This is a genomic window from Pseudomonas oryzihabitans NBRC 102199 (genome assembly GCF_000730625.1).
Lineage (GTDB): Bacteria > Pseudomonadota > Gammaproteobacteria > Pseudomonadales > Pseudomonadaceae > Chryseomonas > Chryseomonas oryzihabitans.
The window spans coordinates 56,859-168,754 of the sequence record NZ_BBIT01000020.1; the positions used below are offsets into that span (position 1 = coordinate 56,859).

Annotated in this window: 106 protein-coding genes and 1 pseudogene (2 of these 107 cut by a window edge); 62 read left to right on the plus strand and 45 right to left on the minus strand. The window is 66.9% G+C overall.

All coding sequences use genetic code 11. From position 1 onward, the window contains the following. Positions 1-935 carry the 3' portion of an OprD family porin gene (locus tag POR01S_RS19935; protein ID WP_052382686.1) on the plus strand. 421 nt of this gene lie to the left of the window's left edge, so only the last 935 of its 1,356 coding nucleotides appear in the window; its start codon lies off the left edge, out of view; the stop codon is at positions 933-935. Positions 936-1,576: 641 nt separating this feature from the next. On the opposite strand, the gene proA is transcribed toward POR01S_RS19935, so the two are convergent. The 3 genes from proA to POR01S_RS19950 form a co-directional block, all read right to left on the minus strand. Beyond that, the gene (gene proA / locus POR01S_RS19940; RefSeq protein ID WP_042137919.1) at positions 1,577-6,709 is read right to left on the minus strand and encodes an anti-phage protein ProA; all 5,133 of its coding nucleotides are present in this window, start codon (positions 6,707-6,709) and stop codon (positions 1,577-1,579) included. Between the two features lie 140 nt (positions 6,710-6,849). After that, a complete protein-coding gene (locus tag POR01S_RS19945) occupies positions 6,850-8,232 on the minus strand; it encodes a heavy metal sensor histidine kinase (RefSeq protein WP_042137920.1) in 1,383 nt (460 codons plus the stop codon). Further along, positions 8,229-8,900, minus strand: a complete 672-nt coding sequence (locus POR01S_RS19950) for a heavy metal response regulator transcription factor (RefSeq protein ID WP_027598269.1) — start codon at positions 8,898-8,900, stop codon at positions 8,229-8,231. The genes POR01S_RS19945 and POR01S_RS19950 overlap by 4 nt, the downstream gene beginning before the upstream one ends. A 120-nt stretch (positions 8,901-9,020) precedes the next feature. On the opposite strand from POR01S_RS19950, the gene POR01S_RS19955 reads away from it, so the two are divergent. From POR01S_RS19955 to POR01S_RS19975, 5 genes are all read left to right on the plus strand, one after another. Next, positions 9,021-9,632, plus strand: coding sequence for a hypothetical protein (locus POR01S_RS19955; RefSeq protein ID WP_007160626.1), 612 nt, complete (start codon positions 9,021-9,023; stop codon positions 9,630-9,632). Positions 9,633-9,859: 227 nt separating this feature from the next. After that, positions 9,860-10,486 carry a cytochrome b/b6 domain-containing protein gene (locus POR01S_RS19960; RefSeq protein ID WP_042137924.1) on the plus strand — a complete coding sequence of 209 codons (627 nt, stop codon included), beginning with the start codon at positions 9,860-9,862 and terminating at the stop codon, positions 10,484-10,486. Continuing rightward, the gene (locus POR01S_RS19965; protein ID WP_042137926.1) at positions 10,473-11,228 is read left to right on the plus strand and encodes a molybdopterin-dependent oxidoreductase; all 756 of its coding nucleotides are present in this window, start codon (positions 10,473-10,475) and stop codon (positions 11,226-11,228) included. The genes POR01S_RS19960 and POR01S_RS19965 overlap by 14 nt, the downstream gene beginning before the upstream one ends. A gap of 310 nt (positions 11,229-11,538) precedes the next feature. Then, a complete protein-coding gene (locus tag POR01S_RS19970) occupies positions 11,539-12,420 on the plus strand; it encodes an NAD(P)-dependent oxidoreductase (protein WP_007160623.1) in 882 nt (293 codons plus the stop codon). 69 nt (positions 12,421-12,489) lie between these two features. Beyond that, positions 12,490-13,317: an AraC family transcriptional regulator gene (locus tag POR01S_RS19975; protein WP_027601548.1), complete on the plus strand. Its 828-nt coding sequence runs from the start codon at positions 12,490-12,492 to the stop codon at positions 13,315-13,317. Here POR01S_RS19975 and POR01S_RS19980 read toward each other — a convergent pair. Together POR01S_RS19980 and POR01S_RS19985 are read right to left on the minus strand one after the other, a co-directional pair. Continuing rightward, on the minus strand, positions 13,303-13,890 hold the full coding sequence (locus tag POR01S_RS19980) for a LysE family translocator (protein ID WP_042137928.1): 588 nt from the start codon (positions 13,888-13,890) through the stop codon (positions 13,303-13,305). The two genes, POR01S_RS19975 and POR01S_RS19980, sit on opposite strands and share 15 nt — an antisense overlap. 202 nt (positions 13,891-14,092) lie before the next feature. Beyond that, on the minus strand, positions 14,093-16,315 hold the full coding sequence (locus POR01S_RS19985) for an ATP-binding protein (protein ID WP_042137930.1): 2,223 nt from the start codon (positions 16,313-16,315) through the stop codon (positions 14,093-14,095). 251 nt (positions 16,316-16,566) lie between these two features. Between POR01S_RS19985 and tadA the strand changes: the two genes are divergently transcribed. After that, positions 16,567-17,070 carry a tRNA adenosine(34) deaminase TadA gene (gene tadA / locus POR01S_RS19990; RefSeq protein ID WP_042137932.1) on the plus strand — a complete coding sequence of 168 codons (504 nt, stop codon included), beginning with the start codon at positions 16,567-16,569 and terminating at the stop codon, positions 17,068-17,070. Here tadA and POR01S_RS19995 read toward each other — a convergent pair. The 5 genes from POR01S_RS19995 to POR01S_RS20015 all read right to left on the minus strand — a co-directional run bounded on the left by POR01S_RS19995 (position 17,067) and on the right by POR01S_RS20015 (position 20,763). Beyond that, positions 17,067-17,465, minus strand: a complete 399-nt coding sequence (locus POR01S_RS19995; RefSeq protein ID WP_007160618.1) for a SufE family protein — start codon at positions 17,463-17,465, stop codon at positions 17,067-17,069. The genes tadA and POR01S_RS19995 overlap by 4 nt on opposite strands. Beyond that, positions 17,462-18,670: an aminotransferase class V-fold PLP-dependent enzyme gene (locus POR01S_RS20000; RefSeq protein WP_042137934.1), complete on the minus strand. Its 1,209-nt coding sequence runs from the start codon at positions 18,668-18,670 to the stop codon at positions 17,462-17,464. The genes POR01S_RS19995 and POR01S_RS20000 overlap by 4 nt, the downstream gene beginning before the upstream one ends. A gap of 50 nt (positions 18,671-18,720) precedes the next feature. Continuing rightward, the gene (dapD, locus tag POR01S_RS20005; RefSeq protein ID WP_042137936.1) at positions 18,721-19,755 is read right to left on the minus strand and encodes a 2,3,4,5-tetrahydropyridine-2,6-dicarboxylate N-succinyltransferase; all 1,035 of its coding nucleotides are present in this window, start codon (positions 19,753-19,755) and stop codon (positions 18,721-18,723) included. A 73-nt stretch (positions 19,756-19,828) separates the two neighbouring features. Next, on the minus strand, positions 19,829-20,191 hold the full coding sequence (locus POR01S_RS20010) for an ArsC family reductase (RefSeq protein WP_042137937.1): 363 nt from the start codon (positions 20,189-20,191) through the stop codon (positions 19,829-19,831). A 131-nt stretch (positions 20,192-20,322) separates the two neighbouring features. Further along, positions 20,323-20,763, minus strand: coding sequence for a Z-ring associated ZapG family protein (locus tag POR01S_RS20015; protein WP_007160614.1), 441 nt, complete (start codon positions 20,761-20,763; stop codon positions 20,323-20,325). 185 nt (positions 20,764-20,948) lie between these two features. Here POR01S_RS20015 and POR01S_RS20020 point away from each other — a divergent pair, with 185 nt between their 5' ends. The 6 genes from POR01S_RS20020 (at position 20,949) to rpsI (ending at position 25,947) form a co-directional block, all read left to right on the plus strand. Next, positions 20,949-21,584 (plus strand): alpha/beta hydrolase, encoded by a 636-nt coding sequence (locus tag POR01S_RS20020; RefSeq protein ID WP_042137939.1) that lies wholly within the window; start codon positions 20,949-20,951, stop codon positions 21,582-21,584. Positions 21,585-21,617: 33 nt separating this feature from the next. Beyond that, complete coding sequence (locus POR01S_RS20025; protein WP_007160612.1) at positions 21,618-22,967, plus strand: tryptophan--tRNA ligase; 1,350 nt, start codon at positions 21,618-21,620, stop codon at positions 22,965-22,967. Positions 22,968-23,053: 86 nt separating this feature from the next. Continuing rightward, entirely contained in the window at positions 23,054-24,148 is a 1,095-nt protein-coding gene (gene zapE / locus POR01S_RS20030) for a cell division protein ZapE (protein WP_042137942.1), read from the plus strand. A 54-nt stretch (positions 24,149-24,202) separates the two neighbouring features. Beyond that, a complete protein-coding gene (gene nfi / locus POR01S_RS20035; protein WP_042137945.1) occupies positions 24,203-24,904 on the plus strand; it encodes a deoxyribonuclease V in 702 nt (233 codons plus the stop codon). Positions 24,905-25,110: 206 nt separating this feature from the next. Continuing rightward, a complete protein-coding gene (gene rplM / locus POR01S_RS20040; RefSeq protein WP_007160609.1) occupies positions 25,111-25,539 on the plus strand; it encodes a 50S ribosomal protein L13 in 429 nt (142 codons plus the stop codon). A 15-nt stretch (positions 25,540-25,554) separates the two neighbouring features. Beyond that, positions 25,555-25,947: a 30S ribosomal protein S9 gene (gene rpsI / locus POR01S_RS20045; protein ID WP_007160608.1), complete on the plus strand. Its 393-nt coding sequence runs from the start codon at positions 25,555-25,557 to the stop codon at positions 25,945-25,947. Positions 25,948-26,546: 599 nt separating this feature from the next. Here rpsI and rne read toward each other — a convergent pair. Next, positions 26,547-29,837 (minus strand): ribonuclease E, encoded by a 3,291-nt coding sequence (rne, locus tag POR01S_RS20050; protein WP_081875244.1) that lies wholly within the window; start codon positions 29,835-29,837, stop codon positions 26,547-26,549. Between the two features lie 705 nt (positions 29,838-30,542). On the opposite strand from rne, the gene rluC reads away from it, so the two are divergent. The 3 genes from rluC to sppA are packed head-to-tail and all read left to right on the plus strand — an operon-like array spanning position 30,543 to position 33,160. After that, positions 30,543-31,496, plus strand: a complete 954-nt coding sequence (gene rluC, locus POR01S_RS20060; RefSeq protein ID WP_007160606.1) for a 23S rRNA pseudouridine(955/2504/2580) synthase RluC — start codon at positions 30,543-30,545, stop codon at positions 31,494-31,496. Then, complete coding sequence (locus tag POR01S_RS20065) at positions 31,489-32,175, plus strand: HAD-IIIA family hydrolase (RefSeq protein ID WP_042137950.1); 687 nt, start codon at positions 31,489-31,491, stop codon at positions 32,173-32,175. The genes rluC and POR01S_RS20065 overlap by 8 nt, the downstream gene beginning before the upstream one ends. Next, on the plus strand, positions 32,168-33,160 hold the full coding sequence (sppA, locus tag POR01S_RS20070; protein ID WP_007160604.1) for a signal peptide peptidase SppA: 993 nt from the start codon (positions 32,168-32,170) through the stop codon (positions 33,158-33,160). Before POR01S_RS20065 ends, sppA begins: the two co-directional genes overlap by 8 nt. Before the next feature lie 18 nt (positions 33,161-33,178). On the opposite strand, the gene POR01S_RS20075 is transcribed toward sppA, so the two are convergent. Further along, on the minus strand, positions 33,179-33,757 hold the full coding sequence (locus POR01S_RS20075) for a Maf family protein (protein ID WP_027601557.1): 579 nt from the start codon (positions 33,755-33,757) through the stop codon (positions 33,179-33,181). Between the two features lie 99 nt (positions 33,758-33,856). Here POR01S_RS20075 and POR01S_RS23530 point away from each other — a divergent pair, with 99 nt between their 5' ends. From POR01S_RS23530 to POR01S_RS20140, 13 genes are all read left to right on the plus strand, one after another. After that, the gene (locus POR01S_RS23530) at positions 33,857-34,384 is read left to right on the plus strand and encodes a YceD family protein (RefSeq protein ID WP_027599034.1); all 528 of its coding nucleotides are present in this window, start codon (positions 33,857-33,859) and stop codon (positions 34,382-34,384) included. A gap of 10 nt (positions 34,385-34,394) precedes the next feature. Beyond that, positions 34,395-34,577, plus strand: a complete 183-nt coding sequence (gene rpmF, locus POR01S_RS20085) for a 50S ribosomal protein L32 (RefSeq protein WP_007160601.1) — start codon at positions 34,395-34,397, stop codon at positions 34,575-34,577. Positions 34,578-34,583: 6 nt separating this feature from the next. Further along, on the plus strand, positions 34,584-35,573 hold the full coding sequence (gene plsX, locus POR01S_RS20090) for a phosphate acyltransferase PlsX (protein ID WP_420893627.1): 990 nt from the start codon (positions 34,584-34,586) through the stop codon (positions 35,571-35,573). Positions 35,574-35,655: 82 nt separating this feature from the next. Further along, on the plus strand, positions 35,656-36,591 hold the full coding sequence (gene fabD, locus POR01S_RS20095) for an ACP S-malonyltransferase (protein ID WP_007160599.1): 936 nt from the start codon (positions 35,656-35,658) through the stop codon (positions 36,589-36,591). Positions 36,592-36,606: 15 nt separating this feature from the next. Further along, positions 36,607-37,350, plus strand: coding sequence for a 3-oxoacyl-ACP reductase FabG (gene fabG / locus POR01S_RS20100; protein WP_007160598.1), 744 nt, complete (start codon positions 36,607-36,609; stop codon positions 37,348-37,350). A gap of 167 nt (positions 37,351-37,517) precedes the next feature. Next, the gene (gene acpP / locus POR01S_RS20105) at positions 37,518-37,754 is read left to right on the plus strand and encodes an acyl carrier protein (protein WP_007160597.1); all 237 of its coding nucleotides are present in this window, start codon (positions 37,518-37,520) and stop codon (positions 37,752-37,754) included. Positions 37,755-37,891: 137 nt separating this feature from the next. Beyond that, a complete protein-coding gene (fabF, locus tag POR01S_RS20110; protein WP_007160596.1) occupies positions 37,892-39,136 on the plus strand; it encodes a beta-ketoacyl-ACP synthase II in 1,245 nt (414 codons plus the stop codon). Then, a complete protein-coding gene (pabC, locus tag POR01S_RS20115; RefSeq protein WP_169853389.1) occupies positions 39,136-39,948 on the plus strand; it encodes an aminodeoxychorismate lyase in 813 nt (270 codons plus the stop codon). Before fabF ends, pabC begins: the two co-directional genes overlap by 1 nt. A 3-nt stretch (positions 39,949-39,951) precedes the next feature. Then, complete coding sequence (mltG, locus tag POR01S_RS20120) at positions 39,952-41,010, plus strand: endolytic transglycosylase MltG (RefSeq protein WP_042137962.1); 1,059 nt, start codon at positions 39,952-39,954, stop codon at positions 41,008-41,010. Beyond that, the gene (gene tmk, locus POR01S_RS20125) at positions 41,007-41,645 is read left to right on the plus strand and encodes a dTMP kinase (RefSeq protein ID WP_042137964.1); all 639 of its coding nucleotides are present in this window, start codon (positions 41,007-41,009) and stop codon (positions 41,643-41,645) included. Before mltG ends, tmk begins: the two co-directional genes overlap by 4 nt. Then, entirely contained in the window at positions 41,638-42,621 is a 984-nt protein-coding gene (locus POR01S_RS20130; RefSeq protein WP_027601562.1) for a DNA polymerase III subunit delta', read from the plus strand. The genes tmk and POR01S_RS20130 overlap by 8 nt, the downstream gene beginning before the upstream one ends. A gap of 39 nt (positions 42,622-42,660) precedes the next feature. Beyond that, the gene (locus POR01S_RS20135) at positions 42,661-43,017 is read left to right on the plus strand and encodes a PilZ domain-containing protein (protein WP_017641886.1); all 357 of its coding nucleotides are present in this window, start codon (positions 42,661-42,663) and stop codon (positions 43,015-43,017) included. A gap of 56 nt (positions 43,018-43,073) precedes the next feature. Next, positions 43,074-43,856 (plus strand): TatD family hydrolase, encoded by a 783-nt coding sequence (locus tag POR01S_RS20140; protein WP_042137966.1) that lies wholly within the window; start codon positions 43,074-43,076, stop codon positions 43,854-43,856. Positions 43,857-44,077: 221 nt separating this feature from the next. Here POR01S_RS20140 and POR01S_RS20145 read toward each other — a convergent pair whose 3' ends face one another. Then, a complete protein-coding gene (locus tag POR01S_RS20145; protein ID WP_042137968.1) occupies positions 44,078-45,208 on the minus strand; it encodes an aminotransferase class V-fold PLP-dependent enzyme in 1,131 nt (376 codons plus the stop codon). Between the two features lie 171 nt (positions 45,209-45,379). Here POR01S_RS20145 and POR01S_RS20150 point away from each other — a divergent pair, with 171 nt between their 5' ends. From POR01S_RS20150 to POR01S_RS20165, 4 genes are all read left to right on the plus strand, one after another. After that, a complete protein-coding gene (locus POR01S_RS20150; RefSeq protein WP_007160588.1) occupies positions 45,380-46,021 on the plus strand; it encodes a TetR/AcrR family transcriptional regulator in 642 nt (213 codons plus the stop codon). A 66-nt stretch (positions 46,022-46,087) separates the two neighbouring features. After that, positions 46,088-47,056: a GTP 3',8-cyclase MoaA gene (locus tag POR01S_RS20155; protein ID WP_027599025.1), complete on the plus strand. Its 969-nt coding sequence runs from the start codon at positions 46,088-46,090 to the stop codon at positions 47,054-47,056. 87 nt (positions 47,057-47,143) lie between these two features. Beyond that, positions 47,144-47,758 (plus strand): DUF4823 domain-containing protein, encoded by a 615-nt coding sequence (locus POR01S_RS20160; RefSeq protein ID WP_115946467.1) that lies wholly within the window; start codon positions 47,144-47,146, stop codon positions 47,756-47,758. 11 nt (positions 47,759-47,769) lie between these two features. Beyond that, the gene (locus POR01S_RS20165) at positions 47,770-48,330 is read left to right on the plus strand and encodes a DUF1285 domain-containing protein (protein ID WP_042137970.1); all 561 of its coding nucleotides are present in this window, start codon (positions 47,770-47,772) and stop codon (positions 48,328-48,330) included. A 31-nt stretch (positions 48,331-48,361) separates the two neighbouring features. On the opposite strand, the gene POR01S_RS20170 is transcribed toward POR01S_RS20165, so the two are convergent. Further along, the gene (locus POR01S_RS20170; protein ID WP_042137972.1) at positions 48,362-50,011 is read right to left on the minus strand and encodes an electron transfer flavoprotein-ubiquinone oxidoreductase; all 1,650 of its coding nucleotides are present in this window, start codon (positions 50,009-50,011) and stop codon (positions 48,362-48,364) included. A 292-nt stretch (positions 50,012-50,303) separates the two neighbouring features. On the opposite strand from POR01S_RS20170, the gene POR01S_RS20175 reads away from it, so the two are divergent. From POR01S_RS20175 to POR01S_RS20195, 5 genes are all read left to right on the plus strand, one after another. Then, positions 50,304-51,056 carry an electron transfer flavoprotein subunit beta/FixA family protein gene (locus POR01S_RS20175; protein ID WP_027599021.1) on the plus strand — a complete coding sequence of 251 codons (753 nt, stop codon included), beginning with the start codon at positions 50,304-50,306 and terminating at the stop codon, positions 51,054-51,056. Further along, positions 51,056-51,985 carry an electron transfer flavoprotein subunit alpha/FixB family protein gene (locus POR01S_RS20180; protein ID WP_042137974.1) on the plus strand — a complete coding sequence of 310 codons (930 nt, stop codon included), beginning with the start codon at positions 51,056-51,058 and terminating at the stop codon, positions 51,983-51,985. The genes POR01S_RS20175 and POR01S_RS20180 overlap by 1 nt, the downstream gene beginning before the upstream one ends. A 217-nt stretch (positions 51,986-52,202) precedes the next feature. Further along, positions 52,203-53,636 (plus strand): aminotransferase-like domain-containing protein, encoded by a 1,434-nt coding sequence (locus tag POR01S_RS20185; RefSeq protein WP_027601567.1) that lies wholly within the window; start codon positions 52,203-52,205, stop codon positions 53,634-53,636. A gap of 106 nt (positions 53,637-53,742) precedes the next feature. After that, positions 53,743-54,273 (plus strand): hypothetical protein, encoded by a 531-nt coding sequence (locus POR01S_RS20190; RefSeq protein ID WP_186354134.1) that lies wholly within the window; start codon positions 53,743-53,745, stop codon positions 54,271-54,273. A 113-nt stretch (positions 54,274-54,386) separates the two neighbouring features. Continuing rightward, the gene (locus tag POR01S_RS20195; RefSeq protein WP_042137978.1) at positions 54,387-55,496 is read left to right on the plus strand and encodes a Gfo/Idh/MocA family protein; all 1,110 of its coding nucleotides are present in this window, start codon (positions 54,387-54,389) and stop codon (positions 55,494-55,496) included. A gap of 62 nt (positions 55,497-55,558) precedes the next feature. Here POR01S_RS20195 and POR01S_RS23535 read toward each other — a convergent pair whose 3' ends face one another. Together POR01S_RS23535 and POR01S_RS20200 are read right to left on the minus strand one after the other, a co-directional pair. Next, positions 55,559-55,726: a DUF2897 family protein gene (locus POR01S_RS23535; protein WP_007160578.1), complete on the minus strand. Its 168-nt coding sequence runs from the start codon at positions 55,724-55,726 to the stop codon at positions 55,559-55,561. Between the two features lie 48 nt (positions 55,727-55,774). After that, complete coding sequence (locus POR01S_RS20200; protein ID WP_042137979.1) at positions 55,775-56,230, minus strand: multidrug/biocide efflux PACE transporter; 456 nt, start codon at positions 56,228-56,230, stop codon at positions 55,775-55,777. Between the two features lie 82 nt (positions 56,231-56,312). Here POR01S_RS20200 and POR01S_RS20205 point away from each other — a divergent pair, with 82 nt between their 5' ends. From POR01S_RS20205 to POR01S_RS20225, 5 genes are all read left to right on the plus strand, one after another. Beyond that, positions 56,313-57,185 (plus strand): LysR family transcriptional regulator, encoded by an 873-nt coding sequence (locus tag POR01S_RS20205; RefSeq protein WP_042137980.1) that lies wholly within the window; start codon positions 56,313-56,315, stop codon positions 57,183-57,185. Between the two features lie 77 nt (positions 57,186-57,262). Then, on the plus strand, positions 57,263-57,961 hold the full coding sequence (pyrF, locus tag POR01S_RS20210) for an orotidine-5'-phosphate decarboxylase (RefSeq protein WP_027599014.1): 699 nt from the start codon (positions 57,263-57,265) through the stop codon (positions 57,959-57,961). Positions 57,962-58,064: 103 nt separating this feature from the next. Beyond that, positions 58,065-58,982, plus strand: coding sequence for an AAA family ATPase (locus tag POR01S_RS20215; protein WP_007160574.1), 918 nt, complete (start codon positions 58,065-58,067; stop codon positions 58,980-58,982). Further along, positions 58,952-59,935 (plus strand): DUF58 domain-containing protein, encoded by a 984-nt coding sequence (locus POR01S_RS20220; protein ID WP_420893625.1) that lies wholly within the window; start codon positions 58,952-58,954, stop codon positions 59,933-59,935. Before POR01S_RS20215 ends, POR01S_RS20220 begins: the two co-directional genes overlap by 31 nt. Then, positions 59,932-61,941: a transglutaminase TgpA family protein gene (locus POR01S_RS20225; protein ID WP_027599011.1), complete on the plus strand. Its 2,010-nt coding sequence runs from the start codon at positions 59,932-59,934 to the stop codon at positions 61,939-61,941. Before POR01S_RS20220 ends, POR01S_RS20225 begins: the two co-directional genes overlap by 4 nt. Here the strand turns inward: POR01S_RS20225 and POR01S_RS20230 are convergent. The 3 genes from POR01S_RS20230 to POR01S_RS20240 all read right to left on the minus strand — a co-directional run bounded on the left by POR01S_RS20230 (position 61,923) and on the right by POR01S_RS20240 (position 64,442). Continuing rightward, a complete protein-coding gene (locus tag POR01S_RS20230) occupies positions 61,923-62,102 on the minus strand; it encodes a hypothetical protein (protein WP_007160571.1) in 180 nt (59 codons plus the stop codon). The genes POR01S_RS20225 and POR01S_RS20230 overlap by 19 nt on opposite strands. Positions 62,103-62,177: 75 nt before the next feature. Beyond that, positions 62,178-63,452 (minus strand): methyl-accepting chemotaxis protein, encoded by a 1,275-nt coding sequence (locus tag POR01S_RS20235; RefSeq protein ID WP_042137985.1) that lies wholly within the window; start codon positions 63,450-63,452, stop codon positions 62,178-62,180. A 159-nt stretch (positions 63,453-63,611) separates the two neighbouring features. Continuing rightward, positions 63,612-64,442, minus strand: a complete 831-nt coding sequence (locus POR01S_RS20240; RefSeq protein ID WP_042138067.1) for a TatD family hydrolase — start codon at positions 64,440-64,442, stop codon at positions 63,612-63,614. An 88-nt stretch (positions 64,443-64,530) separates the two neighbouring features. On the opposite strand from POR01S_RS20240, the gene POR01S_RS20245 reads away from it, so the two are divergent. Beyond that, entirely contained in the window at positions 64,531-65,961 is a 1,431-nt protein-coding gene (locus POR01S_RS20245; RefSeq protein ID WP_042137987.1) for an MltF family protein, read from the plus strand. A gap of 153 nt (positions 65,962-66,114) precedes the next feature. Beyond that, positions 66,115-66,420, plus strand: a complete 306-nt coding sequence (locus POR01S_RS20250) for a hypothetical protein (protein WP_042137989.1) — start codon at positions 66,115-66,117, stop codon at positions 66,418-66,420. A 3-nt stretch (positions 66,421-66,423) separates the two neighbouring features. Here the strand turns inward: POR01S_RS20250 and greB are convergent, their stop codons facing one another. From greB to POR01S_RS20265, 3 genes are read right to left on the minus strand one after another with little or no spacing between them, the layout of a single operon-like run. Continuing rightward, positions 66,424-66,927: a transcription elongation factor GreB gene (gene greB / locus POR01S_RS20255; RefSeq protein WP_027601576.1), complete on the minus strand. Its 504-nt coding sequence runs from the start codon at positions 66,925-66,927 to the stop codon at positions 66,424-66,426. 3 nt (positions 66,928-66,930) lie between these two features. Then, entirely contained in the window at positions 66,931-69,441 is a 2,511-nt protein-coding gene (locus POR01S_RS20260) for an ABC transporter permease (protein ID WP_042137991.1), read from the minus strand. Further along, a complete protein-coding gene (locus POR01S_RS20265; protein WP_007160564.1) occupies positions 69,438-70,112 on the minus strand; it encodes an ABC transporter ATP-binding protein in 675 nt (224 codons plus the stop codon). Before POR01S_RS20265 ends, POR01S_RS20260 begins: the two co-directional genes overlap by 4 nt. A gap of 148 nt (positions 70,113-70,260) precedes the next feature. Here POR01S_RS20265 and POR01S_RS20270 point away from each other — a divergent pair, with 148 nt between their 5' ends. The 3 genes from POR01S_RS20270 (at position 70,261) to POR01S_RS20280 (ending at position 72,389) form a co-directional block, all read left to right on the plus strand. After that, positions 70,261-70,815, plus strand: a complete 555-nt coding sequence (locus POR01S_RS20270) for an arylesterase (RefSeq protein WP_219860342.1) — start codon at positions 70,261-70,263, stop codon at positions 70,813-70,815. Positions 70,816-70,913: 98 nt separating this feature from the next. After that, a complete protein-coding gene (locus POR01S_RS20275; protein WP_007160562.1) occupies positions 70,914-71,195 on the plus strand; it encodes a hypothetical protein in 282 nt (93 codons plus the stop codon). Positions 71,196-71,411: 216 nt separating this feature from the next. Further along, entirely contained in the window at positions 71,412-72,389 is a 978-nt protein-coding gene (locus tag POR01S_RS20280) for a L,D-transpeptidase family protein (RefSeq protein ID WP_007160561.1), read from the plus strand. 122 nt (positions 72,390-72,511) lie between these two features. On the opposite strand, the gene POR01S_RS20285 is transcribed toward POR01S_RS20280, so the two are convergent. Then, positions 72,512-72,763: an Lpp/OprI family alanine-zipper lipoprotein gene (locus POR01S_RS20285; RefSeq protein ID WP_007160560.1), complete on the minus strand. Its 252-nt coding sequence runs from the start codon at positions 72,761-72,763 to the stop codon at positions 72,512-72,514. Positions 72,764-73,209: 446 nt separating this feature from the next. Here POR01S_RS20285 and POR01S_RS20290 point away from each other — a divergent pair, with 446 nt between their 5' ends. Next, positions 73,210-73,491, plus strand: a complete 282-nt coding sequence (locus POR01S_RS20290; RefSeq protein ID WP_007160559.1) for a GNAT family N-acetyltransferase — start codon at positions 73,210-73,212, stop codon at positions 73,489-73,491. Positions 73,492-73,549: 58 nt separating this feature from the next. On the opposite strand, the gene POR01S_RS20295 is transcribed toward POR01S_RS20290, so the two are convergent. Further along, positions 73,550-74,629 carry a 3-deoxy-7-phosphoheptulonate synthase gene (locus POR01S_RS20295; protein WP_007160558.1) on the minus strand — a complete coding sequence of 360 codons (1,080 nt, stop codon included), beginning with the start codon at positions 74,627-74,629 and terminating at the stop codon, positions 73,550-73,552. Positions 74,630-74,794: 165 nt separating this feature from the next. Here POR01S_RS20295 and POR01S_RS20300 point away from each other — a divergent pair, with 165 nt between their 5' ends. The 3 genes from POR01S_RS20300 (at position 74,795) to cysB (ending at position 76,798) form a co-directional block, all read left to right on the plus strand. Further along, entirely contained in the window at positions 74,795-75,121 is a 327-nt protein-coding gene (locus POR01S_RS20300; RefSeq protein ID WP_007160557.1) for a thioredoxin family protein, read from the plus strand. A 108-nt stretch (positions 75,122-75,229) separates the two neighbouring features. After that, positions 75,230-75,712 (plus strand): universal stress protein, encoded by a 483-nt coding sequence (locus tag POR01S_RS20305; RefSeq protein ID WP_042137995.1) that lies wholly within the window; start codon positions 75,230-75,232, stop codon positions 75,710-75,712. Between the two features lie 111 nt (positions 75,713-75,823). Continuing rightward, on the plus strand, positions 75,824-76,798 hold the full coding sequence (gene cysB / locus POR01S_RS20310) for an HTH-type transcriptional regulator CysB (RefSeq protein ID WP_007160555.1): 975 nt from the start codon (positions 75,824-75,826) through the stop codon (positions 76,796-76,798). Positions 76,799-77,039: 241 nt separating this feature from the next. Here the strand turns inward: cysB and POR01S_RS20315 are convergent, their stop codons facing one another. Beyond that, positions 77,040-77,963, minus strand: coding sequence for a LysR family transcriptional regulator (locus POR01S_RS20315; protein WP_007160554.1), 924 nt, complete (start codon positions 77,961-77,963; stop codon positions 77,040-77,042). Positions 77,964-78,065: 102 nt separating this feature from the next. On the opposite strand from POR01S_RS20315, the gene araD1 reads away from it, so the two are divergent. Then, entirely contained in the window at positions 78,066-79,061 is a 996-nt protein-coding gene (araD1, locus tag POR01S_RS20320) for an AraD1 family protein (RefSeq protein WP_042137998.1), read from the plus strand. A 152-nt stretch (positions 79,062-79,213) separates the two neighbouring features. Further along, positions 79,214-80,791 carry an aldehyde dehydrogenase (NADP(+)) gene (locus POR01S_RS20325; protein WP_042138000.1) on the plus strand — a complete coding sequence of 526 codons (1,578 nt, stop codon included), beginning with the start codon at positions 79,214-79,216 and terminating at the stop codon, positions 80,789-80,791. Between the two features lie 248 nt (positions 80,792-81,039). On the opposite strand, the gene POR01S_RS20330 is transcribed toward POR01S_RS20325, so the two are convergent. The 8 genes from POR01S_RS20330 to POR01S_RS20365 form a co-directional block, all read right to left on the minus strand. Then, positions 81,040-82,188, minus strand: coding sequence for an aldose epimerase family protein (locus POR01S_RS20330; RefSeq protein WP_042138002.1), 1,149 nt, complete (start codon positions 82,186-82,188; stop codon positions 81,040-81,042). Positions 82,189-82,310: 122 nt separating this feature from the next. Then, complete coding sequence (locus tag POR01S_RS20335) at positions 82,311-84,050, minus strand: IlvD/Edd family dehydratase (protein ID WP_007160550.1); 1,740 nt, start codon at positions 84,048-84,050, stop codon at positions 82,311-82,313. An 82-nt stretch (positions 84,051-84,132) separates the two neighbouring features. Beyond that, the gene (gene araH / locus POR01S_RS20340; RefSeq protein WP_027598999.1) at positions 84,133-85,101 is read right to left on the minus strand and encodes an L-arabinose ABC transporter permease AraH; all 969 of its coding nucleotides are present in this window, start codon (positions 85,099-85,101) and stop codon (positions 84,133-84,135) included. A 26-nt stretch (positions 85,102-85,127) separates the two neighbouring features. Further along, positions 85,128-86,654: an L-arabinose ABC transporter ATP-binding protein AraG gene (gene araG, locus POR01S_RS20345; RefSeq protein WP_027601583.1), complete on the minus strand. Its 1,527-nt coding sequence runs from the start codon at positions 86,652-86,654 to the stop codon at positions 85,128-85,130. Positions 86,655-86,713: 59 nt separating this feature from the next. Further along, positions 86,714-87,718 (minus strand): substrate-binding domain-containing protein, encoded by a 1,005-nt coding sequence (locus POR01S_RS20350; RefSeq protein WP_007160547.1) that lies wholly within the window; start codon positions 87,716-87,718, stop codon positions 86,714-86,716. Between the two features lie 221 nt (positions 87,719-87,939). Further along, positions 87,940-88,809, minus strand: coding sequence for an SMP-30/gluconolactonase/LRE family protein (locus POR01S_RS20355; protein ID WP_042138004.1), 870 nt, complete (start codon positions 88,807-88,809; stop codon positions 87,940-87,942). Positions 88,810-88,889: 80 nt separating this feature from the next. Continuing rightward, the gene (locus POR01S_RS20360; RefSeq protein ID WP_007160545.1) at positions 88,890-89,576 is read right to left on the minus strand and encodes a FadR/GntR family transcriptional regulator; all 687 of its coding nucleotides are present in this window, start codon (positions 89,574-89,576) and stop codon (positions 88,890-88,892) included. A gap of 29 nt (positions 89,577-89,605) precedes the next feature. After that, complete coding sequence (locus POR01S_RS20365; protein ID WP_007160544.1) at positions 89,606-90,361, minus strand: FadR/GntR family transcriptional regulator; 756 nt, start codon at positions 90,359-90,361, stop codon at positions 89,606-89,608. 268 nt (positions 90,362-90,629) lie between these two features. On the opposite strand from POR01S_RS20365, the gene POR01S_RS20370 reads away from it, so the two are divergent. Next, on the plus strand, positions 90,630-91,940 hold the full coding sequence (locus tag POR01S_RS20370; RefSeq protein WP_042138006.1) for an MFS transporter: 1,311 nt from the start codon (positions 90,630-90,632) through the stop codon (positions 91,938-91,940). Here the strand turns inward: POR01S_RS20370 and POR01S_RS20375 are convergent. The 3 genes from POR01S_RS20375 to pabB all read right to left on the minus strand — a co-directional run bounded on the left by POR01S_RS20375 (position 91,913) and on the right by pabB (position 95,267). Beyond that, on the minus strand, positions 91,913-93,193 hold the full coding sequence (locus POR01S_RS20375) for an MFS transporter (protein ID WP_042138008.1): 1,281 nt from the start codon (positions 93,191-93,193) through the stop codon (positions 91,913-91,915). The genes POR01S_RS20370 and POR01S_RS20375 overlap by 28 nt on opposite strands. Before the next feature lie 61 nt (positions 93,194-93,254). Then, on the minus strand, positions 93,255-93,875 hold the full coding sequence (locus tag POR01S_RS20380) for a phosphoadenosine phosphosulfate reductase domain-containing protein (RefSeq protein ID WP_017641933.1): 621 nt from the start codon (positions 93,873-93,875) through the stop codon (positions 93,255-93,257). 48 nt (positions 93,876-93,923) lie between these two features. Continuing rightward, positions 93,924-95,267, minus strand: coding sequence for an aminodeoxychorismate synthase component I (pabB, locus tag POR01S_RS20385; RefSeq protein WP_042138010.1), 1,344 nt, complete (start codon positions 95,265-95,267; stop codon positions 93,924-93,926). Positions 95,268-95,420: 153 nt separating this feature from the next. Between pabB and POR01S_RS20390 the strand changes: the two genes are divergently transcribed. From POR01S_RS20390 to prpD, 4 genes are all read left to right on the plus strand, one after another. After that, entirely contained in the window at positions 95,421-96,122 is a 702-nt protein-coding gene (locus tag POR01S_RS20390; RefSeq protein ID WP_042138012.1) for a GntR family transcriptional regulator, read from the plus strand. A gap of 4 nt (positions 96,123-96,126) precedes the next feature. Then, positions 96,127-97,014, plus strand: coding sequence for a methylisocitrate lyase (prpB, locus tag POR01S_RS20395; protein WP_042138014.1), 888 nt, complete (start codon positions 96,127-96,129; stop codon positions 97,012-97,014). Positions 97,015-97,069: 55 nt separating this feature from the next. After that, on the plus strand, positions 97,070-98,197 hold the full coding sequence (gene prpC / locus POR01S_RS20400; protein WP_042138016.1) for a bifunctional 2-methylcitrate synthase/citrate synthase: 1,128 nt from the start codon (positions 97,070-97,072) through the stop codon (positions 98,195-98,197). Between the two features lie 146 nt (positions 98,198-98,343). Then, positions 98,344-99,828 carry a 2-methylcitrate dehydratase gene (prpD, locus tag POR01S_RS20405; RefSeq protein ID WP_042138018.1) on the plus strand — a complete coding sequence of 495 codons (1,485 nt, stop codon included), beginning with the start codon at positions 98,344-98,346 and terminating at the stop codon, positions 99,826-99,828. A 114-nt stretch (positions 99,829-99,942) separates the two neighbouring features. Here prpD and POR01S_RS20410 read toward each other — a convergent pair whose 3' ends face one another. The 6 genes and pseudogenes from POR01S_RS20410 to POR01S_RS20430 form a co-directional block, all read right to left on the minus strand. Further along, positions 99,943-100,272, minus strand: coding sequence for a hypothetical protein (locus tag POR01S_RS20410; protein ID WP_007160535.1), 330 nt, complete (start codon positions 100,270-100,272; stop codon positions 99,943-99,945). A gap of 26 nt (positions 100,273-100,298) precedes the next feature. Beyond that, positions 100,299-101,894, minus strand: coding sequence for an isocitrate lyase (locus POR01S_RS20415; protein WP_042138020.1), 1,596 nt, complete (start codon positions 101,892-101,894; stop codon positions 100,299-100,301). Between the two features lie 597 nt (positions 101,895-102,491). After that, positions 102,492-103,412, minus strand: coding sequence for a methyl-accepting chemotaxis protein (locus POR01S_RS24440; RefSeq protein WP_420893628.1), 921 nt, complete (start codon positions 103,410-103,412; stop codon positions 102,492-102,494). A 3-nt stretch (positions 103,413-103,415) separates the two neighbouring features. Beyond that, a pseudogene (locus POR01S_RS24445) lies at positions 103,416-104,525 on the minus strand (FIST signal transduction protein); the annotation flags it as partial. A gap of 235 nt (positions 104,526-104,760) precedes the next feature. Further along, positions 104,761-105,183, minus strand: a complete 423-nt coding sequence (locus POR01S_RS20425) for a GFA family protein (protein ID WP_027598988.1) — start codon at positions 105,181-105,183, stop codon at positions 104,761-104,763. 93 nt (positions 105,184-105,276) lie between these two features. After that, entirely contained in the window at positions 105,277-105,558 is a 282-nt protein-coding gene (locus POR01S_RS20430; RefSeq protein ID WP_007160531.1) for a peptidylprolyl isomerase, read from the minus strand. A 153-nt stretch (positions 105,559-105,711) separates the two neighbouring features. Between POR01S_RS20430 and POR01S_RS20435 the strand changes: the two genes are divergently transcribed. Continuing rightward, positions 105,712-106,560 carry a CAP domain-containing protein gene (locus POR01S_RS20435; protein WP_042138024.1) on the plus strand — a complete coding sequence of 283 codons (849 nt, stop codon included), beginning with the start codon at positions 105,712-105,714 and terminating at the stop codon, positions 106,558-106,560. Positions 106,561-106,701: 141 nt separating this feature from the next. Here POR01S_RS20435 and POR01S_RS20440 read toward each other — a convergent pair whose 3' ends face one another. After that, positions 106,702-107,082, minus strand: a complete 381-nt coding sequence (locus tag POR01S_RS20440) for a VOC family protein (RefSeq protein WP_169853391.1) — start codon at positions 107,080-107,082, stop codon at positions 106,702-106,704. Positions 107,083-107,143: 61 nt separating this feature from the next. After that, positions 107,144-107,479, minus strand: a complete 336-nt coding sequence (gene copM / locus POR01S_RS20445) for a CopM family metallochaperone (protein ID WP_027598986.1) — start codon at positions 107,477-107,479, stop codon at positions 107,144-107,146. 416 nt (positions 107,480-107,895) lie between these two features. Between copM and POR01S_RS20450 the strand changes: the two genes are divergently transcribed. Continuing rightward, the gene (locus POR01S_RS20450; RefSeq protein ID WP_007160527.1) at positions 107,896-109,086 is read left to right on the plus strand and encodes a sugar transporter; all 1,191 of its coding nucleotides are present in this window, start codon (positions 107,896-107,898) and stop codon (positions 109,084-109,086) included. A 156-nt stretch (positions 109,087-109,242) separates the two neighbouring features. Continuing rightward, positions 109,243-109,710, plus strand: coding sequence for a DUF4442 domain-containing protein (locus POR01S_RS20455; protein WP_042138028.1), 468 nt, complete (start codon positions 109,243-109,245; stop codon positions 109,708-109,710). A gap of 399 nt (positions 109,711-110,109) precedes the next feature. Here the strand turns inward: POR01S_RS20455 and POR01S_RS20465 are convergent, their stop codons facing one another. Beyond that, positions 110,110-111,896, minus strand: the 3' portion of a protein-coding gene (locus POR01S_RS20465; protein WP_042138033.1) for a DEAD/DEAH box helicase. Its footprint extends 607 nt past the window's final position; only the last 1,787 of its 2,394 coding nucleotides appear in the window; its start codon lies off the right edge, out of view — the gene reads right to left on this strand; the stop codon is at positions 110,110-110,112.

Consider the following 111,896-nt stretch of genomic DNA (forward strand, 5'->3'; position numbering starts at 1 on the left):
GCGTCTCCAACACCGTGCTCAAGTACGGCGACCAGCAGCCCACGGCGCCGGTGCTGGCGGCGGGTGGCAACTGGCTGTTTCCCCAGACCGCCCGGGGCTGGAGCCTGGTGAGCCAGGAGGTCGATCACCTGATGCTCGAAGGCGGTCACTTCACCGCCGCCACGGCGCCGCGCACCACCGGTTCGGACGGCGGCATCTTCGCCGGTTACGCCGGCGTCGAAGCGGCCTCGGCCAGCTATGCCGGGGGCGTCTACAAGTTCAGCGATCACCTCAGTGCCTCGCTCTATGCCGGGCACTTCGAGGATGTCTGGGACCAGTATTACGGCAACCTCAACTATGTAGTGCCGCTGGCCGCCGAGCAGAGTCTGACCTTCGACGCCAACCTCTATCGCACCCTGGACGCCGGCAGCGCCAAGGCCGGCAGTATCGCCAACACCGCCGGCTCGCTGGCCGCCGCCTTCCAGACCGGCGCCCACACCTTCACCCTGATCCACCAGCGTATCCATGGCGACCAGCCCTTCGACTACGCGGTCTTCGGCGCACCGGTGCCGGGGTCCTTCGGTGACTCCATCCTGCTCGGCAACTCGATGCAGTTCTCCGACTTCAACGGCCCGGGCGAGCGCAGCTGGCAGGCCCGTTACGACCTGAACATGGAAAGCTATGGCGTGCCGGGCCTGAGTCTGATGGTGCGCCATACCCGCGGTAGCGGCATCGACGGCACCCACCTGGCCGCCGACTCGGCCTACGCCGGTCTCTATGGCGACGGCGACAAGGAACACGAGACCGATCTGGAGGCCAAGTACGTCCTGCAGAACGGCCCGGCCAAGGACTTGAGCTTCCGCCTGCGCCAGGCCTGGCATTCCGGCAGCCAGAGCACCGGCGGCACCGTGGCCGAGACCCGGCTGATCACCGAGTATCCGCTGAATATCCTGTGATGGGCGGCGCTCTGCAGGTTGGGCCTTGTAGGTTGGGTTGAGCGCAGCGAAGCCCAACAGTCCATTGGCCATCGGCATGTCCGGGAATACCCTCACCCCAGCCCTCTCCCAAGGGGAGAGTGGGCAGTTCGGTGTGATCGGGCGCCTCGTAGGTTGGGTTAAGCGTAGCGAAGCCCAACAGCCCGTTGGCATCGGCATGTCTGGGAATGCCCTTGCCCCAGCCTACCTCTAAGAGGAGAGGGGGTAGCCGCGTAGAGTGGATAACGGCGCAGCCTTATCCACGTCCAGGTGCAGTTGATCAGTGGAAAACGCTGCGCGGTTTTCCACGCTACGGACGCCTTGGCAGCGTGTTACCACGAGCAAACCACTCCCCGCGCCGGACCCAACCGCCCCCTCTCCCTCGGGGAGAGGGCTGGGGGTGAGGGTTGCCCCCCGCCAACGGTGCCAGGATCGAGCGCGGCTTGTTGAGCTACGGCGATGGAGTAGCCTCAACCTAGCTAAGGCCAACCTTGGCTACTTGCCACCTTTGGCCATCGGCATGCCCGGGGATACCCTCACCCCAACCCTCTCCCAAGGGGAGAGGGGGCAGTTCGGTGTGATCGAGTGCCGTGTAGGTTGGGTTGAGCGCAGCGAAGCCCATTTCAGACTTTCGCTCGCGATTCCTCCAGCAGCCGCTCGATCTCCCCATGCAGCCGCTCGGTGGCGCCAACCCGGTCGATCCACCATTCGGTGGACCAGACGCGCAGGAGCGTCCAGCCGAGGCCCTGGAGGATGGCGCTGCGGGTCTTGTCGCGGTCGCGGGCGGTGGCGGCGCTGTGGTAGGTGGCGCCGTCGCATTCGATGCCTACCAGGTAATCGCCCGGGCGGTCCGGATGGACGATGCCCAGGTCGATGCGGAAACGCGACACACCGATCTGCGGCACCACCTGCCAGCCCTTGGCCTGCAGCGCCTGGGCCACGGCTTCCTCGAAGGGCGAGTCGTGTCCCCCCAGCGAGCCCTTGACCGCGGCGGCCAGGGCCTGGGGACCGCGCTGGGCGAATTCCAGGAACAGCTTGAGATCCCGTACCGCGCGGGCATTGGTGCGATTGAGGTCGATCAGGCCAGGATCGAAGGAAGAGAACACCAGCATCTCCCGGCGCGCCCGGGTCACGGCGACGTTGAGGCGGCGCCAGCCACCGTCCTTGTTCAAGGGGCCGAAGTTCATCGACATCGTATTGGCGCCTGGCTCGGTAGGGCCGAAGCCGATGCCGAGCATGATCAGGTCGCGCTCGTCGCCCTGCACCGTTTCCAGATTCTTCACCACCACCGGCTCGGCCAGGTCTTCGGCGAAGTGCGCCTCGATCTCCGGGTGCTGCTGGCGCGCGCGGTCGAGCAGGTCGGTGACCAGCCGCTGTTGCTCGCTGTTGAGGGTGATGATGCCCAGGCTGAGACCGGCGAAGGCCGGATCGAGCAGGCGCTTGACCGCCTCGGCGACCATGGCCTGGGCTTCCAGGGCGTTGTGCCGTCCCTTGCCCTTGGCGTAGACGCCGTCCACCCGCCGCCATTCCACCGCGCTCGGACGGATCTCCGGGGCGGGGAAGGTGATGAGCTTGCCGTCGTAGTAGTGATGGTTGGAAAAGGCGATCAGGCTCTCGTGGCGACTGCGGTAGTGCCAGTTGAGGCTGTGGCTGTAGATGCCGGCGCCCAGGCATTCGTCGAGGATGCTCTCCAGGTCCTCGGCGGTGTCGTCCTCGCCGGCGGCGCGGTCGAAGAAGCGGGTCGGCGGCATCTGCCGGGGGTCGCCGGCGATCACCACCTGCACACCGCGGGCGATGGCGCCCACCGCGTCCCAGGGCGCGATCTGCGAGGCTTCGTCGAAGATCACCAGGTCGAACAGGCCGCCATCGGGCGGCAGGTACTGGGCGATGGACAGCGGACTCATCAGCATGCAAGGCGCCAGCCGCGCCAGGGCGTCGCCCATTTCCAGCGCCAGCTGGCGCAGCGGCTTGTGCCGGCGCTGCTTCTGCAATTCGTGCTTGAGCACGGCGAAGCCGCCACCCTGGCGCGCCGCGTCGTTCTTGGGCGGCAGGCCGTGGCAGAGCAGGGCGCGGATATGGCGCACGGCGAGGGTCTGCAGGCGATCGTCCAACCGGCGATAGGCCTGGATGTCGCTCTCGTGCTCGGCCGGGACGAAATCGCGCAGCAAGGGCTCGGCGTCCAGGGCGGTGGCGGCGAACCAGCGGGCATAGGCGGTTTCGAAGACGGCTGCGAGATCCTCGCCGGAGCCGACCGTGACGCGCGCGATCAGCGGCGCCAGGCCGAGGGCGTCGGATTCCTCGCGGACCCGCTGCCAGTCGCACCAGGCCTTGAGGCGACCGGGCTGGCGCAACAGGGCGGCGGCGGTGCGTACCAACTCGGCGGCCGGGGTGTCTGCCGGCAGTCCTGCCTGCTCGGAAAAGCTCTGGCGCGCGGCTTCGGCGGCCTCCAGGGCGGCGGAGAAGGCGCTGCTGGCCGGTGCCAGGGTAGTGTCCACCGGCTGGTCCTCGGGATGCTGCAACCGGCGCGCCGCCGCCTGGCGCAGGGCCAGCAGCTGCTCGGGCGTTTCCGCCAGGGTCGGCAGCGCCGTGCTCAGCCTTTCCGCGAGGGCGCGGCGCGCGAGCAGGGCCTCCAGGTCGCTGGTGACGCCTTGCCAGCCGCTGATGGCGGCCAGGCTGGGCGTCAACTCGTCCAGTTCGCTGAGCAGGGTGCGCTGGCGCCGCAGGCGTGGCAGGTCGGCGGCCACGTCGGGCTGGCCCTGGGTTTCGCCCTGGCGGGCGAGATCCTGGGTGACCTGGCGCTGGGCGCGGCTGGCGAAGATCCAGAAGCGCTGCCCGGCGGCGTCCCAGGCGGTTTCCAGCTGGGTCAGGGCGACGCGGCGACAGGCTTCGGCGGCATAGGGCACCGACAGCTCGCGCTCCAGCGTCTGGTAGTCCCGCAGCAACTCCAGGGCGCGCCCCAGCTGGCGCTGACGCTCGGCGGCGCCAGGCCCGAAGGCGAAGGCCAGGTCCTGGCCGGCGGCGTTCTGCAGCAGCTCGGCGAATTCCAGCAGGCGCCGGGGCGCCACCTGATCCGCCAGCGGCAGGCCAAGGACGTCGCGCAGGCGTTGCCGCGCCTGCTGCAGGGCCTGCTGGGTGTCGCGCAGCCGTTCGGCGGCGCCGACCAGGGCGTCCTGCCAGGCGTTGGACCAGGGATGGGCCGGCAAGAGGGCGAAATCCGCCGCCAGGCTGCGGCCGGTCTCGGCGTGCAGGGCCAGGCGGCGCACGGCGTTGCGCAAATCGGCCAGGGCCTCGGCGTCGTGGGCGTCGGCGTTGGCCCAGGCCAGGCGCGGGGTATCGGGGGCGGCGTCGCGCAGGACGCGGCCGATGCTCTGCTGCAGGGTCAGGCCATTGGGCCAGCGCCGGTGCAGGCGCTCGACCACTGCATTGAGGCGATCGCGCAGGCGTTCCACCTCGGCGGCCTCGGCCAGCCATTCTTCTTCGTCGAGGCCGTCGCGGGTATCCCAGGCGCGCTCCAGCTGCTTGAGTACCTCGGCCTTGGACGCCTTGCTCGAATGCAGCTCCAGGCAGAATTCGCCCAGCCCCTGGGCCTCCAGGCGGCGATACACCACGTCCAGGGCCGCGCGTTTCTCGGCGACGAACAGGACCCGCCGACCGAGCGCCAGGTTGTGGGCGATCATATTGGCGATGGTCTGGGACTTGCCGGTGCCGGGCGGGCCGTCCAGCACGAAGTCCTGGCCACCGGCCGAGGCCAGCACCGCCGCCAGTTGCGAGGAATCCGCCGGCAGCGGGGTGAAGAGTTCGGCAGGGGTGACCTGGCGATCCAGCTCGCGCTCGCGGGGAAAGCTGCCGCCGCTCAGGTAGGCGCCGGATTCCGAGGTGCGCTCCAACAGGTGCCGCACCAGCGGGCTTTCCATCAGCTGGTCGCTGCGCTCGGTGAGGTCCTTCCACATCAGGTACTTGGCGAAGGAGAACTGGCCGAGCAGCAATTCGTTGCTGACCTCGAAGCCGGGCAGGTCGCGCACCGCGCGGCGGACCCTGGTCCAGATGCCATCCACGTCGATGCCGTTGCCATCGCCGGGCAGCGGGCCGTCGAGCCCGGGAATGTCCAGGTCGAAGTCGTGGCGCAAGAGCTCCAGCAGGGTCAGGTTGAAGCGCGGCTCGTCCTCGAACAGGTGCAGGGTGATGCCGCTGGCGGCGCTCTGCCGTTCCAGGCGTACCGGCAGCAGGATCAGCGGCGCACGGTAGTGCTTGGGATCGTCGGCCGCCTTCTTCCAGCGCAGGAAGCCCAGCGCCAGGTAGAGGGTGTTGGCGCCGCCCTCGTCGAGATCGCTGCGGGCGCGGCGATAGAGCTCCACCAGGGCCGCGTCCAGTTTGGTCGCATCCAGGGGCGCGACCACCTCGCCGCGGGCCAGGGCGCCGCGGGCGTATTCGTCGTCGAGATTCTCGTGCTCGCGGGCTTCGTGCAGCACGGCGTCGCGCCCGCTCACCGCCAGATCCGGCAGCGGCACCAGACGCAGTGCCCGGCCCTCGGCCAGGCGATCTTCCAGCGCCGCCGGCTCGGGGCAGAGCAGGGGCACGCTGCGGGCGTTGTCCGGCACATGCAGCAGGCGATTGCGGGTGGTGAGGTCGAGCAGTTTGCGCTGCCACAGCGCCAGGCGCCCGACCGGGGTGGTCGGCGCCGCCTCGACGTCCACGTCGAAGGCCGGCAGCGGCGGGGCTTCTTCCAGGGCTTCGCCGGGCAGCAGCAGGCCGTCCGCATGGATGGCCGGCTGGCCGGGCACCGCCAGCGGGCGAATGCGTTGCAGGCGGGCGCGGCGGATGTCCAGCGCCAGTACGAAGGACTCGTCGTCCAGCTGCCGCTCGGCCAGTTGCATGGCCTGGCTGAAGGAGGGCGGCGGCGAGGCGGTGGCCTGGGTGGTCTCGAAGACCAGCAGGTCCTTGAGCGCCACCCGCTTGCGCACTGGCTCGGCGTCGTCGGTGAGCAGCTGAGCGAATTCCTGGGGCTGCAGCCAGACCCCGGCGAAGGCATGGCCGCGGGTAATGACCAGCAGCGGATTGAGACCGGCCTGTTCCAGCGCCGCGCAGGCGAGCAGGGCGAGATCCAGGCAGGTGGCCAGGCCGCCGTCGAGGATGGCGCCCGGCGTTCGGATCTTCTGGCCCTGGCGCTCGAAGCTGGCCGGCGGCACCGCATAGGTCAGCTGCAGACCGCACAGCGCCGACCAGAGCGCCGAACCCAGCTCCCAGACGCGTCGCCGCGAGCCGCTCTCGTACCCGTCCAGCGCCGTGGACTTGCCGGCGCGGCGCAAGACCTCGGCGGCCGCGCCCAGCAGGCGATCCACTGCCGGGTCGTTGGGCATGACGAAGGCCGCGGCCAGCTCGGGCATGCTGTCCACGCCGCCCCACTGGTTGCGGGCCAGCAGCTCGACCGGATAGCGCCGCGTCTGCAGGATCTCTTCGCCCTGGCGTACCGTGAAGGTCAGCTGGGCGACCAGGCTTTCCTGCAGGCTGCCGAGCAGGGCGGCGTCGAATTCGAGGTCGCGATCATCGAGATGAAGGGTGCCCTTGGGGTCCAGGCGCTCCAGGTGCCAGGTGCGCGGGACCACGAAGGCCGGCTCGGCGGTCACCGTCAGGCTGACGTCGACCAAGGGGTCCTGGCCGCTGTGGGTGAGGCGCAATTCGCGCAGCACGGGCACCGCGTTCTGGTGCGCCGCAAAACCGATCTTGCCGGCCAGCACCAGTTCGACATCCACGCTCATCGCCTACCACCCTTGCTTATTGCCTAAGGTAGATGAATGTACAGTAGTGGACGGGTCGATGCAGCCCATAGCCGGCCTGGGCAAGCGGAAAAAGTCCTTTGGTGACGGGCGGTTGCGTGGTTTGAGGGATAGGTCGCGCTTCAGGCCGCCGCGGTCGGGAAGACCAGGCTGAAATGGATGCCCCGCTCATCCTGCTCGACCTCGGCGCGGCCGCCGTGCAGGCGCATGATGGCGGTGACGATGGCCAGGCCCAGGCCGTTGGAATCATGGGGTTGGTGGCGCGAGGGATCGGCGCGGTAGAAGCGGTCGAATAGCCGACGCAGGTGCTCCGGTGCCAGCGCCGGCCCGGCATTGCTGACGCGGATGCGCCCGCCGTCCGCCTGCAGGAGGATCTCGCCGTCCGGCTCGGCATAGCGGATGGCATTGGCCACCAGGTTGCTCAGGGCGCGGCGCAGCATCAGTGGATCGGCGACCACCTCGCCGCCGCCCGATACCACCAGCCGCAGGCCGCGCTCGTCGGCCGGCCCTTCGAAATAGTCGGCGATGCGCGCCAGCTCTTCGTCCAGCTGCAACGGCTGCGGGGTCAGCACCGCCTGGGCGTCGTCGGCGCGGGCGAGGAAGAGGATGCTTTCCACCAGCCGCGAGATGCGCTCCAGCTCCTCCAGGTTGGACGCCAGCAGCGCCTGGTAGTCCTCGGCACTGCGCACCTGGCGCAGGGCGACCTCGGTATGGCCCATGAGGGCATTGATCGGGGTGCGGATCTCGTGGGCGAGGTCGGCGGAAAATTGCACCAGCCGGCCATAGCCGTCGGCCAGGCGCGCCAGCATGGCGTTGTAGTTTTCCACCAGCGGCTGCAACTCGCGCGGCGCATCGGCCAGCTCCAGGGGCGCGGCCAGACGAGTCGGGGTGATGCCGCCGGCATGGCGGGCGATGCGCCGCAGCGGTGCCAGGCCGCGCCGCAGCAGTAGATAGCCGAGGCCGGCGGTACACAGGAAGGCCAGGGTCACCGCGCCGATCAGGCCCAGCCGGAAATCGGCCAGGGTGGTGTCCTCGTTGCGCAGCACATGGGCGGCGGTCAGTTCCACCGGGCCTTCGGGGGTGTTCACCGCGACCCGCGCCGCGCGCCAGCGGGTGCCGTCGGCCAGGGTGCCCTCCCGTATATCGGCCGGCGTCGGTCGCCGCGTCTGGGGTACCACGGCAAGATCCGGGAGGGCGATATTCAGGGGGTTGGAGGCGATCACCGGCTTGGCGCCCGGCGCGCCGATGAGAAAGACGTCCTGCTCGTTACCCAGCATGTTGGCGAACAGCTGTGGGCTGCGCTCCAGCGTTTCCAGTGACAGATCGGCGCTGAGCAGGCTGCGAAAATGCGCCAGGCGACCGAGCAGGGCATAGTCCGCGCGCTCCAGCACCGTCCGTTCCAGGCTGTGGTAGAGGAAGACGCCCGCGCCGCCCACGGCGAGCAGCGCCACCAGGGCGAACCCCAGGGTGGCGCGCAGGATCAGCGAGGGTGAGCGGGCGCTCAAGGGCGGACCTCGCAGACGTAGCCGATGCCGCGCACGGTATGGATCAGCTTGACCGGGTAGGGGTTGTCGACCTTGGCGCGCAGCCGCTTGATGGCCACGTCCACCACGTTGGTGTCGCTGTCGAAGTTCATGTCCCAGACCTCGGCGGCGATCAGGGTGCGCGACAGCACCTCGCCCTCGCGGCGCAGCAGCAGGTGCAGCAGGGCGAATTCCTTGTTGGTCAGCACGATGAGGTCGTCGCCACGGGTCACTCGTCGCCGCAGGAGGTCCAGCTGCAGGTCGGCGAGGTGGAAATGCTCGGGCTCGCGCACCACGCCACGCCGCAACAGGGTGCGGATGCGCAGCAGCAGCTCGACGAAGGAGAAGGGCTTGACCAGGTAGTCGTCGGCGCCAAGCTCCAGGCCGCGGATGCGATCCTGCAGGCCATCGCGGGCGGTGAGAAAGAGCACCGGCACGTCGAGCTTCTTGCGCAGCACCTCCATGATCTGCCAGCCGTCGATGCCGGGCAGCATGACGTCGAGGATGATCAGGTCGTAACGGCCGTCCAGGGCCAGGTGCAGGCCGTCGGCGCCGTGCTGGGTCCAGTCGACCGCGTAGCCGGATTCGCCGAGGCCCTTCTTCAGGTATTCGCCGGTCTTCTGGTCGTCTTCGATGAGGAGAATGTGCATGACGTAATGGTAGGGCTTCCGGTCGCTGCGCTGGGTGACATTTTTGTCATTCGCCGGTCATCTTGCTGACCCCCCACGCGTCGCACTGTGGCGGGGCGATTCCCTATTCCAGGAGGCTTCATGCGTACCCAGACTCTGCTCCGCGGTTCCCTTGCTCTGCTGCTCGCCGGCAGCGCCCTGCTGGCCCAGGCCGCGCCCATGCCCACCGTCAAGCCCATGCGCGGCACGGTGGACAGCGTCCAGGGCGACACCCTGGCCTTCACCACCCGCAATGGCGCCCACCAGACCCTGATGCTGGATGACAAGACCAGCTACCGCGCCGTATCCAAGGCCAACCTGGATCGCATCGAAGCCAACAGCTTCATCGGCTCCGCTGCCACACCGCAGCCTGACGGCACCCTCAAGGCGCTGGAAGTGACGGTGTTCGAGGCCAGCCTGCGCGGCTCCGGCGAAGGCCACTACGGCTGGGAAAATGCCGATGGCAGCACCGGCACCATGACCAACGGCACCGTGGGCGAACTCAAGAAGGCCAACGGCCGCACCCTGACCGTGCAGTACAAGGGCGGCGAGAAGCAGCTGGTGGTGCCGGAAGACGTGCCCATCGCCTATGTCGAGAAGGGCGACCGCAGCCTGCTCAAGCCCGGTGCCAAGGTCGTGCTGTTCCCCGCCGAAGACGGCAAGCACGCCAAGGGCGTGGCCGTAGGCAAGGACGGTTTCACCCCGCCCATGTAATGAACTACCCAAAGCCAGCTGCGCGTCGGCCAAACGGCGTTGAAAAGCCCCTGGGTCGCCAGCCCGGTCGGAATGCTCATTTACCATTCGTAAACTCGAGCGCGAGTCCGATCCGCTTCCTTAGGGCCTTTCGCCTTGTTTGGCGCTAGCTCGCAAGGCTTTGAATAGTCCATGTAGTTAAGCGGTCGCCTGGCGACCGCGTCCAACTTTCCGTGGAGGGGAACCCCATGACCACCTCGCGACGGCGCCTGGTGCATCGCTGGCCGGTGCGCCTCACCCACTGGCTCAACGCCCTGGCGATGCCCTGCATGTTCATGAGCGGCTGGGCGATCTACAACGCCTCGCCGCTGTTCTCCTTCACCTTTCCCGCCTGGTCGACCCTCGGCGGCTGGTTGGGCGGCGCCATCGCCTGGCACCTGGCGGTGTTCTGGCTGCTCGCGGTGAACGGCCTGGTCTATCTGCTCTATGGCATGTTCAGCGGCCACTTCCGGCGCGATTTCCTGCCCCTGTCGCCACGCGCCATCGGCCGCGATTTCATCGCCGCCGCACGTCTGCGGCTTGGCCACCAGCTGGGCACCTACAACGCCGTGCAGCGCCTGCTCTACTGGGGTGTGCTCGCCCTCGGGGTGCTGGTGGTGCTCTCGGGGCTGGCCATCTGGAAACCCGTGCAGCTGCAAGGGCTGGTCGCGCTGCTGGGCGGTTTCGACACCGCCCGCTACGTGCATTTCTTCGCCATGGCCGGCATCGGCGCGTTCGTCGTCGTGCACCTGGCCCTGGTCATCCTGGTCCCCCGCACCCTGCCGCCGATGATCACCGGCCGGGCGCACGAGGAGGTTGACGATGAGTCGGCGTGAACGTCTGCGCCTGGAACCGGCGCAACAGCGGCAGGTGGAAAATCTGCAACGACGCCTGCTGCTCAAGCAGGGCCTGACCGTGGGTGCCCTGGCGATGCTCAGCGGCTGCAACCTGCAGGACGGCGACCAAGTCGACAAGGTGCTCTGGTCCATGTCGCGCTTCAACGACCGGGTGCAGGCCTGGCTATTCGGCCGCGAGCGCCTGGCGCCCACCTATGCCTCCAGCCAGATCACCAATCCCTTTCCCTTCAACGCTTTCTACCCCGAATACAACGTCCCGGAAGTGGATCTCAGCGACTATCGCCTGGAGGTCTCCGGCCTGGTCGCCCACAAGCAGGCCTGGACCCTGGAAGACCTGCGCCGCCTGCCGCAGCGCGCCGACATCACCCGCTTCATCTGCATCGAAGGCTGGAGCGCCATCGGCCAGTGGGGCGGGGTGCCGCTGCGCACCTTCCTCGAACGCATCGGTGCCGACACCACGGCCAAGTACGTCGGCTTCAAGTGCGCCGATCGCTACTACTCCAGCATCGACATGGCCTCGGCGCTGCATCCCCAGACCCTGCTGGCGCTGGACTTCGGCCAGGTGGCCTTGCCGCCGGACTACGGCTACCCGCTGCGCCTGCGGGTACCCACCAAGCTCGGCTTCAAGAATCCCAAGCACATCCAGGCGCTGTTCGTGACCAACGACTATCCCGGTGGCTATTGGGAGGACCAGGGCTATAACTGGTTCAGCGGGATCTAGATCCCACTCAACGTCTGCTGCGCGTCGGCCAAACTGCGTTGAAAAGACCCTGGGTCGCCAGCCCGGCCTAGGCGGCCCCGTCGCAATGCTCATTTACCACTCGTAAACCCGAGCGCGGGTCCGATCCGCTTCCTCAGGTCTTTGATTCGCTAGCGCTCACCCTTCGGGCCAGGCTGCGCCTGTTACTCCCGCAGGTCGTTGCGCCTTGTCTGTCTCTAGCTCGCGAGACGTTGAGCGGGATCTAGCCGGCGGAACCCCCGTCGTCGGGGGCAGTCGAGATACCACCCATCCTTTACCCAGGAGTCTCGTCATGTCCGCCCATCCCTCGATCGGTTTCATCGGCTTCGGTGCCATGGCCCAGCGCATGGGCGCCAACCTGCGCGAGGCCGGCTATGCGGTCAGCGCCTATGCCGAGCACCAGCAGGACGGCGAGCGCCACGGCACGCCCATGGAGCCCCTGGCGACCCTCTTGCCCCAGGCGGAGGTGGTGATCGTCTCCCTGCCCAACGACGCCATCCTCGAACAGGTGCTGCTCGGCCCCGACGGCGTCCTCGCCCGGCTGGAGAGCGGTCGTCTGCTGATCAACACGAGCACCAACTCGCCGGCGCTGGCGCTGCGCCTGGAGGCGGCCGGTCGCGCCCGGGGTATCGCCGTGGTCGAGGCCCCGGTGTCCGGCAGCACGCCCGAGGCGGAAAAGGCGCAACTGGTGGTCCTGGCCGGTGGCGAACCCGAAGCGGTGGAGCGCGCCCGTCCCATCCTCGAGACCCTGGGCAAGACCGTGCACCACGTCGGTCCGACCGGACAGGGCGCCGCCATCAAGCTGGCCATCAACGGCCTGATGGGCGCCGGACTCGCCGCCCTGGCCGAGGCGCTGGCCTATGCCACCCGCGCCGGCCTGGATGCCGAGGTGCTGTTCGAGGTGTTCGGCGACCTGGCGGTGCTCTCGCCCCATCACCAGCGCAAGCTGGCGGCGCTGCGCGATGGCGACTTCGCCCCGCAATTCCCGGCGGCGCTGATGCACAAGGACATGGGCCTCCTGCTGGCCGAACTCAACGCCACCTACCAGGGCGCCCCGACCCTGGCCGCCGCGGCGCAGCAACTGGCGCTGGGCGCCGAACTCCACCCCGACGCCGACTACCTGATCACTGCCGACGTCCTGCTGGAGGAAGCCGAAGACGCCGCCACCCGCTGACGCCTGACTTTCCCCCTTCCGGGACGACGTCTAGACTGCTCCGGTCCGTCGTCCCGGAATCCCTGCCGCATGACCGCTACCGGTGCCGTCCCTCAGTTCTGGCGCGATCCCGCGCTGCCGTTTCTCGAAGCCCGTTCCATCCAGGACGGCCGCGCGCTCTGCTATGCCCCGCATTCCCACGAGACCTTTTCCATCGGCACCGTGCTGGGTGGGCGCAGTCGCTATCACAACGGTCGGACCCGCGAATTGGTGGGGGCGGGGACCCTGGTGCTGATGAATCCCGGTGACGTCCATGCCTGCAATCCCCAGGGCGAGGCTGCCTGGCGCTATCGCATGCTGCACGTGGATGCTGGCTGGCTGGCCGAGCTGCAGCGTCCGGGGCGCGACGACTTCCAGCCCCTGGCGGCGCAGCTGTCGCGGGACGGCCAGCTCTATGCCGGCCTGGAAGCCCTGCATGCCTGCCTGGTGGATCCCGACACTCTCACCCTGCAGCGCCAGAGCCAGGCGCTGCTGTATTTCGAGGCCGTGCTGGCCCGCCTGGGTCGCACCCCGGCCGCGGCGGTGCCGGTGCGCGAGGATCGCCGGCTGAGGCGCGCCGCCGAATTTCTCGATGCCCATTGCGGCGAAGGAGTCAGCCTGGACCAACTCAGCCAGGTGGCGGATCTCTCGCCCACCCAGCTGATTCGCAGCTTTCGCCGGCGCTTTGGCCTGACGCCCCATGCCTATCTGATCGACCGGCGCATCCGCCTGGCGCGGCAACGCCTGCGTCAGGGCGAGGGGCTGGCCGAGGTCGCCCTGGCCACCGGTTTCGCCGACCAGGCCCACCTGCAGCGCACCTTCAAGCGCCTGGTGGCGGCCACCCCCGGTCAGTATCGCGCCGCGTCAGCCCTCCCATAGCAGCGAAGCGGCGCAGAGCACCAGCAACGTGGCGAGGGCGCGATTGAGCAGGCGCAGGCGACCTGGCGTCAGGGCGCGGCCACGCAGCCATTGACCGGCCACCGCCCAGCAGGCCAGGGAGGCGAAACAGATCACCAGGTAGAGGCCGGCGAACAGCGCCAGGCGGCCGCGATCCTCGCCCACGAACAGTGCCACCCCGGCCGCGGCGGCGAGCCAGGCCTTGGGATTGAGCCATTGCAGCAGGGCGCCGTCGCGAAAGCCCGGGCAGGCCGCCACTGCGCCGCTGCCCAGGTCCCCCGAGGCCCGTGCCAGTTTCCAGGCCAGGTACAGCAGGAAGAGGGCGCCCGCCACGCGCAGGATCCAGAGCAGCGCCGGCCAGGCGGCCAGCACCTCGTGCAGGCCGAGGCCGACGGCGACCAGCAGGACGACGAAGCCCAGGGTGGCCCCGGCGACATGCCACAGGGCCGGTCGCCAGCCGTGGGTGAGGCCGGTGTTGAAGCCCACCAGATTGACCGGGCCGGGAGAGAGGGACGCCACCAGGGCAAAGGCGGCCATGGACAGGATCAGGGTCATCGCGAGGTCTCGACAGTTGTGGAGACCTGAACCTAGCGGGGATGCCCCCTGGCGGTATTGAAGAAAATGACCCTTGCAGCCCGACGAAAGGCGGGAATTCGCGGCGTTTCGCTGACGTCCATTACAGCGAGCCCAGCGCTCCCCCGGTGGTTTCAACGTCGCTGTCGGCCACTGGGGCTTTCTTTTCTCTCGTCCGGGTACGCTAGGGCGCGATGGGCAGGGTGAAGCGGAAGGTACTGCCTTCGCCCAGGGCGCTGGTGACGCTCAGCTCGCCGCCATGGGCTTCGACGATGCCCTTGGCGATATACAACCCCAGCCCATGACCGGTAGGGTTGTCTTCCTGGACATGCCAGAACCGCTCGAACACCCGCGCCTGCTGCGCCTGGTTCATGCCGCGACCGTTGTCCGTCACGCTGATCTCCGCCAGGTTGCCGACCTGCCGCATGCTGAGCTGTACCAGACCGCCCGGCGCGGTGAACTTGATGGCATTGCCCAGCAGATTCATCAGTACCTGGAAGATGCGTTCGGCTTCCACCAGGACCTGGAGCTCCGGATCGGCCGCGTATTCCAGACTGATGTTCTTGATCTCCGCCAGCGGGCGCGACAGCAGGATGGGCTGCGCGCAGACGTCGGCCAGGCGCGCGGGCTTCAGATCCAGCGCCAGGCGATCCGATTCGATCTTGGACAGGTCCAGCAGGTCGCTGATCAGGGCATTCATGCGATTGGCCGCGGTCTCTATCACCTCCAGCGAACCGGGCAGGCGATCATCGCCCGGGGCCAGCTTTTCCAGCTGGCGCTGCAGCATCCCGACCTTCATCAGGATGATCGTGATGGGGCTGCGCAGGTCATGGGAGACCGCCGCGACGATCTCGTCGCGCAAGCGCACCGCCTGCCGCTCGCGTTCGACCTGGCGTGCCAGATCCAACTCGATGGCCGAGCGGCGCAGGTCCTTGGCGGCGAACAGATCGGCCTGGCGCCAGCGTTCGGAACGCAGCCGTACCAGCTCCTTCCAGGCATCGAAGGAACGCCGCGGATGCGGATAGTTGAGCCCTGGACCCGGCATGGGCACCGTGGCTTCCAGCTTGGCCGGGTTACCGCTCCAGACCACCGTGGTAACGATCTCGGGGCGGAACCAGAGCACCAGGTTGCGCACCGGCTTGGGCAACGTCAGGGCCAGCACGCCACTGGCGCTGGCGCTGTAACGGCGGGCGTCGGGCAATTCGTCGGCCAGGCAGCGAGTCGCATAGATGCCCGAAGTGTCCATCTCGGCCGTGACCCAGGCGGCGAGGACGCGAATGTCCTCCGCGCCGGGGCACTCTCCCAGGGTGCAGAGCTCGTCCTCCACCAACACCGCGACCCCGGCGGCATCCACCAGCTCCAAGAGGTCGGTGGGTCTTTCGCAGAGTCCGCTGAGCACCTCGCCACGGCTGTCGCACATGCCCTGGATCAGGGCTGCCAGCTGCGCCTCGCGGGCGTCGATCTCACGCTGCACCTGGCGATTCTCCAGAGCGCGGATCATCAGCGATACCAGCACCCCGACCGAGCGGCAGGCCATCCGCGTGCGATAGGGCAGATACAGGGGTTCGCGGTGGCCACAGCTGATCAGTCCCCAGAGCTTGTCGTCGCTGATCAGCGACACGCTCATGGAGGCGCGCAGACCCTGGTTGCGCACGTACTGGCAGTGGATGGGCGAGACGCTCCGCAGCACCGCATGGGTCAGATCGATGGGGTCGCGCTCGGTGCCATGGAGAAAGGCCGGTACCAGCGGGATCGCCTCGTACTGGGCGTCGGGAATGTTGCGGATCCAGTTCTCGTGATAGAGCGCCCGGGCCTGGGCGGGGATATCGCTCGCCGGAAAGTGCATGCCCAGGTAGCTGTCGATGTCGTCGACCCGATCCTCGGCCACTACCTGGCCATCGCCGCCATCATCGAAGCGATAGACCACCACCCGATCGAAGCCGGTCAGGGCGCGCACCTCGCGTACCGCGCCTTCGCACAGCTCGGGCAGGGTACGCGCCTGCTGCAGGCGGGCCAGGGCACGGGCCAGCCCGGCGGGTTCGACACCGCCATGGTCGTCCGGCTCGAATTCCAGGAACACCAGGCCATGGCTGCGGTGCAGGATCACGTCCATGTCGCGGGCCGGGCGCGTCCAGCTCAGCGGATTGGCTTCTTCCAGATGCTCCAGGGTCAGCGCCTGCCGCACCTGTTCGTACAGCTCGAGGGGCAGGACCTGCTGCAGTGGTCGATCCAGCAACTCGACCTGGGGCTTGCCGAACAGCTCGGGGAGGTTGCGGCTGGCATGCTTGATCAGCCCTTCCGCCTCATCGAACGCGATAAGGTAGCCGTGTGCCTGGATGGCGCCTGGAATGCGGATCGGCTCGCTTTCGCAGCTTTGCAGGGACTGACCGGAGGGTGCAGCAATCATGCGACTGTCTCAGATGAACTCTTGAATAGGACCGCAACGAGGCGGTCCTGTTAAAGCTTTAGCACCGAATGGCTGTGAATGTGATGCCGTTCACGCGCTGCCAGCAGTCACCGCACCATTTTCGCATTCGCAGTACCTGATAACCATTATCGCGATCATTTTTTGCCGAAGGGTTCATCTTTGGCCGCGGATCCTGCGACTGGTCTCGCGGGCTGACGGCGGTATCATGACGCTTTGTCCAGAGTTCAGTCATGGCCCGCTTCCGCCCCTTGCCCATCATCGACCGCAGCCGGGATGACCTGTTCATGCGCGAGGCCCTGGTCCTGGCGAAGCAGGGCGCCGCCCAGGGCGAGGTGCCGGTCGGCGCCGTGGTGGTGCTCGATGGCGAGGTCATCGGCCGCGGCTTCAATCGCCCCATCGGTGCCCACGATCCCAGCGCCCATGCCGAGATGCAGGCGATTCGCGACGCCGCCGCGCGGCTGGCCAACTACCGGCTGCCTGGCGCGACGCTCTATGTGACGCTCGAACCCTGCAGCATGTGCGCCGGCCTCATCGTCCACAGTCGCATCCAGCGCCTGGTCTATGGCGCCAGCGAGCCGCGCGCCGGCATGGCCCAGAGCCGCGGGCGCTTCTTCGAGCAGGACTTCCTCAACCACCGGGTGCTGGTGGAGGGTGGGGTGCTGGCCGAGGCCTGTGGTCAGGTGCTGACCGACTTCTTCCGCGCGCGGCGCAATCCCGCGGCCGGCGAAGGCTAGGCCGCCAGTTCGCGCATCCGCGTGAGCACGGCATTCAGGCCGTTGCTGCGCGATTGCGACAACTGCCGTTCCAGGCCGAGTTCGCCCAGCCAGCCGTGAATGTCGAGGCGGCCCAGCTCTTCGCGGGTCAGGCCATTGGCGCGCACCAGCACCACGGCGAGCAAGCCCTTGAGCACCCGGGATTCGCTGCTGGCACGAAAGAAGTGACGATCGCCCTGGGCTTCATGGGTCAGGCGTACCCGGCTCTCGCAACCCTGTACCAGGTCTTCGTCACGCTCCTCGAGCACCGCCGGCAGGCGCTCGGCCCACTGCAGCAGCAGTCGCGAGCGCGCCTCCCAGCCCTTGGCGATGACAAAGGCGCGGCGGGCTTCCGCCGCATCGGGAAGCAGATTCATTGCAAGAGCTCCAGGGCGTTGTCCAGGGCGGTGAAAAAGCGCTGCAGGTCCTCGGCATCGTTGTACAGGCCCAGGGAAACCCGCAGCGCACCGGGGGTCTGCAGGGTCTGGAACAGCGGCATGGCACAGTGCTGACCGGCGCGCACCGCGATGCCCTGTTCGCCCAGCAGATGGGAGAGATCGCCGACGTCCACGCCCGCGACCTGGAAGCTGGCCAGGGCGATCTGGGGTTCACCCAGCACCCGCACGCCGTCGCGGGCAGCCAGCCCGGCCAGCAGCTTCAGGCTCAGGGCCTGCTCGTGACCGCGGATCAGCGTCTCGTCCTGGCCCTGCAGCCAGTCGACCGCCGCGCCCAGGGCGATGGCCGCGCCTATGGGCGGCGTCCCCGCCTCGAAGCCCATGGGCGCGGCGTGGAAGCGGGCGTCGGTGAAGGTGGTGTGCTGCACCATCTCGCCGCCGAATTGCCAGGGCTTGAGGTGCGCCAGGCACTCGGCCTTGCCCCAGAGTACGCCGATGGCCTCCGGGGCATAGAGCTTGTGGCCGGAGAACACATAGAAATCGGCGTCGAAGTCTGCCGGGCGATGCCGCCCATGGACCGCGCCCTGGGCGCCATCCACCACCAGCCAGGCCGGCGAGCGTGCCCGGATCAAGACCGCGAGTTCCGCCAGCGGCTGCCAGGTGCCGAGCACGTTGGACAGCTGGCTGACCGCGACCACGCGGGTGCGCGGCCCCAGCAACCGCTCGGCGGCTGCCAGGTCCAGATGACCGCTCGCGGTCAGCGGGATGACCCTGAGTTCGAGGCCTCGACGCCGGGCCAGCTGCTGCCAGGGCAGCAGGTTGGCGTGGTGCTCCAGGGCACTGATGAGAATCTCGTCCCCGGCTGCGAAGGCGTCTTCCAGGCCATAGGCCAGCAGATTGAGCGCCTCGGTCGCGCCGCGGGTCAGCACCACCTCGTGCGGCGCGGCAGCGCCCAGCCAGGCGGCGATCCGCCCCCGGGCGCCTTCGTAGGCGGCGGTGGCGCGCTCGGCAGCCCAGTGCTGGGCCCGGTGCACATTGGCCGCGCCCAGGCTGTAGCTGGCCAGCAGGGCATCCAGCACCACCTGGGGCTTCTGCGCCGTGGCGGCGCTGTCGAGGTAGGTGATGCCGTCGGCGGCGAAGGCGGTGAAAGCCGGGAATTCGGCTCTCCAGGGGGAGGGTAGCGACATGGCGACAGCTCCGGGGTAGCCCGCGCGAGGCGGGCTGCCCGGTTGTGGACTCAGTTGTGCGCGTGCAGCGCTTCGTTGAGTTCGATGGCGGTCTTGTTGGTCTTGCACTCGACCGCGCCGGTTTCCGAATTGCGGCGCAGCAGCAGGTCGCTCTGACCGGCCAGCTCGCGCGCCTTGACTACCCGTACCAGCTGGTTCTGGTCATCCAGCACGGCGACCTTGGTGCCCGCGGTCACATAGAGACCGGATTCCACGGTGCAGCGATCGCCCAGCGGGATGCCAATGCCGGCGTTGGCGCCGATCAGGCAGCCTTCGCCGACGCTGATGATGATGTTGCCGCCGCCCGACAGGGTGCCCATGGTGGAGCAGCCGCCGCCCAGGTCCGAGCCCTTGCCGACGAAGACGCCAGCGGAAACGCGGCCTTCGATCATGCCGGGGCCGGCGGTACCGGCGTTGAAGTTGACGAAGCCTTCGTGCATCACGGTGGTGCCTTCACCCACATAGGCACCCAGGCGCACGCGGGCGGTATCGGCGATGCGCACGCCGGCCGGCACCACGTAGTCGGTCATCTTGGGGAATTTGTCCACCGAGAAGACTTCCAGCAGCTTGCCGCGCAGACGGGCTTCCAGCTGCTCGGCCGGCAGTTCGGCCAGGTCCACGGCGCCCTGGTTGGTCCAGGCCACGTTGGGCAGCAGGGCGAAGATGCCGCTGAGGTTCAGGCCGTGGGGTTTGACCAGGCGATGGGACAGCAGGTGCAGCTTCAGGTAGGCCTCGGGGGTGGAGGCGGGCGCGGCGTCTTCGGCCAGCAGGGTGGCCACCAGCGGCTTGGTGCTTTCCGCCAGGCGGGTCAGCAGCGCCGATTGCACGGCATCGATGCCCTTGAGGGCTTCGGCCAGGCCGCGGGCCTGGGCCGGGGCGAAGGCGATGGCCTGGTTGCCGCCCTGGTAGTCCAGCAGCGGCGCGACCGCCTCGACCAGCGCCGCCGGGGGATTCAGCAGGGGCTGTGCATAGAAGACTTCCAGCCAGGCGTCCTGGCGATTCTGGGTGCCGACACCGAAGGCGATACTGAAGAGGGCATTCGACATGAGACTGTTCCTTTGCAGAGGCACCGATCCGGTCGGTGCGAGATGTTCGGTAGTAGGGGCGGTGGCCGCGGGATCAGTTCAGGGCCGCGGCATAGAGCTCGGGCTTGAAGCCCAGCAGGGTACGGTCGCCGAGATCGAGCACGGGTCGCTTGATCATCGAAGGCTGCGCCAGCATCAGGTCGATGGCCCTGGCGGTGTCGAGGTCGGCCTTCTGGGCGTCGTCGAGCTTGCGGAAGGTGGTGCCGGCGCGATTGAGCACCTTGTCCCAGCCATGCTCCGCGCACCAGGCCGCCAGCCGCTCGCGGTCGATGCCGCTCTGCTTGTAGTCATGGAAGTGGTAGGCCTGGCCGTGCTCGTCGAGCCACAGGCGGGCCTTCTTCATGGTGTCACAGGCCTTGATGCCGTAGAGGCTCAGGCCACTGGCCGCTGCGGGCATGGCGTTCTCCTGCGAAAGACTGCAACCGCGGATTATGCCATGACGGGCCGGAAAAGGGCCGGGCGTCGCGCCCTGAGTGCAGAGGGCGGAGGCCGGAAAGCAGAAGGCCGGGGAGTCCCCGGCCTTGGCGATCAACCGCGGCTTTTCACGCCGTAGGTTTCGTCGAGGGTGCCGGGGGTGCCGTCACCCTTGGGCGCGTAGTCCCGCGGCGCTTCGGTCGGACCGTCGATGCGCTCGCGACTGGAGGGGTAACGCTGCTCGGCGCTGTGCAGCGAGGCCAGCAGGTGCTGACGGGTCAGTTCGTCCTGGGCCAGGCGCTCGGCGCCTTCGGACAGGTGCGACTGCATGTCCTGGTAGGTCTGGGTGAGCTTGCGCACCAGGCCGGCGGTGGTGCTGAAGTGGCTGGTGACCTCGTGCTGGTAGTCGTCGAACTTCTTCTGCAGATCATCCAGCTGGCGCTGCACCCGGCTCGGCGCGGCACCCGGCACCAGGCGTGCCAGCAGAAAACCTATCCCGACCCCGATCAGCAGCGCGACCAGGGGCAACAACCAGGTAGTGAGCGACTGTTCCACGAAACTTCCTCTATGAGCGGCTTTGCTTTACGGTAACGGCAGACCGGCGAGCCTGTACACTGGGTTGCGTCTTCTGCCATTCGCTGGGCGTCATCATACCCCGCACTCAGGCATCGCGCAGGATCGACCCTATCAAAATCAACTCCTTGGATGAGCACTGTTCGTCCGGGATCACGGAGTCAAGCGTGTCAGCCCGTGAACAATCCCTGCTGCTGGAGGGCCCCGCGGGCACTCTGGAGGCGCTGTACCAGAGCCCGGATGCCCCCACCGGCGCGGTATTGCTCTGTCATCCCCATCCGCTCCATGGCGGCGCCATGCAGAACAAGGTGGTCGCCACCCTGCAGCGCATCGCCCGGGATGCCGGCCAGGCCACCCTCAGATTCAATTTTCGCGGCGTTGGTGCCAGCACCGGCGTGCATGCCGGTGGCGAAGGCGAGATCGACGATGCCGCGGCCGCCGTGGCCTGGTTGCGTGAACGCCATCCCGACCTGCCCCTGACCCTCTGCGGCTTCTCCTTCGGCTCCTGCGTCGCCGCCTGCCTCGGCGGGCGCCTGGAAGGCGAGGGCGTGGCGGTGGAACGGCTGTTCATGCTGGCGCCGCCGGTGGAGCGTTTCGCGGTCGACGGCCGCCTGCCCCAGCGGGCGCACCTCACCGTGATCCAGCCCGAGGCCGACGAGGTGGTGACCCCCGAGCGGGTCTATGCCTGGTCCGCGGCGCTCGAACAGCCGCACGAATTGCTCCGCGTCGCCGACTGCAGCCATTTCTTCCATGGCAAACTCGTCGAACTCAAAGATCTGGTCCTGCCCCGCCTGCAGGCCTGACCCTCGTTAGTCTCTCGGATTTCCAGCGCCTCCATGACCACTCGCATCCTCACTGGCATCACCACCACCGGTACCCCGCACCTGGGCAACTATGCCGGGGCCATCCGTCCCGCCATCCGCGCCAGCCTGGCCGACGATGCCGACTCCTTCTATTTCCTCGCCGACTACCATGCCCTGATCAAGTGCGACGACCCGGCGCGCATCCAGCGTTCGCGCCTGGAGATTGCCGCCACCTGGCTGGCCAGCGGCCTGGATCCGGAGCGGGTGACCTTCTATCGCCAGTCCGACATCCCCGAGATCCCCGAACTGACCTGGCTGCTCACCTGCGTCGCCGGCAAGGGCCTGCTCAATCGCGCCCATGCCTACAAGGCCGCGGTCGACCGCAACCTGGAGCAGGGCGAGGATCCCGATGCCGGGGTCACCATGGGGCTCTACAGCTATCCGGTGCTGATGGCCGCGGACATCCTGATGTTCAACGCCCTGCGTGTGCCGGTCGGGCGCGACCAGATCCAGCACGTTGAGATGGCCCGCGACATCGGTCAGCGCTTCAACCACCTGTTCGGCAACGGGCGCGACTACTTCGCCCTGCCCGAGGCGGTCATCGAGGAAAGCGTCTCCACTTTGCCCGGCCTCGACGGCCGCAAGATGTCGAAGAGCTACGACAACACCATCCCGCTGTTCGGCAGCGCCAAGCAGCTCAAGGACGCCATCGCCCGCATCGTCACCGACTCGCGCCTGCCCGGCGAGCCCAAGGACCCCGACAGCGCCCACCTCTTCACCCTCTACCAGGCCTTCGCCACCCCCGAGCAGAGCGCGGCCTTCCGCGCGGCCCTGCTGGACGGCCTGGCCTGGGGCGAAGCCAAGGGCCAGCTGTTCGAGCTGCTCGACGCCGAGCTGGGCGAAGCACGCGAGCGCTATGCGGCGCTGATCGCCCGTCCCGATGATCTGGAAGACATCCTGCTGGCCGGTGCCGCCAAGGCCCGCCGCTATGCCACGCCCTTCCTCGGCGAGCTGCGCGAAGCCGTGGGCCTGCGCTCGCTCAAGACCCAGGTCGCCACCGGCGGCGCCAAGAAGAAGGCCAGCAAGACCGCCCGCTTCGTCAGCTTCCGCGAGAGCGACGGCAGCTTCCGCTTCCGCCTGCTCGACGCCGACGGCACCGAACTGGCCCTGTCGATCCCCTTCGCCGAGGCCAAGACCGCCGGCATCACCAGCAAGCAGCTGGTCACCACGCCGGCCAGTGTCGTGGCGGGAGAGGGCAACGGCTTCCAGCTGCTGCTGGCAGATCAGGTGGTGGCCGAGGGCGTCGCCAGCGATTCCCCCGCCGCGCGCGATGCGCTGATCGAGCGGACGCGCACCGCTCTCGCGCAATTGGCCGAGGCCTAAAGGGCACCCGCGGTCCCCGGCGTTGTCAACGCCAGGGACCGCCATTACAGTGACCACCCTTTTTTCCCACCCGACCAGAAGCCGCCATGACCCCCCTCGAGCGTTACCAGGCCGACCTCAAGCGCCCGGAGTTTTTCTACGATGCTGCCCAGGAAGAGGCCGTCCGCCATCTGCAACGCCTCTATGACGAATTGCTCGCCGAGCCCGCGTCCAAGGGTGGCCTGTTCGGCAAGCTGCTCGGGCGCAAGACGGTCACGCCGGTCAATGGGCTGTATTTCTGGGGTGGGGTAGGGCGCGGCAAGACCTATCTGGTCGATACCTTCTATGACGCCCTGCCGTTCAAGCAGAAGATGCGCACCCACTTCCACCGCTTCATGAAGCGGGTCCACGAAGAGCTGCGCACCCTCAAGGGCGAGAAGAATCCGCTGACCATCATCGCCCGACGTTTCGCCGACGAGGCGCGGGTGATCTGCTTCGACGAATTCTTCGTCTCCGACATCACCGACGCCATGATCCTGGCGACCCTGCTGGAAGAGCTGTTCAAGAACGGCGTCAGTCTGGTCGCCACCTCGAACATCGTGCCTGACGGCCTCTACAAGGACGGTCTGCAGCGCGCGCGCTTCCTGCCGGCCATCGCGCTGCTCAAGGAACACACCGAGATCGTCAACGTCGACAGCGGCGTGGACTATCGCCTGCGCGCTCTGGAGCAGGCGCAGCTGTTTCACTATCCGCTGAGCGACGAAGTCGAGGCGGCGATGGCCAAGAGCTTCCGTTCGCTCACCGTCGAGTGCAACGACCTCTGCGAAGACGTGCCGCTGATGATCGAGAATCGCGAGATCCGCGCTCGCCGCACCTGCGAAGACGTCGCCTGGTTCGATTTCCGCGCCCTCTGCGACGGTCCGCGCAGCCAGAACGACTACATCGAGCTGGGCAAGATCTTCCAGACGGTGCTGGTCAGCAACGTCGAGCAGATGGACGCGCTCAAGGACGACATGGCGCGGCGCTTCATCAACCTGGTCGACGAATTCTACGATCGCCAGGTCAAGCTGATCCTGTCGGCCGAAGTGGAGCTCAAGGACCTCTATTCCGGTGGCCGCCTGGAATTCGAATTCCAGCGCACCCTCAGCCGCCTGCTGGAAATGCAATCCCACGAATACCTGGCCCGTCCGCACAAGCCGTGAACCCTGCCCGGGTTGAAGGATCAATCCTTTGACCCAGGTTTTCGGGAGGTACGTGTGAATTCCGATCCCTTCGCCGAGTGGGACGGCTCGCCCGCCCAGGCGCGCATCCTGCAGAAGCAAATGGCCACGCAGGTCCTCTTGCACGATGACTTCGGCGCGCCGCGGCGTTACGCCGGGGTCGACGTGGGCTTCGAGGAGGGTGGCGAGATCACCCGCGCGGTCGCCGTCCTGCTGGATGCCGAGACCCTGCAGCCACTGGCCCATGCCGTCGCCCGCATCCCCACCGTGATGCCCTATGTGCCGGGCCTGCTGTCCTTTCGCGAATTGCCGGCGCTGCTCCAGGCCCTGGCGGAGTTGCCGGAGACGCCTGAGCTGGTGTTCTGCGATGGCCATGGCATCGCCCATCCGCGCCGGCTGGGTATCGCCGCCCATCTTGGGGTGGTCACCGGTCTGCCGACGATCGGCGTGGCCAAGAAGATTCTCACCGGTCACCACGGCGAACTCGCCGAGACGCGCGGCAGCCAGGTCGACTTGCGGGATCGCGAGGGCGGGGTGATCGGCACGGTGCTGCGCAGCAAGGACCGGGTCAAGCCGCTGATCGTCTCGCCCGGGCACCGGGTCAGCCTGGCCAGCGCGCCGGCGCTGGTCATGGCCTGCGTAAGGCGTCACCGTCTGCCGGAACCGACGCGGCTGGCCGATCACCTGGCCTCCCGTCGCCAGGGTTCGGCGGCGACCCAGGCGCTATTTTCTTTCTAGCTTGCGGTTGCTTTTCTGGCGTGAACGGGTATCATGCCGCAGCTTTCTTGGCGGGGGATGCCTAAGCCTGCCGAGATCGCCGTAGCGGACGCCGACCCGAGCCCCCGAAGAGCGTCTGTTTCCGGCTGCCCCTGACTTGTCTGGGGTTGCACTGTTGTGTAGAATTTGCCGTCTTTTTACCAGGGCGGCCTCTGAGGCCATAGAGAATGAAAACTTTCACCGCAAAACCGGAAACCGTTAAGCGCGACTGGTACGTCGTCGACGCTGCTGGCCAGACTCTGGGTCGTCTGGCTACTGAAATCGCCACTCGCCTGCGTGGCAAGCACAAGCCCGAATACACCCCTCACGTTGACACCGGCGACTACATCGTCGTCATCAACGCCGAGCAGGTTCGTGTGACCGGTGCCAAGACTACCGACAAGATGTACTACCATCACTCCGGTTTCCCGGGTGGCATCAAGTCGATCAACTTCGAAAAGCTGATCGCCCGTGCTCCCGAGCGCGTCATCGAGACCGCCGTCAAGGGTATGCTGCCGAAGAACCCGCTGGGCCGCGACATGTATCGCAAGCTCAAGGTGTACAAGGGTGCGAACCATCCGCACACCGCTCAGCAGCCCCAAGAACTCAAGTTTTAATCGGGATAGTACAACATGTCGGCAACTCAAAATTACGGTACCGGCCGTCGTAAGACTGCCACCGCTCGTGTCTTCCTCCGTCCGGGCACTGGCAAGATCTCCATCAACGATCGCGCTCTGGACACCTTCTTCGGTCGCGAGACCGCGCGCATGGTCGTGCGTCAGCCCCTCGAGCTGACCGAGACCCTGGAGAAGTTCGACGTCTACGTTACCGTCGCTGGCGGTGGTGTGAGCGGTCAGGCCGGTGCTATCCGTCACGGCATCACCCGTGCGCTGATCGAGTACGACGAAGGCTACCGCAGCTCCCTGCGCAAAGCCGGTTACGTCACTCGTGACGCCCGTGAAGTCGAGCGTAAGAAAGTCGGTCTGCGCAAAGCGCGTAAGCGTCCGCAGTACTCCAAGCGTTAATCCTTCGGGATACGCTCGAAAAACCCAGCCAAGCGGCTGGGTTTTTTTATGCCTGGGATTTTTCGGCGAAGGGGGGTGCAGGGCCAATGGTGTGGGTTCGCCGCCAAAGGTCGGCAGTCAGGTATCCGCCGAGCGTTGGGCTTCGCTACGCTCGGCGCCAACCTGCGTCGATTCCCATGGGTACCGTAGGTTGGGTTGAGGCAGCTCCACCGCCGAAGCCCAGCAATCAGCCCATCTCACCCTTTATTGGGCTTCGCCACGCTCAGCGCCAACCTACGTCGATTCCCTCGGGCACCGTAGGTTGGGTTGAGGCAACTCCACCGGCGAAGCCCAACAATCAGCCCATCTCCCCGTGTTGGGCTTCGCTACGCTCGGCGCCAACCTACGTCGATTCCCTGGGCCCGTAGATTGGGTTGCGGCAGCTCCACCGCCGAAGCCCAACCAGGCAGGCCTTTATCGCGGGCAGGGCTTCAGTGCGTAGAGGGCTAGCCTGTATCGATCTATCGGGACCGGCTCGTCACCCTCGGTGCGCCATGCCCACTCGAATTCGAGGCATAAAAAAGGGGCGCCTAGGCGCCCCTTTTCATGGCTGGCGGAGATCAGCCGGGATGGTTTTCCCGCGACTCCTTGAGCTTGCGATCGAGTTCGGCCTGGGTGGCTTCATCCTCTTTCACCGCATCGGCCTTGGGGGCCTCTGCAGGGGTGTCGGCTTCGCCAGTCAGGGCGACGGTAGCCGCTTCTTCCTGCGCAGGGCTGGGCACGATTTCCACGGGCTCTTCCACCACGATCGGCGCCGATTCGGCTTCGGCTGCAGGCAGCTCTTCAGCGATCGGGGCTGGCTGGGCTTCGGGCGTCTGTTGCGGCTCGACGGTACCTACCGCCGCGGTGGCGAAGGTTTCCTCGGTTTCTGCAATGGCACCCAGGCCAGGGGTCTGAGCGTCCTGCTCGGCCTGCTTGGCGCGTGCCGCTTCGGCTTCACGTGCCAGGCGCTCGCGACGACGGCGCTCACGCGGATCGTTGGAGGCGCGACCGGCAGCCGATTCCGCAGCTTCGGTCTCGACCGGTGCCGCGGGAATGGGCGCGGTGGCCGTTACCGGAGCGGTCTGCTCGACCACCGGCGTGGTGATCTCGACTTCCTGGTGCGGCGCACGCTCGTCCTGCAGCTGGCTCACCTGGGGGGTGAGGATCTCCGGCTGGGCAGGGGCGTCCGCTGCGGGCTGCTCCATTGCAGCCTCCTGGGTGGCTTCGGTGGCGGCCGGGGTTTCGGCGATGGCTGCCGACTCCTGCTGGCGAACGTCACGAACCTCTTCCTGGGTGGCAATGGCGGTCACGCTTTCGCTGACCACGACGGCGGTACCCAGGGCGACCGCGGCCGGTGCGACAGGGGTGTCGGTGGCTGCAGTACCTTGCTCTTCGTCTTCGATGAAGTTGCCGTTGGCATCACGCTGACGCTCGCGACGGTTGCTGCGACGACGCTGGCCGCGGGAACGGCGACGCGGACGCTCTTCGCCTTCTTCCAGCTCTTCGTTGCCTTCCAGCACCTCTTCTTCGTTCAGCTCTTCGGCGCTGGCCGCTTCCTGGCGCTCTTCGCGGGCCTTGCGTTCTTCGCGCGGCTGACGCTCTTCACGCGGCTTGCGCTCTTCACGCGGCTGACGCTCTTCGCGAGCCGGACGCTCTTCAGCGCTCACGCGCTCTTCGCGGGGTTGACGCTCCTCACGAGGTTGACGCTCTTCGCGGGGCTGACGCTCTTCACGCGGCTGGCGCTCTTCGCGAGTGGCACGCTCCTCGCGGGGCTGACGCTCCTCGCGCGGTTGACGCTCCTCGCGGGGCTGGCGTTCTTCGCGCGGTTGGCGCTCTTCGCGATTGGCGCGCTCTTCGCGGGGTTGACGCTCCTCGCGAGCCGGGCGGTCTTCACGAACCTGACGCTCTTCGCGCGGCTGGCGCTCTTCACGCGGCTTGCGCTCTTCGCGGGCCGGGCGCTCGCTGCGCTCGCCGCGATCGGCGCGCGGCTGGCGTTCTTCACGCGGCTTGCGCTCGTCGTCACGGCGGCCTTCACGGCGGCGATTCTGCTGACGACCGTTGCGGCGCTCGTCCTGGCGACGCTGCTCGTCGCTGCTCTTGGGCGCTTCCGGAGTGGCAGCGGTCTTCTCGACCATGGGCTGCTCTTCGGTCTTGCCGGCGAACAGGCTGACCAGGGACTTCACCAGACCCTTGAACAGGTTCGGCTCGGCGGTGGTTTTGGCGGCAGGGGCAGCAGGAGCGACCACTTCGGCGGCGACCGGGGTGGGGGCCGGTGCGCGCTCAGGCGCCACCTTCACGGCCGCTTCCTGGCGCACCAGGGTACGGGTGGAGCTGACCGGCTGCACCTCTTCGGCTTCGGTGTTGGCCATCTCGTAGCTGGACTGGCTGTTCAGCAGCTCGGGATTGTCGTCACGCAGACGCTGCACTTCGAAGTGCGGGGTCTCGATGTGATCGTCCGGCAGGATGATGATGCGCACGCGGGTGCGCAGCTCGATCTTGGTGATGCTGTTGCGCTTCTCGTTGAGCAGGAAGGACGCCACCTGGATGGGTACGTGGGCGCGCACCTCGGCGGTGCGATCCTTGAGGGCTTCTTCCTCGATCAGGCGCAGGATGGCCAGCGACAGGGATTCCACGTCGCGGATGATGCCCTGGCCGTTGCAACGGGGGCAGACGATGCCGCTGGTTTCGCGCAGGGAAGGGCGCAGGCGCTGGCGGGACATTTCCAGCAGACCGAAGCGGGAGATGCGACCGATCTGCACGCGGGCGCGGTCGGCTTCCAGGGCTTCGCGGACGCGATCTTCCACGGCGCGCTGGTTCTTGACCGGGGTCATGTCGATGAAGTCGATGACGATCAGGCCGCCTATGTCGCGCAGACGCAGCTGACGGGCGATTTCCTCGGCCGCTTCCAGGTTGGTCTGCAGGGCGGTTTCTTCGATGTCGCCACCCTTGGTGGCGCGCGCCGAGTTGATGTCGATGGACACCAGGGCCTCGGTGGGATCGATGACGATGGAGCCGCCGGACGGCAGCTTCACTTCACGCTGGAAGGCGGTCTCGATCTGGCTTTCGATCTGGAAGCGATTGAACAGCGGGACACTGTCCTGATAGAGCTTGATCTTGCTGGCGTACTGCGGCATCACCTGACGGATGAAGCTCAGGGCTTCTTCCTGGGCTTCGACGCTGTCGACCAGGACTTCACCGATGTCCTGACGCAGGTAGTCGCGGATGGCGCGGATGATGACGTTGCTTTCCTGATAGATCAGGAAGGGGCCCTTGCGCTCACCCGAGGCTTCGGTGATGGCGGACCAGAGTTGCAGCAGGTAATCGAGGTCCCACTGCAGTTCTTCGGTGCTGCGGCCCAGGCCGGCGGTGCGTACGATCAGGCCCATGTCGCCCGGGGCGTTCAGGCCGTTCAGGGCTTCGCGCAGTTCGTTGCGCTCTTCACCCTCGATGCGACGGGAGATGCCGCCGGCACGGGGATTGTTGGGCATCAGCACCAGGTAGCGACCGGCGAGGCTGATGAAGGTGGTCAGGGCGGCGCCCTTGTTGCCGCGCTCTTCCTTTTCGACCTGGACGACTACTTCCTGGCCTTCGGAGAGCACTTCCTTGATGTTGACGCGGCCTTCCGGGTTCTTCTTGAAGTATTCCCGGGAGATTTCCTTCAGCGGGAGGAAGCCGTGGCGATCGGCGCCGAAGTCGACGAAGGCGGCTTCCAGACTGGGTTCGATGCGGGTGATGCGGCCTTTGTAGATGTTGGCCTTTTTCTGTTCGCGGGCTCCGGACTCGATGTCCAGGTCGAACAGCCGTTGACCGTCGACCAGGGCAACCCGCAATTCCTCGGGCTGGGTCGCGTTGATGAGCATTCTCTTCATGTAATACCACTACGTTCCGGGCTCTCGGCCCGCAGGGTGGCAACAGGATTCAAGAGAAGGGTGCACGGGGTCGTATCGAAGCCGGGCAAAGCCGGCCTTCGTGTCCAGCAGCAGGCCCTGGGGCGTGCCGCGACTACGTCTCCTGCAGGCGCTTGAGCGACTGCCGTTGCAGCTCCACAGGAGGAGGAATCAACCAGGCATGGTGCGGGCGTGACAGCCGAAAGGCTCGGGCAGCCGGGTCGTCGCGGGATTCGTGTCAGGTGTCGCTCGGTTGGAGCATCGGCCGTTGGCCTTGAGGCTTCCACCTGCGATCGTCACCTTGGCCGAAGCTGGGCGCGAAGCGGGCTGCAGGCGTACTGTCAGGCTACGCGATACGCTGGTTGTGCATCTCCATCCTGCACACAATCTTCAGGAATCAGGTGCCGCCCGCAAGGTCCGGAGCGGTTGTCGTTTTACAGCTGGCACCCTGGGTGCCGCTGCCTTGGTTACCAGGCGGATCGCAGATCGCCACTCACCCCCTTGGGCAGAGTCGGCGTTCTGCTGGACGGCCAGACGTCCAGTGACTATTGCATTTGCAGCCTATATTCGCGGGCGGAATCTACGGCCTCGCGAGCGGTGCCATCCAGACAGGACTGATAACCGCCTCCGGACTATAGCAGCAAGCTTTAAGTGCTTCAAATAAGGGAAAATTGCTATCATCTGCCGATGACTAAGCCTCCTTCTCCCAGCACCGGCGTTCAATTGCTCGACGTGCCTGCCGACTATGCCGGCCAGCGCATCGACAACTTCCTGCGTACCCACCTCAAGGGTGCGCCCAAGACCCTCATCTATCGCATCCTGCGCAAAGGCGAAGTGCGGGTGAACAAGGGCCGCATCAAGCCCGACTACCGCCTGCAGGCCGGCGACCAGATCCGCGTACCGCCCCTGCGTCTGTCCGAGCCCGACGAGCCTGCACCCCTGGCCAGGGGCCTGCTCGAGCGCCTGGAGGATTCCATCGTCCACGAGGACAAGGCCCTCATCGTCATCAACAAGCCGGCCGGTATCGCCGTGCACGGCGGTAGTGGCCTGTCCGGTGGGGTCATCGAGGTCTTTCGTCAACTGCGTCCCGACGCCCGCGACATCGAGCTGGTCCATCGTCTCGACCGGGATACCTCCGGGCTGCTGATGATCGCCAAGAAGCGCAGCATGCTGCGCTTCCTGCACGAGGCCCTGCGCGGCGACGGCGTCGATAAGCGCTATCACGCCCTGGTGCGCGGCCATTGGCCGGCGGCCAAGAAGAAGATCAGCGCGCCCCTGCTTAAGAATACCCTCAGATCCGGTGAGCGCATGGTCGAGGTCAATGACGAAGGCAAGGAGGCGCTCACCGAATTCCGCGTGCTGCGGCGCTATGGCGAATTCGCCACCCTGGTCGAGGCGCGGCCGGTGACCGGGCGTACCCACCAGATCCGCGTCCATGCCCGCCACGCCGGGCACGCCATCGCCGGCGATCCCAAATACGGCGACGAAGACTTCTCCCAGGAGATTCGCGAGCTGGGCGGCAAGCGGCTGTTCCTGCACTCGGCGAGTCTGGTGATTCCGCTGCCCGAAGGCGGCGAGTTGCGACTGGAAGCGCCGGTCGACAGCACCTGGAGTCAGACGCTGGAGCGTCTGGATGCCTGAATACCAGCTGCTGATCTTCGACTGGGACGGCACCCTGGCGGATTCCATCGGCCGGATTGTCGAGGTGATGCACGTGGCGGCCGAGCAGCTGGGCTTGCCACCGCGCAGCGACGTGGCCGTCAAGGGCATCATCGGCCTGGAGCTGGTCGCGGCCATCCAGACGCTCTATCCGCATCTGGTCACTCCGGCGCAGATCGAGGGCTTTCGCGATGCCTACAGCGCCGAATTCGTCCGTCGCGAACAGCAGGCGTCGCCTCTGTTTCCCGAGGTGCTGAGCGGGCTGCAGCGCTTTCGCGCCCTGGGTTACCAGCTGGCCGTGGCGACGGGTAAGAGCCGGCGCGGCCTGGCCCGTTCGCTGCAGCAGCATGGCCTGAGCGAGTTCTTCGACATCACCCGTTGCGCCGACGAGGCCGCCGGCAAGCCCGATCCGCAAATGGTCGAGGAGATTCTCGCCCATTGCCGCGTGGCGCCGGAGCGCGCCCTGCTGATCGGGGATGCGGTGTTCGACCTGGAAATGGCCCGTCGCGCCGGGGTCGCTGCGGTCGGGGTGGCCTATGGTGCCCAGCCGGCCGAGGTGCTGAGGGATTTCGGGCCGCGCCTGGTGATCGAAGCTTTCGCGGACCTGGCGCTATGGCTGGGTGACAACGTTGTGGTCAGGAGTGAGGTTGGGCATGGCTGACGAGTGGAAGGAAGACAGCGGACGTACGCGTCCGGCGGACGACAAGACCTGGGCCCTGATCGAGAAGACCATGCTCGCCAGCGTGCGCGAGCAGCGGCGGGCGCGGCGCTGGGGCATCTTTTTCAAGCTGCTGACCTTCGCCTACCTGATCGTCATGCTGGTGCTGTTCACGCCCCTGCTGTCGCTGGGCAAGAAGGGTGGGGTGACCGAGTCCGGCGCCCATACCGCGCTCATCGAACTCAAGGGCGTGATCGCCGACGACGAGAAGGCCAGTGCCGACAATGTGGTCACGGCCCTGCGCAAGGCCTTCGACGACAGCAACACCCGTGGCGTGGTGCTGCGCATCAACAGTCCGGGCGGCAGTCCGGTGCAATCCGGCTACATCTATGACGAGATCAAGCGCCTGCGCGGTCTGCATCCGGATATCAAGCTGTATGCGGTGATCACCGACCTGGGGGCCTCCGGCGCCTACTATGTGGCCAGCGCGGCCGACGCCATCTATGCCGACAAGGCCAGTCTGGTCGGCTCCATCGGCGTGACGGCGGCTTCCTTCGGTTTCGTCGGCACCATGGAAAAGCTGGGTGTGGAGCGCCGGGTCTACACCTCGGGCGAACACAAGGCCTTCCTCGATCCCTTCCAGCCGCAAAAGCCGGAAGAGACCCGATTCTGGCAGCAGGTGCTGGATACCACCCATCAGCAGTTCATCGACAGCGTCAAGAAGGGGCGTGGCGACCGGCTCAAGGTCGAGGGTCATCCGGAGCTGTTCTCCGGGCTGGTCTGGTCCGGCGAGCAGGCGCTGTCCCTGGGGCTGATCGATGGCCTCGGCAGCGCCAGCTATGTGGCGCGCGATGTGGTCAAGGAAGAGCGCCTGGTCGACTACACCCAGGAAGACTCGCCCTTCGACCGTTTCGCTAAGCGCCTGGGCGCCAGTGTCGCCGAGCGCCTGGCGCTCTACATGGGCTGGCAGGGTCCGGCGTTGCGCTAGGGCGACAGCCTGCAGGTCTCAAGGGACCTGCAGGCCAGCCTCCCGCAGCAGTGCGGCGAGGCGGATGAGGGGGAGGCCGATCAGGCTGGTCGGGTCGTCCCCCTGCATGGCCTCGAACAAGGCGATGCCCAGGCCCTCGGCCTTGAAGCTGCCGGCGCAATCGTAGGGCTGTTCCGCCAGCAGGTAGCGGTCGATGGTCGCAGCCTCGAGCGGGCGAAAGCGCACCTGGAAATCCACCACCTCGCTGCGGCACTCCCCGGTGCGGCTGTCCAGCACGGCCAGTCCGGTATGGAACACCAGGGTGCGACCGCTGGCCCGGGCCAGTTGCTGCCGGGCTCGCTCATGGGTCAGGGGCTTGCCGAGAATCTCGCCGTCGATGGCGGTCGCCTGGTCCGAGCCGATGATCAGGGTCGGCTCCGGCTGGTCGGCCAGGGCAGCGGCCTTGGCCCGGGCCAGGCGCTCCACCAGCGCCCTCGGGCTCTCGCCGGGCCACGGCGTTTCGTCGATGTCCGGCGATTGATGAGCGAAGGGCAGCTGGAGTCTTTCCAGCAATTGGCGGCGGTAAGGCGAGCTGGAAGCGAGTAGAATGAGAGGCATCAGTTTGTTCTCGGGCGAGATCGACCAGAGGTCGGTCGGAGTCGCTTCGGGGTTAATTTCCTTTGACAGCCGTAAGGCCGTCCCTATAATGGCGCGCTTATGTTGAATGGGCCAATTCCACCTCAGGTCGATCCTCGCAAATTGGCGGATCGCGGCGTAACCCTAAAGGGTGAGCTGCCTCTCGCGAACATGCGGCGTGTCGGCGAGCAGCTCGTGAAGTCCGAAGGCGCGGTAGCCGTCGTCCTCGACTTCGGGCGTGATCAACAGCGGCAGTTCGTCATCCACGGTGTCCTCGATACCGCGGTCGAGATGATCTGCCAGCGTTGTCTGGAGCCGGCAGTGCTTCCCATCCACAGCGAATTCGATTTCGCCGTGCTCTGGGAGGGGCAGTCGGCCGATGCCTTGCCACAGGGTTACGATGCCCTGGAGGTTGGCGAAGATCCGCTGGATCTGCATAGCCTGATCGAAGAAGAGCTGTTGCTCGCTCTGCCGATCATCCCTGTGCATCCGGAAGGGGATTGCCAGCATCCGGAAGGTTTCGAGGCGCCCGAAGAGCCGGCGGACGAGGAAAAGCGACCCAACCCGTTCAGTGTACTTGCGCAGTTGAAGCGTGACCCAAACGTTTAGGAGTTAAATCATGGCTGTTCAGCAGAACAAAAAATCCCGTTCCGCTCGCGACATGCGTCGTTCGCACGACGCCCTCGAAGCGAACGCTCTGTCCGTGGAAAAGAGCACCGGTGAAGTTCACCTGCGCCACCACGTGTCGCCCGACGGTTTCTACCGCGGTCGCAAAGTGATCGACAAGGGTTCCGACGAGTAATCCTCGATCGAAATCGTCATCGCGATCGATGCAATGGGCGGGGACTTCGGTCCCCGCTGCATTGTTCCTGCTTCATTAGACGCTCTCGAGCGTTTCCCCGCCCTACATCTTCTCCTCTGTGGTCAGCGCGACGCCCTGTCGGCCTGGTCACCGCCTGCCTCCCTCGCCAATCGCCTGCAGTTCGACTACGTCGATGCCCTTGTCGGGCCCGATGAACGCCCCGCTGCCGTGGTGCGGAGTCGTACCCGGACGTCCATGCATGCTGCGCTCGACGCGGTCCGGCAGGGGCGTGCCCAGGGCTGCCTGAGCGCCGGCAATACCGGGGCCTGGATGGCGCTCGCGCGACAGCTGCTGGGGACGCTGCCGGACATCGATCGCCCCGCGATGATGTCGGCGTTGCCTGGACGGGGAGAGCACCAGACGCTGCTGCTCGATCTCGGCGCCAATCTCGACAGCTCTGCCGAACAGCTGGTGCAATTCGCCTATCTGGGGGCGGGTGCGGCCCAGGCGCGTGGCCTGGTGCGGCCAAGGGTCGCGCTACTCAATGTCGGGCGCGAACCGGGCAAGGGCACGCCGGTGATCCAGGAGGCGGCACGGCGCCTCGCCCAGAGTCAGGCCTTCGACTTCATCGGCTTCGTCGAGGGCAGCGATCTCTATGCCGCCGTCGCGGACGTGGTGGTCTGCGATGGCTTCACCGGCAATGCGGTGCTCAAGTCCGGCGAGGCGCTGCTGCGCCTGCTGGTCGAGCGCAGCGGCACGGCCTCCTGGCTCGAGCGTCAGTTGCTGCAGCGCTGGCTGGCCCGGCGTTTCCGCCACTGGGATCCGGAGCTGCGCAACGGCGCGAGCTTTCTCGGCCTGAATGCGGTGGTGGTGAAAAGCCATGGCGCGGCAGGCGAAGTCGGTCTCGTTCAGGCCATCGAGCGCGCCCTGCGCGACGTGGAGACTGATCTCCCCGGGCGGATCCGGTTAAACTTGGCGGCTCTGAAAGCGGTGTGACCGACCGGTCGACACCGACATCTCAGTCTGTCAGTGGCGGAACCGCGGTTTCGCCAGCAATGGACCTACAAGAGACCTGCCTATGTCTGCCTCTCTCGCTTTCGTCTTTCCCGGTCAGGGCTCCCAGGCCCTGGGCATGCTGGGTGAGCTGGCCACGCACCACGCACTGATCGGCGAAACCTTCGCCGAGGCCTCCGCCGTCCTCGGCTACGACCTCTGGGCGCTGACCCAGCAGGGCCCGCAGGAGTCGCTCAACCAGACCGACCGTACCCAGCCCGCCATCCTGACCGCCTCCATCGCGCTGTGGCGTCTGTGGCTGGCCGAGGGCGGCGCCAAGCCGGCCTATGTCGCCGGGCACAGCCTGGGCGAATACTCGGCACTGGTCGCCGCGGGCAGCCTGCCGTTCGCCGAGGCGGTACGCCTGGTGGCGCGCCGGGGTGAGCTGATGCAGCAGGCGGTGCCGGCCGGGCAGGGCGGCATGGCCGCCATCCTCGGTCTGGAAGACGCCCAGGTGCTGGCCGCCTGTGCCGAAGCCGCTCAGGGCGAGGTCGTCAGCGCAGTCAACTTCAATGCTCCCGGTCAGGTAGTGATCGCCGGTGCCGCCGCGGCGGTGGAGCGCGCCATCGAGGCCTGCAAGGCCTTGGGCGCCAAGCGCGCCGTGGCCCTGCCGGTCAGCGTGCCCTCCCACTGCGAACTGATGCGCCCGGCGGCCGAGCGCTTCGCCGAGGACGTGCGTGGCTGCACTTGGAGCCAGCCGCAGATTCCGGTGGTGCAGAACGTCAATGCCGGCGTCAACACCGACCTGGACAGTCTCCAGCAGGATCTGCTGGCCCAGCTGTACAGCCCGGTGCGCTGGGTCGAATCCGTGCAGTACTTGGCGGCCCAGGGCGTCACCCACCTGGTGGAGTGCGGCCCCGGCAAGGTGCTGGCCGGTCTGAACAAGAGATGCGTCAAGGGCGTGGAAACGCTGGCCCTGGACACCCCCGACGCCTTCGCCGCCGCTCGCGCGGCTTTTTGAATCGAGGAAAACGAGATGAGTCTGCAAGGTAAGGTCGCCCTGGTCACGGGCGCTACCCGTGGTATCGGTCAAGCCATCGCCCTGGAACTGGGTCGGCTGGGCGCCACCGTGATCGGCACCGCGACCAGCGAGGCGGGCGCCCAGCGCATCGCCGAGTCGCTCAAGGCCAACGGCATCGAAGGCACCGGCCTGGTGCTCAACGTGTCCGACAACGCCTCCGTCGCGGCCGCCCTCGAGCAGGTCCAGACCCAGTTCGGCGCCCCGTCCATCCTGGTCAACAACGCCGGCATCACCCGCGACAACCTGATGCTGCGGATGAAGGACGATGAGTGGTTCGACGTGATCGATACCAACCTCAACAGCCTGTTCCGCCTGTCCAAGGCCGTGCTCAAGGGCATGACCAAGGGCCGCTGGGGTCGCATCGTCAGCATCGGCTCGGTGGTGGGTGCCATGGGCAACGCCGGCCAGGCCAACTATGCCGCCGCCAAGGCCGGTCTCGAGGGCTTCACCCGGGCACTGGCCCGCGAGGTGGGTTCGCGCAACATCACCGTCAACGCCGTGGCTCCGGGTTTCATCGACACCGACATGACCCGTGAACTGCCGGAAGCCCAGCGCACCGCGCTGCTGACCCAGATCCCGGCCGGTCGCCTCGGCCAGGCCGATGAGATCGCCAAGGTGGTCGGCTTCCTGGCGGGCGAGGGCGCGGCCTATGTGACCGGCGCCACGATCCCCGTCAACGGCGGAATGTACATGAGCTGACCGGCGTTACCCCCGCGCGGCTATTGCGCTAAGCTGGTAAACTGTCGGACCAGCAATGGCCGCGCATACGTCTTGATGTCGCGTCAGCTTGAAATACGGAAATCCCTTTCTATACACTTACGCGCAATCCGTTGTGCGGATTTTTCCTTTAGGAGTGAGAACACGGTATGAGCACCATCGAAGAACGCGTTAAGAAGATCGTCGCTGAGCAGCTCGGCGTGAAGGAAGAGGAAGTTACCAACAGCGCTTCCTTCGTCGAGGATCTGGGCGCCGACTCCCTTGACACCGTCGAACTGGTGATGGCTCTGGAAGAGGAATTCGAGACCGAAATCCCGGACGAGCAGGCTGAGAAGATCACCACCGTCCAGGAAGCTATCGACTACATCGTTGCTCACCAGCAATAAGTAGTCGCCAGTTTCGGACACAAGAAGCCGCACGTCCTGTAGGGCGTGCGGCTTTTCTTTAGGTCCAAGGTCAAGATCGATGGAATCGGCTTTTTTTAAGAGGGGTGGCCGCCCCGGAAGGACAAGAGGAGTTGGGTGTGTCGCGTAGACGTGTCGTGATCACGGGTATGGGCATGGTATCGCCGCTTGGTGCCGATGTGGCGAGCAGCTGGGAAGGCATCCTGGCCGGTCGCAGCGGTATCGCGCCGATCGAGCATATGGACGTCTCTGCCTTCAGCACGCGGATCGGCGGATCGGTCAAGGGATTCGACGTGGAGCAGTACCTGTCCGCGAAGGAAGCCCGCAAGCTGGATCTGTTCATCCAATACGGTCTCGCTGCCAGCTTCCAGGCCATGCGTGACAGCGGTCTCGAGATCAACGATGGCAATCGCGAGCGCGTGGGTGTCGCCATGGGTTCCGGCATCGGTGGACTGACCAATATCGAGGCGAATTGCCAGTCGCTGCTCGCCCAGGGTCCACGCCGTATTTCTCCCTTTTTCGTACCGGGCTCCATCATCAATATGGTGTCCGGCTTCCTGTCGATCCATCTGGGTCTGCAGGGTCCCAACTATGCCATCGCCACCGCCTGTACCACGGCGACGCACTGCATCGGCATGGCGGCGCGCAACATCGCCTACGGTGAGGCCGATGCCATGGTCGCCGGCGGTTCGGAGATGGCGACCTCGGGTCTGGGTCTGGGCGGCTTCGGCGCGGCGCGTGCCCTGTCGACCCGCAATGACGATCCGACCCGTGCCAGCCGTCCCTGGGATCGCGACCGTGACGGCTTCGTGCTGTCCGATGGCGCCGGCGCCCTGGTGCTGGAAGAGTACGAGCACGCCAAGGCGCGGGGCGCCCGCATCTATGCCGAGCTGATCGGTTTCGGCATGAGCGCGGACGCCTTCCACATGACCGCCCCGCCGGAAGACGGCGCCGGTGCCGCGCGCTGCATGAAGGCGACCCTCAAGGACGCCGGTATCGCGCCGGAAGCGGTCGATTACGTCAATGCCCATGGCACCTCCACGCCGGCCGGCGACCTGGCTGAAGTGGCGGCCCTGAAGCAGGTGTTCGGCGAGCAGGCCAAGCGCCTGAGCGTGAGTTCGACCAAGTCCATGACCGGTCACCTGCTGGGTGCCGCCGGCGCGGTGGAGGCCATCTTCACGGTGCTCGCCCTGCGCGATCAGGTGGCGCCGCCCACCATCAATCTGGACAATCCCAGCGACGGCTGCGATCTGGACTTCGTGCCCCACGAGGCGCGGCAGCGGCCCATCGAAGTGGCCCTGTCCAACTCGTTCGGCTTTGGTGGCACCAACGGCAGTCTGGTGTTCCGGCGCTTCGACGCTTGATCCAGGACTGGCTCAATGGCCAACCGCTGGATCCCGGTCTGCAACGCGACCGGGGTCTGGCCTATGGCGATGGGCTGTTCGAGACCATCGCGGTTCGCCGGGGCCAGCCACGTCTGTTGGACCGTCATCTACAGCGGCTGGCCACCGGTTGCCAGCGACTGCGCCTTCCCTGCGATGTCGCTCAGCTGGACGCGGAGATCCGCGCCTATGCGGCGCTGCTGGGGGAGGGCGTCGCCAAGCTGCTGCTCACCCGTGGTGACGGCCTGCGCGGGTATGCCCCGCCAGCCGAGCCCGAGGTGCGGCGCCTGTTGCTGGGCTCTCCCGTCCCGGCCTATCCGGCGGCCCATGCCATCGAGGGCATCGACCTCTATCCCTGCACCACCCGCCTGGCCCGTCAGCCGTTGCTGGCCGGACTCAAGCACCTGAATCGACTCGAGCAGGTCCTGGCGCGGGGGGAGTGGAATGACCCCCGCTATGCCGAAGGCCTGATGCTGGATCAGGACGGCAGGCCGATCGAGGGCGTGTTCAGCAATCTGTTCCTGGTCCGCGCCGGGCGGCTGCTGACCCCCGCGCTGGAGGGCTGTGGCGTGGCCGGCGTGCTGCGCGGTCTGCTGCTCGATGTCGCTGCCCGAGAAGGCATCCAGACCGAGGTCCTGCCGCTGACGCTGGACGATCTGCTGGCGGCCGACGAAGTTTTCATCTGCAACAGCCAGTACGGTATCTGGCCCGTGCGCCGGTACGCAGCCGCGAACTGGTCCGTGGGGCCGGTGACCCGTAAACTGCAAGGTTCGATAAACGAGATTCTGGAATAGCCGATGCGCAAGGCGAGAGCTCTGCTTACGGCGCTGCTGGCCGCTGGCGGCCTGCTACTGGTCCTGGCCGGTTGGCGCCAGCACCAGGCGCTGATTCAGCCGCTGAAGGTCGACGGCGAGCAACTGATCGAGATCCCCAAGGGCGCGACCCCGGGCGGCAGCCTGCTGCGCCTGGAAGAGCAGGGCGTGCTCGACGGCGCCTTCTGGCTGCGCCTGTACTGGCGCTTCAATCTGGCCGGGCAGACGCTGCACAGCGGTGAATACCGCCTGACCCCCGGAATGACGGTGGAGCAGTTGTTCAGCCTCTGGCGCAAGGGCGAAGTGGTGCAGTACGGCCTCACCCTGGTGGAAGGCTGGAATGTCCGTCAGGTACGCGCCGCCCTGGCGCGGCAGCCCAAGCTCGAGCATGACACCGCCGAGCTGGACGATGCCGCTCTGATGAAGCGCCTGGGCCTGGACGGCCAGCACCCCGAGGGGCGTTTCTTTCCCGACACCTATCGCTATGTGAAGGGCCAGCGCGAATCCGATCTGTTGCGCCAGGCCAACCAGCGCCTGCAGGCCGTACTCGATCAGGAGTGGGAGGCACGCGATCCCGCGGTGCCCTACAAGGACGCCTACCAGGCACTGATCATGGCCTCGCTGGTGGAGAAGGAGACCGGCGTGCCCGAGGAGCGCGACGAGATCGCCGGGGTCTTCGTCCGCCGCCTGGCGGCCGGCATGCTGCTGCAGACCGATCCCACCGTGATCTACGGCATGGGCGAGCGCTACAACGGCCGCATCACCCGCGCCGATCTGCGCGAGCCCTCGCCCTACAACACCTATCTCAACGCGGGACTACCGCCGACGCCGATCGCCATGCCCGGTCGCGAGGCCATCCATGCGGCGCTGCATCCCAAGGACGGCGACAGCCTGTATTTCGTCGCCCGTGGCGACGGCAGCCATGTCTTTTCCAAGGACCTGGAGGCGCACAACCAGGCGGTCCGCGACTTCCAGCTCAAGCGGCGCTCCGACTACCGCTCCAGTCCCGCCCCGCAGACGCCCGACAGCAAGGAAACCCCATGACGGCAAACGGCCTGTTCATCACCCTCGAAGGCCCCGAGGGCGCGGGCAAGAGCACCAACCGCGACTATCTCGCCGAACTCCTCGGCAGCGGTGGGCGCGAGGTGGTGCTGACCCGTGAGCCGGGCGGCACGCCACTGGCCGAGCGCATCCGCGAGATCCTGCTGGCGCCGGCCGCCGAGCCCATGGCGGTGGATACCGAATTGCTGCTGATGTTCGCCGCCCGCGCCCAGCACCTGGCTCAGGTCGTCCGGCCCGCCCTGGCGCGCGGTGCCCTGGTGCTCTGCGATCGTTTCGTCGATGCGACCTATGCCTATCAGGGCGGCGGCCGCGGTGTGCCCGTGGAACGCATCGCCACCCTGGAAGCCTTCGTGCTGGGCGACCTGCAACCCGACCTGACCCTGGTCTTCGACTTGCCGGTGGAGATCGGCCTGGCGCGGGCAGCTCGACGCGGCGCCCTGGATCGTTTCGAACGGGAGCAGCGCGCCTTCTTCGAGGCGGTGCGCCAGACCTACCTGGACCGTGCCCAGGCCGTGCCGACGCGCTATCGCCTGATCGATGCCTCGCGCAGTCTGGCCGAGGTTCAGGCTGAGCTGCGCGCCCTGGTCGCCACCCTGGAGCCGACGCCAGGTGGCTGACGTCTATCCCTGGCAGGAGGAACTCTGGGCGCGGATCTGGCCCCGGCGACAGCATCCCCATGCCTATCTGCTGCATGGCCCGCGCGGCATCGGCAAGCGCGACCTGGCCGAGCGCCTGGCCGCGCTGCTGCTGTGCCAGGCGCCCCAGGGCGCTGCCGCCTGCGGCCAGTGCAAGGCCTGCGCCCTGCTCAGGGCGGGGACCCATCCCGATTACTGCGTGATCCAGCCGGAAGAGGCCGAAAAGCCCATTCGCGTCGATCAGATCCGCGGCCTGGTGGACTTCGTCTCCCAGACCGCCCAGCTGGGCGGGCGCAAGCTGATCCTGCTGGAGCCGGTCGAGGCGATGAACCTCAATGCCGCCAACGCCCTGCTCAAGAGCCTGGAAGAGCCCTCGGGCGCTACCGTGCTGCTGCTGGTGAGCCACCAGCCGAGCCGCCTGCTGCCCACCGTGCGCAGTCGCTGCGTGCAACAGGCCTGTCCGGTGCCCTCGCGGGCCGAAAGTCTCGCCTGGCTGGGCGAGCGCCTGCCGGACCTCGAGGCGGAGGTCCGTACCCAGTTGCTGGTGCTGGCCGGCGGCTCGCCGCTGGCGGCCCTGCGTCTGCATGGCGAGGACGTGCTGGCCCGCCGGGCCCTGGTGGTGGAGGGGGTCAAGCGCCTGCTCAAGCGCCAGGCGGCGCCCAGTCAGCTGGCCGAGAGCTGGAATGCCGTGCCCCTGCCGCTGCTGCTCGACTGGTTCTGCGAATGGACCCATGGTGTCCTGCGCCAGCAGTGGGGTGGCGCCGATGCCGAGGCTGCGCCGGACATGGCCAAGGTGCTGGGTTATCTGGCGGAGAAGAGCGCGCCGCACGAGGTGCTGGCCCTGCAGGAATGGCTGCATGCCGAGCGGCAGAAGGTGCTGGGCAAAGCCAACCTCAACCGCGTATTGTTGCTGGAATCGCTGCTGATCCGCTGGGCCGGTCTGGTGCCCGGACGCTAGCGATCCGCGCGTCCGTCTTGTCTGTGTCGAGAGAATCTCATGAGTTTGCCGCAGAACCTGGGCCCCCGTAATGGCATCCTGTCCCTCACCATCAAGGACAAGTCGGTGCTCTACGCCGCCTACATGCCCTTCATCCGCAACGGTGGCCTGTTCATCCCGACCGGCAAGACCTACAAGCTCGGCGACGAGGTCTTCATGTTGCTCAACCTGATGGACGAGCCGGACAAGATCCCGGTCGCCGGCAAGGTGGTCTGGATCACGCCCAAGGGCGCCCAGGGCAACAGAGCCGCCGGGGTCGGCGTGCAGTTCAACGAAGGCGACAACACCGCGCGCAACAAGATCGAAACCTATCTGGCCGGCTCGCTGAAGTCGGACCGTCCCACCCATACCATGTGACGCCTGCGCCGTCCCGCTCGGGGCGGGGCGTCGCTGCTGATTCAAGGCTATTTCCCGTGCACTTCGTCGACTCCCACTGTCACCTGGATCGACTCGATCTTTCCCTTCATGACGGCTCCCTGGATGCAGCGCTCGATGCCGCGCGCGCCCGGGGTGTCAGCCAGTTCCTCTGCATCGGCGTCGATGCCGGCAATGCCCCCACGGTGCAGGCCCTGGCCGAACGCTATGCCGACGTCCACTGCGCCGTGGGCATCCATCCGCTGGATGCCGCCCAGGGCAGCGCCATCGATCTCGACTGGCTGCTGGCGCGGCTGGCCCATCCGCGCGTCGCCGCCATCGGCGAGACCGGCCTCGACTATCACTACCAGCCCGACACCGCCGAGATCCAGCAGCGCTCCTTCGCCCTGCACCTCAAGGCGGCTCGGCGCACGGGGCTGCCGCTGGTGATCCACACCCGCGAGGCGCGCGCCGATACCCTGGCCATGCTGGGGGCCGCCGACCTGCCGGGCGCCGGGGTGCTGCACTGCTTCACCGAGGACTGGGCAACGGCCAAGGCGGCGCTGGACCTGGGCTTCTACATCTCCTTTTCCGGCATCCTGACCTTTCGCAATGCCGCCGATCTGCGCGACGTCGCGTGCCAGGTACCGGCCGATCGCCTGCTGGTGGAAACCGATTCGCCCTATCTGGCGCCGGTGCCCCACCGCGGCAAGGCCAACCTGCCGCAATTCGTGGTCGAGGTCGCCCAGTGCCTGGCCGACGTGCGCGGGGTGACCCTGGAAACCCTCGCCGAGCAGACCACCGCCAACTTTCGCCGGCTGTTTCCCCGCGCCACCCTGTAGGCAAAAAAATGGCCCGGGTATCCTGGGATACCCGGGCCGGACCAGCGGTTCGCCCAGACGGAGAGCCGCCTCCCTGGCCCGCGCCGCGGGGGTCGACGCAGCCAGTCACTTGAGTATTGGCCAGCTCGCGGAAAGGTCCAGTCGGGATTGGACGTTTTTTAAACAGTTTTGGAATAGCGCTGCCCCGACACTGGCTATCTCGGGCCTTTCAGGCCCTTACCTTAGAAGCGTGCCAGCGCCCCGATCAGATCCAGTGTCTGCTCCAGCACGTGCTCGCTGGTATAGAAATGCGGCGACAGGCGGATGCCCGGACCGCGTTGGGCGCAGACCACGTCGGCGGTCTTGAGTCGCTCGAACAGCTGGCGATTGTCCCAGCCCTCGAGCGAGAAGGTGAGGATGCCCGAGCGGCGCTCGGCAGCGACCGGTGAATGCAGGACAGCACCGGGGAGACCGCGGATATGGCTGTCGAGCAGCTCGATCCGTGCCAGCAGGTCCTTGCCGACCTGCTCCATGCCGGCATCTTCCAGCAGCGACAGACTCGCCTCCAGGGCCACCGCGCCAAGCATGTTCGGGCTGCCGCACTCGAAGCGCATCGCCGTCTTGGCCGGTTGCCATTCACGCTGGCTGTAGTCGCCGGCGTTGTCCAGCATGTGCCAGCCGTATTCGTGCAGCTTCAGCTGCTCGCGCAGATCGGCGCGGCAATAGAACACCCCCAGGCCTTCCGGGCCGAGCATCCACTTGTGGCCGTCGGCCATGGCGAAGGCGCAGTTGCAGGCCTGGGCATCGAAGGGCAGGGCGCCCAGTTGCTGGATGGCATCGACGCACAGCAGCACGCCCTTGGCGTCGCAGCCCTGGCCCAGCTGGGGCAGGTCCAGGCGCAGGCCGCTGGCGTACTGCACGGCGCTGATGGCCATCAGGCGGGTGCGCGGACCGCAGGCGGCCAACAGATTGGCCTCGGGGGCCTCACCCAGGCCGACTTCCACCACCTCGACGCCAAAGCGCGCCAGGGCTTCCCAGACCACCCGGTTGGAGGGGAACTCCTCGTCGCTGATCACCACCTGGTCGCCGCTCTGCAAGTCGAGGCCGAAGGCGACGAAGGAGAGAGCCTCGGAGGTGTTCTTCACCAGGGCGATGTCGCTGCTGGACGGCGCATTGAGTAGGCGGGTCAGGCGCTCGCGCAGGCGCTGTTCCATGACCAGCCAGGTCGGATAGTTGCGCGCACCGTACTGGCAGTTTTCGGCGGCGAATTCGGTGACAGCCTGCGCGGCGCGCTTGGGCCACGGGGCCACGGCCGCGTGGTTGAGGTATCTCATGGCGTAGGCCTGAGGGAATTCGTGCTTCCAGGAAGACATTGACTCGATCCGTACAATCTGGGTGTGATGGGGCATAATAAGGGGCGCGCCCGCGCGGTTCACCGATGCTTTCGGTGCAGCTCGCCCAAGGTGTGACGAAGTGCCGGTATGCCGAGGGGTGACTGGCGATTCGAAGGCCCTATCCCTTTTCAAAACAACAAGTGGGCTGCCATGCAGAAAGAATCCCGCAAAGTCCGCGAGTTCCGTCGCCGCGAACAGGAAATCCTCGATACCGCCCTGCAGCTGTTTCTCTCCGAAGGAGAAGACAGCGTCACCGTCGAGATGATCGCCGAGGCGGTCGGTATCGGCAAAGGCACCATCTACAAGCACTTCAATTCCAAGGCCGAGATCTATCTGCGGCTGATGCTGGATTACGAACGGGACCTGGCCGAGCTGTTCCAGTCGGACAACGTTGCCCGCGACCGCGAAGCGCTCTCCCGCGCCTATTTCGAATTCCGCATGAGCGATCCGCAGCGCTACCGCCTGTTCGATCGCCTCGAGGAGAAGGTGGTCAAGACGCGGCAGGTGCCCGAACTGGTCGAGCAGCTGCACAGCATCCGCACCTCCAACTTCCAGCGGCTGACCAGTCTGATCGAAGGCCGCATCGACGAAGGCAAGCTCGAGGACGTGCCGCCCTATTTCCACTACTGCGCCGCCTGGGCGCTGGTGCACGGGGCCGTGGCCCTTTACCATTCGCCGTTCTGGCGCGACGTGCTGGAGGATCAGGAAGGCTTCTTCCAGTTCCTCATGGAGATCGGCGTTCGCATGGGCAACCGACGCAAGCGAGACGTCGAAACGCCTGTCCGATCCTAGGGTCCGATAGAGGCGAGGGATGCCGCGCCATCCCTTTTCTCTTGTCCCACTGGAGTAACCCCAAAGATGATCGTTGACCGCCAGGGTAGGGCGTTTCGCAACTTGCGGATCAGCCTCACGGCGGCCTGCAACTATGCCTGTACGTACTGCGTGCCCAACGGCAAGCGGCTCGTGGCTGCGCAGGACGAACTCAGTGCCGAAACCATGGCACGGGGCGTGGAATACCTCATCGATGCCGCCGGTATCGAACGGCTGCGCATCACCGGGGGCGAACCCCTGGTCACGCCGCGGCTGGAACCCTTTCTCGCCCGCGTTTCCCAGCTCGGTCTCAAGGACATCAGCCTGACCACCAATGGTCAGCTGCTGCCGCGCAAGCTGGATTTCCTCATCGACCACGGCATCCGCCGGCTCAACGTCTCCCTGGATACCCTCGATGCCGAGGCCTTTCCGCGTCTGGCGCGGGGGGGCGATCTGGCCACAGTGCTGGCCGGACTCGAAGCGGCCCGTGCGGCCGGTCTCAAGATCAAGCTCAACATGGTGCCCCTGCGTGGCCAGAATCTCGATCAGGTGCTGCCGCTGCTGGATTACTGCCTGGAGCGCGGCTTCGAACTCAGATTCATTGAGCTGATGCGCATGGGCCACCTGGCGAAGGATCCGGTCGCGTTCAACAACCAGTTGGTCTCCCTGGCCGAGTTGCTGGAGATCATCGGCTCGCGCCACGCCTATGTGCAAGCCGATGCGCCGGTGGACTCCACGGCGCTGCGCTATCGCGTCGAGTCGGGCGGGCATTTCGGCGTCATCGCCAATGAAAGCGTGCCCTTCTGCCGGACCTGCTCGCGACTGCGGCTGTCGTCCACGGGCTGGCTGCACGGCTGCCTGTCGTCGAGCAACCGCCACTATGTCGGCGATCTCTTGGACAAGCCGCGGCACCTGGCGCTGCCGGCGTTGCAGCGGCTGCTGGTCAAGGCGCTGGGCGACAAGCAGGACGTGGCCTTCTCGGGGGGCGTGACGGTCATGAAGATCATCGGCGGCTGATCTACCCGCTGCGCCTCAAGCTGGCGCGAAAGCTGCTAAGGCCCCTGTATCGACGGCAACTTGGCGCCGGACAGGGGTCTGCTTTCCATGGTCACACTGCGTTTTCTGTTCATTTCCGTGCTGCTGGCCGCTCTGGGTGGCTGCATGAACGTCAGCGACATGGCGTCCGGGGTCGAGTACCACCTGCGCGATGCGGGGCTGCTCGACTACAGCAAGACCCAGCGGCTGAACAACTTTCGGCTGCAGGCCGACTCCTACATCTACATAGCCCAGGGCGCCTTCGTGCCCCTCGGCCATCCCTATGCCCGCCCGAACGTGGTGGCGGAAGAGGCCTTCAAGGGCTTCGTGGAGTATTTCCCCCGGGTGCGTCGGGCGGACAAGCCGGAGGGCTTCGACGAGGCCATGGCCAAGGCCCGCCAGCTTGGGGCCCATTATGTGCTCTACACCCGCTTCGCCGGTGCGGACGATCGCATCGGGACTTGGGAAGAGTGGGAAGACCAGGACGACATCGGCCGGGTAGGGCGCGATCGCAGCGTCGTGCAGATGATGCTTGTGGAGGTCGCCACCTTCCGCCTGGTGGACACGGCGCGGATCCGCAGTCGTGGCGGCTTCCTGACGTTCTATGACGAGCGTCCGGAAGACCTGCTCGGACCGGCGCTCAACCAATACGCTCAACGCCTGCTGGGGTTGGGCAGCCGCTAGAGGAGAAGGACGTGAGCCAGGTCGATGTGACGCGCAACCTGCTGGCGCAGTTGCCAGCTGCGGAAGAGGGCCGGCTGCCGCCCGTGGAGCTCTGGCATCCGCCCTTCTGCGGCGACATCGACATGCGCATCGCCCGGGACGGCACCTGGTATCACCAGGGCACCCCCATCACCCGACCGTCCATGGTGCGGCTGTTTTCCACCATCCTGCGCCGCGATCCCGAGCGCTTCGTACTGGTGACGCCGGTGGAATGCGTGGGCATCCAGGTGGAAGACGCACCCTTTCTGGCCGTGGACGTCGAATGGCGTGGCAGTGGCCAGGAGCAGACCCTGGATCTGGTTACGAACGTGGGCGACAGGGTCGCCGTCGATGCCGAACATCCATTGCGCTTCGAGGAGCAGGATGACCAGCCGGCACCCTATGTGCGCGTGCGTGGCGGTCTGGAGGCGCGGCTCAATCGGGCGGTGTTCTACCGGCTGATGGAGAGGGTCGAGGAGAGTGACCACGAGGGCCGTTCCTGGCTCGGTCTCTGGAGCCGTGGCAGCTTCTTTCCCGTAGCGCCCGCTGAATGAAGAAAGGGCCCCTCGGGGCCCTTTCTTACGCTTACATGTTGGGGTAGTTGGGGCCCCCGCTGCCTTCCGGCGCCACCCAGGTGATGTTCTGCGCCGGGTCCTTGATGTCGCAGGTCTTGCAGTGGACGCAGTTCTGGGCATTGATCTGGAAGCGCGGCTCGCCGCCATCGCGGACCACCTCGTAGACGCCGGCCGGGCAGTAGCGCTGGGCGGGTTCGTCATACAGCGGCAGGTTCTGCGCGATGGGAATCGAGGGATCCCTGAGCTTCAGGTGAACCGGCTGGTCTTCCTCGTGGTTGGTGTTGGAGAGGAACACCGAGGACAGCTTGTCGAAACTCAGCTTGCCATCCGGCTTGGGATAGCTGATGCGTGGCGCCTCGTCGGCCTTCTTCAGGCAGGTGTGGTCCATGCGCCGATCGTGCAGGGTGAAGGGCAGGGCGCCCCCCAGCAGGTTGTGCTCGACGAAGGCGAAGGCCGGGCCCAGCAGCGGACCGAACTTGTGCATGGCCGGGCCGAAATTGCGGCTGGCATGGAGTTCTTCCTGCAGCCAGCTGCCCTTGAAGCCATCCACGTAGCCCTGCAATTCGTCGCCTTCGCGCCCGGCCGCGAGGGCGGTGACGATAGCGTCGGCGGCGAGCATGCCGGACTTCATGGCGGTGTGGCTGCCCTTGATCTTGGCCGGGTTCAAGGTGCCCAGGTCGCAGCCGATCAGGGCGCCACCGGGAAAGACCATCTTCGGCAGGGAATTAAGGCCGCCCTTGACCAGGGCGCGGGCGCCGTAGGAGACGCGCTTGCCGCCTTCCAGGTACTGGGCCACCACCGGGTGGTGCTTGTAGCGCTGGAACTCGTCATAGGGCGAGAGGTGCGGATTGCTGTAGGCCAGATCGACGATCAGCCCGACCACCACCTGATTGTCTTCCAGGTGATAGAGGAAGGAACCCCCCGGGTTCTCCTTGTCCAGCGGCCAGCCGGAGGTGTGGATCACCAGGCCCTGCTCGTGCTTGGCCGGGTCGATCTCCCACAGCTCCTTGATGCCGATGCCGTAGTGCTGCGGATCGGCGCCTTCGCCGAGCTTGAATCTCTGACCCAGCTGCTTGCCCAGATGGCCACGGCAGCCCTCGGCGAACAGGGTGTACTTGCCGCGCAGTTCCATGCCGGGGGTATAGACCCCCTCCTTGGGCTGGCCTTCGCGATCCACGCCCAGGTCGCCAGTGATGATGCCGCGCACCACGCCCTGCTCATCGATCAGCGGCTCCTGGGCGGCAAAGCCCGGATAGATCTCCACGCCCAGGGCTTCGGCCTGCTGGCCCAGCCAGCGGCAGAGGTTGCCCAGGGAGATGATGTAGTTGCCCTCGTTGTGCATGGGCTTGGGCACGAAGAAATTCGGTACCTTGGTCGCCTGACGCTCGTCCTTGAGCAGGTAGATGTCGTCGCGCTTGACCGGGGTGTTCAGCGGCGCGCCCAGTTCCTTCCAGTTGGGAAAGAGCTCGTCCAGGGCGCGCGGTTCGAAGACCGCGCCGGAGAGAATGTGGGCGCCGACCTCGGAGCCTTTCTCGACCACGCAGACGCTGATCTCCTGGCCTTTCTCGGCCGCCTGCTGCTTGAGACGACAGGCCGCGGACAGGCCCGCGGGGCCGGCCCCGACGATCACCACGTCGAATTCCATGTATTCGCGTTCCACGGCTCACTCTCCTCAGGCAAAGCTCACGATCTGGTTATTTATGTAGGGGTGCAACAAAAGACTTCATTATATCCCGCGTGCTCCCTGGCACCCATTCAAACGTTTGTTTAAATTTTCTGCAAGCCTGTTAGACTCGGGAGTTACTGGCCCCTGACGGACTGTCGCGTTGACCCCTGCTGCCGTGGAGGTCAACATAAGAAGAATTTGCAACAAGGTTGGAGCGGCAGGGGTCGTGTCCAACGCAAGGCCGCCTTGGCGTCCTGTTTATTCACCAGAATAAATCGAGGGATTCATGAAGGTTCTCGTAGCTGTCAAACGCGTGGTGGACTACAACGTCAAGGTCCGCGTCAAGGCCGACCAGACCGGTGTCGACCTGGCCAACGTCAAGATGTCCATGAACCCCTTCTGCGAGATTGCCGTGGAAGAAGCGGTGCGCCTGAAGGAAAAGGGTATCGCCAGCGAGATCGTGGTCGTGACCGCGGGTCCCGCCCAGGCGCAGGAGCAACTGCGTACCGCCCTGGCACTGGGCGCCGATCGCGCCGTGCTGATCGACACCGGCACTGCCGAGCTGTCGTCGCTGACCACCGCCAAGTTGCTCAAGGCCGTGGTGGACAAGGAACAGCCCCAGCTGGTGATCCTGGGCAAGCAGGCCATCGACAGCGACAACAACCAGACCGGCCAGATGCTGGCGGCCCTGACCGGCTTCGCCCAGGGCACCTTTGCCTCCAAGGTGGAGCAGGCCGGTGACGGCCTCAACGTGACCCGCGAGATCGATGGCGGTCTGCAGACCGTGGCGCTCAAGCTGCCGGCGGTGGTGACCACCGACCTGCGTCTCAACGAGCCGCGCTACGCCTCGCTGCCCAACATCATGAAAGCCAAGAAGAAGCCGCTGGAAACCCTGACCCCGGACGCCCTCGGCGTGGCGGTGAAGGCCTCCTACGAGGTGGTCAAGGTGGAAGCCCCGGCCGGTCGTCAGGCGGGTATCAAGGTCAAGTCCGTGGCCGAACTGGTCGAAAAACTCAAGAACGAAGCGAAGGTGATCTGATGGCCATTCTCGTCATTGCCGACCACGACAACGCCAACCTCTTCGGCGCTACCCTGAACACCGTTGCCGCGGCCCAGGCCATCGGTGGCGATATCCATGTGCTGGTCGCCGGCCAGAATGCCCAGCCGGTCGCCGACGCCGCCGCCAAGGTCGCCGGTGTCAGCAAGGTGCTCCTGGCCGACAACGCCGCCTACGCGCACCAGCTGCCGGAAAACCTTGCGCCGCTGGTGGTCGAGCTGGCCGCCAACTACAGCCACGTACTGGCCGCTGCCAGCACCAATGGTAAGAACTTCCTGCCGCGCGTCGCCGCACTGCTGGATGTCGACCAGATCTCCGAGATCATCGCCGTCGAATCCGCCGACACCTTCAAGCGGCCGATCTACGCCGGCAACGCCATCGCCACCGTGCGCTCCACGGCGCCGATCAAGGTGATCACCGTGCGCGCCACCGGTTTCGATCCGGTCGCCGCCGAGGGCGGTTCCGCCGCCATCGAAGCCGTGAGCCTGGTAAAGGACGCCGGCATCTCCAGCTTCGTCGGCGAAGAGCTGGCCAAGTCCGACCGTCCGGAGCTGGGCGCCGCCAAGGTGGTGGTCTCCGGTGGTCGCGGTCTGCAGAACGGTGACAACTTCAAGATCCTCTACGCCCTGGCCGACAAGCTGGGCGCCGCCGTGGGTGCCTCGCGCGCCGCGGTCGACGCCGGCTTCGTGCCCAACGACATGCAGGTCGGCCAGACCGGCAAGATCGTCGCGCCGCAGCTGTACATCGCCGTGGGCATCTCCGGTGCCATCCAGCACCTGGCGGGCATGAAGGACTCCAAGGTGATCGTCGCCATCAACAAGGACGAGGAGGCGCCGATCTTCCAGGTGGCCGACTACGGCCTGGTGGGTGACCTGTTCGAATTGATCCCCGAGCTGGAAAAGGCCATCTGAGGCCCACCCTCGTGCAAGAGCCCGCCCCTTGGCGGGCTTTTTCATGGGCGCGACAAGCCCTCTGGCAGAGCCCCTGGCGTCAAGGAGAGGTGCGCCGGTTCCTTGTCGTTTTTGGACATTGCCGCCCCGGGAAGGGAAGGGTTAAGGTCAGGCCTAGCTGTACCGGTATACCTTCAGGGTAGCCTGCTACTGTTCCGCTTTCGTCCAGGAAGACGCCATGACCAATCTGTTGCTCTATCAGCGCATCGCCCAGCAACTGGCGAACGACATCCGCACGGGGGTCTACAAGCCCGGCGAACGGGTGCCTTCGGTGCGCAAGCTGAGTCAGCAGCTGGGCGTCAGTCATGCCAGCGTCCTGCAGGCCTATGCCACCCTGGAAGACCAGGGGCTGATCCGCGCCCGGCCGCAGTCGGGCTTCTATGTGCACCAGACCCCGGCGCTGACCGCGCCGACGCCGGACATCGCCACGGTGGAGCGGCCCAGTCTGGTGACCCGTGCCGGCATCATCAACCAGGTGCTGGCGGAATCACGGCGGGAAGGCGTGGTGCCCCTGGGCATGGCGGTGCCCCAGCCCGACTATCTGCCGCTGCGGGCCCTGCACCAGCAGCTGTCCAAGGTCACCCGTTTCCAGGCCCGCGCGGCCTTTTCCTACCTGCACAGTCCCGGCTACGAGCCCCTGCGCCGCCAGGTCGCCATTCGCCTGCGCGATGCGGGGGTGGTGGTGGGGCCGGAAGAGGTGGTGATCACCCATGGCTGCGTGGATGCGCTGCAGATGTCGCTGCGGGTGCTGACCAAGCCGGGCGACCTGATCGCCACCGAATCGCCGTCCTACTACGGGCTGCTGCAATTGGCCGAGGTGCTGGGCCTCAAGGTGATCGAGATCCCCTGCGATCCGGATACCGGGCTCAGCGTGGAAGCACTGCAGCTGGCCGCGAGCCAGTGGCCGGTCAAGGCCCTGGTAGTGGCTGCCCGCCTGAGCAATCCCCTGGGGGGCAGCATGCCGGAGGCGCGGCAGAAGCAGCTGCTCAGGCTGGCCGCCGAGCGCAACATCGCCATCGTCGAGGACGACATCTATGGCGAGCTGACCTACGACAGTGGCTCCAAGGCACTCAAGGCCCTCGACAAGCAGGGGCGGGTCATCTACTGCTCGAGCTTTTCCAAGACCATCTCGCCGGGCGTCCGCATCGGCTGGGTGGTGGCCGGGCCCTACCAGGAAGACATTTGCCGCCTGCAGACCTTCACCACCCATTCCGCCTGCAGCGTGACCCAGATGGGCGTCTCGGCCTATCTGGAGAACGGCGGCTACGACCGCCACCTGCGCGCCATCCGCCAGGAATACCGCCGCAACATGACCGCCTTCCAGCTGGCGATCCAGGAGCATTTCCCCGAGGGTACCCAGATGAGCCGGCCCAATGGCGGCTTCATCCTCTGGGTCAGTCTGCCCGTGCGGGTGGATACCCGGCTGCTTCACCAGCGCGCCCTGGATCAGGGGGTGAGCATCGCGCCCGGCATGATCTTCAGCAACACCGACCAGTTCAATCACTGCATCCGCCTCAATTGCGGTCTGCCCTGGGGGCGCGATGCCCAGCGGGCGCTGATGACCCTGGGCCTGCTCGCCCGTCAGCTCTGCCAGGAAACCCTGGCCGCCTAGCGGCAGGCCTGGAACCCGCCGTGGGGCAGCGGAGTCGGTTGTAGAGACTGACCCTGTCGCACCTGGTGCTCCACTCCGGGCGCGATACCCTGAGTGTGGTGAGCCCATGCGTGGATACCTGGCAACGACGGCGCTGGCCGTGACCCTGCTGTTGACGGGCTGCGATAACGAGTCACCGCCCGCCACGGCCAAGACGCCTCCCGCACCAGCGCCAGTGCCAGAGGCCCCGAAGCCGCCGGTGGCCGCCGAGCCCCAGGGCAGCGCCGCCGATCTGCGCGCCTTCCGCCTGGATCCACTGCCCGGCAAGGCCTTCGTGTTGCCGGTCCCGCCCCCCAAAAAGCAGGACCTGGCAAAGAACAGCCAGGTCAAGAAGCCCGCCGTGCCCAAGCCGGCACCGGCTGCAGCCCATCCCCTCGATCTCAGCGTACCCGGAGAGGCGGCCACGCCCCAGGCGGTGAGCACGCGTCACCTGGGCGCAGGCAAGGCCGACAGCAGCGTCGCCGAGGCGGGTCTGCTGCCGCAGCTGTTTCGCAAGGCGGACGATCCCGGGCGTTTCGAATTGGGCGGGCGGGTGATCAGCCGGGATCGCAGCGACGATTTCGAAGGCGCGGAAGTCGAGTTGCGCTTCCGCCGCTAGCCTGAAGCGGGCGCAGTGCCGTCGTTGTACGGCTGTCCGGAACTTCCTGGCCGCAACGCTTGCCGACAGTTCAGGTGGCGGACACGTCGTCTGCCTGGATTCGGGAGCGTTCCATGCCCAGCGCAACAGGCAAGATTCGTTATGCAGTGGTAGCAGGTGGCTGGATTTCCCAGGGCGCCTTCATGCCCGGGGTCGGCCAGACCAGCAATTCCGAGATGACCGCCCTGGTCACCGGCGACCCCGTCAAGGCGCGGGATCTGGGCGCCAGGTACGGCCTCAAGAGCTACAGCTACGAAGAATTTCCCAGCTTGCTCACGTCGGGCGAGATCGATGCCATCTACCTGGCCACGCCGAACTTCCGCCATCTGGAATTCGCGGTGCCGGCGCTGGAGGCCGGTATCCATGTCCTGCTGGAAAAGCCCATGGCCATCAGCGAGGAAGAATGCCAGGCGATCAACGCCGCGGCCGCGCGCTCCGGCGCCAAGTTGATGATCGCCTATCGACTGCACTGCGAGCCGGGCACGGTGGAGATGATCGAGCGGGTGCGCAATGGCGAGATCGGCGATCCGCGTCTGTTCACCTCGACCTTCACCCAGCCGGTCGACACGGCCAACCACCGCGCCCAGAGCGGCTTCTGGGCCGGTCCCGTCACCGACATGGGGCCCTATCCACTCAATGCCGTGCGGGCGCTCTTCGCTGACGAGCCCATCGAAGTCAGTGCCGTGGGGATAAGGACACCCGGGCGCGACGTCACCACCTGGGATGCCGTGACCGTGACCCTGCGCTTTCCTGAAGAACGGCTGGCGAGCTTTACCGTCAGTTTCAGCGGCCCCAACACCGAGCGTTTCCAGCTGATCGGTCGCAAGGGCGAGATCGAGGCCTCGCCGTGCTTTGGCTTCGGTGAAGGCGTCGCCATCGGCTATCGCCTGACCGTGGACGGAGAGACCGAAGAATTCAAGGCGCCGGTGGTGGATCACTTCGGCGGCGAGACGGCCTATTTCTCCGATTGCATCCTGCAAGATCGGCAACCGGAAATGGACGGGGAGGAGGGCTGGCGCGACGTGCGTGTGCTGGCGGCCATCGAGCGCGCCCTGGAAAGCGGTCAGCCGCAATCCCTGGAACCGCTGCCCAAGCGTCAGGGACCGACCCGTGAGCAGGTGCGCAGCCTGCCACTGGCGGAGGTGCCGGAGTACGTCAATACCAAGGCACCGCTGGAGTCCTGATGCTACAGAGCCCTGCCACCCAGAGGGTGACAGGGCTCTGCCTGGACGCCCGAGGCGCGCGATCAGCGGTCTTGGGCCTCCTTGGCGTCCATCTCGGCATTGCGCTGCCGGATCTTGGTTTTCTGTTCGTCGGTCAAGGGCACCTTGCGCGCCGTGTCCTTGAGCATGAGCAGGCTGCCGACCACCGAGCCGATGGCAACCAGCAGGATCAACCAGGCATACCAGGGCATCTGTCTTCTCCTTGAGTGGCTATATCGCTTCGACCACGGACAAGGCTATCAGTGCGCCCGACAGGTCGCATTCGTGCGCCTGAGCCAGGCGACGTAACCCAGGTCGTAGAGCCAGTTGAAGGCCAGGGTGTAGGGCAGGAAGAACAGGATCAGTCCCAGGTCCAGCAGCAGCGCCTGCCACAGGCTGATGGACAGCCACCAGGCGGCCAGCGGCACCAGCACCAGGATCAGTCCGCCTTCGAAGCCGAGGGCGTGCAGCAGGCGGACACCCAGGCCACGGGTGAAGCCCAGGCGCTGTTGCAGCCGATCGAAGCCCAGGTTGAACACCAGATTCCAGAGCATGGCGATGGCCGAAAAGGCGGCGGTGAGCAGACCCATGTGCCCCAGGGAGCGATCCAGCAGCCAGGCCAGGGCCGGGGTGGCGAGCAGCACGGCGATCCCCTCGAACAGCAGGGCATGCAGGATGCGGGCACTGGCGGGACGCTGGGTGAGGGGGTTGGACATGAGGTGACTCCACGGTGGACAGGCCCTCAGTCTCATCGGTTAAGCTGGGGAGATCAAAGTGGATCCCATAGGCTGACCCGATATGTATCCCAATGCCGAAGCCCTCGAGGCCTTCGTCGAGGCGGCCGCGGCCGGCTCCTTCAGCGCCGCGGCACGGGTGCTGGGCAAGCGGCAGTCCAGTATCAGCGAGAGCATCGCCCGGCTGGAGGACGACCTGGGGGTGTCGCTGTTCGATCGCCACGGCCGCTACCCGCTGCTGACGGCCGCTGGCGAGCAGCTGCTCGACCAGGCCCGCGCCGTGTTGTCGGCCCATGATCGCCTGGCCAATCGCGCCACCCAGCTGGCGGCCGGGGTGGAGCCGCGCCTGACCCTGGTGATCTCCGATACCTATCAGCCCACCCGTTACGAGGCGCTGCTGACGGAGCTGGACCAGCGCTATCCGGATCTCGAGTTCGAATGCCTGATCGCCGAGGACGCCGATGTGCTCAGCCTGGTGCAGGGACGCGCGGATCTGGGCCTGCTGGCCGGTCAGCCGCCCTATCCGGCGGACATCGAGGCGGCCACCCTGGATGGTCTGGTCACCTTCGGTCTCTATGTCGCCGTCGATCATCCGCTGGCGGCGCGGGAGCGGGTCACACCGGCCGACCTGGCGCCCTATCGGCTGCTGCGCCTGAGCACCGTGACCGAAGCCTCTCCCCAGGTCAGCCGCCTGCCGGACACCCGCGGCCGCTGCTGGTCGGCGCCCGACTACCTGCTGCTGGACATGGCGGTGCAGGGCTTCGGCTGGGCCGAACTGCCGCTGTGGCTGGTGACGACCTTTGGCCAGGGGCGGCTGGTGGAGCTGGCCGTACCGGGCTGGCCGCAACGGGTGGCGGTGGACGTGGTCTGGTCACGGCGACGGCCGCTGGGTCCGGCTGGCAACTGGCTGCGCGAACGCCTGCTCAGGCCGAGCTGACGGACGAGAACGGCCAAGTGCCGGCGCGGCGCTTTTCTGCGAAAATGCCGGCCTTTGCCGTTTTGCCGAGAGCTCCCATGTCCGCCTGCCAGTCTCCCATCATCGTCGCCCTGGATTTCCCTTCGTCGTCCGCCGCCCTGGCGCTGGCCGACCGCCTCGACCCCGCCACCTGCCGGGTCAAGGTCGGCAAGGAGCTGTTCACCGCCAGCGCCGCCGGGGTGGTGGAGGCTCTGCGCACGCGCGGCTTCGAAGTCTTCCTCGACCTGAAATTCCACGACATCCCCAACACCACCGCCATGGCGGTCAAGGCCGCGGCGGAGATGGGCGTCTGGATGGTCAATGTCCACTGCTCGGGCGGCCTGCGCATGATGACCGCCTGTCGCGAGACTCTGGAGGCCTTCCAGGGTCCCAAGCCGCTGCTGATCGGTGTCACCGTGCTGACCAGCATGGAGCGCGAGGACCTGGCGGACATCGGCCTGGACGTGGATCCCCAGGAGCAGGTACTGCGCCTGGCCGGTCTGGCCGCTCGCGCCGGGCTGGACGGCCTGGTCTGCTCGGCTCAGGAGGCCTCCGCGCTCAAGGCCGCGCAACCGGCGCTGCAACTGGTCACCCCCGGCATCCGGCCGGCCGGCAGCGCCCTGGATGACCAGCGCCGCATCCTCACCCCGCGCGAGGCCCTGGACGCCGGTTCCGACTACCTGGTGATCGGCCGGCCCATCGCCCGCGCCGCCGATCCGGCCCGCGCCGTGGAAGAGATCCTCGCCACCCTGAAATAAACGGTAAAGCTCCGGGGCGGCGGTCGCCGGCAAAAGGTGCTGCTATTCTCGTCTTGCAGGCCGACGCCTTCTCATGTCGGCGCAAGGCGAGAGACCTCAGGGCATGCACGATAGGTTGAACGCCTGTCTCAAGGCGGTAGACGGCGTTTTGTTGGGCAAGGAAACCCAGGTCAGGCTGGCGCTGGCCTGCCTGCTGGCGCGGGGGCACCTGCTGATCGAGGACCTGCCCGGCATGGGCAAGACCACCCTCAGCCATGCCCTGGCCAAGGTGCTGGGACTGTCCTTCCAGCGCATCCAGTTCACCTCCGACCTCCTGCCCGGCGATATCCTCGGCACCTCGGTGTTCGATCGCGACAGCGGCCAGTTCGTCTTCCACCCCGGGCCGGTGTTCGCCGAGTTGCTGCTGGCCGACGAGATCAATCGCGCCACGCCCAAGAGCCAGAGCGCGCTGCTCGAGGCCATGGAGGAGGGGCAGGTGACCATCGAAGGTGCCACCCGGCCCTTGCCCGATCCCTTCTTTGTCATCGCCACCCAGAATCCCATCTCCCAGGGCGGCACCTTCGCCCTGCCGGAATCCCAGCTCGACCGCTTCCTGATGCGCCTGTCGCTCGGCTATCCCGGGCGCGCCGCCGAGCGGGCGCTGCTGCTCGGCGGTTCCGGACGCGAGCAACTGCCGCGCCTGGAGCCCCTGCTGGATCATGCCCAGCTGCGGCTGATCCAGGCCGAGGTGCCGCGCATCCATGCCAGCGAGGCGGTAGTGGACTACGTGCTGCGTCTGGTGGAGGCCACCCGCACCCAGACGTCCTTCGCCCTCGGCCTGTCGCCGCGCGGCAGTCTGGCGCTGCTGGCCGCGGCGCGCGCCTGGGCGCTGCTGGCGGGGCGCGACCATGTGCTGCCCGAGGATGTCCAGACGGTGCTGCCGGCGGTGGCTGGACATCGCCTGCGCGACATCGCCGATCCCGCCGGGCATGGCGGTGGCGCCCTGGTACAGTGGCTGCTGCGCGAAGTCCCGGCGCTGTGACCGGCGGCGCCTGGCAGCGCTATCGAGACGGCTGGCTGGCGCGGCGGATTCCCCCGGCCAATCGCATCACCCTCGATCAGCGGCGCATCTTCATCCTGCCCACCCGCCAAGGGGGCGCCTTCGCCATCGCCCTGCTGCTGATGCTGCTGGCCGGCATCAACTACCAGAACAGCCTGGCCTATGGCCTGACCTTCCTGCTGTTTTCCCTGGCGCTGGTGGCCATGCTGCACACCTATCGCAACCTGGCCGGTCTGCAACTGGTCGGCGGCGGCGCCAGTCCGGTGTTCGCCGGCGAGGCCGCCGGCTTTCGCCTGCGCCTGGAGAGCGAGCGCCGCGCGCACCAGGGCATCGCCCTGGGCTGGCGCAACGAGCCGCTGGTGCTCAGCGACGTGCCGGCGGGGGAGAGCGTCGCCCTGCAGATCTTCCACCCGGCGCCGAGTCGCGGCTGGCTCAGACCCGGGCGGCTGCGGGTGGAGAGCCGTTTTCCCCTCGGCCTGTTCGTCGCCTGGAGCTGGCTGGACCTGGACGTGCGCGCCCTGGTCTATCCGCAGCCACTGGCGACCACGACGCCGCTGCGCAGCGGCCAGGATGCCGGCAACGAGGAAGGCCAGCGCCAGACGGGGCAGGGCGCCGACGACTTTCAGGGGTTGCGGTCCTATCAGCCCGGCGATTCGCGCCGGCGGCTGGACTGGAAGGCCTTTTCCCGCGGGCAGGGCCTGCTGGTCAAGGACTTCACCGCTCTGGCCGGCAGCGAACTCTGGCTGGATTTCAGCGTGCTCGATGGCGACACCGAGACGCGGCTGTCCTGGCTGTGCCAGGCGGTGCTGGATTGCAGCGCCCGCCAGCTGCGCTTCGGCCTCAGGGTGCCCGGGGTGGAGCTGGCGCCGGCCAGCGGCGAGAGCCAGCGTGACGCGGCGCTGCAGGCCCTGGCCCTGTTCGGGCGGCCATCATGAGCACCGCCGTGCCGCAAGCCATTCCGCGCATCGCCCTGATCTGGCTGCTGGTGGCCCAGGCCCTGGTGATCCTGCCGCACCTCACCCATCTGCCGCCCTGGGTCGGCCTGCTCTGGGCCTTTTGCGCCGGCTGGCGGGTGCTGCTGTTTCGCATGCGGGTGCGGGCACCGACGCGGATCGAGAAGGGCGGTCTGCTGCTGCTGACCATGGGCGGCATCTGGCTGTCGCGTGGCTCCTTCATCGGTCTGGATGCCGGCGCCGTGCTGTTGCTGGTGACCTTCGCCCTCAAGCTGATCGAGATGCACAGCCGCCGCGATGCCCTGGTGGTGATCTATCTGGGGTTCTTCGCGGTGGTGATCGCCTACCTGTTCGAGGATGGCCTGCTCGCCGCGCTCTACAGCCTGCTGCCGGTGACCGCCCTGGTGGCGGCGCTGATCGGCCTGCAGCAGAGTGCCCTGGCCAGTCGGCCGCTGGCGACGCTGAAAGTCGCCGGCACCCTGCTGCTGCAGGCGGTGCCGCTGATGCTGCTGCTGTTCCTGGTGTTTCCCCGTATCGGCCCGCTGTGGTCGTTGCCACAACCGGGCGACCAGGCGCGCACCGGACTGGGCGACAGCATGGCGCCGGGGGAGATCGCCCAGCTCTCGCAATCCGCCGAGCGGGTGTTTCGCGTCAGTTTCGCCGGCGACCGGCCGGCGCAGCGTGATCTCTACTGGCGGGCGACCACCTACGAGCGCTTCGACGGCGCGCGCTGGTCGGTGGATCCCGACACGGCCTGGAGTCCGGAACCGGCCTGGACGCCGAGCGGTCCCCGACTGGACTACCAGGTGGTCATGGAGCCGAGCGGTCGGCCCTGGCTCTACGGCCTGGACGTGGCGCGCAGCGATCAGCGCGACGTGCGCCTGGCCAGCGACTTCCATCTGCAGCGCCGCCGCCCGGTGGATCAGGCGCTGCTCTATCGGGTATCCAGCTGGCCGCAGGCCACTCGCGAGCCGGAGCGGCTGTCCGCCTCCAGCCAGAGGCGCGCGCTGCAGCTGCCCAGTGGCGGCGAGCCGCGCACCCGTGCCTGGGTAGCCGGGCTCAAGACTCGCGCGCCAACGCCCGAGGCCCTGGCCCAGGCGATCCTGGCCTATTTCCGCCAGCAACCCTTCGTCTACACCCTGCAACCGCCCACGGCAGGCGTCGATGCCATCGACGCCTTTCTCTTCGACAACCATCGCGGCTTCTGCGCCCACTATGCCGGCGCCATGACCTTTGCCCTGCGGGTGGCGGGCATTCCGGCGCGGGTGGTGGCGGGCTACCAGGGCGGTGAATTCAATGCCGCGGGCGGCTATCTGCTGGTGCAGCAATTCGATGCCCATGCCTGGGTGGAATACTGGCTGCCGGGGCGCGGCTGGGTCAGCGTCGACCCTACCGCCCAGGTGGCGCCCGAGCGTATCGAGCGGGGTCTGCAGGAGGCCCTGGCGGCCCAGGGCGCGGCCAACGAATTCCTCGCCGACAATCCCTTCGCCGCCAATCGCTATCGCAACCTGGCCTGGCTCAATGACCTGCGTCTGGGCTGGGACCGCCTCAACTACGGCTGGCAGCGCTGGGTGCTCAACTACCAGGAGGATACCCAGGGCGAACTCTTCAAGCGGCTGCTCGGCGAGGGTTCGCTGCAACGCCTGGGGCTGCTGCTGGCGCTGGTGGTGTTGGGCGTGCTCGGGGTGATGGCCCTGCTGGTGCTCAAGCCCTGGCAGCGGACGCGGGATCCCCTGTTGACGCGTTTCGACCAGTTCGAGCGGCTGCTGGCGCGGCAAGGCGTCAGGCGTCGAAGCGGCGAGGCGGCGGGCAGCTTCGCCGGACGCGCCATGGCCGAGCTGCCGGCGGCGCGCGCAGCGATCTCGGCCTTTTCCCAGGAATTCCAGGCGCAGCGCTATGCCGGTCGGCCGCAGGATCCTGCGGCTCTGACCAGGACGCTGAAGCTATTGAAACGTCAGCTGCGTGGCCGTCAGGCGCGCAGCGACTGAGGCACGGGGAGGGCGTCAGGCTCTTGCAGGGCGAAGGCCACCAGGCAGACGACGGCCGCCAGGATCAGCGGTTGTGGATGGGGGTTGCCGAGCGCCTGGGCGATGCAGCCCAGGCCCAGCAACAACAGCACGGCGGAAGTGAGGGTGGTGACCGAGCGCATGACGGTTCTCCGAAAAACGTGCGGGCATCTTGCCGCCTGTCGGGCAACCGCGCGAATGCGCTCTCGCTATGGAGGCTATAGGCGCAACTGGCGAATCGCCTGATTCAGGGTTCCTGCGAGGGCGGCCAGTTCGGTGCTGGTGCTGGCCGACTCCTGCGTCAGCAGCATGGTCCTTTCCGTGACATCGCGGATGCCTACAACCGACCTGCTCATCTCTTCCGCCACCTGGGCCTGCTGTTCGGCGGCCACGGCGATCTGGGTGTTGCTGTCGCGCATCAGGGTCACGGCGGCGGTGATGTCGGCCAGGGCCTGCCCGGCAGCGCCGGCCTGGACCACGCAGTCATCGGCCTTGAGCGAACTCTCGCGCATGAATTCCACGGCATCGCGGGTGCCGGCCTGAAGGCCGTCGACCATGCGGGTGATCTCGTCGGTGGAACCCTGCACCCGCTTGGCCAGGTTGCGCACCTCGTCGGCCACCACGGCGAAGCCGCGGCCAGCCTCGCCGGCGCGGGCCGCCTCGATGGCAGCGTTGAGCGCCAGCAGGTTGGTCTGTTCGGCGATGCCATGGATGACGTTGACCACGCTGGTGATGCGCTCGCTGTTTTCGGCCAGCTCCTGGATCATCACCGCGGTCTGCTGCACGCCCTGGGAGAGGTCGGCGATGGAATGGCAGACGCGCTCCACCGCCTGCTGGCCGGCGCCGGCCAGGCGGTCGGCTTCCTGGGACTGGTCACGGGTACCGGCGGCGTGCTCGGCGATCTGCTGCACGGTGGCGCTCATCTCGTTGATGGCGGTGGCCGCTTGGTCGGTTTCGTGCTGCTGATCCTGCATGCCGCCCCGCACGCCCTGCATGCCGCTGGCCAGGCGTCCGGCGCCTTCGTCCAGGCGGGCGGCGCTGGCGGCCACGGTACCGACGACGCGGGTGTAGCTGTCCTGCATGGCGTTGAAGGCCTGGGTCATCTGCCCGACCTCGTCGCGCCCGCGCACCTCGACCCGGGCGGTAAGGTCGCCGTCGCGCTCCACCCGCAGCATGGTGTCCTTGAGGCGTTGCAGATTGCCGAGGATGAAGCGGATCAGGAGCTGCGAGGCCACCAGCAGCACCAGCATCAGCACGCCCACGGCCAGGGCGTATTCCGGTGCCCGGGCCACGAAGATGTCGGTAAAGGTCGGGGCGCTCAGGCTGGCAGCCGCCTCACCCACGACGGCCTTGACCGCCTTAAGCTGCTCGGCGCGGCCGGAGACCTCCAATTGCATGGCGAACAGCACCAGCAGGAGGCTGGTGACGAAGGCAACGGCGTTGACCGCCCAGAATTTGTACTTGAGGGAAATATCGCGCAGCCAGGCAAACATAGGGGGCATCCAGTCGGCGGGGCCGCACAGCCTGGCAGGCCGGCGCGACCCGGATCTTGACTGGCGTCAATGTCCTGCGAGAAGACGTCTGACGCCGTGGAATAAGCCCAAAGGTTAACGGCTTGTACGGGTCTGACTTTAGCGAAACGGCAACCCTGCCTAGTCGAATTCCTCGATCCGCTCTAACACGGCGATCTCCGGCAGCCCGAAGAAGGCGCGGGCGGTGGCACTGGTGTGCAGGGCGGTCTGCTCGGGCGTTTCGTTGCGCAGGCGCGCCACGGTGCGCAGGATCTCCGGCAGGAAGGCCGGCTCGTTGTGGCCATGGCGCGGCTTGGGTCTGAGGGTGCGCGGCAGCAGGTAGGGGGCATCGGTTTCCAGCATCAGCCGACCGACCGGGATCTGCCCAACCAGCTCGTGCAGGTGCAGGCCGCGGCGCTCGTCGCAGATCCAGCCGGTGATGCCCAGGTGCAGGTCGAGATCCAGGTAGCCATAGAGCGCCTTGCGTTCGCCGGTGAAGCAGTGCACCACGGCGGCCGGCAGGTGGTCGCGATAGTCGCGCAGGATCGCCAGCATCCGCTCGCTGGCGTCGCGCTCGTGGAGAAACACCGGGCGGCGCAATTCGGCGGCCAGGGCCAGCTGTTCCTCGAAGCAGCGCTCCTGCTGCGGCCGCGGGGTGAAGTCGCGATTGAAGTCCAGGCCGCATTCGCCCAGGGCCCGTACCTTGGGCTGGCTGGCCAGGTCGCGCAGGGTCCTGGCGGCGGCCGCGTTCCAGGTCGAGGCTTCGTGGGGATGGACGCCCGCGGTGCTGAACAGCGCCTCGCCCGCATCCAGGCGCAGGCAGAGATTGAGGGCGTTCTCGCTGTCTTCGAGGGTGGTGCCGGTCAGCACCAGTTGCATCACACCGGCGGCCTGGGCCCGCTCGATCACCGCGTCCACCTGCTTGAGCAGACTGGGGTGGGTGAGGTTGACGCCGATGTCGATCAATTGCATGGTGCGGACCTTCCACAGATTTTGTCCCTTCATTCTATCCGTAGTCCGGGTGCTATCGGCGCTGTCCCGGCCAGGTCAGGAGTCCTGGATGCCGTTTCGATTCACCCTGGTCCTTGTTGGCTACCTGCTCGCCTGCTCCGCCCAGGCGCGGCTCGGCGCCCTGCCACCCGAAGCGCCGCGCCATGTCGCGGCGCGCGACCTGACCGCCATCGAGCGGGCCGGCGAGTTGCGCGTCCTGGTCAACCAGAGTCGGCACAGCTCCGGCGAATGGAACGGCCAGGCGCTCGGCATCGAGTATCGGCGCCTGCAGGCCTTCGCCCGTTACCTGCAGCACCAGCCCGGGGGCCGGCCGCTGCGCCTGGTCTTCGTGCCCAAGGCCAAGGACGACCTCCTGGCGGCGCTGCAGCGCGGCGAGGGCGATCTGGTGGCGCCGGGCGAAACCCTGCTGCCACCGCCGCATTCGGCGCTGATCGCCGCGTCGGTGGCGGCGCCCACCAGTCTGGTGGTGGTGGGTGGGCGCGGCCAGCGCCTGCCCCGCCATCTGGAGCAACTGGCTGGACGCCGGGTGGTGCTGCCCCAGGGCAGCGCGGCCGGTCCGGCCCTGGCCCGGCTCAACGCCCAGCTGGAGAAGCGCAGGCTGCGGCCGGTGCAGATCGAGTGGGCCGACCCGACCCTGGCGGTGGAGGACGTCCTGGAGCTGACCCAGGCCGGCATCTATCCGCTCAGCGTCGTCGAATCCGGCCTGGCCCATCGCTGGGCGCGGGTGCTGCCGCGCCTGCGGGTGGCCGATCAGCTGGTGGTGGCCCATGACCAGGCGCAGCTCTGGTATCTGCGCGCCCCGGCGCACCAGCTCGCCGAGCGGATCCGGACCTTCGCCCGGCAACCCCAGGCGCGCGACGACGACCAGGCCTTTCGCCAGGCCTATGCGCGCCGCTACCAGGTGCGCGATCCGCTGCAGGCCCATGACCGCAAGCGCCTGGCCCAGGTGCGGCCGCTGCTGCAGCGCTACGCCAAGGCCTACGACTTCGACTGGCTGACCCTGGCCGCCATGGCCTACAAGGAATCCGGCCTCGATCCCCATGCCCGCGGTGCCGGCCGCGCCGCGGGGCTGCTGCAGATCACCCCGCGGGCGGCGCGCAGCGTCGGGGTGCGCAACCTGCATTCCGCCGAGGACAACGTCAGGGCGGCCACCCGCTATCTGGCGCGCCTGCGCCGCGAATTCTTCTCCAGTCCGCGGCTCGCCGAGCGCGAGCGCCGCGCCTTTACCCTGGCGGCCTACAACCTTGGCCCGGAGCGCGTCCAGGCGCTCCGGGCCAAGGCGCGCAAGCAGGGGCTGGACGGCGATCGCTGGTTCTTCCAGGTCGAGCGCATCGCCGCCGAGGAGGTGGGTATCGGGGTGGTCAACTACGTGGCCAGCGTCAACAAGTACCGGGTGGCCTTCAGTCGCGAACGGGCCCGGCTGGAAGCGCCGGCCGTGGCGGCGACCGGTGCCAGGGAGAACGGCCGCGGGGACGGATGAAGCCCGCTTGACAGGGCGGTCGAGCCCTCCCTAGGATGATCCCGCGCCGATTTAAACAGCAACTTGCGGGGCGCTCCCAAATACCGCTAAAGCGCTGGACGGAACAGGCCTCGTACTACCGCCCAGCTGGATCTACGAGGCGGAATTTCGTCCATGCTACCGCTCCCGCTACGCCTGACGCCCCTGACCCAGGGCAAACTCGCCAGTCATCCCGCTATCCTCCTCGGCGGTCCCGACCAGCCAACCCTGCTGCGTTATCTCGAAGGCTGGCCCAAGCGCTGGCCGCACAGCCGCACCCTGCAGATTCGCTTCGCCGACCGGGCCGAACAGCTGCGCGCCTTTGGCGACGACAGCTTCGACTTCGCCGTGGTGCAGTCGCCGGGCCAGGCCGGTCTCGAATCCCTGGTGCGGGAACTGACCCGCGTGGCGCGGCAGGGCGTGATCACCCGTCGCCGCTAGCCGTCATTCCTCGGGATAGGCGATCTCGACGATGTACCAGCGCTGTTCGCCGGCCGGCGTCTGCAGGCGGACCTCGGCGTCCAGCGCCTTGCCGACCAGCGCCCGCGCCAGGGGCGAGTCGATGCTGATGAGGTTCTGCCGGAGGTCGAGTTCGTCTGGGCCGACGATGCGATAGCGCTTTTCCGCGCCCTCGTCGTCTTCCAGGGTGACCCAGGCGCCGAAATAGACCTTGGTCGGATCGGCCGGTCGTTCGCGGATCACCTTGAGATTCTCCAGCCGCTTGCGCAGGAAGCGCACCCGGCTGTCGATCTCGCGCAGCATCTTCTTGCCGTAGATGTACTCGGCGTTTTCCGAACGATCGCCCAGCGCGGCCGCCTCGCTCACCGCCTGGGTGACCTGGGGCCGGCGCACGTTCCACAGGTCGTGGAGTTCGGCGCGCAACCGGGCTTCGCCGGCGGCGGTGATCAGGGGCGTGCCGGCGGTGCGCGGCGGACGGTAACGACTCATGGATCAGCTTTCTCTCAGGATCAGTAACGGACTGGCGGTGAGGGCCCGCCGCGTGCCCAGCAGGCCCGCCGCCCCGACCAGCAGGGCGCCCAGCACCGGCAACAGCAGCAGCCAGGGATGGGGTTGCCAGTCCAGGTCGAAGGCCAGCCGGTAGAGCAGGGCGCTGACGATCTCGCAACCGAGCGCCGCGAGCAAGCCACTGGCGCCGCCGAGCAGGATGAATTCGGTGCGCCGCGCCCGTTGCAGCAACTCGCGCCGGGCACCCAGGGCACGCAGCAGGGCGCCCTGGCGGATGCGTTCGTCGAGGGTCGCCTGCAGGCCGGCCAGCAGCACGGCGATGCCGGCGGCCAGCACGAACAGCAGCACGAACTCCACCGCCACGCTGACTTGGCGCAGGATGCTGCGCAGCTGATCGAGCAGGGCGTCGATGGGCAACAGGGTCACCGCCAGGAATTGCCGGGCCAGGGCCAGCAATTCGCGATCGTGCCCGGGCGGCAGGTAGAAGCTGCCCAGGTAGGTGAAGGGCACGTCCTGCAGGGCGCCCGGGGCGAAGATCACGAAGAAGTTCGGCTGGAAGTTGTCCCAGCTGACCTGCCGCAGGCTGGTGACTCGCGCCTCGATCTGGCGATCGCCGATGACGAAGCCCAGGGTGTCGCCCAGGCCGACGCCGAGGCTGCGCGCCAGCTCGCTTTCCAGGGACACCCCGGGCAGGTCGCCGGCGGGCAGCGCGTCCCACCACTGACCGGCTTCCAGGCGGTTGCCGTCCGGCAACCCAGCCGACCAGGTCAGGTTGAGATCGCGCCGGGTGGCGCGGCCACCGCGGGAGTCGTCTTCCAGGCCTTCCTGGGCCGGATGCCCCTTCACGCTGACCAGGCGGCCCTGCACGATGGGATAGAGCGGACTGGCGTGGGGCGAGAGACCGGCCACCGCCGCGGCGAAGGCCTGGCGCTCGTCCGGCAGCACATTGAGGGCGAAGTGGTTGGGCGCCTCGGCCGGCAGTTGCGCCTGCCAGCGTTCCAGCAGCTCGCCCCGCAACAGCACCACCAGACTCATGGCCAGCAGGATCAGGCCGAAGGCCAGGGTCTGGCCCACCGCCGCCAGGGGATGCCGGAGCAACTGACCCAGACCCAGCCGCCAGGCCAGGGGCGCACCCTGCATGGCCCGGCGCAGGCCACGCAGGGCCAGGTAGAGCAGACTGCCGAACAGCAGTCCCGCGACTAGGCCACCCACCAGCAGCGCCAGGGTCAGGCGCAGATCCAGCGACAGGCGCCACATGATCAGCCCCAGGGCGAGCAGGGCGCAGCCATAGACCAGCCAGGTGCGCAGGGGGACGGGCTGCAGATCGCTGCGCAACACCCGCAGCGGCGGGACCCGCCCCAGGGCGGCCAGCGGCGGCAGGGCGAAGCCGACCAGGGCGACCAGGCCGGTGCCCATGCCGGCCAGCGCCGGGCCGATCCCGACCGCCGGCAGGCGCGCAGGCAGGAGGCCATGCAGCAGCTCGAACAGCACCAGCTGCGCCAGCCAGCCGAGCAGGGCGCCGAGCAGACTCGCCGCCAGCCCCAGCAATCCCAGTTGCAGGCCGTAGAGCACCAGGGCGTCGCGGCGGGTCAGACCCAGGCAGCGCAGCAGGGCGCTGGCATCGAAGCGCCGCGCGGCGAAGCGATTGGCCGACAGCGCCACGGCCACGCCGGCCAGCACCACCGCCACCAGGCTGGCCAGCCCCAGATAGCGCTGGGCACGTTCCAGGGCATTGCCCAGCTGGCGATTGCCATCGCCCGGGCCTTCGAAGCGCTGGTTGGCGGCCAGGGCCGGGGTGAGCGCCTGGTGATAGGCGGCCAGGGCCTGGGGCTCGCCGCGCCAGAGTTCGCGATAGCGCACCCGACTGCCGGGTTGGATGACCCCGGTGGCGGCCACGTCGTCGAGATTGATCAGCACCCGCGGCGTCAGGCTGTAGAAGTCACCCGCTCGATCCGGTTCGTAGGTGAGCACCCGGGTGATGGTAAGGGCCTTGCGCCCGATGTCCAGGCGATCACCAACCTTGGCGTCCAGGGCCAGCAGCAGGCGCGGCTCGACCCAGGCCTCACCGGGCGCCGGAGCGCCGCCCGGCTGGTCGGGCGCGTCCGGCGCCGCCGCGCTGCGCACCTCGCCGCGCAGGGGAAAGTTGGCCTGGACCGCCTTGACGCTGGCCAGCTGCAGGGCCTCGGCACCTGCGGCCATGGTGCTGAAATTGAGCGAGCGGCTGTGTTCGAGGCCCCGCTGCAGGCCGGCGTCCACCTGTTCCGGACGTGGCGGTTCGCTGCCCAGCAGCACCAGGTCGGCGGCGAGGAATTCGCTGGCGCGATTTTCCATGCCCGCGCCCAGGCGGGCGGTGAAGTAGCCGATGGCGACGCTGGCGGCCACGGCCACCACCAGCGCCAGGCAGAGCATGCGGATCTCGCCGGCGCGGAGCTCTCTCAGACTCTGGCGCCAGGCCAGGCCGAACAGCCGGGTGAAGGGCAGACCGGTACGCCTCATGCCGCGACCTGCCGGCCGCCTTCCAGGCGCAGTTGGCGGGCGCAGCGCGCGGCCAGGCGCTCGTCATGGGTCACCAGTACCAGCGTCGTGCCGCGCTCACGATTGAGTTCGAACAGCAGATCGCTGATATGGGCACCGGTACGGCTGTCGAGGTTGCCGGTGGGTTCGTCGGCGAAGAGGATGCTCGGGCGCGGCGCGAAGGCGCGCGCCAGGGCGACCCGCTGCTGCTCGCCGCCGGAGAGCTGCCGGGGATAGTGGCGCAGTCGTTCGCCCAGGCCGACCCGTTCCAGCAGGGCCACCGCCTGCTCGCGGGCCTGGCGCACGCCCTCCAGCTCCAGCGGCAGCATGACGTTCTCCAGCGCCGTGAGGCTGTCCAGCAGCTGGAAGGACTGGAACACGAAGCCCACCCGTTCGGCGCGCAGGCGAGCACGGGCGTCTTCGTCGAGGGTATCCAGGCGCTGACCGGCAAGATGGACCTCGCCGCCGCTGGGCAGGTCGAGACCGGCCAAGAGGCCGAGCAGGGTGGACTTGCCGGAACCCGAGCTGCCGACGATGGCCAAACTGTCGCCGGCCTGCAGTTGCAGATCCAGCGCCTGGAGGATCGGCAGCGCGCCTTCCGCGCCCGTGACGACCTTGCTAAGGTCGCGTGCCAGCAGTATGACTTCGCTCATGAGGTATCCGATGCCGTATTCGAAGGGCCCGCATGCGGGCGGCTGTGGCGAGTTAGAGTCAAAAAAGCGGGCGAAGTCCAGCGCGCCTTTGCGGCAAGGCATTGCCTGGCTGCTGGCGCTGCTCTGCCTGACCCTCACGCCCCTGGCCATGGCGCGCACCTTGCTGGTGGTGGGCGACAGCATCAGCGCCGGCTACGGCCTCGCCGAAGGGCAGGGCTGGGTACGCCTGCTGGAGCAGCGCCTGCAGGCGCAGCGGCTCGACTACCAGGTGGTGAATGCCTCTATCAGCGGCGACACCACCGCCGGCGGCCTGGCGCGCCTGCCACGGTTGTTGGCCGAGCATCGACCCGACGTGGTGGCCATCGAGCTGGGCGGCAACGACGGCCTGCGCGGCCAGCCGCTGGCCCAGTTCGAGCGCAACCTCACCGCCCTGGTGGAGCAGGCCAAGGCCCGAGGCGCGCGCGTCCTGCTGCTGGGCATGCGCCTGCCGCCCAACTACGGACCGCGCTATACCGATGGCTTCGCCCAGGTCTACACGGACGTGGCCAAGGCCCAGCAGGTGGCCCTGGTGCCCTTCCTGCTGGAAGGGGTAGGCGGCGATCCGGCCTATATGCAGCCGGATGGCATCCACCCCCAGGCCAATGCCCAGCAGCGCCTGCTGGACAACGCCTGGCCCCAGTTGCAGCCGCTGCTGCGCGACTGAACGCCGGACTTTTCCCCGACGGGGCTTTCCGCTAAGGTTGCGCGCCCCGCCGGTCCGGCCAATCGACCGCCCGGCGGAACCGCCCCTGGAGTATCCCGATGTCCCGCCTTTCCCGGTCCATGCACGGCTATCAGCTGATCCAGCCCGATGCCCAGCTCGACCTGTTCGCCTGCCGCGAGGGCCGAGTCCATATCGTCGCCCGGCAGCTGGAGCTGGGCTCGCCGACCGACCGGACGCTGTGCGGTACCCTGCTGCCGGCGCGTCCCCGCCTGCATCCGCTGAATCGCCGGGCGCTCGGCCTCAAGACCCTCTGTCCGGCCTGCATGCAGCGGCTGCAGGGCGCCAAACGGGGCTTGCCGAATCCGTTACAGGTCTTTTGAGAGCCTGCCCAAAGTCTGCTGCGCGTCGGCCAAACGGTGTTGAAAATCCCTTCGGAATGCTCATTTACCCCTCGTAAACTCCGCTTCCTCAGGTCTTTTCGCCTAGTTTGGCGCTAGCTCGCGAGCCTTTGAGCAGGCCCGAGGCCCTGCCGGACGCCGATCGAGGCGTGTACAATTCGCGCCGTCACCTTTTTGCTCCTTGCAAGGATTCATCCCATGCCCGCGCGCGTTTCGACCCTGGTCGGTTCCCTCTCGCTGTTTGGTCTGTTGAGCGCGGGTACGGCGCAGGCACTGGAGTTGCCGCTGCCGCCACCCGGTGAAGACGTGGTCGGCGAGGTTCAGGTCATCAAGGCCGCCTACGAAGACACCTTTGCCGATCTCGGCCAGAAATACGATCTGGGCTACACCGAGATGGTGGCCGCCAACCCGGGCGTCGATGCCTGGCTGCCGGGTGCCGGCACCGAGATCGTGCTGCCCACGCGCTTCATCCTGCCGCCCGGCCCGCGCGAAGGCATCGTCATCAACATCGCCGAATACCGCATGTACTACTACCCCAAGGGTGGTCACACGGTGTTCACCTACCCGCTGGGCATCGGCCGCGAAGGCTGGGGTTCGCCCATCGGCGTGACCAAGGTGGTGGACAAGATCAAGGATCCGTCCTGGTATCCGCCGGAGTCGGTACGCGCCGAGCACGCCGCCGAAGGCGATCCGCTGCCCAAGGTGGTGCCGCCCGGTCCGGACAATCCCCTGGGGCCCTACAAGATCCGCCTGACCCTGCCGGGCTATCTCATCCACGGCTCGGACAAGAAATTCGGCATCGGCATGCAGGTCAGCCATGGCTGCTTCCGCATGTACAACTTCAACGTGACCGAACTGGTCGGCATGCTGCCCGTGGGCACGCCGGTGCGCATCATCGACGAGCCCTACAAGTTCGGCGTGAGCCAGGGCAAGCTCTACCTGGAAGCCCACCAGCCGGTGACCGTGAAGGGCGATCCGACCGAGATCGACCGTCAGGCCGCGGTGGTCAATGCGCTGATCAAGCGTGACGACCTGCTGCAGGCCAACAGCGCGGTAAACTGGAACACGGTGCGTGACGTGGTCCAGGGCCAGGACGGCCTGCCAGTGGAAATCGCCGACCTGCCGGCCGGGATGACGCCGGGTACGGTGGCCAAGGCGCCTGCCAAGACCCTGTGATCGCGACCGGCCGAGCGCGCTCGGCCGGCCAGACAAACAAAAAGCCCGCCATCTGAGATGGCGGGCTTTTTGTTTGCTCCGGGAAAGGCGACTGTTGCCACTCGCCTTTCCAGCCGAGGCGCTTACTTGCGGCTGGCTTTTTCCAGCATACGCAGGGCGCGCTCGTTGGCTTCGTCAGCGGTCTGCTGAGCTTTCTGAGCGGCGGCCAGGGCCTCGTCAGCGTGACGGTAGGCTTCGTCAGCACGAGCCTGAGCGCGGGCAGCGGCGTCTTCGGTAGCGGTCAGGCGAGCTTCGCTTTCCTTGTTAGCGGTGCTGCAACCAGTGGCCAGAGCAGCGGCCAGAGCCAGGGCGGCGAATTTCAGAGCGTTGTTCATCGTAAACCCCTTGAGGTAGACATCCTGTTTTAAGATCAATTTCCCAGGTGGAAAATTGCGGCTACATACTACTCATTACCGGTCGTAAGTAAACTGAGCGAACCCGTTGAAGAAGGATTTTTTGCGGAAAATCCTTCTCGGCTCCCCGTGTTCGTCCCGGAATCCCTGCGCACCCGGTATCAGCAACTGCTTGGATGGCTGAAAGTCGCGAACGTTTCAAAACGTTAGAGGATGAGCGGAAGTTGTCAAGCGCCGAGCCGCGCCTGCTCCCGCGCAGGCGGCCCTGATATAGTGTGTCTTCTCGGTGCGACGGCTGGTCAGAACCTGCTTCTTCCGGAGGGGTCTGACGCGCTGTGGCTCAGTCCCGCACAGGAAGGGTGCGTTCTCGTCTTCGGGTATCATCGATAACAATGGATAAGGCGGAGCCAAACCGCCAAGGAGTAGTCATGAACGAGTCCCTGCACGTGGAACACGATGAGGCCAATCATCAATTCCACCTTTCTGTCGACGGCCAGCGCGCCTATCTCGCCTACATGGATCTGGGCAAGCAGACCATGGATTTCTATCGCACCTTCGTCCCCGATGCCCTGCGTGGGCGCGGCCTGGCAGCGCGGCTGACCGAGTACGCGCTGAACTACGCCGAGAGCCGCGGCTACAGCGTCATTCCCTCCTGCTCCTATGTGGAGCACTACCTGGAACGTCGTGGCCAGGTGACGCCGCTGGCCTGAATGGCCACACCAAGAAAAACGCCGGGCTGAGCCCGGCGTTTTCGTATCTGCTGCAGGATCAGCTGCGCGCGCGGCGCGGCAGCACATCCTTGAGCTTGCGGTGCATGTCGAGAATGCTCTTCTCGGTCATGGCCCAGTCGATGCAGGCGTCGGTCACCGAGACGCCATACTGCAGCTGCGACAGATCCGCCGGAATCGGCTGGCTGCCAAAGCCCAGGTGGCTTTCCACCATCAGGCCGACGATGGAGTTGTTGCCTTCGACGATCTGGTTGGCGACGTTGTCCATCACCAGCGGCTGCAGGGCGGCGTCCTTGTTGGAGTTGGCGTGGCTGCAGTCGACCATGATGTTCGGCTTGACCTTGGCCTTGACCAGCGCCTGCTCGCACAGGGTGACGCTGACCGAATCGTAGTTGGGCTTGCCGTTGCCGCCGCGCAGCACCACATGGCCATAGGCGTTGCCCTTGGTCATGACCACGGATACCTGGCCGCGCTGGTCGATACCCAGGAAGCGGTGCGGGCTGGACACCGACTGCAGGGCGTTGATGGCCACGGTCAGGCTGCCGTCGGTGCCGTTCTTGAAGCCGACCGCGGAGGAGAGGCCCGAGGCCATTTCCCGGTGGGTCTGGGATTCGGTGGTGCGGGCACCGATCGCCGACCAGCTGATCAGGTCCTGCAGGTATTGGGGGGAGATGGGGTCCAGCGCCTCGGTGGCGGTGGGCAGGCCCTTTTCCGCCAGGTCCAGCAGCAGCTGGCGACCGATGTGCAGGCCGTCCTGGATCTTGAAGGAGTCGTCCAGGTAGGGATCGTTGATCAGGCCCTTCCAGCCCACGGTGGTGCGGGGCTTCTCGAAGTAGACGCGCATGACCAGATAGAGGCTGTCGCTGACCTGGGCGGCCAGGGCCTTGAGGCGCTCCGCATACTCGTGGGCGGCCTTGATGTCATGGATGGAGCAGGGGCCGATCACCACGAACAGGCGGTGGTCCTTGCCGTCGAGGATGTCGCGGATGACCTGGCGGCCCTGGGCGACGGTGTCGGCGGCGAGATCGCTCAGCGGGATCTCCTGCTTGAGCTGCTCGGGGGTGATGAGCGGCTCGTTGGCTTCGATGTTGAGGTCGTTAAGGCGGGGCTGTGCGGCCATGGTGCTACTCGTCGGTCACGGCGCTGCGACAGGTCAGGGCCCGTGCAGGCAAAATACGATGGAGAGGGTGGGGCACCTTAACGCTTGTCCCGCCCGCTCACAATGGCTACGACGCTATCGACGTGCCCGAAGGCGTGCTTTGGCGATGATCGCGACGAGGAAAGCATGGAATTGGACGATGGGACGGCCGATGCCGTCCTGCTGGCGGCGCCGGGGCGCTCCCTGCTGATCTTTACCAGCGCCGGTTGCGCCTCCTGCCGCCTGGCGCGCCAGGTGCTGCCGACGGCGGCGCTGCCGGTCGAGCGGCTGTACTGGGTGGATGCCGAGCGCAGTGGCGGTCTGGTGCAGCGCTATGGGGTCTTTCATCTGCCGGCGCTGTTCCTGATCGGGGATGGCGACTTCTTCGGCCCGGTGCAGGCGCCCCTGCGCGAGCCGGCCCTGGTGGCGGCGATCCAGGCCGCGGCGGCGCGGGAGCCCGAGGAAATACCCTGAAAGGCCTCTAACGCGCGCTTCGCAGCGCAAATGTCTTTCCCCTGCTACGCTGGAAAGGGCTATCCCGCATTGCACCGGTCAGGTCGCCTGATCTGGCCAGGAGGAATCGTGATCCGCTCGCTGCTTTATGCCACGGACCTGGGCCTGTGTTCGTCCTATGTCTTTCAGCATGCCTTGAATCTCGCCCGCATCCATCAGGCCCGGCTGTATGTCGTCCATGTGGTGGAGCCGCTCGGCCTGCTGGCCTCCACGCTGCTGCAACAGCATCCGAATGGTGAATCCCTGGATCGCCTGCGCAATGGCGGTCTGGAGCTGGTGCTGGAGACCATCGAGCAGCAGGTGTTCGAGTCGCTGCGCGAGGACCTGCTGGAGACCCCGGCCACCGCGGGTCTGATCCGGGCCGTGCGGGTGGTGCAGGGCGATCCGCCGGCGGCCATTCTCAAGCAGGCCCAGGACTTCGCCGCGGATCTGCTGGTGATCGGCAGTCGCAGCCAGGGCGACGCCCAGGTCGCCCCGCTGGGACGTACCGCCAGCCGTCTGCTGCAGACCGCACGCATCCCGGTATATCTGGTGCCGCTGCGACAGGGCTGATCCGTAAGCGTCAGCCTTACTTCTCCGCGACTTAATTCGATTTCGGTCTAGAAAAACCTTAAGGCCTGCTTTACTGTTATATGCTTGCGCATGGGTCAGCGAGGAGCCGGCATGAAGCTGCAACAGTTGCGATATATCTGGGAAGTCGCCCACCACGATCTGAACGTTTCCGCCACCGCCCAGAGCCTCTATACCTCGCAGCCTGGCATCAGCAAGCAGATCCGCCTGCTCGAGGACGAATTGGGGGTCGAGGTCTTTGCCCGCAGCGGCAAGCACCTGACCCGGGTGACCCCGGCCGGCGAACGCATCATCCAGACCGCCGGCGAGATCCTGCGCAAGTGCGAGAGCATCAAGCAGATCGCCCAGGAATTCTCCAACGAGCGCAAGGGCACCCTGTCCATCGCCACCACCCACACCCAGGCGCGCTATGCGCTGCCGGACGTGATCAGCGAATTCATCAAGCAGTATCCGGACGTGGCCCTGCACATGCACCAGGGCTCGCCGACCCAGATCGCCGAGATGGCCGCCGACGGCACCGTCGACTTCGCCATCGCCACCGAGGGTCTGGAACGCTTCAACGATCTGGTGATGATGCCCTGCTATCGCTGGAACCGCTGTGTCATCGTGCCCCAGGGTCACCCCCTGGCCAAGGTGGAGCACCTGACCCTGGAACACCTGGCGGAACAGCCGCTGGTGACCTACGTCTTCGGCTTCACCGGCCGCTCCAAGCTCGACGAGGCCTTTGCCCGCCAGGGTCTTGAGCCCAACGTGGTGCTGACCGCGGCGGACGCCGACGTCATCAAGACCTATGTCCGCCTCGGCCTGGGCGTGGGCATCGTCGCCGACATGGCGGTGGATCACAAAGCCGATGCCGACCTGGTCTGCCTGGACGCCAGCCACCTCTTCGAAGCCAGCGTGACCAAGATCGGCCTGCGCCGCGGCACCTTCCTGCGCGGCTTCATGTGCGACTTCATCGGCCGCTTCGCGCCGCACCTGACCCGCGATGTCCTCACCGAGGCCATGCAGACGCCCTCGCGGCAGGAGCTGGAGACCCTGTTCCATGGGGTGACGCTGCCGACGTATTGAGGGCTTCCTCTCGCTGAAATCATCGCGGCCGCAGCAGCACGTAGCGTGGAAAACGGCGTAGCCTTTTCCACTGGAGACTGCGCTGAAGGGGACACCCTCACCCCAACCCTCTCCCGAGGGGAGAGGGGCTATCCGAGCAGGCGTTCAGTCACGTCAGCCTCGGCGAAATCGCAACAAGCCGTCGTGCTTCCATCTGTAGGAGCGGCCGCATCGGCGGACCGCCATGGCGGCGATAGAGGTTTTACCCCGCCAACCGCCACTGCTCCAGCAGCAGCTGCGCGGCCGCCGACAATCCCGCGCCCTGGCGGACCAGGATCGAATAGGGTTCGTTGCGGGTGCGCTGGACCACGGGCAGGCGGCGCAGCAGGCCGTGTCTTTCGCCGAACTGGGCGATGTCGCTGGGCAGCATGGCCACCTGGTTGGCGTCTTCCTGCAGCAGGCCGAGCAGGGTGAAGGTCGAGGAGGTTTCCACCGGATAGCGGGGAAACTCCAGTTCCGCCGCGCGAAATTCCCGCTCCAGCGTCAGGCGCATGGGCAGGTTGGCCGGATAGACGATCCAGCGGCTGTCGACCAGTTCGGCCAGGCTCAGCGTCTCGGACTCCGCCAGCGGATGGCGGGGATGGCAGACGATCTCCAGCCGCTCTTCGCGCACCTCCAGGCAGTCATAGGCATCCGGCCGGCGGCTGACGCTGCTGCGGCAGATGGCCAGTTCGATGCGACCGGCGTCGAGCAGGTCGAGCAGGCGCACGCTGGTGTCCTCGATGATCTCGATCCCCAGCTGGGGCTGCGCCGCACCCAGGCGCGACACCGCGGCGATCAGCCGGGGCACGGCGCCCATGATCACTCCCACCGCCAGCCGACCGCCTTCGCCCTGCAGGATACCGAGCATCTCTTCGCGCAGATGGGCCAGGTCGCTTTCGATCAGCCGCGCATAGCGGATCACGCAGCGGCCCAGGTCATTGGGCTGCAGGCCCTGGTGGGTGCGCAGGAAGAGGGTGGCGCCCAGGGTGCTCTCGATCTCGTGCAGGGCCTTGGTGGCGCCGGGCTGGGAGATGGCGATGCGCTCGGCGGCCTTGTGCAGCGAGCCTTCCTCGTCGAGGGCGATCAGCAGGCGCAGTTGCCGCAAGCGCAGACGGGAGGCGATGGAGCCCAGGGATGGCAGCATGGGAATAACCGTTGGTTATCGCGGGATAGGGAGCTCTCATTAGGCAGGCCCCATGGCGCCGAGTAAAGTCTCCTGCAGGCGATAACCAACAAGGAGAATGCCATGCACCTGATTCAGTTCGAAGACCAGCAGGGCCAGCGCCGCGTCGGCGTGGTCGAGCGCGGTGAAGTCCAGCAGGTCCGCGGCGCGACCAGCACCCGGACCCTGGCGCTGCAGGCCATCCGTGCCGGCGTTTCCCTGGAATCTCAGGTGCAGACCCTGGGCCTGGAGCCCGGCCCGGCTTATGCCGAGCTGCTCGAGGCCGGTCGCCTGCTGCCGCCGCTGGACCATGAGGATCCCGCGCACTGCCTGGTCACCGGTACCGGTCTGACCCACCTGGGCAGCGCCGCCACCCGGGACAAGATGCACCAGCAGAACAGCCAGGAAGAGGCCAAGCTGACCGACTCCATGCGCATGTTCAAATGGGGCGTGGAGGGCGGTCGGCCTGCGGCGGGGAGCGCCGGTGCACAGCCGGAATGGTTCTACAAGGGCGACGGCGGCATCCTGGTGCGTCCGGGCGGCGACATCCCGCTGCCGGAATTCGCCGAGGACGCCGGGGAAGAGCCGGAGCTGACCGGTCTCTATGTGATCGGTGACGACGGCAAGCCCTACCGCCTGGGTTATGCGGTGGGCAACGAATTCTCCGACCACGTGATGGAACGCAAGAACTATCTCTACCTAGCCCATTCCAAACTACGCTACTGCAGCTTCGGTCCGGCCTTGCGCACCGGTGAACTGCCGAGCCATCTGGCGGGCACCAGCCGGATCCGTCGCGGCGAGCAGGTGATCTGGGAGAAGGAATTCCTCTCGGGCGAGGACAACATGTGCCACAGCCTGGAGAACCTCGAGTATCACCACTTCAAGTACGCGCAGTTCCTGCGGCCGGGCGATGTCCATGTACATTTCTTCGGCACGGCGACCCTGTCCTTCGCCGATGGGGTGCGGGTCGAGCCGGGCGACAGATTCGAGATCGCGGTGCCGGAATTCGGCGAGCCGCTGAGCAATGGCGTCAAGGCCGGCACGGCAGCTTTCCAGCCCGGGCAGGTCCGTCAGCTCTGATGGTTGTATGATGACTGCTGACTATGCGAATGCTAGAGTGGGTATCGCACAGGCTGGCCCGGCCGCTCGGACACCGAGCGTGCCACCCTTTCGAAGACCTCCCCGTAGCGGGTGGTCTTCCCTGAACCCCTAGGTATAAGGAGTCGAGAACAATGCAGATCCAAGGCAAGAACTACATCGGTGGCGCTCGTAGCGGCGAGGGCGAGGTGCGGGTCTACAGCATCGACGCCACGACCGGCGAGAAGCTGCCCTACGAATTCTTCCAGGCGTCCACGGCCGAGGTCGATGCCGCCGCCCGCGCCGCCGAGCAGGCCGCGCCCCTGTACCGCAAGCTGAGCGCCGAAAAGCGCGCCACCTTCCTCGACGCCATCGCCGACGAACTGGATGCCCTGGGTGACGACTTCGTCCAGCTGGTCTGCCAGGAAACCGCGCTGCCGGCTGGCCGCATCCAGGGTGAGCGCGGCCGTACCAGCGGCCAGATGCGCCTGTTCGCCAAGGTGCTGCGCCGGGGCGACTTCCACGGTGCGCGCATCGATACCGCGCTGCCCGAGCGCAAGCCGCTGCCGCGTCCTGATCTGCGCCAGTACCGTATCGGCCTGGGTCCGGTGGCCGTGTTCGGTGCCAGCAATTTCCCGCTGGCCTTCTCCACTGCCGGTGGCGACACCGCCGCGGCCCTGGCCGCCGGTTGCCCGGTGGTGTTCAAGGCCCACAGCGGCCACATGGTCACCGCCGAATACGTGGCCGACGCCATCATTCGCGCTGCCGAGAAGACCGGCATGCCCAAGGGCGTGTTCAACATGATCTATGGCGGTGGCGTGGGCGAGCAGCTGGTCAAGCACCCGGCCATCCAGGCGGTGGGCTTCACCGGCTCCCTGCGCGGCGGTCGCGCCCTGTGCGACATGGCCGCGGCCCGTCCGCAGCCGATCCCGGTGTTCGCCGAGATGTCCAGCATCAACCCGGTGGTGGTCCTGCCCGAGGCGCTCAAGGCCCGTGGCGATGCCATCACCGGCGAACTCGCGGCCTCCGTGGTTCTGGGTTGCGGTCAGTTCTGCACCAATCCGGGCCTGGTCATTGGCCTGCGTTCGCCCGAATTCAGCGCCTTCCTCGAGCGCCTGGCCGGTGCCATGAACGAGCAGGCGCCCCAGACCATGCTCAATCCGGGCACCCTGAAGAGCTACGAGAAGGGCGTCGCGGCGCTGCTGGCTCATTCCGGCGTGCAACACCTGGCCGGTGCCAGCCAGGAAGGCAACCAGGCGCGTCCGCAGCTGTTCAAGGCTGACGTGAGCCTGCTGCTGGAAAACGACGAGTTGCTGCAGGAAGAAGTCTTCGGCCCCACCACCGTGGTGGTCGAGGTGGCCGACGAGGCCCAGCTGCACCAGGCGCTGCAAGGCCTGCATGGCCAGCTGACCGCCACCCTGCTGGCCGAGCCGGCCGATCTGCAACGTTTCGAGGCCATCATCGGCTTGCTGGAGCAGAAAGCCGGGCGCCTGTTGCTCAACGGCTATCCCACCGGTGTGGAAGTCTGTGACGCCATGGTCCACGGCGGTCCCTATCCGGCGACCTCCGATGCTCGCGGCACCTCGGTCGGCACCCTGGCGATCGACCGCTTCCTGCGCCCGGTGTGCTACCAGAACTATCCGGACGCCTTCCTCCCGGAAGCCCTGCAGAACGCCAACCCGCTGGGCATCCAGCGCCTGGTGAACGGCGAGAACACCAAGGCCGCGATCTGATCGCGCGGTCCTGAGTGGTTGAGAACCCGGCGTCGCGAGACGCCGGGTTTTTTATTGGGTGGTGGAAGGGGGGTGGCAGGACAGTGGAAAAGGCTGCGCCGTTTTCCACGCTACTGAAGAGCTAAGCGCGCGTGCCGGAACAACCCCCTCTCCCTCCGGGAGAGGGTTGGGGTGAGGGAAGCCGCATGCACAATCCCCAAAGAAGAAGGCCGCTCCTGAGAGCGGCCTTGCGTGCATCGGCAATCGCCTTACTTGGCGGCGAACTTGAAGATGGTCGTCTGGGTGTAGGTCTGGCCGGGATCCAGGCGGGTGGTGGGGAAGTTCGGCTGGTTGGGCGCGTCCGGATAGTGCTGGGTTTCCAGGGTGAAGGCACCCCAATGGCCATAGGTCTTGCCGGCCTTGCCCTTGATGTTTCCTTCCAGGAAGTTGCCGGTATAGAACTGCACGCCCGGTTCGGTGGTGTAGAGGGTCAGGGTGCGGCCGGAGCCCGGATCGGTCACCACGGCGGCGGCCTTCTGCAGATCGCCCGCGGTGTTGAGCACCCAATTGAAGTCATAGCCACCCTGCTTGGGTTCGGCGTACTTCAGCTGCTGGTTGTCGTCGGCGATGTGCTTGCCGATGGCGGTCGGCTTGCGGAAGTCCAGGGGCGTGCCGGCCACGGGCGGCAATTCGCCGGTGGGAATCAGCTTGGCGGTCACCGGCGTGTATGTGTCGGCATTGAGCATCGCCACCTGCTTGAGCACGGTGCCGCTGCCGGCGCCCGCCAGGTTGAAGTAGCTGTGGTTGGTCAGGTTGAGCACCGTCGGCTTGTCGGTGGTGGCGCGGTACTTGAGGGTCAGCTGGTTGTGTTCGTCCAGCTGGTAGGTCACCTGGGTGGTCAGGGTGCCGGGAAAGCCCATCTCGCCATCGGGGGAGACATAGCTCAGGGTCACGCCGACCCAGCCGTCGCCCTTGGCCGGCTCGGCCTTCCACACCTTGGTGTTGAAGCCTTGGGGGCCGCCGTGCAGGGCGTTGGTCTTGTCGTTCTGGGGGATCTGGTAGCTCTTGCCGTCGAGGCTGAAACGACCGTCGGCGATGCGGTTGCCGAAGCGGCCGATGGTGGCGCCAAAGAACACCGTGGGGTTGTCGAGATAACCCTGGACGTCATCGAAGCCCAGCACCACGTCCTCGCTGTGGCCCTTGCGGTCGGGCACCTTGAGCGCCTGCAGCACGCCGCCGTAGGTAATGACGGTGGCCTGCATGCCGTGGCTGTTGGTCAGGACGAACTTCTCGATGGGGGTGCCATCGGGCAGCTTGCCCAAGCTCGACTGCTGGCTGCTGAGGCCGGCCGCCTGGGCGGTAAGGGTGCTGATCATGAGTGACAGTCCAAGTCCGGTGAGGGCTAACGTGCGTTTCATCTCGACCACCTTTTCGGTTTGTTGTTGTGCAAGGGTGGGTCAGGCGACCCGGAAGCCGGAGGAGGGGCGGTAAAGCCCCCTCACCCCAACCCGCTCCCGAAGGGAGAGGGGGTAGAAGCGGATCAATGGGAGTGGCGGGGCACCTCGGCGCCGCGGCAGCCGACCAGGAAGTCGAAGTCGCAGCCTTCGTCGGCCTGCAGCACATGGTTGACGTAGAGGCGGCGATAACCGCCGGCCAGCAGCTGATCGGCCGGCGGTTGCCAGTCGGCCAGACGCGCGGCCAGTTCTTCGTCGGGGATATCCAGGTGCAGGCGCCCGGAGGCGCAGTCCAGTTCGATCATGTCGCCTTCGCGCACCACCGCCAGCGGGCCGCCGGCCGAGGCCTCGGGCGCCACGTGCAGCACCACGGTGCCGTAGGCGGTGCCGCTCATGCGGGCGTCGGAGATGCGCACCATGTCGGTGATGCCCTTGGCCAGCAGCTTGGGCGGCAGACCCATGTTGCCCACCTCGGCCATGCCCGGATAACCCTTGGGCCCGCAGTTCTTCAGCACCATCACGCAGGTCTCGTCGATGTCCAGATCCGGGTCGACGATGCGCGCCTTGTAGTCTTCCAGGTTCTCGAACACCACGGCGCGACCGCGATGCTGCATGAGCGCCGGGGTCGCGGCCGAGGGCTTGAGCACCGCGCCCTTGGGCGCCAGGTTGCCGCGCAGCACGCAGATGCCACCGTCGGCGCGCAGCGGGTTGTCCAGGGCGCGGATGACCTCGTCGTCGCCGTAGATGGGGGCCTCGGCGCAGTTCGCCCAGATCGTCTTGCCGTTGGCGGTCAGGGCCTCGGGATGGGGCAGCAGATTGGCTTCGCCCATGCGGCGGATCACCGCCGGCAGGCCGCCGGAATAATAGAACTCCTCCATCAGGAAGCGTCCGGACGGTTGCAGGTCGACGATGGTGGGGGTGCCGCGGCCGACCCGGGTCCAGTCGTCCAGCTCCAGGTCCACGCCGATGCGGCCGGCGATGGCCTTGAGGTGGATCACCGCGTTGGTGGAACCGCCGATGGCGGCGTTGACGCGGATGGCGTTCTCGAAGGCTTCCTTGGTGAGGATCTTCGACAGCCGCAGGTCTTCTTCCACCATCTCGACGATGCGCATGCCGGACAGGTGGGCCAGCACGTAGCGCCGCGAATCCACCGCCGGAATGGCGGCGTTGTGCGGCAGCGAGGTGCCCAGGGCCTCGGCCATGCAGGCCATGGTGGAGGCGGTGCCCATGGTGTTGCAGGTCCCGGCCGAACGTGACATCCCGGCTTCGGCGGAGAGAAATTCATTGAGGTCGATGGCACCCGCCTTGTAGGCCTCGTGCATCTGCCAGACGATGGTGCCGGCGCCGATGTCGCGGCCGTGGTGCTTGCCGTTGAGCATGGGGCCACCGGTGACGACGATAGCCGGCACGTCGCAGCTGGCGGCGCCCATCAGCAGCGCCGGCGTGGTCTTGTCGCAGCCGGTGAGCAGCACCACGGCGTCCACCGGGTTGCCGCGAATGGCTTCTTCCACGTCCATGCTGGCCAGGTTGCGGGTCAGCATGGCGGTGGGTCTGAGGTTGGATTCGCCGTTGGAGAACACCGGGAATTCCACCGGGAAGCCGCCGGCTTCGTAGATGCCGCGCTTGACGTGTTCGGCGATCTTCCGGAAGTGGGCGTTGCAGGGGGTCAGCTCGGACCAGGTGTTGCAGATGCCGATGACGGGCTTGCCCTGGAATTCATGGTCCGGGATGCCCTGGTTCTTCATCCAGCTGCGGTACATGAAGCCGTTCTTGTCGTTGCTGCCAAACCACTGGGCGGAGCGGAGCGGGCGTTTGGGCGTGGTCATTGTTTGGTCCTCGGGCATTTCACGGGCAAAGCGGTCCCCGGCACGGCGCGCCTGGCGCCGCGGGGGAGGGCAGAGTCTGGGTTTAGCGCTGCTTGAAGCGGTCGATGACCACGGCCAGCAGCAGGATGGTTCCGCGGATGACGTACTGATAGAAGGTGTCGATGTTCTTCAGGTTCATGGCGTTCTCGATGATCGCCAGGATCAGCACGCCGGCGATCACGTGGCGGATCATGCCGATGCCGCCGGCCAGGGAAACCCCGCCCAGCACGCAGGCGGAGATCACCGTGAGTTCGAAGCCCTGACCGATCATCGGCTGGCCGGAGGTCATGCGCGAGGCCAGCACCACGCCGGCCAGGGCGCCGATCACCCCGTGCATGGCGAAGATGATGATCTTGGTGCGGTCGACGTGGACGCCGGCCAGCAGCGCGGCCTCCTCGTTGCCGCCGATGGCCATGGTGTTGCGGCCGAAGGTTGTGTAGTTGAGCAGCCAGCCAAAGAACAGGATGCACAGCAGGGTGATGACGATGGGCACCGGCAGGCCGAACAGCTGGCCGTTGCCGAACACGAAGAACTGCTCCTGGGAGACGCCCACGGCCTTGCCGTCGGAGAAGATGTAGCCCAGGCCGCGCACGATCTGCATGGTCGCCAGCGTGGTGATCAGGGCGTTGATCTTGAGCTTGGCGATCACCAGGCCGTTGATCAGACCCACCACCAGGCCCATGGCCAGGGCGGCGGCGACGCCGAGAAAGACGCTGTCGAATTCGCGCATCACCACCGCGGCAACCACCCCGGCACAGGCGATGACCGACCCCACCGAGAGGTCGAAGTGGCCGGAGGCCAGGCAGAACAGCATGGTGCAGGCGGCGATGCCCACGGTGGAGATCGCCAGACCCAGACCGCGCATGTTCAGCGGCGAGAGGAAGTTCTGCACGAACAGCGCGCAGAGGGTGAAGATGACGACGGCGGCCAGCATCATGGCCCAGTCGTCGAGGAAGCGGCGGGTGTCGAAACCGCGGCGCGGCGGGGTCAGGCTGTGGGGTTGGGCGGACATGGACGTGACCTCTTTTCTTGTTTTCATCAGGCCCGGGTACGGGGCAGGGCGAGCTGCAGCAGGCGCTCGTCGTTGAACTCGGCGCGGGCCACCTCGCCGGTGATGGCGCCTTCGCTCATCACCAGGATGCGATCGGCCACGCCCATGACTTCCATCAGGTCGCTGGACACCACCACCACGGCGATGCCGCGGGCGGCGAGGTCATGGATGATGGCGTAGATCTCCGACTTGGCGCCCACGTCGATGCCGCGGGTGGGTTCGTCGAGCAGCAGCACCTGCATGGGCATCGACAGCCAGCGCCCGAGGATGGCCTTCTGCTGGTTGCCGCCGGAGAGATTCTTGATCTTCTGCCCGGCGTGGGGCGTCTTCACGTTCAGCGCGCGAATCTGCTTTTCGGCATTGGCCTTTTCCCAGCGACCCTGGATCAGGCAGCCGAGGCTGGCGTGATGGGCGCGGGCGCTGATGTTGATGTTCTCGGCCACGCTGGCCAGGGGCACGATGCCTTCCTTCTTGCGATCTTCCGGGCACAGCAGGATGCCGGCGGCGATGGCGTCACGCGGCGACCTGAGGCTGACCGGGGCGCCCTTGAGACTCAGGCTGCCGGCCTTGTGCTTTTCCAGCCCCGCCAGCAGGCGCAACAGCTCGGTGCGACCGGCACCGACCAGGCCGAACAGGCCGAGGATCTCGCCCTGGCAGACCTCGAAACCCACCGGTTGCTGCAGGCCCTGGCCGAGCAGACCCTCGACCTTGAGGCAGCCACCGCCGATCTCGCGCGGGCGGTAGTCGTAGATGTCGGCGAGATCGCGGCCGACCATCAGGGTGATCAGCTGGTCGGGGGTGATGTCGGCCAGGCGCTCGATGGTGCGCACGTGGCGGCCGTCCTTGAACACCGTGACCGCGTCGCAGATGCGGAAGACTTCTTCCATGCGGTGGGAGACATAGAGCACCACCCGGCCTTCGTCGCGCAGCCGGGCGATGATGGTCATCAGCCGATCGGTCTCGCGGGCGGACAGGGAGCTGGTCGGCTCGTCGAAGGCGATGACGCGGGCGCCCCGGGAGAGCGCCTTGGCGATCTCCACCAGCTGGCGCTGACCGAGCGACAGGCGCCCGACCTTGGTGTTGGGGTCGATCTCTTCGGCCAGGCCCTTGAGCAGGTCCAGGGCCTGGCGGCGCAGGTGGCCGCGATTGACGATGCCATAGCGCGCCGGCAGGTGCCCGAGAAAGAGATTTTCGGCGACGGTCATCTCCGGCACCAGCTGCAGCTCCTGCTGGATCACGGCGACGCCGGCGCGGATGGCTTCGGCGGTGCTCTTGAACACCAGCTCCTGGCCGTCGATGTTGAGGTGGCCGGTGGTGGGGGCGTGGTAGCCGCTGAGGATCTTCAGCAGGGTCGACTTGCCGGCACCGTTCTCGCCCATGAGGGCGTGCACCGAGCCGGGACGCACGTTGAAGGAGATGTCGGCGAGCGCCTTGACGCCGGGAAAGGTCTTGCCGATGCCGACGAAACCGAGGCTGTCGGCGCTCTGGGCGGTGGTTTGTTCCAGGGCTGCCATGGGGCACTCCTGTCAGACGAAAGAGGAGGGCGGCGCCAGCAGAGGCGCCGCCGGGGTCATCACTTCCAGAGGCCGATCTTTTCCAGCTCCTGCTGGAAATTGGCGCGAGTGATGAGGGTGACCTTGTCCATCGCGGTGTACTTGGGCGGTTCCTTACCGGTGGTCACCCATTCGTACATCATGCTGGCGGTCTGGTAGCCCTCTTCGTGGGGGCTGGGCAGCATGGAGCCGAAGAAGCCGCTGTTGGGTTTCTTCAGTTCGCCGATGGCGTCGGTGCCGTTGATGCCGATGCCGATCACCTGCTCGGCCTTGAAGCCGGCGCTTTCGGTGGCGCGGACGCCGCCCAGCACGGTGTTGTCGTTCATGCCGCCGATGATCAGATGCTTGGCGCCCGAGGGCAGCTTGACCAGCGCGGAGGTGGTGGAGTCCATGCTGCCAGGCACGTCCAGGGTCTTCTGCGGCGCGAAGATGATGTGATCGGCGGGCAGACCGGCCTTCTTCAGGGCTTCCACCGAACCGTCGGTGCGCTTCTTGCCGGTGTCCAGCTCGTTGTAGGTGTTGATCACCGCATAGGTGTCATCCCACTTCCAGCCACGCTTCTCGGCTTCGGCGGCCATGGCGGCGCCCTGCTGCTGGCCGACCTCGAAGGCGGCCATGCCCAGGTAGGGCACGTCTTCCATGAACTTGCCCTTGGCGTCGACGAAGCGGTCGTCCACGGCCATGACCTTGAGGTCGTTGAGCTTGGCCTTGGCCACGATGGCCGGGCCGAGGGAGACGTCGGGCGGGCAGATCACGAAGCCCTTGGCGCCGTTGGCGGCCAGGCTGTCGATGGCGGCGAGGGTCTTCTCGCCATCCGGCACGGCAATCTTGAGCAGGGTGAAGCCCTTGTCCTTGGCGGCTTTCTCGGCGAAGGCCCATTCGGTCTGGAACCAGGGTTCCTCGGGTTGCTTGACCAGGAAACCGATCTTGACCGGATCGGCAGCGAAAGCGGAGAGAGACAGGCTGACGGCACCGGCGGCGAGGGCGGCACGCAGCAGAGAACGAACTCCCGGAACACGGAACATAGCTGGAACTCCTTGTTTTTATTGGTGTGGCCAGGCAATGCGAGGCGGCGGGCTGCCGTCGTGGAGGTCAGACGACACCGCTCTTCATTGATATTATGATTGGATGGGTGCGGGTGCAAGGAAAAGGTGACGAGATTTTTCGTCACCTGTGTCACCAAGCTGTTACATAGGGGCTGGAACGGAAAGGCGCCGCAGAGGGGCGCCTGGGTCGGTAGGATGAATCAGCCAGCGAACCTGTGGCAGGGCATGCCGGCTACCGGTGCGGTGGCCTTGAGCAGGGCGCCGTCGAGGGCGCCATCGGCGGCGGCGCTGGTGACGTACAGGGTGCGCAGATCCGGTCCGCCGAAGACGCAGCTGGTGGGGCGCTGGACGGGCAGTTCGACGATCTCCAGCAGCTCGCCCTCCGGCGAGAAGCGCAGCAGGCAGTTGCCATCCCAGCGCGCATTCCATACGCAGCCTTCGCTGTCGATGGCCGAGCCGTCCGGCGAGCCGCGCTCGTGGGGGCCGGCCCAGACGGTGGGGGCCCCCAGGTTGCCATTGGCATCCAGCGGGTAGCGATAGAGGGTATCCTTGAGGGTATCGGCGCTGATGACGTGGTTGTCCGCCGCGCTCCAGACCAGGGTATTGGCGATGCCGAGATCGCTGGCGTGACGACTGACGCTGCCGTCCGGATCGATGCGGAACAGCCCGCCCGAGTGGCGGTCGATGGCCACGTCGCCACCCTGGGCATCGAGATTGTTCTGCATGGTGCCCAGCCACAGACGCCCCTGGGCATCGCAGCGGGCTTCGTTGCCGCGATTGCCCGGATCGGGATCGGCGACGCAGAAGAGTTCCAGGGCGGGACGGTCCGGTGGCGAATCCAGGTCAAGACGGAAGACGCCGTCTGGCAGGGTCACCAGGGCTTCGCCGCGCACCGTGGGCACGAAGGCGGAACAGGGCCGATCCAGTTGCCATTCCTGATAGTGCTCGCCGCTCAGGCGGCAGGCCTTGAAGCCGGCGATGTCAACCCAGTAGAGCGCCTGGGTCTCCTGGTCCCAAAAGGGGCCCTCGGCCAGTTTGAAGCGCTGGGGAAGCAGCGGCTGCCAATCCATCGTTCACCTCTCTTGTTGTGGCAGTACGGGAAGTCCAGGCATGGGAACCTGCGGCGACGCCAAGGTTGCCGACCGAAACGTCAGTCCGTATAGCGCGCCAGGGTCACCGCCGCGCTGTCGATCAGCATCATGCAGGCCCAGACGGCGCGCGCCGCATCGCGCGAGGCGATGCCGTCGGCGAGGGTCTTGTGCAGGGGGAGGGTACGTCGCAATTCGGCGGGATCGGCCGACGACAGGGTAAAGGAGGCCGCCAGCAGGGCGCCCAGGGCGGGCACCATCTGCTCGATGAACTGATTGTGGCTGGCCGCCAGGACGCACTCGTGGAAACGCTGGTCGGCGGTGTTGTAGTCGCCGCCCTCGAGGGAGGCTTCCAGATGCTGGTAGGCGACCTGGATCGCCTGCACCTGCTCAGGGGTGGCTCTTTCGCAGGCCCAGCGGACCGCCGCGGGCTCGATGGCGTGGCGCAGATCCAGCAAGTCCTTGACGAAATGGGCAGGCAGACCGCCCGTGGCCAGCCAGCCCACCACCTGGGTATCGAACAGATTCCAGCGACTCAGCGGCAGGACCCGGGTACCGACCTTGGGGCCGACTTCCAGCATGCCCTTGGCCGCCAGGGTCTTGATCGCTTCGCGCAGGATGGTGCGGCTGACGCCCAGCTCCTGGCAGAGATCCGCCTCTACCTTGAGGGCGCTACCGGGTGGAAATTGCCCGGCCGCGAGGCGCTGGCCGAGTTGTTCTACGGTAGAGGCATGGTAGCTGCTGGACATGAGGGCATACCGCGAGTGGGTTCTTGCCCTCAATGATCATACGAAATTTCACCTTCAGACAAGGGCTGCGGCCGGAAGGCCTCGGCGACCATGTCATTGACACCGGCCAGCTGGGCGATGGCGGCGTGGCGAGCGGTCAGCGGGTCGCGGTGCTGGATGGCGGTGAGGATCGCCTTGTGCCGGGAGACCAGCAGGTTGAGGCTGTCGCCGGCGGCGAACAGCGCCGAGGAGCGTTCCAGGTAGTCCCGCACCGGCAGCAACATGATGCTGTAGAGGTGAGTCAGCAATTCGTTGTGTGTGGCCGTGGCGATGGACAGGTGAAAGGCCATGTCCGGTTCGGCCATGTTGGCGATGTCCACGGCCTGCTCCATCCGCTCGTAGGCGTCTTCGATGGCCTTCACGTCTTCGGGCTGGGCATTGGCAGCCGCCATGGCGGCGACCTCCGGCTCGATGATGTTGCGCACCTTGACCAGGGTCTCGTAGAAGCTGTGCCGCGAATCGCTCTCCAGCAGCCAATGCAGGACGTCGGGATCGAGCAGATGCCACTCGTTGCGTGGTTTGACCACGGTTCCGACCTTGGGCTTGGACCTGACCAGGCCCTTGGCCACGAGCACCCGGGTAGCCTCACGCAGGACAGGGCGGCTCACTTGGTACTCTTCGCACAGCTGCGCCTCGGGGGGCAGGCGCTGGTCTGGCAGAAAGTGTCCAGACACGATCTGGGTACCGAGCTCATGAACGATGCGAGCGTGTCTGCTTTTGCGCGGCAGCGGTGTCTTGTAATTCATCGAAAGGCATCCGAAGTCGTCGTGCCATCACTATAACACCATCAGCGCGATAACCGATCTTATCGTGGGCTAGGCGGCTCTGTAATGGGGATCAGCGGAAAGCAAGAGGTAAGATTTCCTACTTCGTAACATTGTTTTAATAGTACCAAATTTACCTTAAGTGCCGATTAATGGCGGCTTATGGCTATTTAACGTCTCAATGATATTACGTTAGACTTTAGGACGATCTGCGCTTCAACCGCACAAAAACAACAAGTCGGAGAACGCCATGCACCCCGAATCCGTCCTCATTCGCCGGATCACGCACAAGCTGATTCCCTTTCTCGTCCTGCTCTATCTGGTCGCCTACATCGACCGCTCTGCCGTGGGCTTCGCCAAGCTGCACATGGGCGCCGACGTCGGCATCGGCGACGCTGCCTACGGCCTCGGTGCCGGCCTGTTCTTTATCGGTTACTTCCTCTTCGAGGTACCCAGCAACCTGCTGCTGGAGCGCTTCGGTGCCCGGCGCTGGTTCGCCCGCATCCTGATCACCTGGGGCGCCATCACCATGGGCATGGCCTTCGTCCAGGGTCCCACCAGTTTCTATGTCATGCGCTTCCTGCTGGGGGTGGCCGAGGCCGGCTTCTTTCCCGGGGTGCTCTACTACCTCACCCAGTGGTTCCCGGTGCGTCACCGCGGCAAGATCATGGGGCTGTTCATCCTCTCCCAACCCATCGCCATGCTGGTGACGGGGCCGCTGTCGGGCATGCTGCTGCAACTGGATGGCGCGCTCGGCCTGCACGGCTGGCAGTGGCTGTTCCTTTGCATCGGCGCGCCGGCGGTGCTGCTGGCCTGGCCGACCCTGACCCGGCTGCCGGATGGTCCGCAACAGGTCGCCTGGCTGAATGCCGAGGAAAAGCGCTGGCTGGCCACGGAGCTGGAAAAGGACCTGCACCTCTTCGACCAGACCCGCCATGGCAACCCCCTGCATGCGCTCAAGGACCGCCGGGTGCTGCTGCTGGCGCTCTACTATCTGCCGGTGACCCTGAGCATCTATGGCCTGGGGCTGTGGCTGCCGACGCTGATCCACCAGTTCGGCGGCAGCGATCTCACCACCGGCTTCATCTCGGCGATCCCCTATGCCTTCGGCATTCTCGGCCTGCTCATCGTGCCGCGCAGTTCGGATCGCCTGGGCGATCGCTACGGTCACCTGGCGGTGCTCTATGCCGTGGGCGCCCTGGCCATGGCCGGCAGCGCCTGGTTCGGCACCGCCGTGCTGCAACTGGCGGCGCTGTCGGTCGTGGCCTTCTGCCTGTTTTCCCTTACCGCGCTGTTCTGGACCCTGCCCGGACGCTTCTTCGCCGGGGCCAGTGCCGCCGCCGGCATCGCCCTGATCAATTCGGTGGGCAACCTCGGCGGCTATCTCGGCCCCTATGGCATCGGCGCGCTCAAGGCGGCGACCGGGACCCTGGCCTCGGGTCTCTATCTGCTGGCCGCGGTGCTGGTGTTTGGCCTCCTGCTGACCGGCATCGTCTACACCCGCCTGGAGCGCAAGAACCGTCGGGAAGAGGGTTACGCCGCGGAGCGTTCCGCCGGCTGACGCCCCGGGCAGGTCTCGGCGGCGAACCAGGCGGCGCCGAGGCAGACCAGATTGGCCACCAGCAGATAGCCGGCCGGCGCCATGCGATCCCCGGTGGCGCCTATCAGCCAGGTCACCACGATCTGGGCGGTGCCGCCGAAGGCCGCCACCCCCAGCGCATAGACCAGCGAGAAGCCGGTGGCCCGTACCCGCTGCGGAAAGCTTTCCACCAGGAGCACGATCAGGGCCGCGCCGCTCATGCCGTGCAAGCCGGAGAGCACGGCCAGGGTCAGCAGGAAGGTGCCCGGGCCGGGTGCCTGGGTGATGAGTTCCAGCGCCGGATAGAGCAACACCAGCAACAGCAGCCGCGGCAGGATCAGCACGATGCGTCGGCCATAGCGATCGCTGAGCACCCCGCCCAGGATCGAGCAGACCGCCATGGCCGCGCCCATCACCAGGGTGGCGAGCATGGCGATCCCGGCCGGCAGCTTGAGCTCCACCAGGGCGAAGGTGGTCATGTAATTGAGGAAATACTGGGTGATGGTGCTGCCGGAGAGGATCAGCAGCCCCAGCAGCAGTGGCCGCCGCTGGGTGGCCAGCACCTCGCCCAGTACCGCGCCGGTGCCCCGGGTTTCACCGACGTGGGTATCCACCAGGCCGCGACGGATATAGAGACCGATGGGCAGGATCGCCAGGCCCAGCAGGAAGGGCAGACGCCAGCCCCAGGCCAGCAGTTGCTCCGGTGTCAGCCAGAGCGTCAGGCCATAGCCGATCAGGCCGGCCGCCACCGCGGCCAGGCCCTGGGCCACCACCTGCCAGCAGGCGTAGGTGCCCCTCTTGTGCAGCGGCGCCGCCTCCAGGATGTAGGTGGTGGCCGGGCCGGCTTCGCCACCCCAGGCCAGGCCCTGCAGCAGCCGGGTCAGCACCAACAGGATGGGGGCGGCGATGCCGATCTGCTCGTAGCCCGGCAGCACGGCGATGCCGCCGGTGCCCAGGGCCATCAGCACCATGGTCAGCAGCATCGCCGGCTTGCGCCCGACCCGGTCGGCCCAGGCGCCGATGAGGATGGCGCCCAGCGGGCGGACGACGAAGCCGACGCCAAAGGTGATGACGCTGGCCATGAGGCTGGCGAAGGCGTTCTGCGAGGGAAAGAACACCTGGCCGATGAGCACGGCGAAGGTGGCGTAGACGCCGAAGTCGAAGAACTCCACGGCGTTGCCGAGCACCACGGCAAAGACGCCCTTGCGGGAGTGGATAGGGCGGGAAGCGGTCATGGGTGAGCTATCAGCAGGAGCAGGGCGCGCGCCCGGGAGCGGACGCGCGAAAGGCACGGACTCAGTGGGCGAGGTGCAGGCCGCATTCGCGGTTCTCGTCACCCTTGGTGGGATCGAAGTAGTCGAACTCGTTGGGCAGGTCGTGGGCAGTGAGGTACTGGTAGAGATCCTTGGAGGTCCAGTGCAGCAGCGGCGCAACCTTGATCAGGCCGTCCGGGTTGACGCTGACCGGGTCCATCTGGGCGCGCACCGCGGTATCGGTGGCACGCAGGGCGGTGAACCAGACCTCGGGCGCCGTCTCGCGCAGGGCGCGGGCGAAGGGTTCCAGCTTGACCTCTTCGGTGAAGGCGGCGTGGCGCGGATCGTCCAGCCCGGGTACCGGGCCGTCGATGGCCTCGCGGTGGGCGCGCGAGCGCTTGGGCAGGTACGTCACCAGGTTGAGATTCAGCTTGCGCACGATCTCGTCGGCGCAGCGGTAGGTGGCGGGGGTGTTGTAGCCACTGTCCATCCAGACCACCGGGATGTCCGGCTTGACCTGGCTGACCAGGTGCAGGATCACCGCCTCGAAGGGGCGGAAGTTGGTGGTGACGATGGCGCTTTTACCCAGACCCAGGGCCCAGGCGACGAGCTTTTCGGGGTCGCGGCCGAGGTCGGCGTTGATGCGGGCGAGATCGAGAGACATGGCGGACTCCAGCCGGGTAAGGGATGGGGCCATGGTAGCAAAGCCGGATCAGCTGTGGGCTGCCAGCGTCTCCAGCAGCACTCGCACCTTGGCCAGGGATTCGGCGTATTCGTCGGCCCAGTGCGAGTCCATGACGATGCCGCCGCCGCCCCAGCAACTGAGCACGCCGTCTTCGGCGAGCAGGCTGCGGATCAGGATGGAGCTGTCGCTCTCGCCGCGCACGTCCAGATAGAGCAGCGAGCCGCAGTAGGGGCCGCGGCGGGTCTCTTCCAGCTCGTCGATGATCTGCATGGCGCGGATCTTCGGCGCCCCGGTGATGGAGCCACCGGGAAAGCTGCCGGCCAGGAGATCCAGGGCGTCCAGCCCTGCGGCCAGTTCGCCGGTGACGGCGCTGACCAGGTGATGGACGTTGGGATAGCTCTCCAGGGCGAACAACTCGGGCACCCGTACCGAGCCGATCCGGCAGCTGCGCCCCAGGTCGTTGCGTAGCAGGTCGACGATCATCAGATTCTCGGCGCGATCCTTGGGGCTGGCCAGCAGGGCACGGGCTTCGGCGGCATCGGCACCGGCCTCGGCGCGCCTTGGCCGAGTGCCCTTGATCGGTCGCGTTTCCACCTGACCGCGGCTGACCCGCAGAAAGCGCTCCGGTGAATGGCTGAGCAGGGCGCCGCGCTCCAGCGCCAGATAGCCGGAGAAGGGCGTCGGGCAGGCCGCGCGCAGCGCCTGGTAGGCGGTCCAGGCCGATCCCTGGAAGGGCGCGCGAAAGCGCTGGGCGAAGTTGACCTGATAGCAGTCGCCGGCGGCGATATAGGCCTGGATGGCCTCGATGCGCTGGCGATAGGTGGACTCGTCGATATCGGCGACGAAGGGGGCGGTCAGCCGGAAGCCTTCGGCCTCGGGCGCCGCCCCGGCGTCGAACAGGGCGATCAGTCGCTGGCGTTCCCCTGCGTCCAGCGCCGGATGGCAGACCAGCTGGCTGGTCCGCGCCTGGTGATCGCTGATCAGCGCCCAGGCATAGAGGCCCAGGCGGCTATCGGGCAGTTGCAGATCGGCGTGGGCGCCGTCTGGCAGCCGTTCCAAGCGCCGGCCGAAGTCATAGCCGAGATAGCCCAGCAGGCCACCGGCGAAGGGCAGGTCTGCGCCTTCAGGCAGGTCGGCGCGACCCAGGCTGGCCAGGGCGGCGCGCGTCCGCGCGAAAAAGGCGCGACCCGTCTCGCCGGAAGCGGGTTGCAGCACCTGCAGTGGCCAGGCCGCCATGAGGTCGTAGCGACCCCGCTCGGCCACTGGCCGCCCCGAATCCAGCAGCACCGCGCCGGGCTCGCCGTGCAGCAGGGCGAAACGCGCCGTGGGATCGGCGTGGTAGGGCAGGGGATGCAGGTGGCAGAGGGGCATGGCGAGGTCGGCTGGGAAGGACGGCGCGCTAGTGTAGCGAACCGCCTCTGGTGGAGCGAGATACAGGCTGTCACAGCTGGATTGTCGACAAAGATTGACTGGAAAGGCGTTCAGGCGTAGTTATTCAGCCCATAAACACAAAAGGTGTCGACAATGATCGATAGCCCCCTCCAGGCCGAAGCGCCCGAGACCGACAGTGGGACCCTCTCCGAGCAGGTGTTCCGCCGGATCCGCGAGGCCATCGTCCGCGGTGACGTGGCGCCGGGCAGCAAGATTTCCGAGCCCGAGCTGGCGCGCACCTATGGCATCAGCCGTGGGCCGCTGCGCGAAGCCATCCATCGTCTGGAAGGCCAGCGCCTGGTGGTGCGGGTGCCCCATGCCGGCGCCCGGGTCGCCGCCCTGAGCCTGGCCGAACTGGTCGAACTCTACGAAATCCGCGAATCCCTCGAAGGCATGGCCTGCCGCCTGGCGGCCGAGCGGCTCACGCCCCAGGGCATCGACGAATTGCGCCAGCTGCTGGATACCCACGAACGCGATCCGGCGTTCCAGGCCGGCACCGGCTACTACCTGCAGGAAGGCGACCACGACTTCCACTACCGCATCATCCAGGCCAGCGGCAACGGCATGCTGGTGCGGCTGCTCTGCGGCGAGCTCTATCACCTGGTGCGCATGTACCGACTCAAGGTCTCGGCCATCCCCAATCGTCCGCGCCAGGCCTTCGCCGAGCACCACCGCATCCTCGATGCCCTGGCCGAGGGCGACGGCGAACTGGCCGAGCTGCTGATGCGCCGCCACATCGCCGCTTCCAAACGCAATCTGCAGCACCATCCCCTAGTCCAAGCTCAGTCGAGGTAACGCCATGCCTGCCGTCAGTCCCGGCCAGAAATTCCGCGCCGCCGTCGCCGCCGAACGCCCGCTGCAGGTGGTCGGCACCCTCAACGCCAATCATGCGCTGCTGGCCAAGCGCGCCGGCTTCCAGGCCATCTACCTGTCCGGCGGCGGGGTCGCGGCCGGCTCCCTGGGGCTGCCGGACCTGGGCATCAGCGGCCTGGAAGACGTGCTGATCGACGTCCGCCGCATCACCGATGTCTGCGACCTACCGCTGCTGGTGGACGTCGACACCGGCTTCGGCGCCTCGGCCTTCAACGTGGCCCGCACCACCCGTGCCCTGATCAAGGCCGGCGCGGCGGCCATGCACATCGAGGATCAGGTCGGCGCCAAGCGCTGCGGTCATCGGCCGGGCAAGGAGATCGTCAGCCAGCAGGAGATGGTCGACCGCATCAAGGCCGCGGTGGATGCCCGCACCGATGCGGACTTCGTCATCATGGCGCGCACCGACGCCCTGGCGGTGGAAGGCCTGCAGGCCGCCATCGACCGCGCCTGCGCCTGCGTCGAGGCCGGCGCCGACATGATCTTTCCCGAGGCCATTACCGAGCTGCCCATGTACCGCCAGTTCGCCCAGGCGGTGGGGGTTCCGATCCTGGCCAACATCACCGAATTCGGCGCCACGCCGCTGTTCACCACCGAAGAACTGGCCGGGGCCGATGTCGGCCTGGTGCTCTATCCATTGTCGGCCTTCCGCGCGGCCAATCGCGCCGCCGAAAACGTCTATACGGCGATCCGCCGCGACGGCAGCCAGCAGGCGGTGGTCGACACCATGCAGACCCGCGCCGAACTCTATGACCGCATCGACTATCACCGCTACGAGGACCAGCTGGATCGCCTGTTCCAACAACAGAAACACTGACGCTCCACCCTGAACGCCCGCTTTTTCGCACAACAACTCCAAGAGGAGCGAGACGATGGCAGACAGTAAAACCCTCGGCGGCGCCGGCCTGCGTGGCCAGGTCGCCGGCCGGACCGCGCTTTGCACCGTCGGCAAGACCGGCGCCGGCCTCACCTACCGGGGCTACGACATCCGTGAGTTGGCCGCCGGGGCCGACTTCGAGGAAGTCGCCCACCTGTTGCTCTATGGCGAGCTGCCGACGCAAGCGCAACTGGACGCCTATCGCCAGCGCCTGGCGGCCCTGCGCGACCTGCCGCAGCCGCTCAAGGAAGGCCTGGAGCGCATCCCCGCCAGCGCCCACCCCATGGACGTGATGCGTACCGGCGCCTCCCTGCTGGGCACCCTGGAGCCGGAGCACAGCTTCGCCGACCAGCAGCAGGTGGCCGATCGCCTGCTCGGCGCCTTTCCGGCGATCCTGCTCTACTGGCACCACTTCAGCCAGAGCGGCACCCGCATCGACTGCACGAGCGACGCCCCAGACATCGCCAGCCACTTCCTCACCCTGTTGCACGGCAAGGCGCCCAGCGAGTTGCATGCCCGGGTGATGAACGTCTCGCTGATCCTCTATGCCGAGCACGAATTCAACGCCTCCACCTTTACCGCCCGGGTCTGCGCCTCGACGCTGTCGGATCTCTATTCCTGCGTCACCGGCGCCATCGGCTCCCTGCGCGGCCCGCTGCATGGCGGCGCCAACGAGGCGGCGATGGCGTTGATCGAGCGCTTCGCCTCGCCCGAGGAGGCGGTCACCGGCCTCAAGCAGATGCTCGAACGCAAGGAAAAGGTGATGGGCTTCGGCCACGCCATCTACCGCGACAGCGATCCGCGCAACGAGGTGATCAAGGACTATGCCCGGCAACTGGCGGCGGAGGTGGGCGACAGCGTGCTGTTCCCGGTCTCGGAAGCCATCGATCGCACCATGAAGGAAGAGAAGGGGTTGTTCCCCAACGCCGACTTCTACCACGCCTCGGCCTACCACTTCCTCGGCATTCCGACGCCGCTGTTCACCCCGATCTTCGTCTGCTCGCGGACGGCCGGCTGGTGCGCCCACGTCTTCGAGCAGCGCGCCGATAACCGCATCATCCGCCCCAGCGCGGATTACATCGGTGTCGAGCAGCGGCCGTTCACCCCCATCGCCAATCGTTGATTGTTTGATCGCGGCCATGGGTCGCTCCTACAAGGGCGGGAGCGTCCTGTAGGAGCGGCCCATGGCCGCGATGAACCTAACCCCGTACAGCGGCCGCATCGGCAGACCGCCATGACCGCGATAAGACGCTATATAAAGGAACCTCCATGAGCGCCAACGTCGATCTCAACAACCGACCCGATTACGACCAGGTCATCCAGGACCTGGCCGATTACGTGCTGACCTACCAGGTCACCTCCCGCGAGGCCCTGGACACCGCCCGCAACTGCCTGATGGACACCCTCGGCTGCGGCCTGCTGTCCCTGCGTTTCCCCGAGTGCACCAAGCTGCTCGGCCCCCAGGTGGAGGGCACCGTGGTGCCCCAGGGCGCGCGGGTGCCGGGCACCAGCTATCGCCTGGACCCGGTCAAGGCCGCCTGGGACATCGGCTGCATCATTCGCTGGCTGGACTACAACGACACCTGGCTGGCCGCCGAGTGGGGCCATCCCTCCGACAACCTGGGTGCCATCCTGGCGGTGGCCGACCACCTCTCCCAGCGCCGCGTGGCCCAGGGCGAAGCGCCCCTGACGATGCGCGAGGTGCTGGAGGCTATGGTCATGGCCCACGAGATCCAGGGCGTCTTCGCCCTGGAGAACTCCTTCAACCGCGTCGGTCTGGACCACGTCTTCCTGGTCAAGCTGGCCTCCACCGCGGTCAGCGCCAAGCTGATGGGCGCCAACCGCGAGCAACTGCTGGCGGCGCTGTCCCACGCCTTCGTCGATGGCCAGGCGCTGCGCACCTATCGCCATGCACCCAATGCCGGCAGCCGCAAGTCCTGGGCCGCCGGTGATGCCTCGAGCCGCGGGGTGCGCCTGGCCGACATCGCCCTGCGTGGGGAGATGGGCATCCCGGGCGTGCTCAGCGCGCCCCAGTGGGGCTTCTACGACGTGCTGTTCAGCCACACCAACAAGGATCTGGCCACCAAGCCGGCGGACCAGCGTCAGTTCAGCTTTCCCCAGGGCTTCGGCAGCTACGTGATGGAAAACGTGCTGTTCAAGATCAGCTTCCCGGCGGAATTCCATGCCCAGACCGCCGCCGAAGCCGCGGTGATCCTGCACCCCCAGGTGCGCGACCGCGTCGACCAGATCGAGAAGATCGTGGTGACCACCCACGAATCGGCCATCCGCATCATCTCCAAGCAGGGCCCCATGGCCAACGCCGCCGACCGCGACCACTGCCTGCAGTACATGATCGCCGTGCCGCTGCTGTTCGGCGACCTGGTCGCCGAGCACTACGAGGACGCCTTCCACCAGGCGCATCCGCGCATCGACCAGCTGCGCGAGAAGATGGAGATCGTCGAGGACGAGCGCTACAGCCGCGAATACCTGGAAGCCGACAAGAGATCCATCGCCAATGCCCTGCAGGTGTTCTTCACCGATGGCAGCAGCACCGAGAAGATCGCCGTGGAATATCCCATCGGCCATCGCCGGCGCCGCGAAGAGGGCATTCCGCTGCTGGAGCGCAAATTCCAGAGCAACCTGGCCACGCGCTTCCCGGCCGGTCGCTGCGCCCAGATCTTCGCGCTGTGCAAGGATCAGGCAGGCCTGGAAGCCACCCCGGTGCATCGCTTCGTGGACCTGTTCGTGCTGTAAATGGAAGAGGCGACTCGCTCGATCCGGGAGGGCCATCCAGGATCAGGCGAGTCGCCTCGAAGGTGGGGCAGGGCGCGGCGGGTGGTCAGCTACCCGTCGCGCCCTTTTTCATGGCTAGCAGTAGCGATCCACGTAGGCCGGCTGCTGCTGCCGACCGGCCAGGCGCCAGTGCTCCTGCAGGGCGGTGTGGACGCTTCGGATGAAGTTGTCGTCCGCCGCTGCCGACTTGCCGACGTAGCCGCCGCCCTTGTTGTAGGTCTTGAAGCGGATGCGCAGGCTGGGATGGCGCTCCTCGAACTGCTCGGGCGTCTCGCCGCCGGGCAGGCGGTCGACGTGCACCGCGCCGCTCTCGCAGACCCAGAGGATGTGGTTGTGGTTCTTGTCCTTGAGCCGGCCGAAGAGTTGCTTGAGATCGTCCAGGCTGGGGTTGTCGTTCAGGTTCATGAGCGTGTCCTCCGCAGTGGCCGTGATCAATGGAACTGGTTCATGGTGTTGTCCTTGCCCGCCGCCTTGAGCGCGGCCTCCCCGGCAAAGTATTCCTTGTGGTCGTCGCCCATGTCGGAGCCGGCCATGTTCTGGTGCTTGACGCAGGCGATGCCCTGGCGGATCTCCTGGCGCTGCACGCCCTTGACGTAGGCCAGCATGCCTTCCTCGGCGAAGTAGCCCTTGGCCAGGTTGTCGGTGGACAGGGCCGCGGTGTGGTAGGTGGGCAGGGTGATCAGGTGGTGGAAGATGCCCGCCTCTCGCGCCGCATCGCGCTGGAAGCTCTGGATCCGCGCATCGGCCAGGCGCCCCAGTTCGGTGTCGTCGTAGTCCACGCTCATGAGCTTGGCGCGGTCGTAGGCGGAGACGTCCTTGCCCTCGGCCTGCAGGGCGTCGAACACCTGCTGGCGGAAGCTAAGGGTCCAGTTGAAGGAAGGGCTGTTGTTGTAGACCAGCTTGGCGTTGGGCACGACCTCGCGGATGCGGTCGACCATGGCCTTGATCTGGCCGACGTGGGGCTTCTCGGTCTCGATCCACAGCAGGTCGGCGCCGTTCTGCAGCGAGGTGATGCAGTCCAGCACCACGCGATCCACACCGCTGCCGGCACGGAACTGGAACAGGCCGCTGGCCAGGCGCTTGGGCCGGAGCAGCTTGCCGCCACGGCTGATCAGCACATCGCCGTTGCCCAGCTGGCTGGCGTCCACCTCATCGCAGTCGAGGAAGCCGTTGTACTGGTCACCCAGGTCGCCCGGCTGCTTGCTCACGGCGATCTGCTTGGTCAGGCCGGCGCCCAGGGAGTCGGTGCGGGCGACGATGACGCCCTCGTCCACGCCCAGTTCGAGGAAGGCGTAGCGCACGGCGTTGATCTTGGCCAGGAAGTCCTCGTGGGGCACCGTGACCTTGCCGTCCTGGTGGCCGCACTGCTTCTCGTCGGAGACCTGGTTTTCCAGCTGGATGCAGCAGGCGCCGGCCTCGATCATCTTCTTGGCCAGGAGGTAGGTGGCCTCGGCGTTGCCGAAGCCGGCGTCGATATCGGCGATGATCGGCACCACATGGGTTTCATGGTTGTCGATCTTGGCCTGGATGGCGGCGGCCTTGGCGTTCTCGTCGGCGGCGCGGGCGCCGTCCAGCTCGCGGAACAGCATGCCCAGCTCGCGGGCGTCGGCCTGGCGCAGAAAGGTATAGAGCTCTTCGATCAGTGCCGGCACGCTGGTCTTCTCGTGCATGGACTGGTCCGGCAGCGGGCCGAATTCCGAGCGCAGCGCGGCGATCATCCAGCCGGACAGATAGAGGTAGCGGCCTTTCGTGCTGCCCAGGTGCTTCTTGATGGCGATCAGCTTCTGCTGCCCGATGAAGCCGTGCCAGCAGCCCAGCGACTGGGTGTAGGCACTGCTGTCGGCGTCGTAGGCGGCCATGTCCCGGCGCATGATGGCCGCGCAGTGGCGGGCGATGTCGAGACCGGTCTTGAAGCGATTCTGCAGGCGCATCCTCGCTGCGTACTCCGGATTGATGGCGCTCCAGTGATTGCCGGTGCTGTTCTTGAGGGCGGCGATGGCCTGAACGTCGTTCTCGTAAGCGGACATGAGTCGATCCTTCTCGATGAGGTTGGCTTGGGTACCAGTCTTTTCCCAACGTCCGGCAGCGGGATGGCGGTTGCCACCCGGATGCCGGTCGCGAAGGCGAAAGGTCAGCCCAGCTGTCGAGTCATGTCGCCGTACGTTCCTGCATGGATCCGGACGTCACCTCTGGCGACGCTGCCTCGAGCAGCGCGGCATTTCAGTCGTCTTCTCTTGTAGTGCCTCTTGAGCATCACTACGCAAGACGGCCCGAGGGTCACCCGGAGCCCAGGCGCGACCCGCATGGATAGGGGGTTCGCGTCCGGTGCAGCTAGAGATTTGCAGGAGATAAGGGCGTCGTCAACTCAGTTTTGTAGTGCTTTCGTATAGTCACTACAAAAGTCGTAGACGCGGCTGGGAGCGGGTTTGGGGCGTCTATTGCTGACCCATGGGTCGCCGATGAGGGCAAAACAGGGCCGCAAGCCACGGCGCTGGCCGTGACCCTGCGGTCACTCAAAGGGTGAGCCGGCGGCCTCCGGTCGCCCCTCCTGGTGAGGGGCGGCGGCGCGGGAAGAGGGCGGGACTTGCCGGTCAGTGCCGACGAACGGTAAGTCCCCTCCTGCCTTAGGACGAGGTGGCGGCGGTGAGACCGGTCAGGGTATCGGCGATGTCCCTGGTGCGGTGGGAGGTCTGGGCGGTGAGGCGACCGGACTCGCGCAGGACGGCGAGCAGCTCCTGCAGCGAACCCACGTCCTGGGCCTGGCCGGCGATATGGGCACCGACCTCGCTGATGGCGCGCGACAACTGGTCGATGTCGGCGCCGATCTCGGCGGCGTTCTTGTGGGTGATGGCCGCCAGGTTGCGCACCTCGTCGGCCACCACCGCGAAGCCGCGACCGCTCTCGCCGGCGCGCGCCGCCTCGATGGCCGCGTTGAGCGCCAGCAGGTTGGTCTGGCCGGCGATCTGCTGGATCACCTGGACGATGGACTGGATGCGCAGACTCGACTGGCTCAGCTCGTTGGCGCTGCGCACCACGTCCTCGGCCTGTTCGGTGAGGTGCTGCACGGTGCTGTCGGCCTGGCGGGTGACCTCGCCCTGCTGCAGGATGTTGCCCGCCAGATCGTCCATGCTGCTGTGCAATTCGCCGGAGTAGTGCCGCAACTGCTCGCCGATCTCCTGGCGACTCTGGTGCGCCTGGCGCAGCACCTGGCCAAGGTCGGCGAGGCCGCCGAACACCGCCTGGATGGAGTCGTCGAGGCCCTGGGCATCCACCACACCCGTGAAGTTCTGCCGCTTGAATTCGTTGATCTGGTTGACCACCACCTGGCTCAGACCGGCCAGCTTCTTGATCTGCCGGCGCAGGAAGAAGGCCTTGAACTCGCCGTAGTGGGCGGCGAAGTTGTCGACGTAGTCGTCGCGGAAGGGCGCACCCTCCGGGGTACGGAAAAAGAACACTGCGGTGAGCGTCTGGTTGAGGTTCAGGCCGAGGATCTCGCCAAAGGTGGAAAAGCCCACCACCGGCGTCTGGCCGAACACCTCGCCCATGCGCGGCAGCTCGGCGCCGTTGTTGGCGCGGCGCAGGATGCAGTCGTTGAGCACGCCCACCAGCGGGGTGCCGCTCTTGCCCTGCAGGAAGCGGGCGAAATCCTCGCGGGTGGCGTCCACCAGGGAGGTGCGCTTGACCATCACCAGCTCTTCGCCGGGCGCCACGTCGCAGAACAGGTGGATGCGCTCGCGCTCGTAGTCGATGCGGGCGATGGAGCGGACGAACAGCTCCTCGCCCACGCGGATGGCGAAGGAATAGTCCGCCAGGCGCTGCTCCAGCTGCTCGGCGCGGCAGCTCAGGGCCTCGCAGAGGGCCGCCACCATGCTCTTGATCTGGCCGCGGCTGTCGACCACCTGGCTGATGTAGCGCTCTTCCAGGGAGGCGGTGAGGACACTGAGGCTGAGCGGCGTGGCGCTGAAATTCTGGCTCTTGAACACCCCGAAGCGGGTGTTCCGGGCCATCTTCAGGAAGACCAGCTGGGCATGGTTTTCATAGGCCTTGCGGCCATCGTGCAGCAGCGTCTGGCGGAAGTCGCCCTTGCCGCCGGCGGAGCCGCCGACGAACAGGCAGGGAAAGCGGCCGGACTCGTACAGCGCCTCCATGAAGAAGGATTCCGAGGCGGACAGGCCGTCGAACAGCACGAAGGCCAGGGTATCGCGGTGATCGATGGGCGTGCGCACCTGCAGGCGCTTGAGCGACTCGGTCAGGCGGGCGAGGCGCTCCTTCATGCTGCGCCGCGGTCCGCCACGGCGGATGTCCTCGCTGTCCAGCGGAACGTGCACCACCTCGGCCGAGGCGATGACCGAGGCGTCGAAGAATTGCAGCACCAGCCGGTCCCAGGCGCCATCGGCGGCGCAATACAGGCGCTGCTCGCTGCCGCAGAGTTCGCCGGAGGTGGTGCACAGGCTGATGGATGCGCCGGGAAAGCGCCCCGCCAGCTGCCGGGCGATGGCGTCCAGGTCCAGGTGTGGCGAAACGAAGCCGGCGATATAGGTGGGCTTGAGGGCGACGCCGCCGAGGCGGTCGCCGAGTTCGCGAGCGGAGCAGGTCAGGCTGAACACGCCGCTACCGCCCTGTCGGGCACGCGCGCCGAAGCGTTGCAGAAACCCCATGATTGTTCCTCTTGTCTGGCAGGCTGGGAAAGGGAGCTCACCCAGGCATCGGCGCGTTTGCCAGCGGCTTGATAGGGGTGTGCGCCCAGGCCGCAGGCGACCGGGCGCAACGGATCAGAGGTGCGGCAGGGGCCGGGGCTCTGGCATGAGCCTTGGCGTGATAACGAGCGTGCGCAGGACCCCGAGGTCGCCCGCAGCGAGGCGACCGGTGGTCATGGCTGGCGCCGGAAGGCGACTAGTCCTGTTCGCCGTGCTCGGCGATGGCCTCGGCGCCGGTCAGCTGGCGGGTCTGGTTGGCGAAGCAATACCAGGCCGGCTTTTCTTCGATGAAGATCTCGCTGTCCAGCAACCAGTCGCTGCCCTCGAGCAGGCCCACCGGAATGGCGTAGTAAGGCTCGGCCTTGAGGCGGTAGAACAGGTGGGTGCCGCAGTGGCGACAGAAGCCGCGCTCGGCCCAGTCGGACGAGGCATGGACGGCCAGGGCATCGCCACCACCGATCACCGGTGGTTGAGCACAGTCCACTGCCAGCAGCGGGCCACCGCTCCAGCGGCGACAGGTCCGGCAATGACAGGCCGAGACGGCAAGGCTGTCGAGGCGACAATCCAGCTGGACGGCGCCGCACAGGCACTGACCGTGACGTTCGAGGGGAAGGGACATGGCACTATCCTCGTGAGACAGGAGGTCTGCAGGATAGCCGGTTGGGCGCAGGGAAGGGAGGTGCCCCCGCTGCGAGCGGGAGCACTGGCGCGATCAATCTTCGCGGCTGGTGACTTCCACCAGGTGATAGCCGAACTGGGTCTTTACCGGACCCTGGACCTGATGCAGCGGCGCGCTGAATACCACGGTGTCGAACTCCTTGACCATCTGGCCCGGGCGGAAGGTGCCCAGGTCACCGCCCTGGCGGCTGGAGGGGCAGCTGGAGTTGTCCTTGGCCACCTGGGCGAAATCGGCGCCCCCTTCGATGGCGGCTTTGAGTTCGTTGCACTTGGCTTCGCTGGAAACCAGGATGTGGCGGGCAGAGGCTTTGGCCATGGGAGAGACTCCTGTTGAATGAGCCGGCGAGCCTACTCCAATCACCCTTGCAAGCAAACTGCCATCCGTTCCTCGGCTGGCCACCGGTCTGGCTTGCGCCCTGGATTCAGGCCGGGTACATAGCGCTTCCGTCTTTTCCGGATCCGCTCACGCATGTCCCGTTTCCCCGCCTTGTCCCTGCTGCTGACCACGACCTTGCTGAGCCAGGCCGCCCTGGCGGCGACGCCCGAAGAGGCGCGTCTGGTCAGCCTGATCAACGCCTATCGCGCCGCCCCCCAGGGTTGCCCGGGCACCCGCGCCGCCGCACCGCTCGCCGCCGACAGTCGCCTGGCGGCGGTACGCCTGACCGGTCGCGATCGACTGCAGGGCGATCTGCGCGCCGCGGGTTATCAGGCATCGGCCGTGCAGGTGATCATGCTGGCGGGCGCCCCCACCGCCCAGGCGGCCATGGCCGGACTGCGCCAGCAGTATTGCCGGCCGCTGGCCAGCAGCGACTATGCGCAGATCGGGGTGAGTCAGCAGGGGCCGCGCTGGCAGCTGGTGCTGGCGCGTCCGGTGGTGAGCGCCGGCCTGGGCGACTGGCAGAGCGCCGGCAAGGCGGTCCTCGCCGAGGTCAATCGCGCCCGGGCCCAGGCGCGCACCTGCGGCACCCGGCGTTTTGCCGCGACCACCCCGCTGCGCTGGAATCCGGCGCTGGCCAATGCCGCCCTGGCCCACAGCCAGGACATGGCCGGTCGCGACTACTTCTCCCATACCGCCCCCGGCGGCGGCACCGTGGCCGAGCGGGTGGGCAAACAGGGCTACGGCTGGACCCGCATCGGTGAAAACATCGCCGCGGGCGCCGGTTCGGTCAGCCAGGCCATGCAGGGCTGGCTGGCGAGTCCGGGCCACTGCGCCAATCTGATGAATCCGGAATTCACCGAAATGGGCGCGGCCTATGCCCTGAATCCGCGGAGCACCCACAGCCTCTACTGGACCCAGGTGTTCGGTCGGCCGCGCTAGGCTCTGTACGAAAAGTGCCTGCACTCGGTGATGCGTCGTTGAAAACGCCTTCGGAATGCTCATTTACCACTCGTAAACTCCGCTTCCTCAGGCTTCTTTTCGCCTCGCCTGACCTTCGATCGGCGACCTTTCGCGCAGAGCCTAGGCCGGGTACTCGGCGATCTCGATCAGGTTGAGGTCGGGATCGCGGACATAGACCGAGCGAATCGGTCCGGTGGCGCCGGTGCGAGCCACCGGGCCTTCGATGATCGGCCAGCCCTCGCGCTGCAGATGGGCGATCACCTGGTCCAGCGGCTCCCGGGCGATGAAGCAGAGATCGAGGGCGCCCGGCACCGGCAGGTGCGCCTTGGGTTCGAATTCGTGCCCCCGCTCGTGCAGATTGATCTTCTGGTTGCCATAGCGCAGCGCCTTGCGCCCCGCGCCAAACGTCTCCAGGCGCATACCCAGCACCCGGGTGTAGAAATCCTCGCAGGCGGCGAGGTCGATGGTGGTCAGGACCAGATGATCCAGATGGTCGATCAGCATGGTGGACTCCGCTTCGGGCCTGGCGTCCCACTGTGCCAGTCCCGGATGCGGTGCGCCATTACTTGCCGTGGGCCTTGATCCAGCGATTGAGCTGGTCGATTTCCTTCTGCTGGGCCTGGATGATGTCCTCGGCCAGCTTGCGCATCTCCGGGTCCTTGCCGTGCTGCAGCTGATAGCGGGCCATGTCGACGGCGCCCTCGTGATGGGCCAGCATGCCCTTGGCGAAGGCCAGGTCCGGGTCCTTGGCCTTGAGGCCTTCTTCCATGCCCTGGTGCATGGTCTCCATGCTCTTCTGCATGTCCTGGTGGGCCGGGTGCTGGGTCTCGGCGGCCTGGGCGACGCCGCCGGCGAGCAGACTGAGGGCGAGCAGGGTGGAGGAGAGGACGATACGCATGGGGGAGGCTCCTGACTGGGCTGGTGACGCCGAGGCTAGAGCTTGCCCCAGGGGTAAGGTCAATCGTCCGGCGCGTTTCGCTTGGAGCTTCGTCCAGGCAAAAGGTTTCGCGATGTTTTGTCGCAGCGCCAGGCGATGGGCGCGCTGCTCCCGGGTAAAAAAGCGCGACCGATCAGGCGGTTGGCCGCTTCGGCCAGGCGATTGCCGCTGTCAGGCGCAACTGCGGGAGGTTGTGATGGTCCGAATCGACAGCGTAGAATTTTTACTACATTCAATTCCAATCCCTACCTACGGCAGACTTCTCGCTCGCGACCCGGCGTCGCAGGCGGGCCAGGCCTTTGCTCGTGGGTTTTTGTCGTCGGCTTTCTGACCGAGAGTCGCCATCCACCCTTTCGCTCTGGAGTAGAAGACCCCCCATGGATGCTACCGCCGAAGCCCGGAAGCCCAGCTGGTCCGGTGTCATCGCCCTGGCCCTGGCCGCCTTCATCTTCAACACCACGGAATTCGTTCCAGTGGCGCTGCTCAGCGACATCGGGCGCAGCTTCGACATGCGCCCCTCGCAGGTCGGCTTGATGCTGACCATCTATGCCTGGGTGGTGGCCCTGATGTCGCTGCCGATGATGCTCGCCACCCGCTCCATCGAGCGGCGCCGGCTGCTGGTGTTCGTCTTCATCGTGTTCATCGCCTGCCACGGCCTCTCCGGGGTGGCCTGGAGCTTCGAGGTGCTGGTGGCCAGCCGCATTGGCATCGCCTTCGCCCATGCGGTGTTCTGGTCGATCACCGCCTCGCTGGCGGTGCGCATCGCCCCGGCCGGCAAGCAGACCCAGGCGCTCGGCCTGCTGGCCACCGGCACCTGCCTGGCCATGGTGCTGGGCATCCCGCTGGGCCGGGTGCTGGGTGAATTGCTGGGCTGGCGCTACACCTTCGTCGCCATCGCGGCGCTGGCGGTGGGCACGGTGCTCTGGCTGGCGCGCAACCTGCCGCTGCTGCCCAGCGAGAACTCCGGTTCCCTGGCCAGCCTGCCGGTGCTGTTCAAGCGCCCGGCGCTGCTGTGCATCTACCTGCTCACCACCCTGGTGGTGACCGCCCACTTCACCGGCTACAGCTACATCGAGCCCTTTGCCGTGGAGGTGGCGGGCATGGGTGGCATGCAGATCACCGCCTTGCTGCTGCTGTTCGGCGGCTCCGGCGTCATCGGCTCGCTGCTGTTCAGCCGCTACAGCCTGAGATTCCCCAATGGCTTCCTGATCGCGGCAATCGCTGGCATCGCCCTGTCGCTGCTGTTGCTGCTGCCCTTCGCCTGGAAGAGCTTCATGCTGGAGGGCCTGAGCGTCATCTGGGGCATCGCCATCATGAGTTTCGGCCTGGCGCTGCAATCCAAGGTGCTGGCCCTGGCCAAGGACGCCACCGACGTCGCCATGGCGCTGTTCTCCGGCATCTACAACGTCGGCATCGGCGGCGGCGCCCTGCTCGGCAGCGTGGTGGGGACCCATGTCGGCATGCCCTACGTTGGCCTGGTGGGCGGCAGCCTGGCGGTGGCCGGCCTGCTGTTCGCGGTGTTCATGACCCGGCGCTACGCCGAGCAACTCAACGCCAATCCGCTGTAAGGCCCGCGGGCGCCTCTTCGGCGAGGCGCCCGGCCGCGCGACCCGGGGGTCGCGAACTGTCTACCGGGCCGCGCGCGCGCGCCGTGGAGCTGCCCGGGGCGAAGCGCTAAGCTGCGGGCACCTGGCGCTCCGGCCAGGCTGCCGGATGCGCTCGCCATGAATCGACTGCTGTTCAATCTCTTCGTCTGGACCAAGGTGCCCATCGCCAAGATCGCCGGCCTGCGCCTGCGCCACCTGGACGATGCCGGCTGCCAGATGCAGGTCACCCATGGCTGGCTGAACCAGAATCCCTTCAAGAGCATGTTCTGGGCGGTGGAGGGCATGGCGGCGGAATTTTCCACCGGCATCCTCGCCGACCGGCACATCCGCCGTTCCGGCAGCCGCTACGCCATGCTGGTGGTGGCCATGAGGGCGACCTTCAGCAAGAAGGCCGTGGGCACCATCGTCTTTCGTTGCGACCAGGGCGCGGCCATCGCCGCGGCGCTGGTGCGCGCCCGGGAGACCGGCGAGCCGCAGCAGGTCGAGCTGCGCAGCATCGGCACCGACGAAAGCGGTGAGCAGGTGGCGGAATTCTTCTTTACCTGGAGCTTCAAGGCGCGGGCGCCGCTGGGGACGTCCCGGTAGGAGCGACTGTCTTTATCGCAGCCATGGCGGTCCGCCGATGCGGCCGTTCTGGCTTGGACTATCGCGGCCATGGGCCGCTCCTACAGGAGCATCATTTGCCTGTAGGAGCGGCCCATGGCCGCGATCGGTAGCGTAACCGCTGGCGACTTTCCGCGCCGCCTAGCGCCCGAACCGTCCACCTCGGCGTTCGCCCCGTCCCTGGCGGCGCTCGCCTTTGCCCTTGCCCTGGCCCTTTTCCTGGCCACGCGGCCATGATCGCGGCCATGGCGGTCCGCCGATGCGGCCGTTCTGGCTTGGACTATCGCGGCCATGGGCCGCTCCTACAGGAGCATCATTTCCCTGTAGGAGCGGCCCATGGCCGCGATCGGTAGCGCGACCGCTGGCAACTTTCCGCGCCGCCTAACGCCCGAAGCGCCCACCACGCCGCTCGCCGCGACCCTGGCGGCGGCCGCCCTTGCCCTGGCCCTTTTCCTGGCCACGCGGCCGGCGTCGGCGGGACAACTCGCGGGTGATGGCGTCGTTGAGCAAATCGCGATGATCCTGGCCGCGTTCCAGGGCCGGAAACAGCTCGGGCAGGCTGCGCGACAGGTGCAGATAGGTCTCCACCACGTGCAGGGCGCTTTCCAGTCCGGCGAGATCGGTGCCCATGGGGATGCGCGGCAGATCCACCGGCTCGCCGCGGGCGACGCTGCGCAGCCAGCGCTGGGCCTGGCTGCTGGCCGGGCCTTCCAGGCCGCCACGGATTGGCGTGCAGGCGAAGATCCAGCGCAGTTGGAAGTCGATGCCAGGCAGGTCGATCAGCTTGATCCACTCGGCCAGCTCGTCGGGCAGTACCGAGACGAAGGCGTCGCCATAGTTGATGTTGCGATTGAAGGTCAGCCAGGTGCGCAGCAGGCTGGGTTCCTCCATGAACTCGGACAGCGCGCGCAGGTGCTCCAGGCTCGGCCGCACCTGGAACTGGTGCAAATCCACCGGATCGTCCGGGCTGTGGAACAGCCGCTTGATGTTGCGCAGCACATGGGGCTCCAGCGCGGTGATTTCCCCTTCGGCATGATGACCGAACCGTCCGGCACGCCCACCGATCTGCTTGACCTCCTGCACCCGCAGCGGCCGGTTTTCCACCCCGTCGAATTTCTCGTCGGTGTAGAAGCACAGGGTATGGGCCGGCAGGTTGAGACCCATGCCCACCGCATCGGTGGCGACCATGATCTCGGTCTCGCCTTCGCGGAAGCGCCGCGCCTGTTCCCGCCGCACCTCCGGCGAGAGGGCGCCATAGACCACCGACACCCGGCGGCCGGCCATCTCCAGCAGGCCCTTGAGTTCCAGCACCACCCGGCGGCTGAAGGCCACCAGCAGCGAACCCGGTTCCAGGCGCTCCAGGGTGGTGGCGTGGCGCGCCACCGTGACCGGCGACAGGCGTTTGGTGGGCTTGATCTCCAGGCGGTCCTCGCACAGCTCGCAGAGGGTGCGCAGCGAGGGTTCGATCAGCGCCGGGCCGGTCATCAGCAGGCGTTTGGTGTGGGCGCTGACCAGGGCATCGACCCAGGCCCAGCCGCGCTGCGGATCGGCCAGCATCTGCACCTCGTCGACCACCACCACCTCCCACTGCTGGCGGCGGAAGCGGGCGAATTCCTCCACGGTGCAGCAGAAATGCGTGGCACCCGGGCGGATGATCTCTTCCTCGCCGGTGACCAGCGAGCAGGGCACGCCGAGGGACTCCAAGCGCTCCTGGTTTTCCAGGGCCATCAACCGCAGCGGCGAGAGGTAGATGGCATGGGTCACCGCCGCCATGGCCTCGATGGACCTGTGGGTCTTGCCGCTGTTGGTGGGGCCGAGCAGGGCGGTCCAGGTGCGGGTCAGGCGGCGGGCCGGATAATTCTGGTGGTACTGGCCGAAGCGCGGATTGTTTTCCAGCAGCACCGCGAAGGCCATCTTCTCGCGCTGCTGGGTCACGGCGTGGCGCAGCGCGCGGCGCAGCTTGTCGGCTTCCAGGCGCATCAGCTCCTGCAGGCGCGGCGTGCCCAGCTGGTGCAGATCGAAGTCCAGGGCATCGGCTTCGCCCACCAGCACGGCGAAACGCTCGCGCAGGTCCGCCTCGGCTTCGGCCCTGAGCGCGGCGACATCGGCGTCACTCAGCAGTCGGCCCTGGTTGGCCGCCAGCCGCCGGGGGATCTCCAGGCGAATGT

Coding starts and splice junctions, on each gene's coding strand:
- POR01S_RS20275 (WP_007160562.1), top strand. CDS start 70,914: ATGTCCCGCCTTTCCCGGTCCATGCACGGCTATCAGCTGATCCAGCCC.
- zapE (WP_042137942.1), top strand. CDS start 23,054: ATGACCCCCCTCGAGCGTTACCAGGCCGACCTCAAGCGCCCGGAGTTT.
- sppA (WP_007160604.1), top strand. CDS start 32,168: ATGGCTGACGAGTGGAAGGAAGACAGCGGACGTACGCGTCCGGCGGAC.
- POR01S_RS20355 (WP_042138004.1), bottom strand. CDS start 88,809: ATGGATTGGCAGCCGCTGCTTCCCCAGCGCTTCAAACTGGCCGAGGGC.
- prpC (WP_042138016.1), top strand. CDS start 97,070: ATGGCAGACAGTAAAACCCTCGGCGGCGCCGGCCTGCGTGGCCAGGTC.
- POR01S_RS19985 (WP_042137930.1), bottom strand. CDS start 16,315: ATGATTGCTGCACCCTCCGGTCAGTCCCTGCAAAGCTGCGAAAGCGAG.
- POR01S_RS20160 (WP_115946467.1), top strand. CDS start 47,144: ATGGTCACACTGCGTTTTCTGTTCATTTCCGTGCTGCTGGCCGCTCTG.
- POR01S_RS20430 (WP_007160531.1), bottom strand. CDS start 105,558: ATGGCCAAAGCCTCTGCCCGCCACATCCTGGTTTCCAGCGAAGCCAAG.
- POR01S_RS20195 (WP_042137978.1), top strand. CDS start 54,387: ATGCCCAGCGCAACAGGCAAGATTCGTTATGCAGTGGTAGCAGGTGGC.
- POR01S_RS20410 (WP_007160535.1), bottom strand. CDS start 100,272: ATGAACCTGAACGACAACCCCAGCCTGGACGATCTCAAGCAACTCTTC.
- POR01S_RS20065 (WP_042137950.1), top strand. CDS start 31,489: ATGCCTGAATACCAGCTGCTGATCTTCGACTGGGACGGCACCCTGGCG.
- tmk (WP_042137964.1), top strand. CDS start 41,007: ATGACGGCAAACGGCCTGTTCATCACCCTCGAAGGCCCCGAGGGCGCG.
- prpD (WP_042138018.1), top strand. CDS start 98,344: ATGAGCGCCAACGTCGATCTCAACAACCGACCCGATTACGACCAGGTC.
- mltG (WP_042137962.1), top strand. CDS start 39,952: ATGCGCAAGGCGAGAGCTCTGCTTACGGCGCTGCTGGCCGCTGGCGGC.
- fabG (WP_007160598.1), top strand. CDS start 36,607: ATGAGTCTGCAAGGTAAGGTCGCCCTGGTCACGGGCGCTACCCGTGGT.
- POR01S_RS20370 (WP_042138006.1), top strand. CDS start 90,630: ATGCACCCCGAATCCGTCCTCATTCGCCGGATCACGCACAAGCTGATT.
- POR01S_RS20415 (WP_042138020.1), bottom strand. CDS start 101,894: ATGTCCGCTTACGAGAACGACGTTCAGGCCATCGCCGCCCTCAAGAAC.
- POR01S_RS20205 (WP_042137980.1), top strand. CDS start 56,313: ATGTATCCCAATGCCGAAGCCCTCGAGGCCTTCGTCGAGGCGGCCGCG.
- POR01S_RS20245 (WP_042137987.1), top strand. CDS start 64,531: ATGCCGTTTCGATTCACCCTGGTCCTTGTTGGCTACCTGCTCGCCTGC.
- araD1 (WP_042137998.1), top strand. CDS start 78,066: ATGCACCTGATTCAGTTCGAAGACCAGCAGGGCCAGCGCCGCGTCGGC.
- POR01S_RS19965 (WP_042137926.1), top strand. CDS start 10,473: ATGAGTCGGCGTGAACGTCTGCGCCTGGAACCGGCGCAACAGCGGCAG.
- rplM (WP_007160609.1), top strand. CDS start 25,111: ATGAAAACTTTCACCGCAAAACCGGAAACCGTTAAGCGCGACTGGTAC.
- POR01S_RS24440 (WP_420893628.1), bottom strand. CDS start 103,412: ATGGGCGAGGTGTTCGGCCAGACGCCGGTGGTGGGCTTTTCCACCTTT.
- POR01S_RS19995 (WP_007160618.1), bottom strand. CDS start 17,465: ATGAATCTGCTTCCCGATGCGGCGGAAGCCCGCCGCGCCTTTGTCATC.
- POR01S_RS23530 (WP_027599034.1), top strand. CDS start 33,857: ATGTTGAATGGGCCAATTCCACCTCAGGTCGATCCTCGCAAATTGGCG.
- pyrF (WP_027599014.1), top strand. CDS start 57,263: ATGTCCGCCTGCCAGTCTCCCATCATCGTCGCCCTGGATTTCCCTTCG.
- rluC (WP_007160606.1), top strand. CDS start 30,543: ATGACTAAGCCTCCTTCTCCCAGCACCGGCGTTCAATTGCTCGACGTG.
- POR01S_RS20300 (WP_007160557.1), top strand. CDS start 74,795: ATGGAATTGGACGATGGGACGGCCGATGCCGTCCTGCTGGCGGCGCCG.
- POR01S_RS19960 (WP_042137924.1), top strand. CDS start 9,860: ATGACCACCTCGCGACGGCGCCTGGTGCATCGCTGGCCGGTGCGCCTC.
- POR01S_RS20315 (WP_007160554.1), bottom strand. CDS start 77,963: ATGCTGCCATCCCTGGGCTCCATCGCCTCCCGTCTGCGCTTGCGGCAA.
- POR01S_RS20360 (WP_007160545.1), bottom strand. CDS start 89,576: ATGTCCAGCAGCTACCATGCCTCTACCGTAGAACAACTCGGCCAGCGC.
- rpmF (WP_007160601.1), top strand. CDS start 34,395: ATGGCTGTTCAGCAGAACAAAAAATCCCGTTCCGCTCGCGACATGCGT.
- greB (WP_027601576.1), bottom strand. CDS start 66,927: ATGAGTCGTTACCGTCCGCCGCGCACCGCCGGCACGCCCCTGATCACC.
- POR01S_RS19975 (WP_027601548.1), top strand. CDS start 12,490: ATGACCGCTACCGGTGCCGTCCCTCAGTTCTGGCGCGATCCCGCGCTG.
- POR01S_RS20280 (WP_007160561.1), top strand. CDS start 71,412: ATGCCCGCGCGCGTTTCGACCCTGGTCGGTTCCCTCTCGCTGTTTGGT.
- POR01S_RS20145 (WP_042137968.1), bottom strand. CDS start 45,208: ATGTCTTCCTGGAAGCACGAATTCCCTCAGGCCTACGCCATGAGATAC.
- cysB (WP_007160555.1), top strand. CDS start 75,824: ATGAAGCTGCAACAGTTGCGATATATCTGGGAAGTCGCCCACCACGAT.
- POR01S_RS20250 (WP_042137989.1), top strand. CDS start 66,115: ATGCTACCGCTCCCGCTACGCCTGACGCCCCTGACCCAGGGCAAACTC.
- POR01S_RS20425 (WP_027598988.1), bottom strand. CDS start 105,183: ATGTCCCTTCCCCTCGAACGTCACGGTCAGTGCCTGTGCGGCGCCGTC.
- POR01S_RS20200 (WP_042137979.1), bottom strand. CDS start 56,230: ATGTCCAACCCCCTCACCCAGCGTCCCGCCAGTGCCCGCATCCTGCAT.
- rne (WP_081875244.1), bottom strand. CDS start 29,837: ATGAAGAGAATGCTCATCAACGCGACCCAGCCCGAGGAATTGCGGGTT.
- POR01S_RS20285 (WP_007160560.1), bottom strand. CDS start 72,763: ATGAACAACGCTCTGAAATTCGCCGCCCTGGCTCTGGCCGCTGCTCTG.
- POR01S_RS20435 (WP_042138024.1), top strand. CDS start 105,712: ATGTCCCGTTTCCCCGCCTTGTCCCTGCTGCTGACCACGACCTTGCTG.
- POR01S_RS20010 (WP_042137937.1), bottom strand. CDS start 20,191: ATGCCCGCAGCGGCCAGTGGCCTGAGCCTCTACGGCATCAAGGCCTGT.
- POR01S_RS20075 (WP_027601557.1), bottom strand. CDS start 33,757: ATGCCTCTCATTCTACTCGCTTCCAGCTCGCCTTACCGCCGCCAATTG.
- POR01S_RS20215 (WP_007160574.1), top strand. CDS start 58,065: ATGCACGATAGGTTGAACGCCTGTCTCAAGGCGGTAGACGGCGTTTTG.
- copM (WP_027598986.1), bottom strand. CDS start 107,479: ATGCGTATCGTCCTCTCCTCCACCCTGCTCGCCCTCAGTCTGCTCGCC.
- POR01S_RS19970 (WP_007160623.1), top strand. CDS start 11,539: ATGTCCGCCCATCCCTCGATCGGTTTCATCGGCTTCGGTGCCATGGCC.
- POR01S_RS20155 (WP_027599025.1), top strand. CDS start 46,088: ATGATCGTTGACCGCCAGGGTAGGGCGTTTCGCAACTTGCGGATCAGC.
- POR01S_RS20375 (WP_042138008.1), bottom strand. CDS start 93,193: ATGACCGCTTCCCGCCCTATCCACTCCCGCAAGGGCGTCTTTGCCGTG.
- POR01S_RS20265 (WP_007160564.1), bottom strand. CDS start 70,112: ATGAGCGAAGTCATACTGCTGGCACGCGACCTTAGCAAGGTCGTCACG.
- pabB (WP_042138010.1), bottom strand. CDS start 95,267: ATGCCCCTCTGCCACCTGCATCCCCTGCCCTACCACGCCGATCCCACG.
- POR01S_RS20295 (WP_007160558.1), bottom strand. CDS start 74,629: ATGGCCGCACAGCCCCGCCTTAACGACCTCAACATCGAAGCCAACGAG.
- POR01S_RS20025 (WP_007160612.1), top strand. CDS start 21,618: ATGACCACTCGCATCCTCACTGGCATCACCACCACCGGTACCCCGCAC.
- POR01S_RS20380 (WP_017641933.1), bottom strand. CDS start 93,875: ATGTCTCTCGATCTCGCCCGCATCAACGCCGACCTCGGCCGCGACCCC.
- POR01S_RS19955 (WP_007160626.1), top strand. CDS start 9,021: ATGCGTACCCAGACTCTGCTCCGCGGTTCCCTTGCTCTGCTGCTCGCC.
- POR01S_RS20175 (WP_027599021.1), top strand. CDS start 50,304: ATGAAGGTTCTCGTAGCTGTCAAACGCGTGGTGGACTACAACGTCAAG.
- POR01S_RS20390 (WP_042138012.1), top strand. CDS start 95,421: ATGATCGATAGCCCCCTCCAGGCCGAAGCGCCCGAGACCGACAGTGGG.
- POR01S_RS20230 (WP_007160571.1), bottom strand. CDS start 62,102: ATGCGCTCGGTCACCACCCTCACTTCCGCCGTGCTGTTGTTGCTGGGC.
- POR01S_RS20350 (WP_007160547.1), bottom strand. CDS start 87,718: ATGTTCCGTGTTCCGGGAGTTCGTTCTCTGCTGCGTGCCGCCCTCGCC.
- POR01S_RS20190 (WP_186354134.1), top strand. CDS start 53,743: ATGCGTGGATACCTGGCAACGACGGCGCTGGCCGTGACCCTGCTGTTG.
- tadA (WP_042137932.1), top strand. CDS start 16,567: ATGGCCCGCTTCCGCCCCTTGCCCATCATCGACCGCAGCCGGGATGAC.
- POR01S_RS20290 (WP_007160559.1), top strand. CDS start 73,210: ATGAACGAGTCCCTGCACGTGGAACACGATGAGGCCAATCATCAATTC.
- POR01S_RS20235 (WP_042137985.1), bottom strand. CDS start 63,452: ATGTTTGCCTGGCTGCGCGATATTTCCCTCAAGTACAAATTCTGGGCG.
- POR01S_RS19950 (WP_027598269.1), bottom strand. CDS start 8,900: ATGCACATTCTCCTCATCGAAGACGACCAGAAGACCGGCGAATACCTG.
- araH (WP_027598999.1), bottom strand. CDS start 85,101: ATGTCCGCCCAACCCCACAGCCTGACCCCGCCGCGCCGCGGTTTCGAC.
- prpB (WP_042138014.1), top strand. CDS start 96,127: ATGCCTGCCGTCAGTCCCGGCCAGAAATTCCGCGCCGCCGTCGCCGCC.
- dapD (WP_042137936.1), bottom strand. CDS start 19,755: ATGTCGAATGCCCTCTTCAGTATCGCCTTCGGTGTCGGCACCCAGAAT.
- POR01S_RS20260 (WP_042137991.1), bottom strand. CDS start 69,441: ATGAGGCGTACCGGTCTGCCCTTCACCCGGCTGTTCGGCCTGGCCTGG.
- POR01S_RS23535 (WP_007160578.1), bottom strand. CDS start 55,726: ATGCCCTGGTATGCCTGGTTGATCCTGCTGGTTGCCATCGGCTCGGTG.
- POR01S_RS20135 (WP_017641886.1), top strand. CDS start 42,661: ATGAGTTTGCCGCAGAACCTGGGCCCCCGTAATGGCATCCTGTCCCTC.
- POR01S_RS19980 (WP_042137928.1), bottom strand. CDS start 13,890: ATGACCCTGATCCTGTCCATGGCCGCCTTTGCCCTGGTGGCGTCCCTC.
- acpP (WP_007160597.1), top strand. CDS start 37,518: ATGAGCACCATCGAAGAACGCGTTAAGAAGATCGTCGCTGAGCAGCTC.
- POR01S_RS20185 (WP_027601567.1), top strand. CDS start 52,203: ATGACCAATCTGTTGCTCTATCAGCGCATCGCCCAGCAACTGGCGAAC.
- POR01S_RS20000 (WP_042137934.1), bottom strand. CDS start 18,670: ATGTCGCTACCCTCCCCCTGGAGAGCCGAATTCCCGGCTTTCACCGCC.
- POR01S_RS20455 (WP_042138028.1), top strand. CDS start 109,243: ATGAATCGACTGCTGTTCAATCTCTTCGTCTGGACCAAGGTGCCCATC.
- rpsI (WP_007160608.1), top strand. CDS start 25,555: ATGTCGGCAACTCAAAATTACGGTACCGGCCGTCGTAAGACTGCCACC.
- POR01S_RS20325 (WP_042138000.1), top strand. CDS start 79,214: ATGCAGATCCAAGGCAAGAACTACATCGGTGGCGCTCGTAGCGGCGAG.
- POR01S_RS20150 (WP_007160588.1), top strand. CDS start 45,380: ATGCAGAAAGAATCCCGCAAAGTCCGCGAGTTCCGTCGCCGCGAACAG.
- POR01S_RS20450 (WP_007160527.1), top strand. CDS start 107,896: ATGGATGCTACCGCCGAAGCCCGGAAGCCCAGCTGGTCCGGTGTCATC.
- POR01S_RS20180 (WP_042137974.1), top strand. CDS start 51,056: ATGGCCATTCTCGTCATTGCCGACCACGACAACGCCAACCTCTTCGGC.
- fabD (WP_007160599.1), top strand. CDS start 35,656: ATGTCTGCCTCTCTCGCTTTCGTCTTTCCCGGTCAGGGCTCCCAGGCC.
- araG (WP_027601583.1), bottom strand. CDS start 86,654: ATGGCAGCCCTGGAACAAACCACCGCCCAGAGCGCCGACAGCCTCGGT.
- proA (WP_042137919.1), bottom strand. CDS start 6,709: ATGAGCGTGGATGTCGAACTGGTGCTGGCCGGCAAGATCGGTTTTGCG.
- POR01S_RS20270 (WP_219860342.1), top strand. CDS start 70,261: ATGGCGCGCACCTTGCTGGTGGTGGGCGACAGCATCAGCGCCGGCTAC.
- POR01S_RS20335 (WP_007160550.1), bottom strand. CDS start 84,050: ATGACCACGCCCAAACGCCCGCTCCGCTCCGCCCAGTGGTTTGGCAGC.
- POR01S_RS20330 (WP_042138002.1), bottom strand. CDS start 82,188: ATGAAACGCACGTTAGCCCTCACCGGACTTGGACTGTCACTCATGATC.
- POR01S_RS20240 (WP_042138067.1), bottom strand. CDS start 64,442: ATGCAATTGATCGACATCGGCGTCAACCTCACCCACCCCAGTCTGCTC.
- POR01S_RS20225 (WP_027599011.1), top strand. CDS start 59,932: ATGAGCACCGCCGTGCCGCAAGCCATTCCGCGCATCGCCCTGATCTGG.
- POR01S_RS20365 (WP_007160544.1), bottom strand. CDS start 90,361: ATGAATTACAAGACACCGCTGCCGCGCAAAAGCAGACACGCTCGCATC.